Consider the following 115,343-nt stretch of genomic DNA (forward strand, 5'->3'; position numbering starts at 1 on the left):
ATCGGTTTTTTTTCTACTTGGGTTTCTACCACTACTTGCTGCATTGGTTTTTCCGTTACTCGTTCACCCACAGTAGATTGCGTTACGTTCGTTCGTACCGCATGTCTTTCCATTAACTTCTTTCTGTCTTGTTTTAACATGACAACGTTAAATGGAACATGACGCTTTTTCTCACGTTTCGGCTCTTCTTTTTGTGCAGCAGGCTGTTCTTCAACAACTTGTTTCTTTTCTTCAGCTTCTTCAATTAAAACATTCGCAAAGCTTTGAACATCTTTCTTCGTTTGCTCATCTGCTTCTGAAACTGGTACGAATACTTCACTTTCTTCCATGAACTCAATTGTTTCTTGCTGAGAAATCACTGGTTGCTCTTCAACTGCTATATTTTCTAACGACCCTGTATTCATCGTTTCTTCAATTACTTCTTCTTGCGGTGTTTCCTCTAATGCGAATTCCGTAACTGATTCTATTTCCTTAGATTCCTCTAATTCCACAGCTTCTTCTGCTTCCTCAGATTCTTCTAATTCCACAACCTCTTCTGCTTCCTCAGATTCTTCTAACTCCGCAACTTCTTCTGCTTCCTCAGATTCTTCTAACTCCGCAGCTTCTTCTACTTCCTCAGATCCCTCTAATTCCACAACTTCTTCTGCTTCCTTAGATGCTTCTAATTCCACAGCTTCTGCTTCCTCAGATTCCTCTAATTCCACAGTTTCTTCTGCTTCCTCAGATTCTTCTAATTCCACAACTTCTGCTTCCTTAGATTCTTCTAACTCCACAACTTCTTCTGCTTCCTCAGATTCTTCTAACTCCGCAACTTCTTCTGCTTCCTTAGGTTCTTCTAACTCCACAACTTCTTCCGCTTCTTTAGATTCCTCTAATTCCACAACTTCTTCTGCTTCCTCAGATTCTTCTAACCCCACAACTTCTTCCGCTTCTTTAGATTCCTCTAATTCCACAATTTCTTCTGCTTCTTCAGATTCTTCTAACTCCGCAGCTTCTTCTGCTTCCTTAGATTCTTCTAATTCCACAACTTCTTCTGCTTCCTTAGATTCTTCTAACTCCGCAGCTTCTTCTGCTTCCTTAGATTCTTCTAACTCCACTTCTTCTGCTTCCTTAGATTCTTCTTCAAAAGCATCTGGTATTTCTATAGTAATTGTTTCTTCAAGCTTTTCATCTGCTTTTACAATCACTACATCTTCTAAGGTTTCTTCTTCGACTTGATTTGCTGCAACTTCAGCAACAGTTTCTTCTATTTCTGTATTACATTCATTTTCTTCTGTTAATATCGAATACACATGCTCTACTTTAGAATCTATTGACTCTTCTTGTAAAGTTTCTTCGTTATCTTCTGTAGATGATAACACCACTACATCTTGCTCCTGCTTCAAGGCTTGTACAATTGTAGCCTCTTCTTCCACATGCTGTCCTACTGTTTTATGAAGCAAATCATCACTTAGGCTTTCTTCTAATGAAGGGGCTTGACGTTCAACTTCGTAACCGTTTTTCTCTAACCATGCATCCACAACCGATTTTTCTTCTACTTTATTACTTCGTTCGTTCTTAACAGATGAACTCCCTTGTAGAACTTCCGAAAAGTCAGATAATGTATATCCTTTTTTCTCTAACCATGCGTCAACAACAGCTTTTCCTTCAACAGATATTTCAAGATCTTCTCTTTCCTTTTCTTCCTCCTGCACAACCTTCGTTTCTACTGAAGGACGGTTATATCCATAAATTGGAGAAATCATTTCTGTTGGACGAAATGGTCTACGGTTACTTTCTTGCGACGGTACGAATGCTTTTTTTACGACAGGCTCTGGTTCCGGTTCATATTGCAATTCCGGTTCCTCATATGTAGGTGCTTCTGTTTCCACATACGGTCGTCTGCTTCTTTCCACTTTTGTTCCTCTTTGAGTAGGCTGTTCTTCATATGTTCCTCTTTGAATAGGTTGTTCTTCAAAGTTAGGCAGTTCTCTTACATCCTCCTCATCGAAGCCATTATCTGGTATTAGTGGAAAACGACATTTCCCTGCATTCCGACTTGCCATTTGTGCTTCTCTTGCTTCAGTGTAGTGGTTTACACGAGGAATTTTCGGCTGACTTACAATTTGCTTTGGTACTTCTTTATTCATCGCTGTTTTTTCTTCCTCTTTGTTAAACAGCTTTTTCATCCAATCTAACATGCTTACCACTCTTTCTACTAAATAGTAACAACCTTTATTGTATCAGCATTCGGCAAAAAGTGCAGGTAAAATTAAGCATATTAACTTTATCCATAATATTCTAATTTACGAGTGTTTTGTATATAGAAAAAAGCAGCCTTCCATATAAGACTGCAATTTAAGCTTTATTTTTCCGATATTCATCTACACTATCCGTCACGCTTTGTAATAAAGAATTTACATACTGTGGGTCTGATAATTTTTTGTCTTCTTCTGGGTTTGACATAAATCCGAGTTCTAATAGTACTCCAGGTACTTTCGACCAATTAAATCCAGAAAGGTCATCTCGAAATTTAATTCCATTTACTTTCACCTGATGATTTCCCCTCATTTTGTTTACAATTGTTTGAGAGACTTGAAGACTTTCAGCATAGATTTCTTTCGTATATTGATTTCCTTCTGCTGGCGTCAATACAGCGAACCCACTTTGGTTTGGATTTTCAGAACCATCCGCGTGAAGACGTAAAAATAAATTCGCCTTATGATCATTCGCGAATGCCGCTCGTTCCTTATTACTTATATCAACCTCATGTGACGTTCTTGTCATCAATACTTGTATACCTTTTGCTTCCAGTTTTTCTTTCAATATAAAAGCCATCTCTAATACAAGAACTGATTCCCTCTTTTTCGTTACAACTCCCGTTGTTCCGTCTGTTACTTTATATTTTTGCGTAGTTGCTCCTGGACCAATTGGCTCTAAATTTAAATTCGCTTTTTGTTGATGCCCCGGATCAATAACGACGAGAAACTTCTCTTGTTTCTCATTACTCTCTACTTTTTGTTCATTATTTTGTACGGGCTGTTCAGTCGTCTGTGCCGGCGGGATTTCCTCTGTCTTTTCTTTGGCCGACACTTCCTCCTGCTTAAGTTCAACTTGTTCATTCGTTTGAGTTGCTTGCGGTTCTTCTTTCTTTTCTTGTTCTTCTTGCTGCTTTTCTACCGGTGCGTCTTCTTTTTTATCGTTGTTTTTTTCTTGTACAGAAGATGTTGTTTCTTTTTTCGGTTGTTCTTGTGAACAACCTCCCATATATATTCCAATGACTGCAATAGCGCACATTATTTTTATATACTTCATTTTTCTCTCCTATCACTTTGCACCGGGCTCAAAGCATTTTCTTATAGTATTTTTATAATATCATCCATATTTCCAATATAAATCGGTTGCCACGTTTCCGTACCGCGCTCAGCTGTATAAACAGGGTAAGTATCTTCAGCTACATTAACGAAAACAGGATCTCCCATATCCGTTTCATATCCGATAACAATCCATCCTTCTTGCCATTTTCCACTTTCTTTACTTATTAATGAATTTTTATGTTTATCATATCGGTAACCGATTTGTCCTTTTTCTAATTCATCTTCGCTAAATAAATATATTTCATAGGAACCTAACTCGATATCTTGCTGTTTTGAAGTTTCAATTCGTTTCAGAAGTTCTGCAATTTTTGGTTGTTGTTTCATACGTCTATCCCCTTCTTTTTTCTAAATTTTACCTAATCCATTTTTAAAATACAATATAGATTTTGAGAGGAAACGTTACAATGCTAGGAATTCCGCACAAAAAAAGTAGCCTCACGTATGCGAGGCTACTTTTCTAATATCAATTAAAATTTAAATTCTTGTCCAACTTCAAAGCTGTCTTCTAATACAAGAATACCTTTTTCTTCTGGAGCATCTGGAAGCTCTAATTCACGTGCAGAGCAAATCATTCCAGAAGAAGGAACACCGCGAAGTTCAGCTGGTTTAATTAACATACCGCTTGGCATTACAGCACCGATTTTCGCAACGACAACTTTTTGTCCTGCATCAACGTTTGGTGCACCACATACGATTTGTAATGTTTCTGTACCGATTTCTACTGTACAGATGTTTAATTTATCAGCATTTGGATGCTTCTCTTTTTCAGCTACATAGCCTACAACAAATTTCGGCGTGAAATCAGCTTCCACTTTTTCTTCAAAGCCGTTCTTTGCTAAAATGTCGTTAATTTTTTCAACAAACTCTTTCGTTAATGTAACGTTTCCGTTGTCTGTTACTTCTACATAAGAAGACGCATTAAAGATGTTGAATCCTCCTGTTACGTTGCTTTCACGATCATAAACGCGAGCAACATCTCCTTTGCGGTCAAATGTACGGTTTTCTAAAGTAATATCTTGTAAGGTAACAATTAAAGTGTCACCAATTCCTTCAAGGTTGTAAAAAACGTTCACTTCGTTCATCCTTTCTCTTTTCCATCTGTCTTCTTCCGATTCTTCGCTAAAATAAAGATTGGTTCAAAGTCCCCATCTTCATATACGAATGAAAGTGATGTAATCGGAACATGCCCTTCGGCAAAAAATTTCATTGTCATTTGTGCAATAATATCATAACCGATTTCGTTGACGATATCAGCAATAATTAATACATCTTGGTGAGGAACTGCAACAACCATATCACCAGAGATTTTTTCACGCATCGAGTGTAGTAACGATTCGTTTAAAATACGACTCGCATCGTATCCATCATTTGTGTTTAAAAAGTAGAATGTATTGCCTGCTACTGTGTCCTGCTTAAATTCATAGCCTAATGAGCGAGCATTAAATAATGCCATTTCACGTACTTGTTCCTCTGTAAGCTCTAATTTTTGCAATAAGCGCTCATCAATTAATCGATACGTTTTATTAGAATCTAGCGCATAGTAAATACGTGTTTCCGCCGTATGGTCCGTCATAAGAAACGGATTTCCTTCTTCTGATTGTTTCGGGAAAGAAGTAGAGCGAATAACAGGTAAAATTTTCGCCGTGCTATTTTCTTCTTTATGCATTGCAATTAGCGCTTCTTGTACGTAATAAGCGACCTCTTCAATCGCTTTTTCTTTGTTCACTTCCCATTTTGCCACTACTCCTGGAAGTGATACGTTAATACCTTTTTTCGAGTCTATTTGTTCAATACGAAGAACTTCTTTCTCACTATCATAATGAAAGTCCCATTCTGGTCGAGATAATTTCTTCATTAACTCGTCTTTCATCTTTTTACTTGTCATTTTCATCTCTTTTTCCTCCCTTCCAAAAAAATAACCTCCCCCGCGAAGGTAGAGGTTGTTTTTACAATTCAATTGGCTAATTGTCTTATTTTAAACCTTCAATAAACTCTTCGATTTGCTCTTGTGTTTTACGATCTTTATTTACATAGCGTCCAGTTTCTTCACCTTTATTGTACGCTACAAAGCTTGGAATGCCAAATACGTCTACTTTCACGCATAGATCAATAAACTCATCACGATCTACATAGTAAAATGAGAAATCACTATACTTCTCTTCTACTTCTGGCATAAATGGATCAACGAAACGGCAATCTGGGCACCATTCTGCTGAGAACATGAAGACTACATTCTCTTCATTTTTTAATTCTTGGAATTGTTCCATGCTTTCTAATGATTTCATCTATATTTCCTCCTCTAACGAGTGCACTTTTTTCACACTATAATCTTTTCTTTATACTACCATACATCGCGCATGGTGCAAGGTTTATGCTTGCTTTTCATCATACTTATATTGCCCAACAAGTAACTTAACAACGTGTACAAATAACTCCGTTCGGTCGACATAATCATCTGTAAAAATACCGATAGCACCTTCGTGACTACGAATATCTTTTCGCTCTACAAACTCTTCCATCACTTCACTTAGCTCTTTTCCTTCTTCAAGCGGTGCTAAAAAATCGTCTGGTAACTTAATACGTGCCCCGCCTGCTACAAATGTTTTACCGTCAATCGTCGCTAAAGCACCCCAGTTACACATAAATAACCCATGCTTCGTTTTCATAACGCCGCCTTCTAGCCCAATGCCGATATGAGCTTCACCTTCCTGTAACGCTCTCTTCGCCCTATTTACTGCTCCTTGCATCGTCTCTTCATCTGAGAAAGGCTGGTTTGCCACTCCTGACGGAACAGAAAGAGATGTAATTTCAGCATCTTTCCAAACCTTCTCCACAGCCCCAACTTTCGTTTTATTCTTCGATCCAACTACTACCTTCATTTCACTCACCTCTATATAAATTCATTATTCTATCCTAATACTAGCCTCGAACACCAAATCGGTCTTCATGACTGAGGCTTATACGTAGTGCAACTGACCGCACACACGCATCGCTGGGTCATCTCTCCCATCAAAAAAAGAAAGTAGCTTTCCACAATATTTTCAGCTCCGAACACAAAAACAGTCTCCCGCTTTCTTCCTATCCGGGGTTTAAATGCATCGCTCGACCACCAATTAAGCACTAACCGCTACCACACATCGCTGGGCCATCTCTCCTACCTAAAAAAAGAAAAGGTTTTCCCAAAACAGCCTTCCTCTCTTTTCCTATCCGCGGTCTTAATACATCATTCGAGCACCAATTACGCACTAACCGCCACTACTCATCGCTAGGCCATCTCTCCTACCTAAAAAAAAGAAAGGCTCTTCAGCCCTTCCTTTCTACGCGTTATTCTTAATTGTCTCTAACGTCGTTTTGTCCGTCGCTCTCACAAGCTTCGTAATTAATTCCTTCGCTGCCGCATAATCATCAACATGTAAAATAGAAGCATGTGTATGAATGTAACGTGCACAAACACCAATTACTGCTGATGGGATACCAGAGTTACTTGTATGTACACGGCCCGCATCTGTACCACCTTGTGAAATAAAGTATTGGTACGGAATGTTATGTGTTTCTGCTGTATCTAAAATGAATTCGCGCATTCCTCTATGCGTTACCATTGTGCGGTCATAAATGCGAAGAAGAGCACCTTTTCCTAATTGACCGAACTGCGTTTTATCACCAGATGCATCATTTGCTGGACTTGCATCAAGCGCATAGAAAATATCTGGTTGAATCATATTTGCAGCAGTTTGTGCTCCGCGAAGACCTACTTCTTCTTGTACAGTCGCACCAGAGTATAATGTGTTTGGTAATGTTTCATCTTTTAATTCTTTTAGCAATTCGATAGCAAGGCCACATCCATAGCGGTTGTCCCAAGCTTTCGCCATAATTTTCTTCTCATTTGCCATCGGCGTGAATGGACAGATTGGCACGATTTGTTGCCCTGGCTTTATGCCAATTTCAATCGCATCTTCATAACTATCTGCACCTATATCAATTAACATATTTTTTATATCCATCGGTTTTGCACGTTGCGCATCACTTAATAAATGAGGCGGAATAGAACCAACAACCCCAATAACAGGACCATTCTTCGTCATAACTTGTACACGCTGAGCTAATAGTACTTGGCTCCACCAGCCACCTAGCGTTTGAAAACGAAGCATCCCATTTTTCGTAATTTGCGTAACCATGAAACCTACTTCATCCATATGACCTGCTACAAGAACGCGCGGGCCAGTTTCGTCCCCTTTTTTCAGGCCAAATACGCTACCTAAACCGTCTTGCACAATCTCATCAGCATATTTGCTTAATTCTTGCTTCATAAAACGGCGCACATCATGTTCAAAACCTGATGCACCTTGTAATTCTGTTAACGTACGAAATAATTGTAATGTCTCTTTATTCACGAAGTCCCCTTCTTTCAAACCTTAGTAGAATACCTCTTTTATTGTAACGAAATTTTCGAAATGTTTCTAGTTTCTTCTTTTTTAGTTGCATTTGCATTATAATTATTATTGGTACACTATTTTTATTTTACAGAATTGAGGTGAATATATGAGCTGGAAAGGTTTAGTCACAGGTCTTGGCGTTGGGTTTGCAGCTGGTTATTTCGTTGCAAACAAAGTACAAGAACAATCCCATATTTCTTCAGAAAAAGCATTGAAAATGGTGAAACAAGCATTAAGTCATAAAGGTGAAATTACTGGCTCTTGGGTACATATGGTTCCAGAGACATTTGAAAAATATGATGTCGCGTACGAAGTTTATCGCGGCGGTCTTACAACGATGTTAGATGAAATACAAGAACGATTTGAATTTTTAGTTGATGCTAAAACAGGTACTGTTTTAGAGGTTATAGCAGCATAAAAAAAAGCTAGTAATTACTAGCTTTTTTAAGCTTCTACAATCGTTTTTCTCTCTATCTTTTCCACTATATGCCCTTCTTCATTCCACTTTACTGCACGGTAATATGCATCATGATAAAAAGTAAACCACGCCTCTTTTTCAGCACCATACTTCATCCACTTTTGTTTATGTTCAATCGATGTCATCGGATAATCATCGTATGCCATTACCCATAATACATTTTGATGTGCATGCGTCGGTAAAATATCCGCTAAATGAAGCATCGTTTCACCTTGACTTTCAAGAATGACAACGGCATGTCCATCACTATGACCACCTGTATGCGCCATTTTTATTTCATCCGTAATTTCTATTTCTTGCCTGAACGTAACAATCTTATCAACGATTGGCTCCCAATTTTCCTTCCAATATGTATTACGCGATCTAACATTGGGATTTTTCATTTCATTCCATTCAGTCTCACTTACATAAATCGTTGCGTTCGGAAACGCCGGAACAAGGTGATTTCCCTCCCATTTTGTTAAGCCAGATGCATGGTCAAAATGAAGATGTGTCATTAAGACGTAATGAATATCCTCAGTACGCAGTCCCAGTTTTTCTAAAGATTCCTTAACTGATGATTCTTCTGTTACACCTTGATTCCGCTTCATTTTCTCATTCAATTTACCGTTCCCTATCCCTGCATCAATAAGCATGTTTCCTTCTTTCGCTTGCAAGAGTAACGGATCTGTTCGCAAATAAATATGATTTGTATCATTATGTTTATATTTGCGTGACCAAAGTACTTTTGGCACAACTCCAAACATCGCGCCTCCATCTAAATGTGTATTCCCACCTTTTAGCCACGTCACTTTTATATTTCCAATTTGTAACTGTTCCATATCCAATCCCCCTTTTTATTTAATTTTAACATAATATTCCGATTATTTTTCATATAAAAAACCTATGCATTACTGCATAGGCTCCGTACGATATTTTGCTTCAACTCGGTAAATACGATGACCTTTACTAGAGAATTTCTCTTCGTATTCTGTCATAATGTTTCCTTCATAATCACTATTATGAAGATCTAGGCTAAGGTAAGTTAATAACATACCATACTCAGCCATACTCATAATAGAATATTCAAATAAGCCTTGGTTATCAGTTTTGAAATGAATTTCTCCGCCATCTACTAACACTTCTTCATAATTGCGTAAAAATGTTTTATACGTTAAACGACGCTTCGTATGACGATTCTTCGGCCATGGATCTGAGAAGTTTAAATAAACGCGGTCAATTTCACCTTTCGCAAAGAAAACTGTTAAATCTTCAGCATCTTTATTAATTAACTTTAAGTTCGGTACTTCTTCTTCAATTAATTTATCAAGTGCATCTACAACAACACTTGTGAATTTTTCAATTCCAATATAGTTTATATGCGGATTTGCTTTTGCCATATCATACATAAAGCGGCCACGTCCTGTACCTACTTCAATATGAATTGGCTGTTCATTTCCAAATATTTCTTTCCAGTTACCAGCGCTCTCCTCTGGTTTTCCAATTACGATATGTGAATACTCATTAATTCGATCCATTGCATAAGGCTTATGTCTTAAACGCATAGATGTCTCCCTCTCTTTACAAAACTATTTTAAAGGAAAAATTCCTTCTTTCTGTTTTAATCAATCTATCAAACAAAAAACCAAGTACGTACGAGCACTCGGTCCGTTTCTTTCAAGTATAAGATGTACCATTTTGATAAAAACTACATAAAGCATTAAACATTCCATGACGAAACAGCTTTTTCTCTTACATTTCTAGGGAGAGAAAAACACTCGAAAGGATGATCCGTTCATGCCAATTAATCAACAGCATCAATTAGAAGTGTTAAAAGATATTTTAATCAATCATCAAAGTGATTGCTGCGGGACAGTTTCTGAATGCGAGCAATTAGAGCGCCTCATTCAATCGTTACTCGCAAACGATAGTATAAGTAGTGACACTAAAGCAATGCTAAACGATGTATATTCTTATAGTCAATCGGGTAAATCTTCCTCTAATTTGGACAACCATATTTCCAATAATCAAGAACAACTTACTCAGTGGATTGCTGGAATGGACAATTTTTCTTAAGTATTATTCTGAAGCAAGTAGTTGCTGTAAATATTGATGCCAATATTTCGCTTCTGCTTGCTGCTTTTTTGTTGTGTGCCATTGAATAGATAAAATCGTTTGTGCTATCACATACCATCTCATACGCCTAAGCAACGATTCATCTAGTTCAACCTCATAATATCCGAGCCACTCACTCCATTCATGGCGCGGAACATACCAATATAATAACATACCAATATCCAGAGCTGGATCAGCAATAACAGCTCCATCCCAATCAATTAAAAACAATTCATCTTCATCCGACAATATCCAATTGTTATGGTTTACATCACAATGGCATACAACGAATTCATTGTACTCAATATCTTTTAATGACTCAGTTAAATATTGAAGACCTTGCTGAATTGTTTCATCAATCCTTATATCTCCTCTTAAAACGAGCTGTAATTGTTGTAATAACTCTTGCCCATGAAGCGGCTGCTTCCCTAGCCTTTGAATCATCTGCACAAGTGCTTTAGAGGAGTGTATTTTCTTCAAAAGTTTCGCAACACGTTCTAGTTTCATATCCTCTGGCTCTAACTTCTGTCCCGGAAGCCATTTTTGAGCAGAAATTACATCACCGTTCGTTACCCTTCTTGTCCAAAGTAATTTTGGAACAATTCCTTCTGCTGACAATACCGCTAAAAAGGGCGATGTATTCCGCTTTAAAAATAACTTTTGTTGTCCGTTTTGCGCAATATATGCATCGCCCGTTACTCCACCAGCCGGTATAAGACTCCACTCTTTTCCTAATAATTGTTCCAACCATTCCATATTCATTACCCGTTAACAAATCCTTATCTTTTATAGTTATGAAAAGAAAAACCGCAACATTTCTACACATGTTGTGGATTCATATATTTTACTGTATTTGAATGAAAAAACTTGGCATAAGCCGAAAACAGGATAAATCACCTGTTCTTCTAGTTTATTTTACAAAATCACTCATAGAATGACAACTTATCAAAATCGTCACCTTTGTCAATTCTACATTTATTACATTCTCATCGTCAAGTAGCGATTTGTCACATTATCGTCAATATATACGTGCTAATTGGAGCCAATTGAAGTTCCTTTCCTCTAAATGAAGAAATTGGCTCTATTTTTGCTTGCTTTTCGTTTACTAACACATGCCACGTTTCTTCTTTTGGAAGCTGCACCGTTTTAGCTTCCAAACCGCTATTGAATAGCACAACAATCTCTTTCCACGGCCCAAATAATTCTACATGTTGCAGGTGGTATGCAAGTGCTTCTTTTGATGTTTGCAAAAAAGTCATATGCTTTTTTATAAGGTCAGCGCTTTTTAATCGGAATGCCCCATGCTCCTTCCGAATCGCAATTAAACCTTTTATATAGTTAACTGTCTCCATCTCTTTTTCTTTTTGATCCCAATCTAATTGATTAATTTCATCATTTGCATTATAACTATTTTCATTTCCTTGCTTCGTACGATAAAACTCTTGCCCCGCATGTAAGAAAGGAATACCTTGTGAAAGAATAACCATTGCAGTCGCTAAGCGATGACGCCTTTTCAAAATTTCTTCTGATTCTGGATTACTTTGCACTAGTTTATCCCACATCGTCATATTGTCATGACATTCTACATAGTTGATGCTTTGTACTGGCTCTAGGAACAATCCTGTTTCTTTCATACTTAAAAGGCTACCAGCTACTACATACTGCAAATGATTACAGTCTACATGCCCACCAAATGCAAAGCCACGTTTATTTATATTAAAAGTACTTCCTTTTACTCCATCACGAAATTGATCATTAAACTGTGCGATATATGGCATTTTATTCGCATTATTTAACGTCGCTTTCTCTTCAAGAGGAAGCGGTGTTTGTAAATCCCATCCTTCACCTAATAACAGCGCATCCTGCTTTATTTTTCGCACTTCTTTTTCTAACGTATTCATCGTTTCAACATCTGAAATCCCCATTAAATCAAATCGGAATCCATCAACATTGTATTCAGTAAGCCAATATAAAACAGATTCTATAATAAATTTCCTCATCATTTTCCGTTCAGATGCTATATCATTTCCAACTCCCGTCCCATTAGAAGGCATACCATCTTCCCCATGACGAAAATAATATCCCGGGACAAGCTTCTCAAATGATGATAATTCTCTTTCATAAACATGATTATATACAACATCTATAATCACTCGAATGCCGTGATCATGAAATGTTTCAATTAGTTGTTTACACTCTACTATCCTGTTATACGGATCAGAAAGGTTTGTAACATAAAATCCTGTTGGTATATTGTAATATAATGGATTATATCCCCAATTATATGCGGAAGCAGGATTCACTTCATCTATACCACCAAAACAATGTAAAGGTAATAGTTCAACATGTGTAACGCCTAAATCTTTTATATGAGACAATCCTGTTAATGTCCCATTTCGTCCCGTTGTCTCTTCTTCCATCAATCCTTTATATGTTCCCTTTTTATTCACTCCACTGTTTGGATGAATAGTAGCGTCACGAATATGCAGTTCATACAATATGGCATCTGTCATTGACTGTAATGGTGATAATTCCTCTCGTTTTGTTACATTCGTCTTTTCCAAATCGATAACAACGCCGTATTTCCCATTTACAGTCACTGACTTTGCGTAAGGATCAACCGCTTCGTTCCATATTAAATTAATACAAACAAGGAATGTATATCTTGCTCCATCATGATCACCTTGTAATGTATGAATCCACACTCCGTTTTCTTCTCTGTACATTTCATAATCAATATATTCTTTATCATTTTTATAAATCCGTACTTTCGCAAGCCTTGCGGTCGGAGCCCATACTTTAAATATTGCTTCTTCTTTTTTATACACAGCACCTAAGTCGGTACCTTCGTAATAATATTTTTCATCGAAAACTACTGTTCGAATCACAGCGCCTATTTGTAAATCTGTTTCTTCATTCCGTTCATCCCGTACTGTATAATACTTCCCCACATCTAGCGGCTCTTCTATAAAACATTCATACTTCGTTGCATCTGGAAGAGCAATAGTATGAACAATCGGTAACTCTTTCACATTGCTTCCTTCTTGTAAACGAAATGTCCGGCTTGTTCCATACGCATGCGGGAGCAAAATTGTAATTTTATTCATTTCATCTAAATAGGCATCAAATGGACGTTTTACTTTCAACATAAAAAATCACCATCATTCTTAAAGTTAAAATGAAACGAGCTGCAAATGATAAGGGTTTTCTTATCAGCGAAGCTCTATACAGTAACACATTATTCCCTATAGTATATTCACCTGTATAAAAAACGTTTTCATACATTCTATGTTTGTAGTTTTATTTCAGTAATCGATTTATACTTTGGCGTTTCCTTAACGTGAGATTCATACAAAGTAATCGTATCTGCTCGAAATGATGTTACGGGTAAATCTTTTACATTTGTCAGATCAAATACTTTTCCTCCTGCCCATTTACGTGCAACAGTAATATGTGGATGATAAGGACGTGTCTCTAGAGAGAAACCATTTTCTTCACAAATTGTATGCACTTGTTTTTGCAACTGAACCAAATCATTATTCTCACTTACCTTCGCCCAAAAAATACGTGGCTCTTCTTCTAGGCCAAACGTTGAAAATCCTTGTAACGTGAACGATAGTTCTTTTGTTTCTGTAAGCATTTGTAATCCATTCTTTATTCCTTCTAATTGTTCCTCTGTCGCACTTCCTAAAAATGAAAGTGTAATATGATAGTCTTCTTCATGTACCCACGAGCGAAATGGCAATTCATCCTTCATGTCCTCTTTATAATTAGAGAGCACTTCTTTTATATGACGTGGTAAAGTTACTGCGACAAAATAATGCGGCACCATCTACATCGTCTCCTTTATGTTATTGTTGCTTTTCTTTCTTATCTCATTCAGCTAAAAAGAAGGGAACCATCCAAAAAGTCTAACCTTTGAATAGATTTATTTTCTTCTTAGTTAAGATCGCGATAATAAATGAAATCATATCGACGTTTCGACAAGAAATATCGACTTAACAACAAAATACAACAATAAAAGCAACCTATTCCTAATAGAAAACCGTCCCAAAAAACCTTTTGGGACGGCCTCTCATTATTTCGCTAATTCATGAATTGCTTGCGCATAAATCGCTGTTGCTTTTAATAAATCTTCAATTTCAATGTACTCGTCTTTTTGATGCGCAAGTTCTTCTTTTCCTGGGAATAACGGGCCAAATGCAACGCCAGCTTTCAATGAACGAGCATAAGTACCACCGCCAATTGCTAACAATTCAGCTTTTTCACCAGTTTGTTCTTCATATACGCGTTGCAAAGTACGAATTAACGTATGATCTTTGTCAACGTGATGCGGGCGAGAGTTAGAATAATCCGCTACTTCAAATCCATGAGTACCAACATATTTTTTTAACTTTGCAATCGTTTCTTCAAAGTTAGTCGTAACTGGATAGCGTACATTTAATCCTAAATTACCACCGTTTTCTTGCGAGTAAGACAGGCGACCAACATTCACTGTTAACGGGCCGCTAATATCGTCTTTATAAGAAATACCAGCTTTTTCTCCAATAATATCACCTGTAAATGTTTCTGTTACAAACGATGCAAAGGAAGCCCCTTTTCCATCAAGAGAAACTTTCGTTAAGCAGTTTGCCAATAATAAACCTGCATTTTCTCCCTTTTCTGGAGTAGATCCGTGAGCTGAAATCCCTTTGATTTGCAACGTCACCGTATTTCCTTCTACAATTGCTTTACCTATTTTTTTAGCAGTTTGTAAATACTCTTCATATGCTACTGTAAGTGCATTTACATCTTCTCCTGTAATAACTGCTTCTGCAAAATCTGGAACCATATTTAAACGACGACCTGACTCAAATGAAATAAGCTTAAATGTGCCTTCTTTCTCTTCGCTACCATTTTGCACAACTTGTATGTCAGAAATTCCTTTTTCCGCATTAATAATTGGAAAATCTGCATCCGGCGCAAAACCGATTGTTGGCATTTCTTCATTTTTAAAATAATGATCTACACACTTCCAATTGCTTTCCTCATCTGTTCCTAAAATCATACGAACACGTTTTGAAAGAGGTAAGCCTAATTCTTTAACGATTTTCATCGCATAATAAGCTGCCATCGTCGGCCCTTTATCATCAATTGCACCGCGTGCAAAAATCTTCCCGTCGCGAATATCCGCACTATACGCAGGAGTTGTCCAGCCATCTCCTTCTGGTACAACATCAACGTGACAAAGAATACCTACTAATTCTTCTCCTTGTCCCATTTCAAGATGACCTGCATATCCTTCTAAATTTTTAGAAGCGAAACCTTCTGCTTCTCCTTTATGTAACATGAAAGATAAAGCTTTTTCTACACCTTCACCAAATGGTGCGCCCTCTTTCGCAGATTCTTCTTCCCATACACTTTTAATTTGTAAAAATTGTTGTGTATCACGAATTAAATCATCTTTTCGTTTTGTAACTTCTTCTGTCCAATTAATCGTTGACATCACGCATCCATCCTTCACTATATTGTCTCTTTCATCATAGCAAACGAAAATCTCTTATGCCATACATGAAAACCTAATAACGAACAATTGTAACACTTCAGATATTTCCCATTAGTTTTTCTTTTATTTTTTCAAAAAAATTTGCAGGAATTTGGCGTTTTACGTAGAAATTTATGAGTTAGTTGACTGACCAAATATACAATGTCAACTACCAATATTTTTCTATATGAATCTTTGTTAAACTTTTGTAAAATTTAAGTAGATTAAAGCATGAATTTTATCATGTAGAGTACAATGGTAGTAACGACCTTCTTTCCTGAATGGGGTCAAAAAAACTGGTAGAGGAGTGGTTTTCTCTTGAAACCTACAACTACTCGTATGCTAACACGCATTAAATCAATTTATATGTACATCAATGAAAACGGTACGGTAACAACGAAAGACCTTGTAGATGAGTTCGGGATCACACCGCGAACGATACAACGTGATCTAAATGTGTTGCAGTTTAATGAACTCGTGTATAGCCCTTGCCGCGGCAAGTGGACAACGACAGGAAAGAAAGTGAGAATGACCTCATAACAAAAAATAATTGTATGTAAATAAATACATACCCCTTTCTAACTCATTAGAAAGGGGTCTTTTCTATGCTCTGAAATTGGCGTTACTTTTCGTTATCTACTTGATACGTCTTTAATATTTCTACTTCTTCATCTGTTAATTCACGATATTGCCCAAGTTCTAACTCTTCATCTAACACTAAAGGTCCCATCTCTGTTCTCTTTAAATACACTACTTTTTTCCCTACCGCTTCAAACATACGCTTCACTTGATGGAATTTTCCTTCTGTAATAACAAGCTCAATTTCGGAAATATCATCACTTTTTAAAATTGTAAGTTCGCCTGGCTTCGTTTCATAGCCATCTTCTAAAATAACACCTTTAGCGAATTCTATTACATCCTCTTCCGTTACAACGCCTGAAATGTGTGCATAATATTTTTTCGGCACATGCTTTTTCGGAGATAATAGTTGATGCGTTAACTTCCCATCATTTGTGATTAATAAGAAACCTTCTGTATCAATATCGAGCCTTCCAACAGGGAATGGATCGAAAATCGCATCTTCTAATTCTAATAAATCTATTACTGTTTCGTGGTTATCATCTTCTGTCGCTGAAATAACACCTTGTGGTTTATGCATCATTAAATAAACAAACTCTTTATATTCCACAACTTCACCGTGAATCATAACCTCTTGCTCTTCTATATTCACATGAAACTTCGCATCTTTCACTGGCGTTCCATCAATTTTCACAACGCCGTCTTTCAGTAATTTCTTTACTTCTTTTCTACTTCCGTGTCCCATATTCGCTAATAATTTATCTAATCTCATGTTCTTCACCTTCTTTATTTATCATAGAAAAGGGGACGTATTTACGCCCCTTTTGATTTCAACTTTATTTTGAATCTACTACCAAGTTTACGCTGGATTTTCTCTAAAGCTTCTCCGCCAAATACTCTTTCTAGTACTCCCGTGCGAATCGCTAACAATCCGTAAACAAGACCACCAATACCTGCACAAATCGCAACTGTAATAAGAGCACCAATACGACCATCAGGCGAAATCATGAAGGATAGAAGCCATTGTGATAGTTTTACAGCAATAACCATTACAAGTGTTAATACTGCAATTTGGAATGTTCTCTTATATACAACACCAAATGAATAGTGTGCGTGTTTTTTGATTTGTCTATTCGTATACCATACGGAAGCTAAGAAACCGACTGCAGTAGCTAAAATCGCCCCAACTGTACCGAAATAACGAATAAAGATTACGTTACATACAAATTTCAAAATAACACCCATCACAAGCGCAATAACCGCATGTTTCTGCTTGTTAATCCCTTGCAAGATAGCTGCTGTTACTGTGAATAAAGCGAATAACAATGCAACTGGTGCATACCACATTAATACTTGTCCACCTAGTGGATCTGAATCGTAGAAAGCAGTGTAAATTGGATATGCAAGTGTAGAAATACCGATAACTGCTGGCAATGTTAAAAACATATTCGCCTGGAATGTTTGTGTAATTTGTAATTTTAAATAACGGTATTGCTTTTCAGTAAACGATTTTGTAATCGCTGGTACGAGCGTTAAACTAAACGCTGTTGCAAGTGATACCGGAATCATAATTAATTTATGCGTCCACATCGTGAAAATACCAAGTGCTCGCTCTGCGATATCCCCTTGACCAATCGCCTGCATAATAGAGTTAAATGTCAATGTATCAATTTGTTGATATAAAGGAATTGTTAACCCAATTACGACGTAAGGAATTGCATATGCAAACAACTCTTTAAACAATTGAGCGGTACTCACCGTTGATTCTGGTACAGTTTGCTCAATTAAATATTGATCCAAATATTTTTTACGTTTTAACCAGTACCAAATTAATACGCCAAGTGCTCCAACTGCTGAAACGAACGCAGCGAATGTAGCAACCCCAACTGCCGTTGCTACTGTACCGCCAAGTACTTTAATAACGATGAAACTACCCGCTAATAAAAAGACGATACGAATAATTTGCTCAATAATTTGTGAAACCGTAGTCGGTCCCATCGATTGGTGGCCTTGGAAATAACCACGAATCAAACTTGCTGCCGGCACAACAATAAGCGCAAAACTTACGAGGCGAATAATCGTCGTAACTTCTTCTATCTTATTTTGTAAACTTTGTTTACCAAGCATTGCTTCTGCAAATAATGGTGCGGTCATGTACAGTACTAAGAAGGAAAGAACTCCTGTTACTATCATCATAACCATTCCCGAGCGGAACATTCTCCGGCTCGTTTTATAATCTCCGAGTGCATTATATTTGGAAACAAACTTCGAAACAGCAAGCGGCACCCCTGCCGTTGCGATACTTAAAAATATCGTATATGGAATGTATCCATATGTATAGAGTGTTCCGCCTTCTGTGCCTACTAATGCATGAAACGGAAAGACGTAAATCATGCCTAAGAACTTTACTAAAAATGTCCCTAACGTCACAATAAGCGTTCCGCGCAGAAATTTTGAATCGGACATACAAAAATCCTCCTACATCTACATAAAGTGAAACTATAATCAGTGGGAGACTCTCCTCCTACTAACCATTCGAGCATTTACAGGCCGCTTTAACTCCCCTTTACTTCTCTTAAATCTTAAGGTAGTAGTCTTATTGCCCATAAATAGCAGGATAATGCTGAACTCTAACTTTTGTATTGTACCACAATTCTCCTCTTAAGCAGTACTTCACTCTATTTTTCTTTTAAGGGAAAACATGCTATTCTTTTAGGCAGGAAATGTAGAAAATGAGGTCGATATATTATGCATTATGATGTTATTGTCATCGGCGGCGGTCCTTCAGGGCTAATGGCTGCAATCGGTGCTGCTGAAGAAGGCGCAAGCGTCTTACTTCTTGATAAAGGAAATAAACTAGGACGTAAACTTGCGATTTCTGGTGGTGGTCGTTGTAACGTAACGAACCGTCTACCACTTGATGAAATCGTTAAACATATACCTGGAAATGGTCGCTTCTTATACAGTGCTTTTTCTATTTTCAGTAATGAAGATATTATTACATTCTTCGAAAATCTCGGTGTAAAACTGAAAGAAGAGGATCATGGCCGCATGTTCCCAGTATCAAATAAAGCGCAATCTGTTGTAGATGCACTGTTAACACGATTAAAAGACTTAGGTGTAAAAATACGTACGAACACACCTGTTGAAACGATTGAATATGAAAATGGTCAAACGAAGGCTGTTATTCTACAAACAGGCGAAGTGTTAGAAACGAATCACGTCGTTATCGCTGTTGGGGGAAAATCTGTTCCTCAAACTGGTTCTACTGGAGACGGATACGCTTGGGCTGAAAAAGCTGGGCATACAATTACAGAACTTTTCCCAACAGAAGTACCAATCCTTTCAAACGAACCGTTTATTCGTGACCGCACATTACAAGGTCTTGCTTTACGAGATGTAAACTTAAGTGTATTAAACCCGAAAGGAAAAGTTATCATTTCTCATAAAATGGACATGCTCTTCACTCACTTCGGCCTATCTGGTCCTGCTGCTCTTCGCTGTAGCCAATTCGTTGTGAAAGCGATGAAAAAGTTTAAAACGAACACAGTGCACATGAGTATCGATGCATTGCCAGAAGAAAATAGTGAGCAACTGTTCCAGCGCATGCTGAAACAAATGAAAGAAGATCCGAAAAAAGGAATTAAAAATGTTTTAAAAGGCTATGTTCCTGAACGTTACTTCCTATTCTTATTAGAAAAAAATGAAATTGACGGTAGCGAACAAGCTGGACAAGTTTCTCATGAGAAGATTCGCGCACTTGTGAAAGACTTTAAAGAATTTACCGTCCATGTAAATGGTACGCAGTCAATTGAAAAAGCATTCGTTACTGGCGGAGGGGTATCCGTTAAAGAAATTAACCCGAAAGAAATGGCTTCGAAATTCACGAATGGTTTATACTTCTGCGGAGAAGTTCTTGATATTCACGGTTATACTGGCGGCTATAACATTACATCTGCCCTTGTTACTGGTCGAATTGCCGGAACAACAGCAGGACAAAATGCGAAAATGCAATACTAAAAAAAGAAACAGGGACTCCTGTTTCTTTTTTTATAGGCGCACGAAATTATATCGGCGATACTTTAAATATATCGACCGTTTCTTCAAAAATATCCCTTCCTCCTAACTTCCCATTGCTTTTTTGTTGCTTTATATACCTTAGTACCTTTATATTTTATATTGTTGAATATTCGAAAAAGGGTAAGGGGAAAACAAATGAGAAAAAAAGTCATGATGTCTTTAATGCTAATGACGTTTCTTTCTGCGGTAGAAGGAACGATTGTTAGTACAGCGATCCCTCGTATAACGAGTGATTTGTCAGGTGTCGAACTGGTTAGTTGGGTATATGCAATCTATATGCTTGCAACAGCTGTTTCGACTCCAATATACGGAAAGCTAGCTGATTTATTCGGCCGTAAAAAAGTTCTGCTCATCGGAGCAACAATCTTCTTAATCGGTTCTGCACTTTGCGGAGTCGTTACATCAATGGAACAATTAATCTTCTTCCGTGCTCTTCAAGGTATAGGGGCTGGTGCTGTTATGCCGATCACAATGACGATTATTGGAGACCTATATAGCGAAGCTAAAGACCGCGCGAAAGCACAAGGCTGGATGAGTGCCGTTTGGGGTGTATCTGGTGTTATTGGGCCGTTAGTAGGTGGATTTTTAGTTGATTCTCTTTCTTGGCGCTATATTTTCTTCTTAAACGTTCCTTTTGGAATTATCGCTTGCTTAATGTTTGCCACTTCTTATAAGGAATCTGTTAAGTCCGCCGCTAAGCAACATATCGACTATCTTGGTGCGACAGTCTTCTCATTAAGTACAATTGCTTTACTATACGCATTATTAACAGGTAGCAGTAAGCAAAACTGGGGAGACATTTCAATTATCGGCCTATTAATCTTTGCCGCTGTTTCATTCATTATTTTCTTATACATCGAGAAAAAGTCTCCGGAACCATTAATTCCGCTAGCACTTTTCTCTAACCGTACATTATCTACAATAAACATACTAACACTTATTGCTGGCGCAATGATTATTAGTATTACAGTGTATCTTCCAATTTGGAGCCAAGGTGTTTTAGGAAAAAATGCGACAGAGGCTGGACTCATTTTAATGCCGATTCCTGTTATGTGGACATTCGGTGCGATGTTCTCTGGTAACTTAGTTGGCAAGTTACAAACGAAACAAATTATTTTACTTGGAGCTAGCATTTTATCCGTTGCTACTTTCTTATTATTTACATTATCAACAGATTCACCATCATTCCTTATTTATGTTGCAGTCGGATTATTCGGCTTAGGAATGGGGCTTGTTACACCAATTTACATGGTAACAATTCAAGCAGCTGTACCGGCTCATACGCGCGGAACGGCAGTTGGTTTAAACACATTTATTAATACATTTAGTCAAACACTAGGAGCTGCAATCTTCGGAACGATCTTCAATACGATGATTCATGCACGTGGCATTAAAAACCTTGATCTTGTTTCTTCTGGCGGACATGGAGGAACTACAGCAAACGTAGCAACCGAGTCACAATCCGCATTAGCATCAAGTGTACACGTCATTTATATGAGCACGTTCGTATTAGCGGTATTCACATTAATTATCGCTTGGATCCTATTAAAGCCAGCTAAACAAACAAGTGAACAATAAAAAGAGGATGACCATTTTGGTCATCCTCTTTGCATAAAATCTACTCTTCATTCTCCACAATATGTTTAAGCATGGACAATTTATTATCCCAAAAACGTTCATAATACGAGAGCCACTGTTGTAATTCCTCTAATGGTTCTGGATGCAAACGGTATATCTTTTCTCTCCCGCTCTTTCTCCCACTCACTAAATTCGCTTCTGAAAGAATATGAAGATGCTTTACAACTGCAGTACGGCTCATCGGAAAATGATCCGTTATTTTTGAAATTGGTAACTCTTTATCACTTAATAACCGCAACACTTCTCGGCGGGTTGGATCAGCAATTGCTTGAAATACGTCATATTTCGCTGCTGACGAGGCCATTTAACCTTCGACAACCTTTTTCAGTTTTTCATTTACAATCGCTACCCAGCCGCCATTCATTCTATCGCGAATAATAGAGCTCTTCGCATTCGCTTTCGGAAGAATTTCATCAGGATGTTTCCAGCCGCCGTGAATTAACGTAAATTCTGTTTTATTATCTCCTAAGTCTTTCAAATTAAATGAAACAACCCAGCCATCCGTATCCCATGAGAAGGATAAATGATTCGGCTCATCAATCTCTAACACTTTACATGGTGATGGTCCAAATGGTGATTGCACATGAAACTCATGTCCTACCTCTAATTCGAAATCATTTGGCATAAACCATGACGCAATTCCTTCTGCAGTTGATACTACATTCCATACTTTTTGAATAGGCGCGTCAAAAACGATTGTTTGTTTAATATCATTTAATGTATTTTGTTGTTCCATTTTATATCTCCTTTATTCGGCATCAAAATATAACACCTTTTAGTTTCACATTAACAATATAACACCTTTTGGTTTCATGTCAAGAAAGGCTCTTTTTCACTGTTGAGAAATTCTCAACATTTTTTCAACAGGACAAACACCCTCTCAGCATTCCCTCATAATATACTCACAAAGGCAATGAAAAATAGAAAATCCCCTCAATATGAAACTCTATCACTCCTATTGAGAGAAGCGCCTAACTTATCTCATCTGTACTTCGTCTCTCCTCCTTCCCTCGGGGACAATACGCGAGATATGTAAAGATCAGAAGGAGTATGCCCGCCATTTGGGTAGGTAGTTATTTCTCTTCTCCTCAACATTTCCTTAGGAGCGAAATGACTACAGACCCACTTTTTTTAACAAAAATAAAAAGGAGATGAAAGCTATGTTCTATTGCATTAACTGTTCTGAAATTCACCATGAAAAACATCCAAATGATAAAGTATTCAAAAATGGTTTTTATATTGATCCATTTTTAGGTGATCGTTATCACCTCGGTATGTGCACTGATGCTCAGGAGCATGAAACAGGAGAAGTTTTTTTAACGAAAAAGAAAATCGGCGCAACACAATCTATTATGAATATTTTACCGACACATGTTGTCCCAACATAAAGCATAAAAAAGAGCTGGCTCCCCAGCTCTTTTTTATGCTTTATAAACAATCATCGCTGAAAAACAATAAATTTGATTTTCATCATCGTTAATTGAAACACCAACTTGATACTTTATATCTACAAAATTTCCATCATCAATTTTTTTCAAAAATACATTTACAGATTCTTCTAAGTCTTTTTCATGACTTTCATCAAACACTTTCACACGAATCATGTTAACACCATCCTAGATCGCAGCCCTCCGCCGCTTGTTTATTGCCACGGTGCGTATCTATGATGCGATAAAACTTTCCATCTTCATATATATATCCGTCTTCTAACACATATTGTTTATCTTCAGTATAGACATAAAACTTACCTATCATAAACTTACTCGTATATAATTCCAAATAATCTTGCCTAAATTTAGCTACAACTTTATTTGTAATATCAATTCTAATTGTGCGCCCCACCTTCTCTCCCTCCCTTGCAAAGAACGGATTTAGGTATATTGTATTAGCGATTTTATATTTTATGCTTAAAAATAAGTGGATATGCCTTCTTTCTGCGCCTGTACTATTTTTCTAAAAAAATCCCCCCTATTTATTCAACGTTATAAGGGCAAAAAAACAAATAAAAAAACGACTTTTATATATTGACTACAGCATATCAGATGTGATATTATATAAAATTTGACATTTTTATCCTAGTATGTTATCATTAAAAGTGGTTACCACATATGGAGGTGGATGATTTGTTTCAAATTGGTGATAAAATCGTTTATCCAATGCACGGTGCAGGAATCATCGAAGCAATTGAAGAGAAAGAAATATTAGGCACTACGCGTCAATATTGTGTTATACGCATCATTAGTAAAGATATGCAAGTAATGCTTCCGATGAATCAATTACAAAAATCAGGTATTCGTTATATCGTAGATAAAGGTACGTTAGATGTTATACTTCTTGAATTTCATCATGGGGAATCAGACCCATCACTCTCTTGGAAACAAAGATATACAATGAATATGGAAAAAATGAAGAACGGCAATCTTCAAGATAGTGCAGAAGTTGTTCGTGATTTACTTCGTCGCAATAAAGAAAGAGCATTAAATGCGAGCGAAAAACAAATGCTAGATAATGCGCGTAAAATGGTTATTAGTGAAGTTGCGCTCGTACAGAATGTTTCAGAACATCAAGCAACAGAATTTCTTCAAGATACAATCAATCATTAATTTTAAAAATAGCCAACCGCTATTTTTTTTGCGTAAAAAAGACCAAAGAGATAAATCTCTTTGGTCTTTTTTCTATTGAAAAACTAGACAGTTTCTTTAATAGATACTTATAGTTGAATCTCTCTTCCGATTTCTCACGGCTATGCCCTATCAATATATTTTCACATTATCCACATCCATCGTTCATTCTCTCTACTAAAAATCATACAAATTCCTTTTTTAAGGCGCTACTCTAAATCATTTAAATGAGCTTTCATTTTCTCTTTCGCTCGTGCGCAAACCTTTTCTGCAGTCGCACCAGAAACATTTTTTTCTCGCTCTACTTTTTTTATTTTTATTTGATCCAAATAATCTTCTAAAGTGAGTGTAATACGATCGTTCGGCGGATTATGTGCCCCTTGAAATGTAAGAAATTGTATCGTAACTGCAAATTTAGGAATAAACTCATCTTTCTTCCCTATGCGCTTTATGTTTGTAACGGATTCACATTCATGTTGATCTTCTGTCACTTGCCTTATAACCGAGTAATATCGATTCAGTAACGCACTTTCTAAAAGCTGTTCCGTCGATTCTTTTGCCAAAGAATTGCTTGGAGAAAAGAAAAAAACAGAACATATCATTGAAATCATTACACATATCTTTTTCATAACTTCCTCCTTTTCCTATAAGATAGTGTTCTCCAAAATTCCATAAAAAAACGACTTTCCCTATTTAGGAAAGTCGTTTTTTATAGCACAAATCCAATATTAACCACCACTCACTGGTGGTATTAGTGCAACTACATCACCAGATTGTATCGTATCATCTTCATTTGCATACTCTTCATTAATCGCAACCATAATTGGCGCTGACACTGCTACATTATATTCTTTCGCAACAATATCTTTTAACTCTGCAACCGTAATATTTTCTTTCTCTATTTGTAATTCACTCGTTCCTGCTTCTTCTTGCAAGTTCGCAAATAACAATACTCGAATCATATTTATAACTCCTTCCCAGGCTCTCCTGCTGGATATGGTGTTTTTTCTAATTGATCACCAATCCATGAGTCACCATCTTCCCAAAACTCCTTTTTCCAAATCGGAACAATTTGCTTAATACGCTCCATAATATATTCATTCGCTTCATAAGCCTCTTTGCGATGAGGCGCTGATACAGCAACAACAACCGCTATATCAGAAATTTGCAGCGTGCCGATGCGATGCGTAATCGCAACATGTGTACCGGGCCACTTCTCCTTCACTTCTAACCCAATTTTCTGTAGCATCTTTTCTGCCATCGTCTTATAAGCTACATACTCTAAGTATAGTGTACGACGCCCTTTCGTAAACTCCCTAACTGTTCCGATAAATGTTGTGACAGCACCACATTCACGGCGAACTACTTTCTTTGCCACCTCTTCAATCGAGATTTCTGTATCAATTACTTCATAATACGTATTTATCATTTTGCACCCCTAACCGTTTGTAAAAACCAGTCTATATACAATTTTTCTTCTGTTATATGAAATACTTTATATTCTTCTCGTACATTTGACGGAGCATCATACCACGTAATAACCGCCGCTATATTTTCTACTTTATGTAAAAGTTCAGCGTCTTCCGCAGAACGAAGTAACACTATTTTTGGATATTCCTCAGCTTTATAGCCCTCTATTAAAATCGTATCCACTTCAAAAAATTCGTACAAGCGGATAATTTCTTGCAAGGACCATTCATCTCGTAAAGAGGACAGAGATAGTAATCCAGCACCTTCTACACTACTTACTACAGCACCAGCTTTTCGGTGTCTTTCACTATCTTTTTGTGCTACTTCAGGAAAGCCCCCGTGACCATGATGTTTAATTGTAGCAACCTTCATTTCGCTTTCAGCTAATGCATGTACCATCTTCTCTACAAGTGTTGTTTTCCCGCTATTTTGATACCCTACTATTTGTAAGATTGAAGAGGCTTTGCCCACGGCCAATCACTTCCCTCAGAGCATTCTAACAATAATACAGACACTTTCATTCCTGCTTCAAATCCTCTCGTTCCTCCAGGCAGCACGATAAAAGCATTTGCATCCGCAAGTGAAGAGACCGCACTCGACTTATCTAAACCGACTGGCATCGCTTGTAGTGCCCCATTAACAACGCTCGCTTTCGCTCTTACAAAACGAGTAAACGGATTTGGCTTTGAAAAATCCTTTTGTAAAATAGCATCAGCTCTATATACGTGAGGATCCTTCGCATGCAAATACGTTTTTATAATTGGATGCACAAATAATTCAAAGCCTACATAACAAGCTGACGGATTACCTGATAAACCGAAGAGTAGCTTTCCATCAACTTCAGCTACTGTCGTTACACTCCCTGGCCTCATCGCTATTTTATTAAAGAGTACATTCGCCTGTAACTTTTCATAAATAGCTGGCAAATAGTCGTAATCCCCTACTGAAACACCGCCCGTTGTAATTAAAATATCAACCTCATCCATCGCCGATTTAACTGCTGTAAAACATGCGTCTAACTCATCGGCAAGTTGTCCATAGTAACGAACTTTTCCGCCAGCTTTCATAATTTGAGCGGCAATCATATAAGAGTTACTATTTCTAATTTTCCCTGGCTCTAACGCCTCATGCACTTCTAATAATTCGCTGCCTGTCGTTACAATACCGACAACCGGCTGTTTTACAACTTTCACAGTGCTATATCCAAACGTCGCTAATAATGCGGCAACACCCGGATTAATTACAACACCTTTCTTAACAAGGACTTGATTTTGTTTTATATCTTCTCCTTTAAATGACACATTGTCACCGTTTTGGAAAGGACGTTTTAACTTCATATATGTACTTTCGTTCCTCTCGAATCCTTCCGTCAGTTCTAGCATTACGACTGCATTGCAATCTTCTGGAATAGCTGCTCCTGTCATAATACGAACCGCCTGAAAAGCCCCTACTTCTTCTGTAAAAACAGATCCTGCTCCGATTTCTCCTATTACTTCAAATTCAACCGGCTGCTCTTGACTCGCTTCCTTCGTATCTTCTGCTCGAATTGCGAAACCATCGTAAGGAGAACGATCAAAGTGAGGAACGTCGTGATCTGAGACAACATCCTCTCCAAGAATCCTCCCGTAACTTTCTGTAATAGAAACTTCTTCTACTTCACCATGCTTAGCGTATTTCATAACCCGCTCTACTGCCTCAGCAACTTGAATCGGGATTCGTTTTTCTACCATTGTTTCTCACCTCATATTTGCAAAATATCTAATCTCGATTACACTTTATATATTAAATCGCAATTACTTCAAGGAGGAATTCCATGTCTTCATTCACACATTTCAACGACCAAGGACGCGCTAAAATGGTTGATATAAGTGATAAAAAAATAACCGTTCGAACAGCAATAGCATGCTCTAGCATTCTCGTTACGAAAGAGATTTTTGATAAAATCTCTCACAATGAAATTGGTAAAGGTGACGTATTAGCCGTCGCACAAATTGCAGGTATTATGGCTGCAAAACGTACTTCTGATATTATCCCAATGTGCCATCCTTTATTATTAAAAGGTGTTGACGTCTCTTTCGATTGGAAACAGTCAGAAGAACAATATCGACTACTTATTGAAGTAAAAGTTAAAACAGAAGGTAGTACCGGCGTTGAGATGGAAGCTTTAACAGCCGCTTCCGCTACCGCTCTTACTGTATATGACATGTGTAAAGCCGTTGATAAGGGTATGATTATTGGCGAAACCTACTTACTTGAAAAAACGGGCGGAAAAAATGGAGATTATATTAGAAATTCTTAATCCTACCTTTTCCATTTGAACCTAAAGGATCTCCCTTTAGGTTCAACCTATATATCTTGTATATAGTCGTTTCGCAACATTCATATCATTCGTACCATGAATAAACGCCCTGCCATCTGTAAATAAAACAAAACGATATTCTTCCACTGGAAATGATAATAAATATGGCGTTGCTTTTACATCCACACTTTTTTGTAAGCGCTTTTTAATTTCTTCTAAATTAAAACCCTGACGCACACCTGGACGGATTTGAACTGTATTTCGCCCACATAATACTTCTGTTTTCGTTTGTGCTTCAAATGTTAAACTCGGATATGTACGTAGCTTTCCACAAGATAAACATGTATCCTTTTTCTGCCTATTCACTTTAAATGCCATCTGTTGATTATTCCAAAGATCAAATGATAGCATTGTTTCACGAAGTGCCTCAAAATCTTCTACTAATATTTTCAAGGCTTCCGTTATTTGATGTGCAACTACTAATTGCACTGCTGGCTGTATAATACCGGCCGTATCACATGTCGCTCCGCTCGCCGGATGTTCCATTAAACATCGAAAACACGGCGTTTTTCCTGGCAAGATGGTATAAGTTACTCCGTAACTTCCAACACATCCTCCGTATATCCACGGAACGTTATACATCTGAGATATATCATTAATAAGCAGGCGCGTTTCAAAATTATCTGTCGCATCTAATATTAAATCTACACCTTTAATTAACTCTTCCATTTCTTGCACCGTTACATCAGTCACAACCGGTACAATTTCTACTTCGGAATTAATTGCCTTTAAATGTTCTGCTGCCGCTATCGCTTTCGGCTTATAATGCTTCGCATCTTCTTCTGTATATAATTGCTGCCTTTGTAAATTACTCCATTCTACATAATCACGATCAGCAATTGTTATTTTCCCAACACCTGCTCTAACAATTGCTTCTGCATTCGCTGCTCCAAGCGCACCAGCACCGATGACGAGCACATGCTTCCTTCTTATTTTCCGTTGTCCTTTTTCCCCAACACCTGAAAATAACATTTGTCTTGAATATCGCTCTTGCATACGACATCCCCCTTTCTTATCCTCCTATATAAGACATTTCAATTTTCGGACGATTTTTCGCACTTTCTTCTGTCCGTTCATCTGAATATCGATCTTTTCTATTCTCCCATACATCTTGTATAGCTTTTAATAACTCATTATCTGAAAGGTTTTCCCTCAGAAGTTTCCTTAAATCTATTCCTTCTGTCGCAAACAAGCAAGTATAAAACTTTCCATCTGCTGAAATTCTTGCTCTCGTACAAGAAGAACAAAATGACTCAGAAACAGAGGTAATAAAACCAACCTCTACATTCGTTCCAACGTATCGATACCGCTTCGCAACCTCCCCAAAATAATGGTCTTCAGCTGGCTCAATTGGATACACCCCATGAATCATATCAATTAATTCTCGTTTCGTAATAACTTGATCAAAATTCCATCCATTCGTACTACCAACATCCATAAACTCAATAAATCTAAGTGAAATTCCTTGTTCTTTAAAATACGCAGCAACCGGAAGTACTTGATGATCGTTCATCCCTTTTTTCACAACCATATTTACCTTCACTTCAAGGCCTGCTTCTTTCGCTGCCATAATTCCTTTTAACACTGGTTTCGTATTCATATTCCGGCCATTAATTGCACGGAACACATTATCATCTATCGCATCCAAACTAACATTTACTCGGTGTAACCCAGCTTCTTTTAACGCCTTCGCTTGCTTCGTTAAATGAATCGCATTTGTCGTTAATCCTAGATCTACTAAACCGTCAATTTTCACGAGACGTTCGATAAGTTTTGTTAAGTCCTTACGGAGCAATGGCTCACCGCCAGTAAGTCTAATTTTCCGTACACCGATGCTAACAAATACTTTTGCTAATCGCTCGATTTCATCAAATGTCAGTAAAAACTCATCTTTCAAAAAAGCATAATCAGGACCAAACACTTCCGCTGGCATACAATACGTACACCGTAAATTACAACGATCAATGACAGAGATGCGCAAATCTTGAAGTGGGCGTCCGAAAAAATCTTTAACCTTCTCCTGCATCGCCACTCTCCCTTTCTGCCAAATTTATCCCTTTCCATTCTATTATAATATATTTTTGAAACGTGATGTTTTTGCTAAGGTGAATAAAGTGAAACTTTAAACAATAGAAGGTTATCAATTCCCCTCTGATTAGCGAGAACGACTCTCAAATACTGGGATAAAAAAACCTTGAAACATAAAAGTTCCAAGGTTTTTCTACTTATTAACTTAATCTAATAATAGTGAGAGTAGCTCCTGGTGTTGTCGTAGATAATGTAGCTATTGCAACTAATCCAAATAATTGTAAACTAACAGCAGCTCCAGCAGGCAAGTTAGCAATTATTGGTGCACTAAATGAACCAGTAGCCACTGCCGGAGAGTTTATCGTTCCCGCAAGCGGACTGCCATTTACAGTTATACGAGAACTTACAAGTAATCCTGCCGTTAAATTAATTGTATAGGCTATATAATAATTCCCTGCATTCGCAACTGTAAATACAGTATTTCCACCACTAACGGTTATTCCTAGTCCAATATTTTGATTGTTCGGTAATGGGATATTCGTACCACCTAATAAAACGGAAATAGCGGTTCCTGATGTATTATTCGCAAATGCATACGTTGCAGTTGTACTAACTCCAGTCACCCCGGTCGCTCCCGTGGCTCCTGTTGCTCCAGCTCCCGTTGGACCTTGGATTCCTTGTGAACCTGTTGGACCCGTGCCTCCGGTTGGACCTTGAATTCCTTGTGAACCTGTTGCCCCCGTTGGACCTTGAATTCCTTGTGAACCTGTCGCTCCTGTTGCCCCCGTTGGACCTTGAATTCCTTGTGAACCTGTCGCTCCTGTTGCTCCCGTTGGACCTTGAATTCCTTGTGGGCCTTGCGCTCCTGTTGGACCCGTGTCCCCTTGTGGACCTTGTAAACCTTGCACTCCTTGCGGACCAGTTGGACCTATTTCTCCTTGCACACCTTGTATTCCGGTTGGGCCTTGTGGACCAGTCGGACCTTGCACTCCTTGTATCCCTTGAATGCCCTGTGGGCCTTGTGATCCGGTTGCACCTGTTACCCCTTGTATCCCTTGGGGGCCTTGATCTCCTTGGATTCCTTGAGGACCGGTTGGACCTTGGATTCCTTGCGGGCCTTGAATTCCTTGCGGGCCTTGATCTCCCGTTGCTCCCGTTATACCTTGGATCCCTTGTGGACCTTGAACACCTTGCGGACCGGTTGGGCCTATGTCTCCTTGTACTCCTTGTATTCCTTGTGGACCCTGCAGTCCCGTTGCTCCTGTTGCACCAGTTACTCCAGTTGCTCCCGTATCCCCTACTCCTCCCGTTACCTGTCGCTCCTGTCGGACCAGGTGGTCCACCGGATGGACCTGTCACTCCCGTTGGACCAGGAGGTCCCCCTGATGGGCCAGTTATCCCTGTTGGACCTGTTATTCCAGTCGGACCACTAATCCCCTGACCAGTCGCTCCTGTTGCTCCCGTATTTCCACTCGATCCTTGTGGGCCTTGTATCCCTTGAGCTCCTTGTATTCCTTGTGAACCTGTTGCACCCGGTACCCCTTGCACTCCTTGAATTCCTTGAGGTCCCTCTGGCCCGGTAGCTCCAATCGGCCCCTGTAATCCCTGTATCCCCTGTATACCTTGTGCCCCAATCGCTCCGGTTGGACCAATTGGACCTTGTAACCCTTGCACTCCTTGAGGTCCTGTCGCTCCAGTTTCTCCCTGTGGTCCCCTTAATCCTTGTGGTCCCTGCTGTCCTTCTGGTCCTGTTGCACCCATTTGTCCAGCTGGTCCTTGAATCCCTTGCACTCCTTGAGGTCCTGTCGGGCCCATCTCCCCCATCGGACCTTGAAATCCCCTTGGTCCTTGTGGGCCAGTCGGGCCTTGTGGACCGGTTGGACCAGTAATCCCAATGCCAGTAAATCCCGTTGGAACGGGAGGAAAGGTAGGTCCAATAAGATTCGGTGAAATTCTGAAATTAGAGTTTAATGAATTTTGTCTATCGCGCTCTTTCACACTTTCACCACCTACACACCATCTTTTTTCCTTTAAACAAACCTCTTCTTCTTAATATGTATTTACAAAAACAATCTCAAAGACTATTTTTATTTTAAATAATAAAAACTCCCTTAATTCCTTAAGGGAGTCCAGCAATTGAATCCATATTATCTGTATTCGGGACAGCTTGCGCTATACCCGATGCATTTACACTTTGCCCCATATTTGTTCCTGTTAAAGTGCCAGCAGGAGTTCCTCGTGTATATGTTGTCGTCACAGAATCTCCCGGCTGTAAACAAAGCTTCGTCTCCGTTCCTATTACTGTAACAACATCAATCCAAGTGCAACCCATTGAACCACTATACGATTTCGTAGCAGTAAATGACGTATCACTCAAATTATCCCCTGTAAATATATTCCCAGTATTATTAACTATAATAAATTCTTTAATACGTGCAGGCATACTTACACTCTACCTTTCCTTTATGCACCTAATGTACGTGTACTCGTCGCTAATGGCGGAAGAAACACTGATGTTCTAATCACAGCTTCTGGCTGTCGTTTCCCATTTAAAAAAACAGCCGCACTCGATCCTCCAGCACCAGCATATATTTTTGCCACAGCTAAAGGTGAGATATCATAACAGTCACCGACATTAACAGCTCCTGTATTATTTATAATTTTTACTTTACGCACGTTAATCCCCATTTACCTACCCCCCTTTTATACACTGTATGCAAAAGAAAAAAACTTGAAACAAACACGTTTCAAGTTTTTGCAGCTACTTATTTAGTTTCGCCTTCATATTGAAGCATACCGCCAACCATATTCACTGTTTTAAATCCTTGCTCATTTAAATAATGGCATACATTTTCACTACGCATTCCTGAACGGCAAATAAAGATATATTCATTCTCTTTCTCAAAGAAATCTACTTTATTTGGAATATCGCCCATTTTAATATGTACAGCTTCCGGAATTTTCCCTGCCGCTACTTCTTCATCTTCCCTTACATCTACTAAAAATAATGTTTCTCCATTTTCTAAACGCTCTTGCACTTCTTCTGTAGTAATTGTTTTTACTTCTGTCATATGTAGTTCCTCCTTATATACAATAAAACCTTCAGTTTCTTCTTTAAACAATCATTTCTCATCAATTTTAGCACGCGAAGGAAGGAACGCAAAGAATGGAACATGTATTTCTCAATTTTCCCGCAAAACTTATTCTTTACAAACATAACTAGCGCATTGTATCCTCAATATACTTGTTTGATGAAAGGAGCCAGTTAAAATGACACTTTTTCTTTTCATTATGGGCATCATTTTCTTAGTTTTTGCAGTTATTGCTCTTAGTATGAAAAATAATAAAAAGATAAAATCCCCTCAAGAAATGTCATTCTTATTTCTATTACTTAGTATAGCTTTCTTCGGTTTATCAATCGCTTCATATATTTTCCGTCTGCAAATCATGTAAAAAAAGGTGCCTACTATAAATCATGCACCTTTCCACATTAATTATTTCCTACACAAAACTAGATACTTTCCGGTTTAAAAACTCATAAACTTTCTTTTCAAATAAATGAACATCTAACGCTCCTGCCATATGCCCATTTATACTTTCTATTTCATATACTTCTGCATACTTCCCTTGCTTTTGCAAAATTTCTACCATTTTATAATTGTAACGAGGCGGCTGAAGTAAATCTTGTTTACATGGAATCATGAGTACATTCGCTTCAATCTTAGAAAGAGCCTCTTCTAAGGAAGAAAATCCATGTGCAATATCATGTAATAAGACCGCTTTTGTAGTGTACATCCATGAATTTGCATCTACTAAATCTATACTTTTACATGTCACTTTATTTATTTCTTTCTCAAATGATGTTAATGCAGAAAATTGCTGATAAGGTGCCATTTCTATACTGTTCCGCGGGAATGCCGTTTCATAAAAATGTTCATCAAATGCGTTCATAAACATCATTTTATTCGCCAAATGAAGCCCCTTCGTTGGTTGTTCCTCTCCGTACTTTCCACCTTTCCAATTTGGATCAAGCTGAATTGCTTCGATCGCATTTTGCGCTACATTTCCCGACGTTATAATTGGGTTTTGCGGATTCGTAATAACTCCAATCATTCGTTCTACCATATGAGGATAGTGGACAGCCCATTGCTGCGCAATCATCCCACCTGCCGACGGTCCCATTACAGCATGTAATCTAGAAATCCCCATATCTTTTATTAACTCATATTGCATACGTGCTACATCTAAAAATGTGAAAACTGGAAAATCCATCGCATACTCAAAACCAGTCATCGGATTTATCGATTTCGGTCCCGTTGTAATCACATATGGGTTCTTCACTTGGACATTACAAAGATTATCAGTACATATAATGAAATATTTATTTGTATCAATTGCTTTCCCAGGTCCAATTAATCCATCCCACCAACCAGCCCCCTCATCATGCTCTGTATATTTTCCAGCCGCATGACTTGTTGCACTAAAATAGTGACAAACCAAAATCGCATTTGATCTTTCTCTATTCAAAGCACCATACGTCTCATACCCCATTTGAACAGGAACTTCCCTACCACTTTCAAACACAAACTCTTTTAAAACAAACTTCTCCTTTTTTACAATTTGCACAGACTCGCCTTCTTCCCGTCGTTTTATGAACTGCTTACTAAAGGATTTTTTCTATGCAAACCAATCTCCTCCTTCTTTTCATAAATAAATGAATAATATACAAAATTAGCCACAAAATAGCACTATATTACACAATCAAAGAGGGCATACATATGATTTGGAATTGGTTACGTAAGAAAAAAAATTCAAATACAAAAGAGACAGATGATTCGAAACAACAGTCTGATGATCAAAAGGAACATAACAAAAATAAGAATGACGAGCCAAAAAGTACGGAACAAACTGATGATTCTTCTCAAAATAAGCAACAAAACTCTAAACAAGAGGATAATTCTCAAAACAAACAGCAACATTCTAAGCAAGAAGATAATTCTCAAAACAAGCAGCAAAGTTCTAAACAAGAGGATAATTCTCAAAGCAAACAACAAAATTCTAAACAAGAGGATAATTCTCAAAGCAAACAGCAAAATTCTAAACAAGAGGATTCTTCCCAAAACAAACAACAAAATTCTAAACAAGAGGATTCTTCCCAAAACAAACAACAAAGTTCTAAACAGGAGGATAATTCTCAAAACAAACAGCAAAGTTCTGAACAAGAGGATTCTTCCCAAAACAAACAGCAAAGTTCTAAACAAGAGGATAATTCTCAAAACAAACAACAAAGTTCTAAACAAGAGGATAATTCTCAAAACAAACAACAAAGTTCTAAACAAGAGGATAATTCTCAAAACAAACAGCAAAGTTCTAAACAAGAGGATAATTCTCAAAACAAACAACAAAATTCTAAACAAGAGGATTCTTCTCAAGACAAACAGCAAAATTCTAAACAAGAGGATAATTCTCAAAACAAACAGCAAAGTTCTAAACAAGAGGATAATTCTCAAAACAAACAACAAAGTTCTAAACAAGAGGATAATTCTCAAAACAAACAGCAAAGTTCTAAACAAGAGGATAATTCTCAAAACAAACAACAAAGCTCAGGAAGTAACAGCATTTATGACTTTAGCAAACCAGAAAATGAACATATTCATTCTCTACAAGAGTTAATAGAGAAGCTAAAACAGTCTAGTGATTTTGTTAATTACCATACATCTGACGATGAAACGATGCCTTATTGGATTTCTTACTATCGTCCTTCACTTGATGGTGAGAAGTTACAAAAATATTTAATGCCAACACTTTTAGAACACCCTAACACTTCATTCGAAGTATTAAAAGAACATATTCCAATGAGCGGCATTACAATTACAAACGATTTACAAAAGATTGAGGACATGGTTTTAAAAGGGCATGCAATTATTCAATTAAATCAGCAAGATCAAAAGTGTATGCTTGCGAATATTGCGATTGATAATTATCGTGCACCAACTCCTCCTTTAAATGAATCGACTGTTATTGGTCCTCAAGAAGGTTTTGTAGAAGATATTGATACAAACATTAATTTAGTACGAAAACGCCTTCCTGTTTTAGATCTCCAAACAAAAGAAATGATTATCGGAGAGTTCTCAAAAACAAAAGTCGTTATGATGTATTTAAATAACCTAGCTGAGAAAGAGAATGTAGATTTTCTAGAGAAATCATTACGGGCTCTTGAATATGATCAAATTAATGATAGTGCTTATATACAAGAATTGATGGGGGAAAAGTCAATTTTCCCGCTCTATATCAATACAGAACGCACTGACAGAGTTACAAAGGCACTTATCGATGGCAAAATCGCTATTTTTGTTGATGGTTCTCCAAGTGTTTTACTAACACCTGTATCATATTTCGATTTCTTCATTTCACCAGAAGACTATAACGTCTCTTGGCTATACGCTACATTTTCAAGAATTTTACGGCTAATCGCTGTTTTATTCTCAATTTGCGCGACACCATTATATGTTGCCACTTTAAACTATCACTATGAATTAATTCCTAGTGATTTATTGGAAACGTTAATTTTATCAAGGGCACAAGTTCCGTTTCCACCTTTAATTGAAGCACTCTTCTTAGAACTTGCCATCGATTTATTAAGAGAAGCTGGCGCGAGATTACCAATGAAAGTTGGTCAAACACTTGGTATTGTAGGCGGTATCGTAATCGGACAAGCATCTGTACAAGCTGGTTTAACGAGTAATATTTTATTAATTATCGTTGCCTTATCAGCACTTGCATCCTTTATTACACCTATTTATAAAATGGGTAACGCCGTTCGTTTACTGCGTTTCCCATTTCTCGCCTTTGCAGAAATAGGTGGTCTATTTGGTATCTCTCTTGGATTTATCTTTTTATTTACCCATCTTTTTAGACTAACTTCTTTACGTAAACCGTACGCACTTTTTTATCCAACTAGACAACAATCAATGAAAGATTCATGGATTCGTTTTCCATTAACGATGATTGATACAAGAGATGTACAAGCGAGACCACAGCATGTAAAAAAAGCTGCAAAAGGAATTTCAACAAAACATACGTCAGATTTTGATGATTAAGAAATGAGGTGCATCGATGAGTAAAGTTAAAGAAGAATATCAAATATCCCCCATCTTTGTTTTCTTCTTAATTCACAGTGCACAATTTGGCGCCGGAGTTCTCGGGTTTGCTCGAATTATTGCAAAGGCTGCTGGATACGACGGCTGGATGGGAGTTCTAATCACAGGAATCTGTATCCATATTCTAATATGGATGATGTATTTTTTATTAAAAGAAACAAATGGGAATTTAATTGATTTACAACGCCAAACATTTGGAAAATGGTTAGGAAACGGGATCAACCTCATTTTTATGGCGTATTTTTTAATCATTAGTATTTCTGTCATTCGAACATACGTCGAAATTATTCAAGTTTGGATGTTTCCTACCGCTTCCACTTGGATGTTAACACTCTTTTTATGCCTAGTCAGTTACTATATTATTTCTTCCGGATTTCGTGTCATTGCTGGTATTTGCGTCATCTCAGTTGGCGGTACACTTGGTTATTTATTTCTTAGCCTTTTCGTTTTGAAATACTCACATTGGGATAATTTACTTCCTATGTTTACACACTCTTTTTCAGATATTTTAAAAGCTGCAAAACTTTCAGTATATAGTATGACCGGATTTGAGATCTATCTTATGGTATATCCATTTGTAAAACAACCTAAAAAATCGCATAAATTCGCTCAATACGGGGCACTCTTTTCAAACCTTCTATTTTTATTTAGTACCCTTTTAGCCTTTACATTTTTTAGTGAGAAACAATTGTTAAAAACGATATGGTCACAACTTTCTATGACCCAGGTAATTCAATTACCATTCATAGAAAGGCTAGAATATATTGCTATTTCAGCTTATGCACTCGTTATTGTTACGAGTTCAATTCTTCCTTTATGGGCAGCAATGAGAGGAACTCACGAAATATTTCGCGTAAAACAAAGAGGGGTTCTAATCGCTTTTATCCTTATCATCCTCATTGTTTCACAACTTTTAACAAACAGACACGACATTAATAATTTTACTAGTAATGCATCAAAAGTTAGTTTTTGGCTCATTTATGTATACATCCCAATCCTATTTATCATTGTGTGGGTGAAAAGAAAATGGAAAATATCAAAAGCAAAAGCAAATTAATACTTATTTCTTGCATAACACTCTTCAGTCTTACTGGATGTTTACAAAAAAACATCATCGATGATATACAGCTTATTCAAGGAACCGTATTTGATGTAGCAAAAGATAATAAAGTTAAAGTAACATTTGTTTGTCCCATTCAGCAAAAAGGGAATAAAGTTCAAGTTTTTGAAGGAACCGCAAATGCAGTAAAACAAGTAAAAGCAAATACATCTTTAGAATCTTCTCAACCATTTGCTAGCGGACAAATGCGGGTTTCGCTATTTACTATAAAACTTGCAAAAAAAGGAATGTCTACTACATTTGACACTTTAATTCGAGATGTGAATATAGGGAACGCTTTATACGTTGCTTTATTAGAGGGAAGTGGTACTGAACTTTTAAAAGGAAAATATACGACTTCATCCAATGTTGCAATTTATATAAAGAAATTGCTAGAACATAATATGGAAACTGGTCCTTTACCAAAGGATAACCTGCATGTAGGAGCATTTCGTTATTATCAAGAAGGGCAAGACTACTATATTCCGATTTTAAAGAAACATGCTGACAAAATAAAAATCAGTGGAATTGGTCTTTTTAAAAAGGATAAATATATCGGTAAAATTGAGGAAAAAGATATGTTCCTATTTAAAGGACTGTTAGAGAAACACAGATTAGATTCACATGAATTTAAAACGGATTCTGCGTACGTAATGATTAATAATATTCGTTCTGTTCCAACTTACGATATAAAAATAAAAAACGGGAAACCTTCTTTTCTCATTCACGTTACGCTTGATGCCCGTATTCAAGAACTATCGAAACAAATTAACTTAGAAAATGCTAAGAACACAAAAAAAATTGAAAAAGCCGTCCAAAAACAATTAGACGTACAGGCTGCCAAATTAATTAAGCAGTTTAAATCTTTAGGTGTCGATCCTCTTGGGCTAGGAGCAAAATATAAACAACATTATCGTCCATTTAAATTAGAAGAGTGGAAAAAAATGTACAAAGATGTCCCTGTTAAAGTAAAATATACCGTAAATATTACAAATTCTGGTGTAATTGAATAAGTTAACGATTGAACTCCCCTCTCTGGCATGGTACAACGGAGAGGGGAGTTTTTATTTTTAAATAGAGAAAAGGGATATTTACGGGGGAGCTTATGTCTAAAAAATTAATAAAACCTATTTTAAATGGTATTTTATTTCTCGGCGTCTTTTTATTTGCTCATACATACTTAAAAAATGTTTCTTTCACACGTTATTTGCTTGTTGTTATACCAATGTTACTTGTTGGTATGTTTGGCATCGACCTTATTTTATCTATTTTAATTAAAAAAGAAGAATAACGAGCGAACATCTTATTTCTATAAGATGTTCTTTTTATTAAATAACTACCTTATGTTACAATAAACTTCGGCATAACGTAAGAAAGGATGAAACAACATGACAAACGAAAAAGGTTTAGATAAAGGATTCGAACTTGTTGCAAAAATGCATGAAGAATTCGGACATCCTGTGACAAGTACTCCAACAAAACTAACAGAAGAGCGCGCAAAAATTCGTGCTAGCTTTATGCAAGAAGAGTTAGAAGAATTTCTAGAAGCAACAACTGTTGAAGATCAATATGATGCACTTATTGACCTTATTTACTTTGCATTCGGAACGTTTGCAGAAATGGGCGTACGTCCAGATAAAGGATTCGAAATTGTAAACAACGCCAACATGGCAAAACTATTCCCTGATGGGAAACCTCGATTCCGCGAGGGCGATGGCAAAATTTTAAAACCAGAAGGCTGGGAAGCACCAGAACCACAACTTCGTGCGGAAATTGAACGTCAACGTCAAGAGGCATTAGCAAACGCAGGAAAATAATATAAGAGCAGCTGCTAGGAATATTCTTAGCAGCTTTTTTGTACTATCATTCACAGGTCATGAACTTCGTGTTTTACTACTCAAGATTACATTTCGAAATGCAAATATATTTTTCTTCAAAATAAAAAATCCCCTTGCGCACAAGAGAATTTTTCATGTAATTCATTAATGTCCCACATGTCCAGCATGACCCGCTGCTCCAGCTGTAATTCCAGCTGTTCCCGCCGCAGTTCCAGCTCCTCCACCGTACCAAATTTGTTGTTGTCCTTGTTGATGTTGTTGTCCTTGTTGATGTTGCTGCCCTTGGTGGTGATGTTGTCCTTGATGATGTTGCTGCCCTTGATGGTGATGTTGCCCTTGGTGATGGTGTTGCCCTTGATGATGGTGTTGTCCTTGATGATGGTGTTGCCCTTGATGATGGTGTTGCCCTTGATGATGGTGTTGCCCTTGATGATGGTGTTGTCCTTGATGATGGTGTTGCCCTTGATGATGGTGTTGTGTTTGAAAAAGAACAGCCTGCGGATGAATTTGGTGATGACCGTGGTGATGTACTTGTTGTTGATGGTGACCGTGGTGCTGATGATGGCCATGTTGTTGATGGTGACCGTGGTGCTGATGATGACCGTGGTGCTGATGATGACCATGGTGCACATGATGACCGTGAACACCTTGTGGGAAACCACCGATTCCACCAGCTACAACACCGACGCCAGGTACAGGAAATCCTGTTTGTACGCCTCCCACGAAGGATGGAAATGTAGTTGGCATACCTACAGGTACTCCTCCTTGTGCTCCTCCCACGAAAGATGGAAATGTAGTTGGCATACCTACAGGCACTCCTCCTTGTGCTCCTCCTACTAATGTCGGAATTCCTGTTTGTGCTCCAGCTACTGATGTTGGGAATCCTGTTTGTACACCCGCCACTGACGTCGGAAATCCTCCAGCTGCTCCTCCCATCCAACTTGGGATTCCGCCATATCCGTGTTGACCATCTCCTCCCATGAACATCATTTGTCCATAACTATCCGATCCACCTCCGAAGAAGCCATGTGGTGCATTATTGTCCATCCCTTTCATTCCTTTCACCTCTTCTTCTCAATTTAACCTACCTTTTTTATCATATTTCCTATAGAAGAATAGGTGTTTGTCTATATGGGAATTCCGCACCTTTTTCTTCGTTCTCCATTGATGAAGGGGATCCAGAACTTATTTTTCACATAAAAAAGCCCAGAGCATAAACGCTCTGAGCTTTTATTAATAATTAATTAGTTTGCAACAACGTTAACAAGTTTTCCAGGAACGACAATTACTTTACGAACTGCTTTTCCTTCGATTTGTTCTTTAATTGCTTCAAGTGCAAGTTGTTCCATTTCTTCTTTTGATGCGTCTTTACTCATTGTTAGTTTTGCGCGAACTTTGCCCATAATTTGAACAACGATTTCAACTTCATCTTCTACAAGTTTAGACTCATCAAATGTTGGCCAGCTTGCATATGTGATTGTTTCATTGTATCCAAGCTTGCTCCAAAGTTCTTCCCCGATGTGAGGTGCAACTGGTGCAATCATTTTTACGAAACCTTCTACATATTCTTTCGGAAGTGTTTCAGCTTTGTATGCATCGTTGATGAATACCATCATTTGAGAAATCGCTGTGTTGAAGCGAAGCTCTGCATAGTCTTCTGTTACTTTCTTCACTGTTTGGTGGTAAGCTTTTTCAAGCTCTTTGTTTGGTGCATCAGTAATTTTCTCACTTAATTCACCGTTATCTTGAATGAATAGGCGCCATACGCGGTCTAGGAAACGACGAGCTCCGTCAAGACCATTTTCAGACCAAGCGATTGAAGCATCTAATGGTCCCATGAACATTTCGTATAGACGAAGTGTATCTGCACCGTGGCTTGCTACAATATCATCAGGATTTACAACGTTACCTTTTGATTTACTCATTTTCTCGTTGTTTTCACCTAAGATCATACCTTGGTTGAATAATTGTTGGAACGGTTCTTTCGTTGGAACTACACCGATATCATATAATACTTTATGCCAGAAACGAGCATATAGTAAGTGAAGTACAGCGTGCTCTGCTCCGCCGATATAAATATCAACTGGAAGCCATTGTTTTACTTTTTCAGGATCTACAAGTGCTTCGCTGTTGTTTGGATCGATGTAGCGTAAGTAGTACCAGCAGCTACCAGCCCATTGTGGCATTGTATTTGTTTCACGACGACCTTTTTTACCAGTTTCAGGATCAACAACATTTACCCACTCTTCAATGTTTGCAAGTGGTGACTCACCTGTACCTGAAGGACGAATGTTCTCTGTTTTCGGAAGAACTAATGGTAATTCTTCTTCTTTCACAGCTGTCATTGTACCATCTTCCCAATGGATTACTGGAATTGGCTCACCCCAGTAACGTTGACGGCTAAATAACCAATCACGTAGACGATACGTTACTTTTTGATTTCCTGCGCTTGTTACTTCAAGCCATTCAATCATTTTCACAATTGCTTCTTCTTTATTTAAACCATCAAGGAATGCTGAGTTTACGTGCGCACCATCGCCTGTATATGCTTCTTTCGAAATGTCTCCGCCTTTTACAACTTCCTTCATTGGAAGATTGAACGTTGATGCGAATTCATAGTCACGCTCATCGTGAGCTGGAACTGCCATTACAGCACCTGTTCCGTAAGTTGCAAGAACATAGTCAGCGATCCAGATTGGTAATTTCTCACCATTTACTGGGTTAACTGCGTAAGCACCAGTGAATACACCAGTTTTCTCTTTCGCAAGTTCTGTACGTTCTAGGTCGCTCTTCATTTTTACAGAATTAATGTAAGCTTCTACAGCTTCTTTTTGCTCTAGTGTTGTAATGTCAGCAACAAGTGCATGTTCCGGAGCAAGTACACAGTAGCTTGCACCAAATAGTGTATCAGGACGCGTTGTGAAAACTGTAAATTTCTCATCTGTACCATCGATGTTGAAGTGTACTTCTGCACCTTCAGAACGACCGATCCAGTTACGCTGCATATCTTTTAAGCTTTCTGGCCAGTCAAGCTCATCTAGATCTTCTAATAGACGATCTCCGTAAGCTGTAATTTTTAACATCCACTGTCTCATCGGACGACGCTCAACTGGATGTCCACCACGCTCACTCTTACCGTCAATTATTTCTTCATTCGCAAGTACTGTACCAAGTGCTGGGCACCAGTTTACAGGTACTTCATCAACGTAAGCTAAACCTTTTTCAAATAGTTTTAGGAAGATCCATTGTGTCCACTTGTAGTAGGTTGGATCTGTTGTATTTACTTCACGATCCCAATCGTAAGAGAAACCTAATGCTTTAATTTGATTACGGAACGTATTAATATTAAGCTCTGTAAATTCTGCCGGGCTATTTCCAGTATCAAGTGCATATTGCTCTGCTGGAAGACCGAATGCATCCCATCCCATTGGATGAAGAACGTTATACCCTTGCATACGCTTCATACGAGATAAAATATCTGTCGCTGTATATCCTTCTGGATGCCCTACGTGTAAGCCTGCACCTGATGGATATGGGAACATATCTAGTGCATAAAATTTTGGTTTTTCTGTCTCATCTGGCGTACGGAATGTTTTATTCTCTTCCCAATGACCTTGCCACTTCTTCTCAATTTTTTGATGATTAAAGCTCATGAGATATCCTCCTTGAAATTCGATTTATTTTCACCGCCCAAAATACAAAAAACCTCTCATCCCTAGAAAGGGACGAGAGGTTATAGATTCCCGCGGTACCACCCTAAATTAATGTAATAAATACATTCGCTTAGATCCGTAACGTGGATTAACGGCAATTGCTACTAATGATTTCACAACTGCAACTCAAAGGCGAGTTCATAACGAAACGTGGATTGACTTGCACCGACCGTCAACTCTCTAAACCAGCTTCTATTACTACTACTCCTTCTCACTGTTATTACAAATATGAGTTAATTAAATATATTCTAAAACATGTTGCATGTTCCGTCAAACTAAACTGCAATTTTTTCTTCAACTGTTTCTTCTACTTTTACTCGTCTATCATAAATACTCGTTGCTATAAGCGCTACTACAAGCATTACCATGATCGCTATAAACAATACTTCCATATTGTATAAGTCAACAATCGCTCCGCCAACGACCGGTCCGAACATTTTCCCTACAGTCGCTGCGCTATTTACAACACCTTGATAAAATCCTAGCTTATCTTTCGGCGCAAGTATATTTGCAATGGTTGGAATTGCCGGCCATACGAATAATTCACCAATTGTCAATGTCACCATCGCAACGAGGAACATCGTAAATTGCTGCGCTTGACTTAAAACAATAAACGACGCCGCAAAAATGATAATTCCAATCATAATTTGCTGTTTTAAAGAGCGCTTCATCCAGCGAATTAGCATACTAACAAGCGGCTGCGCACAAACAATCATCGCCCCGTTTATTGTCCATAGTAAACTATAATGACGAAGGCTAATATTTAACCCTTGCATATACGTCGCAATTGCCCCTTGCCACTGTACGTATGTAACCCAGCATAAAGCATATGCTACACATACGATTAGAAGCGCTTTGAAGCCAGGTGTAAGTGACCAACCTTTTTTCGTTTCGGCTTCTTTTTGTACCTCTTGCTCTTTTTTTGCTTCCATACCACGAAATCCAATAAACGCAATTAAGAAGAAAATAAAGTATAAAATAAAGTTCGCTAAGAAAATATAATCAAAACGATAAGACGCAACTAATCCACCGCACGCTGTTCCAATAGCAATACCAACATTTTGTCCAACATACATTGCATTGAACGCTCGTCTCCCGCCTTCTGGCCAAACCGTACCAACCATCGCATACATCGATGGAAACACCATTCCAGAACCGAATCCGATTAATGCTAGCCACACAACATATAACGGCCAACCATGGAAAAATACAAGACCTAAAATCGATACAAGTGTAATGACAATCCCTACTAAAATTGATTTATAACCGCCCCATTTATCAAATAAAACACCGCCGAGCAAGTTTCCGATTACACCAGTAAGCGAGTTGATCATTAATACCATTCCGGCTACTGATAAAGATTTCCCTAAACTATCATGTAAGTAAATTGTATTAAAAGGCCATAAAAAAGAAGCACCCGTGACATTAATAATCATCCCAGCTACTAATAGCCATACTTTCCTTGGCATAGTCTCCCCTCCTATTCTCTTTTTTTCGTTCATATATATAACAGTAAAATTGTAGTCGTTTTTAAATAGGAAGGCAACTGATTAATAGTTGATGAAATTCAGATAATAGCACAAAGACGATTAGAATGTATTCTAATCGTCTTTGTAAAATATTAATCTATAAACAATGGAATCGTTCCCTCGCGAAAGGTTATCCAACTTCCTTTTTACGTTTTGCACTTTCTTTAGCACTCCATTTAAATATTTTGTCTAGTAGAGAGTATATTCTCCCAGACTCCTTCGTTAATAATGGCCCTAACGACGCCAATATTAAAACATATAAGGCTGAGAATGGTTTAATCGTTGCCATTAAGCCACCCGCTATCCCGAGATTCGCGACAATAATGGAGAATTCCCCGCGTGATATAAGTGTTAAACCAATATTCGTAGAAGCCTTATGCGATAACCCGGCTTTACGCCCTGCAATCATTCCAGCTGTAAAATTACCGATAAGAGTAATGAAAACTGCTCCTAATGCCAACCATACTGCTCCTCCAAGCGAAAACGGATCTATACTTAAACCGAAGCTGAAGAAAAATATAGCTCCAAAGAAATCACGAAACGGGACGACGAGATGCTCGATTCGATCACTATGCTCTGTTTCTGAAAAGACGAGTCCTAATAATAATGCTCCAATCGCCTCAGCAACATGAATTGTTTCTGAAAATCCTGCTACAAAGAATAAAATAGCGAATATTACGATAATAAAAATTTCGTTTGAAGAAATATCTAATACTTTATTTAGGAACGGCGTAGCTTTTCTAGCGATTACAAAAAATAGTAACATATATCCTACTGCGATTAACACGGATGTAAGAGCACCTACAAATGACGTTGCACCTCCGAGTACTAATCCTGAAACGACTGATAAATATACAGCTAAAAAGATGTCATCAAACATAATGATTCCTAAAATTAGTTCTGTCTCTTTATTACCAGTTCTTCTTAAATCAACGATTACTTTCGCTACAATTGCACTCGATGAGATTGTAATGATTCCCGCAATAATTAATGTTTCGAGTAAGGGGAAGCCCATTATATATCCATAAAGTAAACCTAATATGAAATTAAGCGATATATGAACACTACCCCCAAAAGCAATCGACTTTCCTGATTTAATTAATTTTTTTATTGAGAATTCTAAGCCTAAGTAGAATAGGAGGAATATGACGCCAACACGGCCGAGGAAGGAAATAACTTCTCCGCTTTCAATAAACCTTAAATCGATAAGTCCTAAATCTGGGGCATGAGGCCCCACTAGCATACCGAGTATAATGAGAAACGGAATAATCGAAAACTTTAACTTTGCAGCGAGGATAGCTGCAAAAGCTACTAATACTAACGCAGTTCCAACTTCAAAAATTAAAGTATCCATCGATTACGAGTCACCTCCTGCTGAAAGTAACTCATTAATAATTTTTTTCACTTCATGTCTTTCGCCCGATAATACGAGCATATCGCCAGCTTCAATGATAGAATCTGGGCCTGGATTAAAGAATTTCTTCATATTCTTTTTCAAAATAGCAATGATTGTTACGTTATATGTTTTTCGAACGTGTAAGCTACCAATTGTTTTTTGTACCACTGGTGCGTTATTTTCTACTTTAAACCATTCAATTGATAATCCTTCAAAAGCCATCTCAATCGTGTCTAAAGCTTGTGGTCTATATACCATCCCGCCTAATATAGCCGCAATTTGTCTCGCCTCAGAATCGCGAAGAGAAATGCTTGAAATACTCTCATCATGATCCACATCGAAATGATACATTTCCCTTCGTCCATCATCGTGAATAACAATAACCATTTTTTCATTACCCTTTGTTATCACTTCAAATTTACATCCAATGCCCGGTAGTTCACTCTCTCTAATATTCATATTCCCGCCTCCTAAAATTTTTTAGTTACGGCTCTTCCCTTTTACAAATCTACATCAATCTCTGTTTTAAACTTTTCATCTTTTGATATCCCTAAATACTTTAACGTTTCTGACGGAGTCGCGTGATGAAAATGTTTTTGCAACAGTGCGATTGCTATGCCTCTTTTATATGCATGAAATCCAAATGTTTTTCTCATTGAGTTCGTTCCAATCTTACCAAGTATTCCGACCGCTTCAGCTGCACTATGGATAACACGATACGCTTGTTGGCGTGAGATTGAATTTGTTGTTTTATTAGATTGAAATACGTAGTTTTCTCTTTGAATATCAAAAGATTGTACGTACGCTAAAAGCGCCTCTTTTACTTTTGTATTTAAATAAATATCTTGTTTAAACTTTTCATCTTTCACAGGAAGAGAATAAAACTCTTTAACAGTTCCATCTTCATTTAATACATCTTCAAATTTAATACTCAGTAGTTCTGTAATTTTTAATCCAGTGTTAATCCCAATAACAAATAAAAGATAATCTCGCTGCGAGTGTTCTTTTAAATATTCTTTCATAGCCTGAATGTGCTCTATATTCTTTAATGCCTCTACAACTTCCATACATGTATTCTCCTCATCTTATGAACGGTAATTTTCTCATTATGTTGTCCATTTTACCTTATCATGCTATGAGATTTCCATGTATTATCCATTACCTTTTAATTTTTTTTACACTATACAATTGGAGCGATATACTTTAATACACCTAAAAATTCTGGATATTTATGATTTGGAAACTTACTATTGTAAAAATACGTTGCGGTTAGAAAAATAACGAGGGATAAAGATGAAAATAGTAAAACTTCTTTTGACCTTAGCGCTATGCCTATAACTTCAAATAAAGACCCATCTTCTTTCTGCAAGTTGGATTCCTCCTTTCTTTTCCGCTACTTTATACATTTAGTTTATGTTACTTAATTATATTGTATACTACAATTAAGTAACATATCAATGATTTTGTTATTTTTTCTGAAAATAACAAAAAATACCGAGCACCCTCTGCTCGGTATTTTTCGTTATTAATCTTCTTTCGGAAGAACAATTCCTTTATACAATTGAACTGTAATGAAGTAGTAAATCGCATAAATGACTACGAAAATTACAATTGGTATCCAAATACGGAAGTACGGATCAACTAAAATAAATCCGAAAATATTCATACCAACTAATACGTGGGCGATACCCACAATTGCCGGGAATAAGAATACTAAGAATAACTCTTTATAAATTGATTTTGTTAATAATTCACGGCGCACACCGATTTTACGAAGCATTTGATAGCGTGTAATATCTTTTGATGCACCAGAAAGAATTTTAAACATTAAGCAACTTGCCATCATCGCCAAGAAAGCAATTCCAAGGAAGAAGCCCATAAATACTGTTCCACTCGCAACACCATAGAACATATCGTAAGATTGATATTTGCTGTTCATTCTTTCAGCTGTTACATTTTTATATTTATCTAGCTGCAACTCGTCAAGTTTTTTCCATTCTTTTGTATATGTTAAAAAGTCATCTGTTTTTCCGATAAATGCTATACCTTCTTTACCATTTATCCCATCGTACGTTTTTTGATCTACAATCTTAATTGCATGATCTTCGTATATATAATATGGATGGATTGTACTAAAAGCATCTACCCATTCTTCTGAAAGTTCTTTAGCGTTCGCATCTTTTTCATTCATTTCTCTAGAAACTGCACCTACTGGTAGTTCCTCTGAAACTTTTTTCGTATTTACTAAATCCTTCATCGATTCCATATTTGCCATATCTTTTACTAAAGGACGATTGTTCTCTAAATCTTCTTTTACATAATAAACGTATTTATCATCAACTTTGTAACGATATTCATTTTTCTCTTTAAATGTAATACCATCTAAAATTTTCTTTTCTTCAGCTGTAGGGTTATGAACAACTGAATCATATATTACTAAACCATCTACCATTTTTATAACGTTATTTTTAAACGCCATACCACCTGAAATTGCACCAGCTCCAAGAGCAACTAACATCGCTACTGTCGCAAGAACCTTTGTTAAACTATTAATACGGAAATTTAATTGTGCAAAAGTAAAAGCGTTAAGCCCTTTTTCACTACGTTTTTTATTACTCTTTAACTTTTTAATAATGACCGGGAGAAGTGATCCAAATAGCATGTAAGTACCGGCTGTTGTTGTAATTAATGCAATTAGGATTCCCATTTCTCTTAGTTTTTCCATATAAATCATTGATGCATAGCCAATTCCTAATAAAATAACCGCAAGGAATGCAACTAAACCTGTCATTTTTCCTTTTACTGCAACACGTTCTGTTTGTGCATCTGCATGTACAAGTTGTAATACAGAAATACGAGATAATTTAATACTATTCATAATTGCCGATAATACAAATAGTGCAAAGAAGAATATGCAAGTAACAGTCATAGATGGTAGATAAAATGCTTTATAGCCTTCGCCAGCAAATTCCAATTGTTTCATTAATAACTGACCGATACCTTCTGCAAGTCCTACACCAACTGTAAGTCCAATCGCAAGAGACGCAGCACCTAATACAATCGTTTCAATAAACATAAGTAATGTAACTTTATGCTTTTTTGCTCCTAACATCATATACATACCAAACTCTTTTTGACGAAGAGATAATAAGAAAGAGTTCGCATATAAAATGTAGAAGAACGTTATAATTGCTAATAGAAATGAACCTGCTTGGAATACGAAGCCAATAGACTTAATGACAGAATTGGATTCAATAAACGCTTTATTCAGTGCTAACGTTTGAAACATATAAAAAATTGAAATAGACATAACAAGACCGACAAGTAAGACGATATAATCCTTTAGCTTACTTTTCAGCCCTGACATGGAAAGTTTAAATAACATGCCCTAGACCTCCTTTCTTACGCTTTTTGTGTGCCTAAGTCTGCAAGCACATCTAAAATTTCTTTATAAAACTCTTCACGCGTACCACCGCGGTGAATTTCTTTATATAGCTCACCATCTTGAATGAATAAAATACGCTGACAGTAACTTGCACTATATGGATCGTGAGTAACCATCATAATAGATACACCTTGTTCTTCATTTAAGTTTGTCATCGCATCAAGTAAACTTGCTGCATTTTTAGAATCAAGAGCTCCTGTTGGCTCGTCCCCTAAAATAATTGCAGGCTCATGCACTAAAGCGCGCGCTGCTGCTGAACGCTGTTTCTGTCCACCAGATACTTCAGATGGATACTTTTGAAGTATTGCTGAAATCCCTAACATATCTGCTACTTTTTCTACTTTCGGTCCAATATTACGTGATGAAACACCTTGAAGTGAAAGTGGAAGTGCAATGTTTTCATAAATAGATAAGTTCTCTAATAAGTTAAAATCTTGGAAGATGAACCCCAATTTTTGTGAACGGAAATCAGAAAGCTCACCTTGTTTCATTTTCGTAATGTCCGTACCTGCTATTTCCACAACGCCGCCCGTTGCTTTATCTAGTGTTGAAATTACATTTAATAATGTCGTTTTACCAGAACCAGAAGGTCCCATAATCCCAACAAATTCACCCTCTTGAATTGAGAATGAAACACCTTTTAATGCGTGTGATTGGTTCTCACCTTTTTTACCGTACACTTTTTGAACGTTTTTCACGTCTACAACTGGTTTCGTCATATATATCCTCCTACGCTTGTTTTTCCATTACCTATTCTGCGCCTTTTGGAGGGGAACTGCTATTTGTTAACATTACATTTACCTTACACTTTTGTAATAAAATAAAACCAGGTCATATTGCGACCTGGTTACTCTGATTGCTTTGATCTTTGAGGTTGTCCTTTTTTACTATTACGCTGTTTCACTTGAACAACAGGATCAAGCTCATTTGAAAACTCAGCGTTGTGTCCATTTTGCGTTTTTTGCTCTGGATTATTTTGATCTGAACGTTTCGCCATTACATTCACTCCTTATTAGTGCGGTGTAATAATCATTTGATGTTGCAATTGGCGAATTGCCATACGTGCTCTATTTAACTGCTCACGTTGCTCATCATTCGCATGTTGCTGCATCGTTTGTAAGTCGTTATATGCTTGTTCTAATTGCAACTGCGCATCTGAATACTCCATCGTATTGTAATGCTCTTGTCTCATGCCTTGGTCTAATTGTTCTTTCGCATATTCCACCGCTTCTTCCGCTTGTGTAATATACGATTCAAGTGATTGACGCTCTGCCATACTTGTCCCTCCTTGCTTCAATTCTCCTTTAGTGTGTCCCTTCCATATGAACCTTATGAGTATGTTATAATGGATTTTGTTTCATTTTGACTCGTCTTAGGAGGGAAAATAATGAAGGTTCAAAACCCTTTTCCATATACAAATGACAATAAACGTTATCATACATGGAATTACCACTTACGAAATGAATTTGGTGAAAAAATCTTTAAAGTTTCATTAGACGCCGGCTTTGATTGCCCAAACCGTGACGGCACAGTCGCTTACGGAGGCTGCACATTTTGTAGTGCCGCTGGATCTGGTGACTTTGCAGGTGATCGCCGCGATGATGTAATAACGCAATATCATGAAATGAAAGAAAAAATGCACGCAAAGTGGAAAGACGGAAAATGTATCGCTTATTTCCAGGCCTATACAAATACACATGCTCCACTTGAAGTGTTAAAAGAAAAATTCGAACCGCTTCTAACAGAAAAAGACGTTGTCGGTCTTTCTATTGCGACTCGTCCAGATTGCTTACCGGATGATGTTGTTGAATATTTAGCGGACTTAAATAAACGCACGTATCTTTGGGTTGAACTCGGACTTCAAACTGTTCATGAACGAACTGCAAATCTTATTAATCGTGCTCACGATTATCCATCTTATGTGGAAGGCGTAAATAAATTACGTAAGCACGGTATTAGAGTTTGCTCGCATATTATTAACGGTCTTCCCCTTGAAGATTACGACATGATGATGGAAACAACTCGTGAAGTTGCAAAGCTTGACATACAAGGAATTAAAATTCATTTACTTCATTTGTTAAAAGGAACGCCAATGGTGAAGCAATATGAAAAAGGACAACTAGAATTCTTATCTCTTGAAGATTACGTAAGTCTCGTTGTCGACCAACTTGAAATTATTCCAGAAGACGTAATTGTGCACCGCATCACAGGTGACGGTCCACCTGATTTAATGATCGGCCCAATGTGGAGCTTAAATAAATGGGAAGTATTAAATTCCATCGATGCAGAATTTGTACGCCGCGGAAGCTGGCAAGGAAAATATGCAAATGAGGAGAAACAAAAATGAAATTAGAACGTGTATTACCGTTTGCTCGCATGCTACTGCAAACGGCTGTTAAAGAAGGCGATTACGCAGTAGATGCAACACTTGGCAATGGACATGACACTTGCTTCCTAGCTGAAATCGTTGGAGATAACGGAAAAGTATTTGGATTCGATATTCAAAAAGAAGCGATCGAAAGCTCTACTATCCGACTAAAAGAAAAAGAACTTTTCGAACGTACTGTTTTAGTTCACGATAGTCACGACACACTTGTATCCGTATTACCAGAAGATGCAAAAGGAAAAGTAACAGGCGCAATCTTCAACTTAGGTTACCTTCCTGGCGGTGACAAACATATCGTCACAAAACCGAACTCAACAATCTCGGCGATTGAACAATTGCTAGAACTAATGGCACCTGAAGGTATCATCGTCCTTGTCATTTACCACGGACATCCAGAAGGACAAGTAGAACGTGACGCTGTTCTCAAATTTGCAGAAGAACTAGACCAAAAGCAAGCTCACGTTTTGCAATACGGCTTCATTAACCAGCAAAATAACCCGCCATTTATTGTGGCGATTGAGAAACGATAATATATCAACGATTTTGCCGATATATCGATTCTTCGACAAAACATAACAAAAAAAGACGTGCACTCACTGCACGTCTTTTTCTTATTCTCCTATATAATGGATGTATACACTATTTGAAGAAAGAAGGATAGAACTTTGCTAGTAAAACTAAGAGGAATTCAAAAGAAGTACGGCAAATCACTCATACTAGACAACATCGATTTATCCATTCCAGAAGGAGAAGCACTCGCTATTATTGGCGGTAATGGAACTGGAAAAAGCACTTTGCTCAAAATAATTGCAGGTTTTATTTCACCTACGGCAGGGACACTTCAAAGAAAAGAACATATACAAATCGGTTATGTACCTGAGCATTTTCCTGAAGGGATTCGTTTTACATTAGAGGATTATTTATATCATCTCGGCCACATTCATGGTTTATCAACAAAATACTTAAGAAATAAAATTCCGGTGCTCCTTGAATCTTTTCACTTACATCACGCAAGGCATTCCGTTGTACGAAACTTTTCAAAAGGTATGAAACAAAAAACAGGTATTATGCAAGCATTACTTACGGACGTCCATTTATTAATTTTAGATGAACCACTTTCTGGGCTCGACCCTAACTCTCAGCAAGAACTAGAGCATATTTTACTTTCATTAAAACAACAAGGTATATCTGTACTCTTCACATGTCACGAAAAACAACTACTAGAACACTTCGCCGATAGAATTGTGACGTTAGCTAATCATACAATTGCGGAAGATACCTCTGTGCAAAAATCAACAGAACAGGTCTATATTGAGGTAATCGTTCACGAAATATTTTCAGCAATAGAACTACAACAACAATCCGGATTTATACATGTTACACACAATTCAAATCAAAACCTCATTCAATTACAAATCGAAAAAGATTATACAAACGACATACTTCAGTTTTTATTACATAAAAAGGCATCCATCACACTGCTACAACCTAATTTTTAAATCGAAAGAAGGTTTATTATGTTTGCGCTTATTCGTTACCATTTTCTCGATTACACAAAATCGTATAAGTACATTCCTCCTATTGCGATGTACTGTATAAGCTTGCTTTTTGTATATACATATAAACCGACTCCTATTGTACCGACATATTTAGAAACCTCACTCGCACTTTATTTATTATCTGCCTGGATTACAATCACAATTTTTCATACTGAAGACCCTGTACAAGAACAAATCACTATTTCACACACAAATAATATTTCGGCATTATACGTTGGTAAATATATTACGGCTCTTCTCATTTGTACTGTGTTATCTTTTATATCCATAATCTATCCAATTATTTTGCAAATGTTTAATGAAAAAATGACAGCTTCTTTATTTCTAGTCGGATTTCTCGCTCACATGTCTTTCTCTATACTAGGAATTTCAATCGCAACATTATTTACTAGAAATATTATTCAAAAAGCAAGCACCGCTTGGCTTAGTCTTACATTTATATTACTTATGACGATTGCTTCAATCCGTTTTAAAACAGAGCTACTATGGTTTTTACCACCTGTCGAAAGCTTTTTAATGCTTGGGCAATACAAATATAATATACTTACTCACACCCTATGGCTCACAGCTTGGGCTATCGTATATTCATTTTTATTACTTACTTTATTTCTTTTTCTCATTCGCAAAAAACGTTTTTAATTACATATTAAAGGGGACGAAACAATGATCGGAATACTAGCAGGAATGGGACCAAAATCAACTGGACCATTCGTCGATACAGTTGTAGCAGGGTGCCAAACAATATACGGAGCAAAGCATGATATGGACTTTCCTCATATGATGATTTATTCGTGCCCAACGCCGTTTTATATGGATTGTCCTATTGATAATGCGGCGATGAAAAAAGCAATTATTGAAGGGGCACAAAAGCTTGAAAGTACTGGCGTAGACTTTATCGCTATGCCTTGCAATACGGCGCATCTTTATTTTGAAGAATTACAGCATTCTATTTCTATTCCAATTTTGAATATAGTCGTTGAGACGTTAAAAGAAATTCCTGGAACTGCAAAAAGAGTCGCTCTTCTTGCAACAGAAGCAACTGTTCAAGCTGGTATTTACCAAGACGGGATTGCACAACGTAATATAGAATACATTCATAATGAAAAATGGCAGGAAATGATTAATCAAATTATTACTTGTATTAAAGGCGGAGAAGTTGAAGAAGCTCACAAATTATGGAGTGCACTCGTTTTACAATTGAAAGATGAAGTAGATACCGCTATTATCGCATGTACCGATTTGAATGTAGTTGCAAATGAAGATTTTGTTGATTCCTCTCAGAGTCTTGCTGAGGCGGTTGTTAGGATGTATTTATCCAATACAAAGAGATCTTCATAAGCATAGAAAACATCCCTTTTGAAATATGTTTTATGTTTGATAAAAACCCTAAAAATTTTTAACTTTCTTCACAATTCTTTCAAAATATCCACACTTAATCTCGCTATATTAAATAAGTAGTTTATTCATATAGGGAAGGTTAGGGGAACTGAAGTATGAAACAAAATCGTTCGCTTCATTACATTTTTTGGAGGTGGCATTTTTACGCTGGGCTTTTTATTACACCACTTCTTATTACTTTATCACTTAGCGGTATTGGATATTTATTTCGTGAGGAAGTTGAAGATTTCATCTATAAAGATTTATATTTTGGGAAGAGCGCCCAAACAGAATCTATTTCGATGTCTGATTCTATTTCATTAACAGAGAAAAAATATCCACATTATAGTGTGGCGAAAATTAGTGAGTTTAATGGGGATTATAATACGAGACTTACAATCGCAAATGAATATACAGGAACGCAAAAATACGTTTATTTAGATAGCAATAATCAAATTGTCGGAGATCAAAACGCAAGTGAAACGTTTGCCAATATAATGCGGGAACTACATAGTTCTCTTTTAGTTGGTGGCACTGTCGTCAATTATATTGTAGAACTTGCGGCGTGCTGGACAATCTTTTTGATTATAACTGGGTTGTATATGAGTATACGCCAATTCAAAAACACACCATCATCCAATAAGCGAGAAAAAGCAAAACGATGTCATTCTATTATCGGTATTATATTTACAATTCCTCTCGTTCTGTTAGTCGCAACTGGATTGCCGTGGTCTGGATTTATGGGTAACCAAATTTATAAAATTGCATCGTCGAATGAAGCGCTCGGATATCCAAAATTGTATATGGCACCTCCTGAATCAAAGGTAAAAGAGTTGCCATGGGCAACAAGAAAAGAAGCTCCTCCTGAATCTAATTCAAATGAGCCAAAAGCCATTTCAGTTGATGAATTACAAAAAGGGGTTGAAATAAAGAAGCCATATGTTATCTCTCTACCGACTGATCCGAAAGGTGTATTCACTGTTTCGAAATCAAGTGGTTCTGGTATTACAGGCATGCACGTGGCACCAAATGAAGAGATAACAGCTTACTTTGATCAATATAGCGGAAAACTTATTTCAAAAACGGACTATCGTGATTATGGATTATTTGCACAATGGTTCACTTACGGTATCCCGCTTCACGAAGGACATTTATTCGGATGGCCAAATAAAATATTATGCTTACTAACGACATTATCTTTATTACTTCTCATTTATTACGGAGTAAAAATGTGGTTAGCAAGAAAACCGAAAGGCAAATTAGCAGCACCACCAAAGCAAAAAGATAAGAAAAGCATATTCGTTTTCTTTATCATGATGGTTATACTAGGCACTGTAATGCCTTTATTCGGAATATCTGTTTTAGTTATTTTCGCAATTGAACTTCTCATATACGTATTTTCAAAAATACGATCATAATAAAGTGAAACTTTAATCAGTGGGGGTTTTGTCCATCTCCCACTGATTATTAGTTGAACCAATCGGGCTTTTACGGGCAGTTGATCTCCCACCTAACTCCTTCGTATTCGCCGAATTTTGAGGTGGGAGTCTTACTGCCCGTTAATGCGGGATAAAAAGAAAACCACTCCATATGAGTGGTTTTCTTCATCACTGCGCCATTTTCTTTCGGTACATCTTCCCGTTCCAGTAGAAGAATCGTGAAGTGAGACCTCCGTATTTCACAATGCGCCGTGCCATTTTGTGCATATTCTTTTGCGCTGATACCTTTTGGTCTGATAAATAAATACCAAGTAATCCTCGGCTTATGAGACGATGAAACTTCGCATGAGGCAAATCACCAATGCTCTTCTCTGCTTCTTCTACAAAATGTTTCATGCGATCTAATATAGCTTGCTCGTTTTCGTAATAACTACAGAAATTCAAATCCCCGCCTATACGATCTTCTTCTTGATCAATGAAATAATCAAGTAAAATGTGAAGTCCTTGTACGTAAGGAAAATATCCTTGTCTAATTTTCTCAATATCCTCATCATGTAATTCATCATGGAATGCATATGCCACAAGACAAAAGATTCCTAAAGTTGATCCTGCACAAGCCGAAAATTCAAACCAGCTCATCGGCGGCAAGTTTTCTTTATGAGCTTCAAACCATGTTTTTAGACGCGGTTCTCTTTCTTCTAACTTCACATGTTTATGAATTTGCAAATCACAATAATAACAAGCAAGCTCATGAAGAATTGGAGCAATTTTATCATAATGCTTCGTTTTCTTTAAAACATCCTGACACGTTTCAACGAGCTCATCTAAATAACCACCATCATCTTGATCATCACGATAACGATAATAATTACCGCCTCCTTCAACTTCAGGACTTAATGCCATTACCATCGACTCATGAAGAGCCGCAAAGTCTTTCGGATCAAGTGATGTACTACGGTCACATAAATTATCCAAATAGTCGCTAATCGTTTGATATGCTACGATAAAACGAATACATTCCTCTCGATGTTCATTTGCTAGCAGCGCTAAAATGCCACCGCCCTCGCAATGAAACGTTTTATTCTCAATACTTGCGATTGCCTGACTATGAAGCTCATCATTCGGAATATGGTAGGCACGCTCTTTCCACATCGCTAGCTCATGGTGTACAACCGGAAACACATCACGGTATACTTTCGCCATGAGCGTTATGGGATTACTCGGTACGTTCACTTCTTCCTTCATCTCCTCTGTTAAATGTACAAATAATGATTTATTTGTTTGTTTTTACTATATTATTGATATGAATTTCAGTAAATGACTGAATATAATTCAAAATTTCATCACGCTCATACTCATTTAATAACTCATGATAACAATTAGGCCATTCTTTATATGCCTTATCACTAATTTTAACATTATCAAACCACATGCGGACACGTGTTTTATCTACAAGTTTATCCTCACACGCCTGCATTAGCAAGAGTGGAACATCTGGAAAATCATCTATTTTCTCATGAGCAATCTCGATAGACTTAATCAATTCACTATACCAACGTACTGATACTTTGCGCAAGAACAATGAATCATTCTCCATCGCATCCCTCACTTCATGGTTACGAGTTGACATTTCTACAGTGAGATTTGTTGCAAATTGCAATTTTGGAGCAACGACATTTAATATTTTTGAAGCAGCACGAAGCGGAGCGGAAGGTGAAGCTAATACGCCTAAACAAGGCGAGCTTAGTACCATCCCATCTATATCCTCTCTTTTCGTTTCTTGCATCATACGAATAACAATAAGTCCTCCCATACTATGACCAAATAAAAAAATAGGCAACCTATATTTTCTTGCTTCTTTCACCCATAACTTTATTTCCTCTATGTATTCATCAAATGAATCGATATGTCCTCTATTTCTTGAAGTTGTTCCGTGTGCTGGAAGATCCCCCATAACGACGTGATAACCGCTATGATTCCACATTTCTGCAACTCCTTCATAACGCCCGTGATATTCCATAGCACCATGTACGATAATAATGACGGCTTTCGCTTCTTCCGCTTCATAGTTCCACATACGAAACTCCTCCATTTCACTCTTTTTCATAATTTGATACACTAAAACTAGTCTCTAGGAAAGGAAGGCTTTACATGATATATCCTTACAAAGAAAAAAATCCGAAAATTGCGAGTAGTGCTTTTATCGCTGACTACGTTACCATTACAGGCGATGTGACAATTGGCGAGGAATCAAGTATTTGGTTTAATACAGTCATCCGCGGTGATGTATCACCAACGATAATTGGAAATAGAGTAAATGTACAAGATCAATGTACACTTCACCAAAGCCCCCAGTATCCTCTTATTTTAGAAGATGACGTTACCGTTGGGCATCAAGTTATTTTACATAGCTGTCATATTAAAAAAGATGCTTTAGTTGGAATGGGCTCTATCATATTAGATGGCGCCGAAATTGGCGAAGGAGCTTTCATCGGTGCTGGTAGTCTCGTTTCACAAGGAAAGAAAATCCCTCCTAATACGTTAGCTTTCGGTCGTCCTGCGAAGGTCATTCGCGAATTAACAGAAGAGGACCGTAAAGATATGGAACGTATTCGCACACAATACGTTGAAAAAGGACAATATTATAAATCGTTACAAAAGTGATTTTATCGCTGCCAGTCTTATGGCAGCTTTTTTTATGAAAAAAGCTAACTTTTTCTTTACAAAACATTATTATTCCCTCAATAAAATCTTATTAAAATAGAAGTTAATAACTCCATATATATGTAAATGAGGGAGGAAAAATCTCATGAAGGTCAGTGGACTATATAAAATAGAATGTTACATTTTCAAAGGAATTAATCGCTACTTTGATCAAAAAACATTAAACATCTTTTTCAGCAATATTACCCATATCGGTGGTGCAAGTTTTTCCATTGCACTTACCCTATTCTTTTTAATTTTCGCAACAGGGAATTTGCATCAAGCTGCAATTGCAACTGCTATTTCTTTAACAATTAGCCATATTCCTGTGCAAATATTAAAAAGATGGTATCCACGAAAACGCCCTTATTTAACAATTCAAGATGCGAAATATCCAGTACAGCCTTTAAAAGATCATTCTTTTCCATCCGGACATACAACGGCTGTTTTCTCTGTCCTCATTCCATTTATTTGTTATAATCCAAACTTGCTTGCTTTTCTATTACCGTTAGCATTATGCGTCGGTATTTCCCGTATTTATTTAGGGCTTCATTATCCGTCAGATGTATTTGTAGGCATGTGCCTTGGCACTTGCTCTGGCATCATCTCTTTTTATCAACTCATTCCACTCATGTAAAGGAGCGATATGATGAGAGTCGCCATATTTACCGATACATTTACACCACAAGTCAACGGTGTGGCGAAAACTTTGGAACGTTTAACTAAATATTTTCAAAAAGAAAATATCGCCTATTCTGTTTTCGCCCCTCAGCATACGGCAGAAGATAATTTCGTAGCGAATGTGAACAAAATGAGAAGTATCCCGTTAACAATATTATATCCAGAATGTCGCTTTGCCTTTCCTACTCCGCGCATTAAACGGGAACTTCTTGCATTTAAACCTGATATCATTCACATTGCTACGCCTTTCAATATGGGACTTTGTGGGTTGTATTACGCAAAAAAATTGAACATCCCAGTCGTTGGTTCTTATCATACTGATTTTGACGCCTATTTACACTATTACAAAATTGAGTTTCTCTCCAGTATGTTATGGAACTATTTAAAGTGGTTTCATAGTCATATGCAAAAAAACTTTGTTCCTTCCCCTGAAACATTACATCAATTAAAGAAAAAAGGATTTCAACAGCTCTATATTTGGGGACGTGGTGTAGATTGTACTCTCTTTCATCCAACTTACAATAAAGACCTATTCCGAAAAAAATATAATATTACAGCGAAATATATTCTTTCCTACGTCGGACGCCTTGCTCCTGAAAAAGATATCGACACTCTTCAAACACTTATTCAAACGACAAACAAAGAACGTGACGATATTCATTGGCTCATCGCTGGAGATGGTCCTCTCGCAAAGGGCCTGCATGAAAATGTTCCAAAAACAAATGTAACCTTTACTGGATATTTACAAGGCACGAATTTAGCTGAAGTCTACGCTTCCTCCGATCTAATGGTATTTCCATCTACTACTGAAACATTTGGGAACGTCGTACTGGAATCACTCGCATGTGGTACACCTGTTATTGGTGCGAATAGTGGTGGGGTTAAAAATATCATTAAAGATGAAAAAACTGGATTTCTATGTGAACCCAAAAATGAGGACTCATTTTTATCATCTATTTATGAATTGTTAAATAATGAAGAAATGCGTAAACAAATGAGCCAAGATGCTCACTCTTATGCTGCTACAAAAAGCTGGGATGAAATTTCCAGTGATTTACTCATGCATTATGATGATGTTATTCAAAGTCGAAAAGCGGAAATGCTAGCTTAAACTCAGCTTATGTACCATCAATTTACAAGTGAAACTCCTATATTGTACAAAATATAGGAAAAGAGGTCATACTTCATAGTATGACCTCTCTTTATCTTGCACTTTTATTTAGCAGTTCAGTTGTTACATAGATATAATGAATAAAATTTGAACTTATTTTTCTTCCCCTTTTGTCTGAGCCGCATCGAATGTCCAGTTCAATTTCAATGTATCTCCTTGGAATACGTTTTGCTCTTCTCCATTATCTACAAATATGAATTTCACATAGAAAGTGTCATCCTTGCCTGGAGCAAGTCCGTTTCCTTCCCAGTTTACAACACCTTTTTGTACAAGATCAGGAATGTTACCATCAGCAGTAGCCTGTTTCAATTCAGACAAAGTAGTTTCCCATACAGGAACTGTGTTCTTGTCTATGTTCCATAAGAACTCCACTTTGATGTGATCACCGAAATCAGCATCTCCGTTATCACCTTTTGCATCTGTTACAGTGTAATCAGTAAGAAGATGAACGTCCTTAATTTTCAAAGTGCCGTTATTGATCAAGTGGAAATCGCGCTCCACTTGGTCACCTGGTTTGATGTTGTCAACATCGATGATAACTTGCGGGTCAATATTCAAATCTAAAGTACCAGCCGCAAACGTATTTTCTGATACTTCTTTATCACTGAAGTATGCAAACGTTCCGCCTCCAATTAAAGATAAACCAAGAACTGCAGATGCAACACCCATACCCAGCTTTTTCTTAAGATTCATTTTAATAATCCCCCTATTTTTATAATATCTACACTATTAAACAGCTGATAAGTCCTTATGAGGTAGAAACGAATTGTTTCCTTATCCGATGTTTTTTAGGTTTACCTCTAAGATAGCCAATGAATTCTTAATAACGAACTCCTCGTTTTATTTAAGAGCGACTATCGATATTTACAGAAGATGATATTTCTCCCTCTTTTATCAGCAGCCGCTCCTAAGACACCTTCTTTTTATCCCGCTATTTGTGGGCAGTAAAACTCCCACCTCAAAATTCGGCTGGAGCAAAGAAGTTAGGTGGAAGCCCTGCTGCCCGTAAACGCCCGATTGGTGAAGGCTAATAATCAGTGGGGGATGAACAAAACCCCCACTGATTATAGTTTCACTTTATTTCTTCGGTTCTAGACCGATCTGACGTAGGAAATCTGCCAGACCTTTTTTACCGATTGTTTCTTTTGGCTTAACAACTTCTGGAACGCCAACTTCTTTTTGTAAGAAGTTTTTCTCAATGAAGCGGACATCTGTCTCGTCTACGACACCGTCTTGATTGATGTCCTGCGGCAAGATAGATGCATCCTTCTTACCGTATACATCTACTACACTTTGCATATCGCGAATATCAATCAATCTGTCACCATTTACGTCCCCTGCAAGACCTTTAGCACCTAATGTAACATGTTGCCCGCGCATCTCACCATTTACAGAATATCCAGGAATGAATTTCTTCATCGATTTGAGATGTCCCGGAATATCGAAAACAACTGTGTATGCTTCAGTAGAAGCTGGGATACCATGAATGGTGAAGAATCCTTTATTATCAATTGTTCCCTGATATTTTTTACCTTTTGGTGACATCGCATATACTTGGGCACCGATTTTTGTATAATCCGCTTTTCTCAAGTACTGAGAGCCCTCAGACCCAATCAAAAATGCTTCCGGTTTGATGGAACCCTGCACTCTCGAATGCGTTGGAATGATATTAAAGTTTTCTGTTTTGAGATAAGGAATGGCAGTAGCTGCTGTTTGTCCAGCTTTCATATAAGACGCCTGTTTTACATTAAATCCGATAACATTATCGAAATATGCATCACTTACTAATTTGAACGTGACATCAAGGAAAGGCATATCTCCATCCATACCACTGAATGCATTCCCTTTCATAGATGCGCCGACCTTCACTGTATTAGTGTGAGTTCCTTCTGTCACGACAGGTTCTTGCAGCGATACTTCCAAGCCCTTGTCCTTCGCGTACTCGTTTACCGCATTGTTCAGTTTCACATTCTCAAACTTAAACAAATCTTTGATGAACTCGGCCTGGAATTCTCCAGATACAAGCTGCTTCACATTATTGAGACTCAGTGTCATCGTAACGTTATCGCCGACTTTCACATCTTTCTTATCGTAACTAGAAGTCGTATATTCCGTACCTTCTTTTACAAAGACATAGTTTTGTTTACCCATTGCCGTTGCCATATCAAACGTAGTCAAAGTTAAATGTAAAGGTTTTTTTGCAATATCACTTTCCTCAATTCCGAATTTTACATCTCCATTCGCTTGGATCGGGAAGTACCCATTTATGAATGGAGAGTTTGCAGAGTAACCCATGCTGTTGGATGATTGGTCATAGTTTAAGCCTTTTGATTGTAATACGTCCACTGTCTCATCCTTAGCCGTTCCATGTAACCATACTGCTTTTTGTCCATCCTCTTCCGTAAACATGGAGTCATTAATCTCGATCACTCCTGGTTTTTTATCCATATTTACTTCCGGTGCTGTATTGTCCACAATAAGCGGATTGTCTACAACATATGATTTCCCTTCCTCATCATGTGCAATCATTTCCAGTATATAATCGCCTACCGGAAGCTTCACAGGAAGATCGCCAATCGGCTTGGAAGGATCATTTGTAAATGGATAGACAGTACCGCTGAATACTCCTAGAAGAAAAGTTTCTACGTCTGTCGGCAATTTACTGATGTTCGCTGTTCCTATAAAACCTACAGCTTTCCCTGTTTTACTGTCCTTAACAAGCACATCGATTGTTTTCATTGGGCTATTCAACTTCATTATTCCGTGGACCATAGGGTTTAAATATTGCCAGAAAGGTGTTGTATTTGTTACGGATGGTGAAGTCGTTTTTATATATTCAAATCCCTTTTCCGTCACCATGACAGCGAATGGGATTTGATATGTTTCGGCCGGATTGTTCGCATTCGTCACATGGATATACCCTTCATATCTGCCTTTCGCTGCGCTAGCAGGAATCGTGATTTTCGGCTCCATCTCCTGTGATTGTCCACTTGCTACTGTAATAGAGCCTGGTACCTCAACTTTTACACCGTTCTTCGCTGCATCTTGAATACCTGTACGTTCGCCGTGATACTCCACTTCTAATTTAAAGGATTTTTCTTCCTTGCTGTGGTTTTGGACATTTACTTTTTTGCTCGCTTCAATCGGTTTATCCCCTTGCTTAACATGTCTGCCAAACACGATGGATCCTGTTTGTTCGTCAATTTCGACAACGTTTCCGTTCTCGACATTTTGTGTTTTGTCTAATACTTTAATGGATGTGTCCGTATGAACGGCTTGATACGCATCGATGCGCCCTGCGCCTACTTCGTATACGGAATTCTGACCATTCAAATCATCGGATGTATTCATAAGAGCCGCTTTTACATCGAAAGGAGTGTATTCTGGATGCTCCTGCAAAATCAATGCTGCTGTACCCGCTACGTGAGGGGTAGCCATAGAAGTACCAGACAAGCGTACATATGCATTGCCGTAATTTATACCGTCCTGCGGATCATTGATGTATTCCGGTGCAGTAGAGAAAACCGACACACCAGGAGCGACTACATCCGGCTTAATATCATAATTTCCGTTTACCGGCCCACGGGAGCTGAAATCAGCTAAGTGATCACCTTCCGTTTTTGTATTGCCCAGCGTCTCGAATTTGAAAGATACTTCACCTAGCGCCTTTAACCGTTCTCCATCCGCTTTTGACAGACGGAAAGATGGAATAAGACCTACCCCCTCACCTAAGTAGGCGGATATTTGTCCGTCAGCATTGTTATACACGATAACAGCTTTCGCTCCGGCTTTTTTAGCATTTTTGATTTTTTCATCAAACGTAATTTCCCCGCGTTGAATCAGCGCAATTTTCCCGCTCAAATCTTTTCCAGTAAAATCAGCTTCTTTACCAAGTCCCGCAAATACAATCGGTAAGGTTTGCCCTTGTAGATCTTCTAACTTATCAGGGAAATCTTTACCTAATAGCTGCATATTTTCAAATTTTTCATTGGATGCACTCCCGCTGAATGTAGGAATAGACATAGAAACATCACTTGCTCCTACCGAAATGCCAAGAGCTGCCGTTCCCGGGGAACCGAGAGTTTTTTCGTTCGGTCCGGCGTTACCTGCGGCAACAACTGTTACCACACCTGAAAGCATAGCGTTATTTGTCGCAACAGAAGTAGCATATAAAGGATCGTTAGTCTGCGCACCAAGTGACATATTGATAACATCCATACCATCTGTAATCGCTTTATCTATTCCAGCAAGAATTCCTGCTGTATTACCTCCGCCCCAAGGACCTAATACTCTATAAGCATATAAATCTACATCAGGTGCTACACCTTTCACAGCATAATCTGCATTGTTTTTCTTTTGAGCTGCAATCGTTCCTGCTACATGTGTACCATGGTTTGTATAATATACATAACCAGGAGATGTTGGCTTACCAGCTTTTATCCAGTCCTCGTATGTCGTTTCCATCGGATCTGCATCATTGTCTACAAAATCATATCCGCCTTTATAAGCACCCTTTAAGTCAGGGTGATTATAGTCAACACCTGTATCAAGAACGCCGACTTTAATCTCTTTACCTGTAATGTTTTCTGCATGAAGCTTGTCCACGCCAATTTGTGGAATGCTGTCCGCCATTTTCGGATCGATTGTTTCTTTTGCTTCTACCGGAGGTTCCACTTTTACCTCGTAATCTTTAAAGACACGTTTTACTACTCCAGATTGGATCAGCTCCTGCACAGCCACACCAGGTATCGTCATCGCTACACCGTTGATTGCATTCTTATATTCACGTGTGATTTTCACTTTTTCCGTATCGTACGTACCGGCATCCTTCTTCGATTTTAAGGATTCGACATGTTGTTTGAACACTTTATGCTCTTCATCCACTTTTGCTTGCGCAGTAGTAGCAGCTATTTTCTTCCCTTTCGCCGCTTGTTTCATCACTTCAATTTTTGCTGGAGCTTGATTGAATTCCACGATAACGTTAACTAATTCAGGACTATTAGAATCAATATCAGGTGAAATCGTAAAATTAGGACTTACATCTAGCTGTTCCAACACTTTTCTTTGTTCTGGAGACAGATTCATTAGTACCTGTTCCGCATTATCAACTGGCTTCAGTTCAACCGCGCTTTCTGCCAATACATTATACGGAATACCTTGTGACACTAGCATACCAGCAACTAACGTTCCTGTAAGAACCCTCCCAAATTTCCCTCTCTTCATACAAGTTCCCCCATCTAAATTTATTTGTATTTGTAGTCATTGCATAACATAAATTTCCGAAGCTATTAGGCTACGACTCTACTTTCTTATCTTATTAAATTTAAACTTTTCTGAAAATTATCAAAAAGTAATATTTTTTTAGTTATTAGTTCTATACCGTATAGTACAAAAGAACTACTCCGCGCCTTATTATTTTGAGTAAAATAATAAGGTACAGAGTAGTTCTTTTAACCTTTTAAATGATTTTTATTTAAGAAAATGGAACAAGCTGATTTCGCACGGCATATATGACTGCTTGTGAACGGCTTTTCACATTTAGTTTTCTGAAAATCTTATTAATATGGATTTTAACTGTCTTGTCACTGATATATAGAGCTTCAGCAATTTCCTTATTGCTAAGACCTTTAGCCAATTCAAACAGTATTTCTTTTTCACGCTCTGTTAGTTCATTTTCATTTGATTCTGATTTCGTTTGCTGATGATATGTAATCAACTTTTTAGTCATACGCGGATGAATCACAGAATCTCCTTGTAATACCATTCGGATTGCCGCCACTACCTGATCGGATGATGAATCCTTCAGTAAATAACCGTCTGCACCTGCCCGAAGAGCAGCCATCAAGTATTCATCATGTTCATACATAGTCAATACGAGAACACGGCAGTTCGGATACTGATCTTTCACGAGTGATGTAGCCTCAATACCATTTTTTCCCGGTAAGTTAATATCCATTAAAATACAATCAGGCCTACAATCTTCCACTTTCTTTACTACCTCATCCCCGGAAACAGCTTCTCCAACTACTCGCATATCAGATTCGAGTTCCAATATACTTCGAATTCCATCACGCAAAACAGTATGATCATCCACTACTAATATTCGAATCATGATACTCCTCCCCCATTTCTGAATCTGGAATTAACAATGTGATTTCTGTACCTTTTCCTGCTGAACTATCAATCTGAAGGGTAGCCCCTAGCTGTTCAGCCTGTTCATTCATATGTAATATACCATAATGCGGCTCATGCTTTGCTTTAATCATAGATTCAAAAAGAGAAAAGCCAATTCCGTTATCCTTTACCTTTAAAAGTACATGTTCCCGTTGATAGCTTAGTAAAATGTCAACTTTATCTGCCTTTGCATGCTTTATAATGTTCTGCAAGCTCTCCTGTAAAGTATCGAAGATGACTCGTTCTTTCGTAAAACTAAGTTTTCGAGAACGGCCTCTTTCATGATATAGAATGGTTAGACCATATTCTTGTTTTAAGGATTGAACTTTATTTATAATTGCTTGTTTTAGTCCTAATCTTTGTGTTGGATATGGCTTTAAAGCATAAATAGAATAACGAACTTCACTTAAACTCTTCCGTAATTTTTTTATGCTTGTATCTACCACTTGCTGCATGTCCTTTGGTCGATCTGCATATTTTTTCTGAGCTGACTCCATCTGAAATATCACTCCAGCCAATGCTTGTGCGATTCCATCGTGGATTTCACGAGCAATTCGATTTCTTTCTTCTAAAATCGTTCTTTTTTCCTGTTCAGAGACGAGTGTCCGTGTTTTAAGCAAGCTACCTAATTGATTGGCAAACGTAGCTAAAGTCTGTACATCTTCAGTAATAAAACTCGCACTCCTGCTTTTCCCTGCCACAAACATTCCAACTAATTCATGATTTACCTTAAGAGGTAAATATACAAGCGAGCGCATAGTATTTTCAAACACTTCATCTCCCGGAGCCATACCTGTTTTCCAATCAGTAACAACAACAGTTTCTGATATCTCTTCAAACTTCTTATGCAGGTCAGAATAATTAGAAATATCACGACGTACTTTTCCATCCTTTAATAAAAGTGTCCAGTTCTCTTCATCTTTTGCCCATAAAACATATGCCTGTATTCCTAAGAATCCTTTCAGTGATTGTTTCATCTGCTGTAAGTTTCCGGCAGATAATCCATGACTTAATTCCGTCGTAATGGAAAAAAGCTTATATAATCGTTCTTTTTCCACCCGTATTTGTCTAACGAAAGAGCTAATGATACAAATTGCCACAAGCGGGAAAAAGAAGAATAGAACCATGATTTCATCCATCACTCCGCGATATCGGTAATCTAAAATATGTATAAGTGAAGAATAAAATAAACAAAAACTCAAACTCAAGAGTACTAATATATTCTTTTTACGCCACTCTTCTAGCGGATAGGGCTGAGGAAGAAGTATGATTAAAAGATCGTAAAATAAACTGTTAAAAAGGCAAAGAAATGCGCTGAATAAAAACAAGCTTATAAATTTTTCATATAAAACTGAAAGATTCATTCCAGAAATAAAAAAAGAGAAACATCCACTGGAAAACCATTCTGCTAATACGATACTAAGAGCAAGTTGCGCACAATTGAATACCGTCCTTTGCATAGGTAATCGGCGAAGCAATTGGATACTTAACATCACACCCACACACGAAACAACAGTTATATGCATTCCAAACTGCCAATTCATTGTATAAATAAGTGTAAGGCTGAGTGTGATCCCCCCTCTCCAAATGCGGATAGGAAAATACTCAGTAATTCCCATAAACATAATTAACAACAAAAGCAGTATAAGATGGGAAGGCATTTCACTTAAAAATAAGGAAATAATAACAGCAGTTAAACCCAGAAAAGAGATAGAATAAATATAAAAACTAGCTACTTGCTCTCTCATAGAAGTAAAATCTATCTTTTTCAAAACGATCCCTCCCTCAAAAAAATTTATCCCGCTATTTGCGGGCAGTAAGACTCCCACCTCAAAAGTCAGGTGGGAGCCCTGCTGCCCGTAAACGCCCGATTGGTGAAGGCTAATAATCAGTAGGGGATGAACAAAACCCCCACTGATTATAGTTTCACTTTATTATCATCATTATCTACTAAAAAACCGGCACTGGCAAAATGAGAAGGTTCTCATTAGCCAATCACCGGCTGTGCGCTGTCCCTTAGAAGGGATGACACAATATTAGTATAAAACAGGCCTCTTCATTCCGCCACCCATCAAATGTTATAATTGTAAATATATTCTATGTCTATCATATAGAACTAAAGATGTATATGAATCAATTTCATAATTGGTTTTTACCGGTAGAAGATACTACTTTAAATCCAAGTTGTTCATATATTTTCAGTAATTCACTCTCCATTATATATTTTCTTCTTCCACATTCATTTTCTATTCTGTAATTGACTATATTCTTCTTTTGTATTTACATTAAGAAATAACCCCTTCGACAGCTGTGATTCTTCTGCCGTAATATACTGCGTTTTACAATGAGATAATAGCCCCTGCATACTTCTCTTATCTTCTTTTAATAACCGCTCTATTTTTTCTTTTGCTCGGTGATGATACAATGCTAACAGTGGTTGTTTCCGCCCCTCCACCAATGGAACAATTGCTTCATACGCTTCATCTACTCGTTCTATAAATGCCATCGCCCATTCTTTCGAAACATTTGGTGTATCACACGGTGCAACGATATACCAATCTGCATCTACGAATTCCATGCCTGTTAATAAACCAGCAAGCGGACCGTTTCCTTTATACATCGCGATATCTTCTACAACTGGTACATGCAATATATGCAAGAGATCATTAGTAATCGCTGGGTTGCTAATTACAACAACGTCTGTAACAACCTCTTTCAATGCCTCTATACTATACTCAATAAATGTTTTCCCGCGCCAGGTTGCCAATGCTTTCGGCTCTCCAAAACGACTAGACTGTCCGCCGGCCAATACAATTCCTGCAATTTTCATTGGCGATGCAGCTCAAATGTAATATGACCTAATTCCGGTAAAATTAACTTATTCATCGCAAGACGAACCGCTCCGCTAGACCCTGGCATTGAAAAGACAACTTTACGTCCGATTGTACCGCCGATTGCTCTACTTAACATCGCACTACTTCCGATATCTTCTAAGTAACTTATCATACGGAACAACTCACCAAATCCAACAATTTCTTTATCTAATAACACTGACACTGCCTCAATCGTTACATCACGTTTCGTAATACCAGTTCCGCCATTCGTTAACACAACATCAACATCTTCCCTATGATAACCAGCTAACACAGCCTGCTGAATACTTTCTTTATCATCTTTCACAATTTCATAAGAGGTCACTTTATGTCCTGCTTCTATTAATAATGCATGTAACAATTGACCACTCTTATCCGTCTCTTCCGTACGTGTATCGGAAATCGTCATGATCTTACAACGCACTTCTTTTGGCGCTTGTTTTTTATGTTCAGTTACACTCATTTTTCATCTTCCCCTTCTTAAAAGCTTTTCTTCATTTTATCATACATATCTTTACACAATTCTGTATGAAGCCACCGATACGTCATGATACAATATAAGTATGAAAACCCACAAAAAGGAATTTAAATAGGTATACTATTTCCATTTCTTATACTCCTAGCTTTCACATCATTAGCTACTATTTATCTCTTCTTATGTTTTCTACATAATAGGTTTAGTTTTTAAATTTACAATACAAAATAATTCGGAGGTTCACATACTATGGAACTTTATAAAAAATTAACAACGACATTCATCCTCTTATTTGTCGCTTCCATCACTGTCGGCTTTTCTTTAAAAGGCGCAATTCCATACGCTACATTAGTGAGTATTATATTTGCAACGCTATTTTTACTGAGCAGTGCTTTTTGCGCAGGAAAAGCGCGTCAACTGAAAGGTTGATTGTCTATGTTCCGTAAGAAACCAATCCTTTGTAAATTATGTGAAAAGGAAATACAAACGTATGAAAAAACATGGATTCACATGCCATTTCCGGCAAGTGGTATGACAAATATGAAGAAGTATATTGAGCTAGACGGGGAAGTTTATTGTAGTTCTTGCATTCAAGTAGTAAATAAAGTGAAACTTTAATCAGTGGGGGTTTTGTTCTTCCCCACTGATTATTAATTGAACCAATCGGGCTTTTACGGGCAGTTAGCCTCCTACCTAACTTTTTTGCTTTACAGCCGAATTTTGAGGTGGGAGGCTTACTGCCCGTTAATGCGGGATAAAACCAAATAAAAAAAGCTTTGCGACACGCGCAAAGCTTCTTTTTCATATATTATAGACCAGCTTGCTCTTTTAAAGTAGCTGCTTTGTCTGTACGTTCCCATGTAAGATCTACATCAGTACGTCCGAAGTGGCCGTAAGCTGCTGTTTGTTTGTAAATTGGGCGACGTAAGTCTAGCATTTTAATAATACCAGCTGGGCGAAGATCGAAGTTGTTACGAACTAGTTCCACTAGTACGTCTTCAGATACTTTACCAGTGCCAAATGTATCAACTGAAATTGATACTGGTTGCGCTACGCCGATTGCGTATGCAAGTTGTACTTCTGCTTTGTCAGCAAGACCAGCTGCTACGATGTTTTTCGCAACATAACGAGCTGCATATGCTGCTGAACGGTCAACTTTCGTTGCATCTTTACCAGAGAATGCACCGCCACCGTGGCGAGCGTATCCACCGTAAGTATCAACGATGATTTTACGTCCTGTTAAACCAGCATCACCTTGTGGTCCACCAATTACGAAGCGGCCAGTTGGGTTAATGAAGAATTTCGTTTCTCCATCCATTAATTCTGCTGGAACTACAGCTTTAATTACATGTTCTTTTAAATCGCGATCGATTTCTTCCCATGTAACATCTGGATGATGCTGTGTAGAAATTACAATTGTATCCACACGTACAGGTTTACCATTTTCATCATACTCAACTGTAACTTGCGTTTTTCCATCCGGACGTAAGTATGATAATGTGTCATCTTTACGTACTTCAGTTAAACGACGAGCTAATTTGTGAGCAAGCGAGATTGGAAGTGGCATTAATTCTTGTGTTTCATTACATGCGAAGCCAAACATTAAACCTTGGTCTCCTGCACCAATTGCCTCAATCTCAGCGTCAGTCATTAGACCTTCGCGTGCTTCTAGCGCTTGGTCAACACCCATAGCGATGTCAGCAGATTGCTCATCGATAGATGTTAAAACTGCACAAGTTTCTGCATCGAATCCATATTTTGCGCGTGTGTAACCAATGCCTTGAATTGTTTCACGAACGATTTTTGGAATATCTACGTAAGTAGAAGTCGTAATTTCCCCCGCTACCAATACTAAACCAGTTGTTACAGTTGTTTCACAAGCTACACGTGCATTTGCGTCCTTTGCTAAGATCGCATCTAAAATTGAATCAGAAATTTGGTCACAAATTTTATCTGGATGTCCTTCAGTTACAGACTCAGATGTGAACAGATGACGTTTTTTTGTCATGTGGTAAACCTCCCTACAGTAATTGTATATATTGTACGGAACTCATCCTTAATTTGCCACAAACTGCGACATACATTTATTCTCCCACACAAGCATACAGAAAAACCTTTCCTACTTAACATAGAGGAAAGGTTTAAATTGCTACTTGCATACTGCTTTTTGCCCTTTGCTCTTATCGTTCGAGACCGTTAGCCTCGCACAGGTTTTAGCACCTATTCACCTGTATTTACCACTACAAGTGAGGTTGCTGGGCTTCATCGGGCCTGTCCCTCCGCCAGCTCGGGATAAGAGAGTATCCGTCCCAACCTATACTAAAGAAATGATATTCATTTGTCAATTAATATTCACATTTTCCTGAAAGTTTTTCTCAATGCGCATAGAATGAAATATTAATAAGGAAATGATACATTCACACAAACAAAAATAAATAAATAGTATACATTATTTATATAATTGTGTTATACTCTTGATGGGGATTACGAGAAATATTTCATTAAATGAAAAGGATGGTATATAAATATGAGTACTGTGAATGTCCAAATTGGTTTACATGAATTATTGAACGGAAGCAATGCACAGATTCAATTAAGTGTTCCGCAATTAGTGGAAAAAGTATTAATGCGAAACGAAGGGAAATTAACTTCTACTGGTGCCGTTTCTGCTTCAACAGGAAAATACACAGGACGTTCTCCTAAAGATAAATTTATTGTGAAGGAAGCATCGGTTGCTGACAAAATTGCTTGGGGAGCCGTGAACCAACCGATCTCTGAAGAACATTTTAATAAATTATATATAAAAGTTTTAGAATACTTAAAAGAAAAAGAAGAGTTATTCATCTTCAAAGGATTTGCTGGCGCTGATCGCAACTATCGCCTACCAATTCAAGTTGTTAACGAATATGCATGGCATAATTTGTTCGTACATCAATTATTTATTCGTCCAAATGAAGAAGAATTAGCAACTCACGAATCAGAGTTCACAATTGTTTCTGCACCAAACTTCAAAGCAGATCCAGCAATTGACGGTACAAATTCTGAAGCATTCATTATGGTTTCATTCGAAAAACGTATCGTACTAATCGGTGGTACAGAATACGCTGGAGAAATGAAAAAATCAATCTTCTCTATTATGAACTTCTTACTACCTGAACAAGACATTCTTTCTATGCACTGCTCTTCAAACGTAGGCGAAGAAGGCGACGTAGCACTATTCTTTGGTTTATCTGGAACAGGCAAAACAACATTATCTGCTGATCCAAACCGTAAATTAATCGGTGACGATGAGCACGGTTGGTCTGATAACGGTGTATTCAATATTGAAGGCGGTTGCTATGCAAAATGTGTAAACCTTTCTCATGAGAAAGAGCCACAAATCTTCGATGCAATCAAATTTGGTTCCGTTTTAGAAAACGTTGTCATTGACGGTCAAACACGCATCGCCGACTATAACGATACTACTTTAACAGAAAATACACGTGCTGCATACCCTATGCATGCGATTGACAATATCGTACTGCCAAGTGTTGCAGGACATCCAAATACAATTATTTTCTTAACTGCTGATGCATCTGGCGTATTGCCTCCAATCAGTAAGTTATCAAAAGAGCAAGCTATGTACCATTTCTTAAGCGGTTACACTAGTAAACTAGCAGGAACAGAGCGCGGTGTTACATCTCCGCAAGCTACATTCTCTACTTGCTTCGGTTCACCATTCTTACCGCTTGATGCATCTCGTTATGCTGAAATGCTTGGTGAAAAAATCGAGAAACATAATGCAAAAGTATTCTTAGTAAACACTGGCTGGACTGGTGGCGAATACGGTGTTGGTAAACGTATGAACTTAGGTTACACTCGTGCAATGATTCAAGCAGCACTAAGCGGTGAACTTGCTAAAGCTGAAACTGCAAAACACGACATCTTTGGCCTTGAAGTACCTTGTCACGTTCCAGGTGTACCTGACGAAGTATTAATGCCTGAACAAACTTGGGCTGATAAAGATGCTTACAAAGCAAAAGCAATTGAGCTTGCAAACGAATTTAAAGAAAACTTCAAAAAATTCGATAGCGTTTCTGAAGATATTATTAACTTAGGCGGTCCAATCGCTTAATATATAAAGTGAAACTTTAATCAGTGGGGGTTTTGTTCATCCCCCACTGATTATTAGTTGAACCAATCGGGCATTTACGGGCAGTTGATCTCCCACCTAACTTCTTTGCTCCACCTGAATTTTGAGGTGGGAGTTTTACTGCCCGTTAATGCGGGATAAACTTTCTGTTGCAATAACCCTTTACTCATATGAATAAGTATCGTGTAGCCAAAAGTTTCGCGTACTCACCGACAAAACCCAATGCGGCTTAACGGTTACACATACTTACATAAAAAAGAAGCTTACGTTTTTCGCGTAAGCTTCTTTCTATATATTCTTTAATTTACCCACATACAAACCACGGCTTCGAAAATATAAATAGGTTTTACGCTCACTTGCTCCTTCTGGCTTCACACCGCATGGGGCTAAAAAAGGATCTAACCGCTTCTATCCGTCGCCAGACCCTCTGTTCCAACTTAAAACTTTCCAACCACAATTTTCAATTTATATACTTAGATTTTCACACATATAAATCACGACTTCGAACACACAAACTATTTCCCTACTCACTACATCCTTCTGGCTTCACACCGCATGGGGCTAAAAAAGGATCTAACCGCTTCTATTCATCGCCGGATCCTCTATTCCAACTTAAAAGAAGCTTTTTATCTTTTTTAGCTCTTTGTTAGTTCCTTTTCATCTTTCATGCTATAGTAGCCTAAATTAACAACGATTAAGAAATAACCACCCATAATCCCAACTGCAAATGCCCACATAACCATATGGTGCTCAATTTCGTACATAATAATTGCACCAAGGATCGCCGCTGCGTAGCGATTAAACATACCAAGCGTCGGCGCTTTCGTCTTCTTTACGATACTATCCCCAAGTTTTTCGATACGCCTTCCTAAAATCCAAACACAATACATGCTTACAATAAGTCCAATTCCTGCACCTAGAAAATGTGCTGAAAAGGGTGTTAACATCCAGCCTAATAACAGAATACCTAGTAGATAATACGATTGAATTTTAAACGACCTTAATGACATACTAATCATGTTGTACTCCCCTTCAATAGTTTTTATCTATCCAACAAAAGTTATATAACTCATTTCTTTCGAGTCCATGCTACTTAAAATCTATTTCATTCAAATTAAAAACAACATAAACTGTATGTTTATGTTGTTAAAATGCTTTTAGAAAATAATATTATACAAGATTTCTAATATAGAATCCCTCATAAATGTGACATTTTTCAAAACATTTTCGTCCAATTATGAAAAAAGTGATATCAATCTATGAACATACGGATATGATGTAATAAGCACATAAATAAAGGGGGCGTCTAATGGTTTATTTTTTAATGGCTCTCATTCACCTCATTGTCCCTGCACTTATTGGACTTTCCTTGTATTGGTACACGAAAAGACATAGTATTTTCTATGCTGTCCTCGGTGTTCTTCTTCCAGGTATTATTCTTATTACACTCTTCCGTATTCCATTTTTAAATTTAATTCCACTTATTACTGCTATCTTGTTTCTCATCTTTTTACCAAAAATAAAAAAATAGGAAAGCAGATCATAGGTAATCTGTTTTCCTATTTTGATATAGGTTCTTGTACGGTAGAGTGCGCTTCTATTTTCTCCGATTTCACAAACCATAGACCGAAGAAAATGATAATTCCACCGATTATTTGTTGAAACGATACATATTCATTTGCCCATACAGCTGCAAATAAAACAGCTACAAGCGGTGTTATATACATATATACCATCGTATGTGACGCACCAATTTTTTGAACACCAACATACCACATCACTAAACCGAATACTGTTACAAAGAAAATAGAATATAGTAAAGCAAATAGTGTCATTCCGTGTGTAATGTGAAATGGCATGACAAATACATGTGGACCACTTAACAATAAGAGCGGAATCGCTCCAACTAATGTCGACCATGCAGTAACACGTAATGCTGAGTATTTTTTAATAAGCGGCCCTGCTAAAACGGGATAAAGTCCCCAACATATTGATGTAATAAGTCCAATCCCATTTCCGTAGAAAGAACTAGCGAGTGAATGCCCCGCTACTAAAACTAATGTAGCACCAATAAAGGCAATCATGGAACCAACTAACTTTCGAGAAGAAAATTTTTCTTGTTTCAAGAAAATCGCAAATAAAGTTGTAAAAATAGGTGAAATAGAAATGAGTAAAGAGGCATTTGTAGCGGATGTATATTGTACAGTTTCCATGAATAACGTTTGATACAGTACAATACCTACCGTGCTAACGATGATTAATCTTGGTATATCTTTTCGCTCCATATAAAGTGACTTTTCGATAAAGAACGTAAGTAATAACAGTAGTGGTGCTGCTGTCATCATTCGAACTGCAGTAAACTCAATCGCCGTAAATTCTAAAAGTCCATATTTCGCAATCGTATAGTTAATCCCCCAAATAATAACGACACTTAAAATTAATAACTCAATTCCCCATTTTCTCATACGCAATCCCCTCCGCAAAGAAAATTATACAGAAAATTCAACTATGTGTACATTTCATTATGTGAAAAAATCTTTTTATTGTATGAAGAACCTTATCTTAGTAAATGAAATTTTATAGACGATTTTCAAAGTATATCAGCGATTCGAAAAAGAATATCGACTTATCAATAAGAAACGACAATAGTATCACCCTATACTATAAAGAAAAGGCAGCTCCAAAATTTTTTGGGGCCGCCTTTTCTTTACTATACTCGAACATGTAACTTCATATTCGGATTATAAAACTGGCTTGGGCTCTTCAGCTGAAAAGTCCCTCCAACTTCATGCCAATCAACTGTTAACTTATCATCCATAAATACAAGCTTTGTTCGATCTGCAATAAAGTTTAGTACGCTTGATTCAATATCTACATCGCGCTCATCTTTCTCTGAAACGGCTACTAAATCAATAATCCCGCTCATAACACAACCGCAACCTTCATTATCGTAAAATAATTTTATATATTTCGCTTCATTTGGAATCGTATCCATAATCTTTTTATATGCTGCTTCTGTTACAGTAACGTACATGCGTGAATCTACATCCTCTCTTCTCGTATCATTCTTATATTGTACCATTCTTTTTCTTAATTCCACCCGTTTGTTGTATACAGAAAATTAAGACTAATATACAATATATGTGATAAAGGAGGTTGTATCATCGATGTTCAAATTACGGCGATACCCCATTTTCTTAGGTCTATTAGGTAGCTTTTTTATTTCTAGCGGAATGATACTACAACACATACTTCCCTATTCTCCTTCTATTGGCTGGATTCTAGGCTTTATTTGTTTCCTATCCGCTTCTTATTTTGCTATGAAAGACAAAAACAACTAACAAAGTAAGAATTATCTTAAGGAGGATTTTGATGTAGACGTTACTTTGATTCCACAGGAGACATGGTGGTTATCAAACTAATAACACCTCCCCTATTTTTGAAATCTATATACACAATACGATCGACCACACAAAAATATAGAATCTACAATATATATATAGTAGTTCTACTTTTAAAACTAGATTTTCAAAAATATAGAAAGGAGACAATATATGTACCAACGCAATTGCTTTAGTTGTGACGGTAGACGCAACAGTGGTTCTATCGGAAGCACTGGACCTACTGGTGCTACAGGTCCTACTGGCGCTACAGGTCCTACTGGCAATGCCGGACCTACTGGGGCCGGTTTACAAAGTACTACCGCTTTTAGTCTAGCAGCCGCTCCTAACTATAAAACGGGACAAGTTGTGACTTACACAAGTAGCGGCTATGTTGTAAAAAAAGATGCACCTCAAGGGTTTCCGAATGTGTCCCCAGATTATATCGTATTAGTAGAAGGTGGACCTACTGGCAACACTGGTTCTACTGGCATCACTGGACCTACTGGCATCACTGGTTCTACCGGCATCACTGGACCTACTGGCATCACTGGTTCTACCGGCATCACTGGACCTGCAGGTAGTTCATCAGCGAAAAGTATTGTTTTTCAAGGGACGAATGCTGGGTTTCAACGTATAGCAGGTTCTCCAGGAATTGATTCTAACGTTATTCCGTATGTAACTGCTGGAGCTGGGAATATAGTTGGTTTTGCTGCATCTATAAATATTAATAACTTACCCGCTGCTGTTTATACGATTGATATTTGCAAGGATGTCCCAACAAACCTCTCTGCCCCTACCTCTAGTTACATCCTATCTACTATCACTTTAACTACTACAGATAAAATTACGGGGACTATGACATTTTCAATTAAACCTACGGATATTGGCTCTAGACAACCTCAAGTGTATAACCCTACTCCAGTACCTGGACCTGCCACTGTAACTTGGACTAGTATTACAACTGGAAACCTGGTTTCGAGGGGGGATGCGATATCTCTTTATATTACCCCCGGGATTACGGCAAGTGCTGTATATTCTGTTTTTCTAATCACTGATATATAGCCCACACTTACAAATCGTTCATTTTACAAAAAACTTCGCTACCGAGGCCAACAAAATTACAAATAAATTAAAACAAATAACAGACAAATTCATTATATACCTCACCTTGGATATATCCATATTTTGATTTTTCAAATTGGTACACTATGTCAATATTGTAAACATCCCCTCTATTGAAATTCCGTACTTCCATCCAAAATGAAAAGGGAAATCACTCTAAAGAAAGTGATTTCCCCTTTTTAAAATACCCACCGTTAAATCGGCAACATAATCTCAACAGTCGTTCCAACTCCAACTTCACTTTCAAAGTTCAATTTACCGTGGTGATCTTTAATAATTTTTTCCGTAACTACTAATCCTAAGCCTGTTCCAGTTTCTTTCGTTGTGTAAAAAGCTTCATTTAGCTTAGGAATTTTATCTTTCGGAATGCCGCATCCCTCATCTATAATTTGAACAATGATCACATCTTCCACTATAACTTTTACAGTAATAGTTCCGCCAACTGACATTGCTTCAATCGCATTTTTAATTAAATTAAAAAATACTTGTTTCAATCGTTTCTCATCACATGTAATTGAAGGTATGTCTTTACTATAAATAGCATGCATTTTTATCCCTTGTTCTAAAGCTGGCTTTTCCATAACCCTGATAACATAAGAGATGATTTCTTTAATATTATGAGTTTCGGATTCTACCGATTTAGATTTCTCAAACCCATTTAGTTCTGTAGCAATTGTATAAATTCGCTCTACTTCCTGTCTCATAATTTCACTATAAATCTTATCTTCTGGATATTTTTTCGCTTGCTTATTCACAAGTTTTTTCAATTTTTCTAACGGTCTTCTAATCTTATCGCCAATTACTGTTGCCATTTTTCCAACCATCGCTAATTTTTCTACATTTTGTATTTCTTTGTCCATCATTTCAAGTGTACGAACGTAAGATTGGAATCTTAAAAATATAATCCAACATATAATAACAAACACGCTATATAATGCTATTGGGATAAGAACGATAAAGGATTGAACAACGAATCCCATAAGTGCATATTTTCCAACAATAGTTCCGGCAACTAACCAAAAATACCTCTTATTCACAAATATCGGTGCAAATAAAATAAAGAATCCTTCTACTATATTCCCGCCATCAAATTCCGCATCACTTCCGTAATAAATAATGAAGTTATTAATAAAATCCAATATATTATAGCCAATTAAAATAATATACTTCACAATATACGGCTTTTTCCATTTCATAAAATAAAGTCCTATAAAGAGTAATCCAACCATCAAACTATATAGCCATAAACCTAATCCTTCTCCAAAAACATCTGCTAGTTTTTGATTTTTATCTGCTAAAAGGACCATCGCCTTTTCAGCAAAATCATACGCAAAAAATATAACGAAGAATAAGCTTAAAAATATTATTAATGCCTTTATCTCTTCTTTTGCAAATATATTGCCTTTTTCCATATGATAACTCCTTTAACAACACCTCTTAATCTTGTGTCACATTGCGCTCACATTTTTTCGGGAGTAGTATTTCTACTCTCGTCCCTTTCTTTACTTCACTAGAAATGTGTAATTCTCCAAGATGCTCTGTCATCATTCGCTCTGCTACCGTAAGACCTAATCCAATTCTATCTTGCTTCGTTGTATAAAAAGCATCCTTAACTCGTCCTAAATTATCCTTTTTTATCCCAAAACCACTATCTACTATACTTACTATTACATAATCTCTTTTTTTATTTTCAACTTGTATTTTTAATGTTCCGCCATGTTCCATTGCCTCTAAAGCATTTTTAATAACATACAAAAATACTCCTTTTAATTTGCGTTTATCACATTCAATTTCACTTCTATTTTGCTCTTCATTAAAGGTGCAATTTATATTTAACTCGTTCATTTTTTCGCGCATGTTTTCTACCGCTTGTACTAAAACATCACTTACAATGTGTTTTTCATAAACAGAAGGTTTACATGTAGCAACCTCCATTAATTCACTAATCATATTATTCATATTTTCGATTTCGAGAATCATTTGTTCATATGTTGCATCTTTTTCGTGTTTCTCTTTTTGTAATTGCGTAAACCCTTTTAATGAAGCAAGTGGGTTTTTAATTTCATGTCCGACTGTCGCTGCCATTTTTCCGATAACCGCCAATTTTTGTGACTGACTTGCCTCAGCAATACGTCCTTTTACTGCTGAAAGATATTGTAAAAATCGATTTAAAATAATAAATGACACGAAAAGTAACACCATATTTATAACAAGAGACATAAACAAGTTAAGTTCTCCAAATACAAATAGGTATATCATATATTTCCCTATAAGAAATGGCGCTAAGACAAATAAATATCTTTTACTCAAAAATATCGGTACGAAGAAAATGAAAATATATTCAATTACATTCCCTTCATCAAATGCTATTGTATTATGAAAAGCATACCATCCAATATTAAAAGTCTCTGCGATCATGTATGCAAATAAATATGTATATTTAACTAAATATGCTTTTCCTCTCTCAAATAAGTAAACACTAATACCTAATATAGCCATAATATATGCAAGCTTCCATATCACTTTATGCCAATTTCCTAAAGGCATTGTATCTTCTAATATAATCGCGTATGCAACCTCGTATACAATTAAAATAACATGCATTACCCATAAGAAAATCTTAGCGTTTTTCTTTTCTTCTTTAGCTGATAGAAAACTCTCTCCCACTTCAACACCCCTTCAAAAGAATACCATTTATTATAATAAATGATTTTCATAGACAAACAAAGATAAATTGAACAAATGAGGAAAATCAATCCATAGATAATATACTTCTTCAGACCATATGTAAGCATAAAAACCATGAACAATAATACGTATAATATGGGAGGTGCTTTATATGGATGGTCGTGAAAATAAGAAGATAGAACAGTTACAATCCTTTACGAAAAACAATGAAGGAAAAGAGATGACGACGAATACGGGGGTCAAAATTTCAAATGATGAAAACTCTTTATCCGCCGGCGATCGTGGCCCTACACTTTTAGAAGATTTCCTTATGCGAGAAAAACTCGCTCATTTTGACCGTGAACGAATTCCTGAAAGAGTCGTTCATGCCCGCGGTTACGGAGCACATGGTGTTTTTGAGCTATATGATTCTTTAGAAGACTTAACAATGGCTCATTTTTTACAAGACCCATCTAAAAAGACACCTATTTTTATTCGTTTTTCTGAAGTTGCTGGATCAAAAGGTGCAAATGAAACGAACCGAGATGTACGAGGATTCGCTGTTAAGTTTTATACAGAGGAAGGAAATTTCGATTTAGTGGGTAATAACATTCCGATTTTCTTCATTCAAGATGGTATTAAATTTCCGGATCTTATTCATGCTCTTAAACCAGAGCCACATAATGAGATTCCCCAAGGACAAACAGCACATGATACTTTTTGGGACTTTATCGCCAATAATCAAGAATCAGCTGCGATGATGATGTGGATTATGTCGGATCGTACAATTCCGAGAAGTTTTCGAATGATGCAAGGGTTCGGCGTTCATACATTCCGCTTAGTTAATAAACACGGAAAGTCACGATTCGTAAAATTCCACTGGAAGCCTAAGCTTGGCGTTCACTCGTTAATTTGGGATGAAGCTCAAAAAATAGGCGGTGCTGATCCGGATTACCATCGCCGTGATTTATGGGAAAATATTAATGTTGGAAACTACCCTGAGTACGAACTTGGCGTTCAAATTTTAGAAGAAGAGGACGAATTTAAATACGATTTCGATATATTAGATGCAACGAAAATTTGGCCGGAAGAAGACTTCCCTGTTAAAATCATCGGAAAAATGACGTTAAATCGAAACGTTGATAACGTATTTGCGGAAACAGAACAAGTCGCACTGCACCCTGGAAGCATCGTCCGCGGTATCGATTTTACAAATGATCCTCTCTTACAAGGTAGACTCTTTTCTTATACAGATACGCAATTAGCCCGCGTCGGTACAAACTATCAAGAGTTACCGATTAACCGCCCGGTATGTCCTTTTCATAACAATCAAAGAGATGGCGCGTCTAAATATATAATTGATAAAGGAAAAGTCGCTTACCATAATAACTCTTTAGCTAATAACTCTCCCTTTACTGTACCTGGTACGAAAGGCGGTTTCGTTACATATCCTTCTACTGTTTCCGGACATAAAACAAGAGAAACAGCCGCTAGTTTTAAAGACCATTTCTCACAAGCCCGTTTATTTTGGAATAGTATGAGCCACGTCGAAAAAATCCATATTATGCAGGCCTTCTCCTTTGAATTAGGAAAAGTAAAAAGTAAATCAGTTCGCCAACAAGTCGTAGATATGATTGGTCATATAAGTACAGAATTAGCTACTTTAGTAGCTGAAGCAGTCGGGGCAACAGTGCCAAATGTTCAAGAATCAAATGTTACAAAATCCTCACCAGCACTAAGTATGGAACATACAACATTCAGCCCAAATACATTAAGAGTAGGCGTCATTGTCGCAAACGGATATGACGGTCAAAACGCACAATATATTATAAATCAATTCAAACAAGCCGGTCTTCAGCCCGTTATTATTTCCGAACGATTAGGTTTTGTGCAAGGCTCTCAAAATGTAAAGTGGGAAGTAAATGATACTTTCTTAACAGGATCACCGCTTCTTTATGATGGGCTACTTCTTATTGGCGGAAATATTGATGATCATTTTCTTAACAAAGCAAGTTCATTTGTCGTAGAATCATATAATCACTTTAAGCCAATTGGTGCTTTCAAAAATGGAAATACTATTATTCAATCTTTAAACATCGAAGGAAAACCTGGTGTTATAACAGAACAAACCCCTACCTTACTTGCGAATGAATTTATTCAGGCAATGACAAAACAGCGATTTTGGGAAAGAGCCTATTAAAATACATGAGGAGGGTACATCATGTTCGTTACAGTGGAAAAAGATGTACACATTTTTGTTGAGGATATTAACCCAGGCCCTGGAAGTAAACCTGTCTTCTTCGTTCATGGCTGGCCTTTAAATCATCAAATGTACCAATATCAATTTAATATCTTACCACAACATGGTTTCCGCTGCATCGCCATGGATATACGAGGAAACGGACAGTCTGATAAACCATGGACTGGTTACACTTATGATCGTTTAGCTGATGATATCGCAATTATATTAGAAGCACTTCAAATAGAAAATGCTACGTTAGTTGGTTTCTCAGTCGGCGGTGCTCTTTCTATTCGATACATGTCACGATATAACGGTCGCCGTATTTCTAAACTTGCATTAATTGATGCCGTCTCCCCCTCTTTCGTAAAAAACCAACAATCCCCTTACGGCGTACCGAAAGAGCAAGCAGATGCCCTGATTGCTCAAATGTATGCGAATTTACCTAAATTTCTTAATGATGTATCTTTATCATTTTTTAATAGAAACTTAGGAGCTGCCACGTTAGAATGGTTTTCTTATCTCGGTATGCAGTCCGCTTCTTATGCTCTCATCAAAGTTTTGCAAGCTGCTGCAAACGAAGACGTAACGAAGGACTTAAGTAAAATTAACGTCCCAACAAAAATATTCCACGGTGTTCACGACCAACTCATCCCTTACAAAAGTGCTGAGTTAACAAAAGAACGCATTAAAAACTCTGAGCTATATCCTCTTACAAATAGCGGTCATGGCTCTCCAATCGATCAAGCGGATGAATTGAATAAAGAACTTATTAAATTTATAAACTCATAACAAATTAACAATGCCTCCTCAACAAAAAAGAATTTGTCAAAATGGCAAATTCTTTTTTAAAAATTACCACACAACTTTATTGAAACTGATTTTCCTGAAATTTCAATATATATCTAGATGAAAAAACTCTTAGAAACCTTAAAGAGTTTTTTTACGCATTAAACAAATTATCCAATTATATACTAAATGAAAAATTCACACACTTCTCACAAATCAATTATTAAACCGATTCTATTTTAATTTATACTAAATGTACAAGTAATACTCCCTAAACCTAGCTTGTCTGGTTATCCCGTTAAATACTATGAAAAAAGAACTTGTATCGTATACAAGTTCTTTTTTTCGCTTATTTAAATAATATATCCTTACTATATTGCTTTCCGACGAGTAAGTCATATTGAATAAGCTCATATTGCTTTAGCATTTCTTTTTGTTTTTCTGTTAAACTTTTTATTGCTTTTCCATCTTTTCCTATCCTCAATTCGTCACGAAGTACAGGAATTTCTTCATATAACTTCGATAAAAATTGATAGAACGGTACCTTAGTTAATCCAGCATAATCAAAGACAAGATTTGAAAAATAAATTGGACTTACTAAACCTAAATTGTCATTTGGCATATCAAAATTTGCATACATTAATAACGGCGTTTGCGCCATCGCTAATCGTTCACTTGGCGTTTTTTCATTCGTTATATACCCATTCTCTTTATAAAGAGATTTACTTGTTCCTAGCGACGGAAGATGGTCCCCAAAGAATACTAATAATGTAGGTCTATCTAAATTATCTAGCTCCTCTATTAAATATTGAAGAGCTTCATCTGAACGTCTTAAACCTTCTGTATAAGTCTCTAATTCAGCCTTCGATTCTTCATTTTCTAAACCACTAATTTCTATTTGATTTTCGCCAAATCTTCCTTCTGTAAATGGAAAATGATTTTGCATCGTAACCGCATGAATAAAAGTAGGTTGTTTTTGCTTCTCTAATTCAGCTATTATCTCTTTACTCATAGATAAATCGCTAATATAATCTCCATCAACTTCTACATTCTCCATCGTATCTTGCGTATTAAACTTGTCAAAGCCTAACACTCTATATACATCATCCCGTTTAAAGAATGAGCGACCAAATGAATGAATTGCACTTGTGTAATACCCTTCTTTTTTTAACTCTCGAGTAATAGATGGAATTTCTTTCTTATTTGTAACAACTTGCTGATACGGTATAGAGCCTGGTTTTAACAAACTCATTGAATAACTCGTTAATACCTCAAATTCAACGTTCGCAGTATTTCCTCCAAATGTAGGAGAAATAGTTTGTCCACCAGGAAAACTTTCTATATAATGATGCAAATTAGGTAAAGGATCTTCACTAAAGGACAGGTTCGTTAACTTCGTTGGATCCCAAAACGATTCACTCATTACAAAAATAATATTCGGTTTCTCTGTTTGCTTCTGCGCCCCTATATTGCTGCTATATTGTTTTTTTATATCGTTTGCTATTTGAAGCATATTTTCTTTTGAATAATCTTTCGGCTTTTCAATGACTGTCGTATCCAAATTACTTATAAAGCCTAGCACAAAACCATTCGAAGCATAATTTTCATTTTGATTCCACAAAACGAACTCTATACCTGACTTTTGAAACCATTTATTCATAAACGTATTCGTAAAATTACCATACGCATATAAAACAAAAACGGATCCTATTATAAATAGAACTCGTACGCCTGCATGAACTTTTACATTTTGAATATATTTCCTTATATACATACCCGCTAAAATACAGGCAACAACACTTACAATAACGAGAAGAATATAACCCCAACTAAAATAATCCATCACCATTGGTATAACAGATTGCATATGTCCAATCTGTGTAAAATCAGAAGGATATAGTGGGTCTCCCCTAAAAACAATTTTAAAGTGATTTACAATAGCCAAAATGATTAGCAAAATGCTTGTCAAGATAGTACTCAAAAAAACTTTCCCAAGCACGTTATACACAAAAATATATATCGCATAAATTACAATTAAACTAAATATAAACTGTGCGTTATAATTGTAAATCCAATTCAGTGTATTTACGAAATCCATATTATTTTGCGTAAAAATAAAAAGCAAAGTAACCGCATTGGCTACTAAAAACATTCTAATATAAATCCTAATAATCGGTTTAAATTTATTAACTATATCTTTATTCAAATACGCAACATACAATAGTACAATCCACATCAAAATTGTCATTATACTTAAAACAATTTTTTGATTTAACATATCTTTCATCGTATCTAAACTAAAATATTTTAAAATCAAGAAAATTGTGGGTACTACATATAGGGTTACTAGACCACTTAACATCGCTGAAATTAATATACTTCTTCTTGGCTGATGAAATGAAAAATTACCCCTCAATTCATTCCCTCTTTTCTGTGTATTAATTTCACCCCGCACCGTAATAAAATATTACTTATATAAACATAACATATTATGTACACAACGTCTTCTCATGTACACCCTCCGTATAATATCATCTGTTACCTCTTGTACATACCGAATGAAAAAAGAGATTTCCTAAGAAAGGAAATCTCTTTTTCATTACCCAACACTTTGCACACGGCCAATTTGTCCATCTTGTAATCGAACTTTAATTCCGTACGTATGTGTTTCTGTATTTGTTAAAATATCTTTCACAACACCACTCACTGTTTTACTATAATCTTTATCTAATTGAATAACTACATGTGAACCAACCGAAATTTGTGATCTTGTCGTCTTCCCACCTGTTGCTTGTGTTGTTTTTTCTTGTTTTTGTGTTCTCTCTTGTTGTGCAGACTGCTGTTGCTGAGCCTTTTTTTGCTGTTTACCTAACTGGGATACTATCAGGTCCCTCTAAGGGCCATTTCTCTTTCTATACTGTCTTTCTCAATGATTTTACATAACGTACTGTAATTAAAATCATACCAATGGTAAATGCAACTATTGATACCAATAATATAGCAATAGATAATATAACTTGATCAACTAATTCTATAGACTTGAATGGTAAAGACCATAAATATCCAAATCCCCACTTTGCTTCTGAAAAAAGAAATAAACCGATTAAAGATAGGATTATATTAACAAATGTAAAAGTGATAGATGTTTTTATAAATAAGAATAATAGGAGTTGCACTATTATAAGAGGAAATGTCGCAACAACAGAAATTAAAAATACTTTAATCATAAATTCTAAAGGAAATGGATCTGTAAAATCAAAATACATTCCTGATACATACAAGCTCATTAAAACTATTAAGTGTATTGCAGAAAATAATAACACACTAGATACAAATTTAGATAAAACAATTTTAAAATTAGTATTTGGAGATAGATGCATTATTTTCCAATTGGTTTTGTTTTCAAACTGACATAAGAAGGCTGTTACCATCCCTGAAATGACAGGGAGAAAAAAACCAACATAGAAAAAAGATATAAACATCCATACGCCCATCCATGAATTATCCAAACCGTGATTATACTCTCCTACCACGAATTTAGTATACATAATCATTGAATATATAATCGGACAAAGTGCTAAGATGAAAAATGTAATTTGTTGTGGGTGTTTTCTTATTTTTATCCAATCGGAATAAATTAAATTTATCATTTGAGATCTCCTTTGTTAGTTTTTATTATCCATTTTAATAAATAAGATGTATCCAATTCCTAAAATAAGAATAGTAATAGGAATTCCTGCTAGCATGTACCATTTATCGTATGACCATAACGTATTAAAAACATCTAGATTATTCACATAATTGATTGGAAAATATAAGATTTGATATGAAATAGGAAACCACCAAAGCTTAGTTGAGCTTAATATATCGCCGAAAAGATACGAAGCTAGAGCTAGTGCAACGATCACTGATTGATTCGATACATTAATGGATATAATGAACGCCAAAGCGCAAAATGGGATGCTAATAAGAAATGGATATAACGTAAAAACAAACACATGCTGCATGGAAACCGCATCTAAAGAAACACCTAAACCTGGAAGTAATAACACTGTACAAATCATATGTATTACGGTTGTAATAATAAGAGCAACCATAACAACAAGGAACTTATTTATATACACACTAAATTTCTGTACTGGATACGTAAATGTTCTTTTCCACGTAGAATTTTTATATTCAACATTGTTTACACTAGCTATAATAAACACCATAAAAAAGTTTAATATGTATTTTAAAATTTGCAAGTTTATACCGAATATAGTTTCTAATTTAATAGTATGAGAATTACTATAGTAATTTAGTCCAGCAAATTCACCTAATGCAAGTATAATAGGTCCTAAGATAACCAAAAACCAAAAATGACTTTTTCTATATTTTATATACTCAGTGGCTAATACATTTCTCATACACTTACAGCACCTTGTTCAACAATATCTAAATATGCTTCCTCTAAATTTTGCTTTTTGGTTTGGAAAGATTGAATAAAAATCTGATTCGTTACTAATAGTTGTTGAATATCATTCAGTGATTTTTCATCGTTATATTCAATACTAAAGATGTTATTATTTACATTGAATGTATAATTGGATTGTTCAAGTAATTTATCAGTAAGAGTCATATTATTAACACTAATTTCAACAATATTTAATGATTGTTTATTTTGTAAAGAAGATAATAAACCTTGGTACTTTATTTCTCCATGATGAATAATCCCGATATGATCAGCCATTTGTTCCACTTCACTTAAAATATGACTTGAAAGGATTATGGTAGAATTAAACATTTTTGGGGATTTTTTTATTAATTCTTTCACTTCATAAACTCCCTGTGGATCTAAGCCATTAGTAGGTTCATCTAATATTAATAATTCAGGGTTATTTATGAAAGCAGCAGCTAATCCTAAACGTTGTTTCATACCAAGAGAATATTTTTTAAAAGCACGATTTCGATCCTCATATAGTTTAAATAAATTCAAAAGTTCTTTTATATGTTCTTTATCATGAACATTTTTCATTTTAGAAGCAATTAACAAGTTTTCGTATCCGGATAAATGCTCGTAAAAGGTTGGAGCTTCAATTAATGAACCTGTTTTAGATAAGATTTCTATTCTATTCTTTTGTATATCCATTCCCAATACTTCTACAGTTCCCTCATCAGCCTCTATCAATCCTAAAATGATTTTAAAAAATGTAGATTTACCAGCGCCATTCGGGCCTAATAATCCAAATATTTCACCCTTTTTTATAGTTAAATCAATCCCTTTTAAAACATGTTTGTCTTTATATTTTTTATGCAAACCTTTAATATTTAAAACTTGATTATTCATCATATCAACCACCTGACGTTAGAATTTTAAATCAATTACACGACTCTGGAGGCACATCTCCGGCACCCGCTATTTTTTTCAATTCATCTTCATCGATTGCACCAATTAATTTTTTTGTATCAAATTCTTGATTACGTAATTTAGCTAATTTTTCATTTTTAGACATAGTAACCATATTTTTTAGAATGTTCAGAAAATAAATATTAGAGTACTTCAAATTTCATTAACAAAGATTGGTGACAGGTTTAGATGTTATAGAAGGTAATTTATGTTGCCTTCTATCTCCAACATCACCAACCTTTTTTATTCCTTTAATATAAAGCTGTCTGTTTAATCCATTGTAAGACTATTAAAGGCATCATTATTTTCTTGAAATCAAATGATAGCTGAATTTGCTCTTCTAACTCTCCATGTATCTGCAATTGCTTTTGTAAGGCTAACATACACTCTGTAGTTTGGTCCTGTAACTTTGGATACATAAATTCTTTTGAATGCTGAATGCTTTCGCTTTGGTTTATCATATATCCAATAGCTATAGGTCCTTTTTCTTCACCTATTCCAGCCTTAAATTCTTGAACATTGATGTCTTTTAAATGAATAAAATAATCATTATAAAAATCTATTGCATAAGCACCTGGGGTAGATATACCAGTTACAATATTCGGTTGAAAAACAAATAGAATAGGTGCCAAAGCTGTAAATATTTGATTGTGAAATGCTTCATATAGAATTTGTGCTAAGGTATTAATATGAATAAATGGTTGAGCTAGACTAATCGATTCTTTTTGGGATGCTTGTTTATTCAATTGCTGTTTGTAAACATGATATGGCAATACGTCTTGTTCATTTGAAAAGTTTTTTAAACGTTGATTATTTTTCCCACCAAGATCCAAATGATAATTTATATTGTTTATCATATCTATAGAACTTTTTGTCTCTAGCATCAGATTAACCACCTCCTTGCTGTCTAACTTTCTGTACCTAAAATATACGTGTTAATTTATGTTAATAACAAGTAGTAAAATTCAGTTAAAAATATTTAAAATTATTGTTGTTTTTTTCTATATTATTTTACATGTTTTGTAATTCAGGAAAGTTTCTATAGGATTTAACCTTGTACAAATAAAAATATTGCTATCGTTGAAAATAAAATTAACTACTTAGTTTCGTTTAAAGCAAAGTTAATATAATAAAAAAAACAGGTGGAACTTACTTTCCGCCTGTTTTTTATCTATGGATTATTTAATAAGGGTATGTATTTGAAGGAAATCTTGAATATGGGGGGATTAATTAATCAGCACCTGGTTGAATATCAGCGTAGAAAGTTGAGATGTCTTCTATACTAGTTTGTGCAGCTACATTTTGTGTAGTATCTGTACTAGTTATATTTTCAAATAAAGAAATACCGGATAACATAATAGCTGTAGTAAGAATGACATAAATTTTTTTGATTTTCATAATTCCAACCTCCAGTAGTAGTTGCTTTGTTAATTTAAATACTAATGGATGTCCTTTGTTACACGGAATTAGTAAAAAATTTTGATTTATAATTCCTTTTTTTATAAAAACAAGTTACCTATTTAACCAATTTTATTTGTGATTTATCTTATGTTAAATTATATTAATCCAATACCTACTATTACTGCAGAATCACATAGAGGGGATATTGCGGATATCATTACCAAGATCCTTGATTAATCTCCCTCTATCTATGTATTTTTAGTTTGTTTTAATTCGTCGAATTTTCAATTGATATTTTTAGATATTTTGCTGACATTTTATAAGCGCGATTATCAAAAAAATAGTCTCCTAGTTCATGAGCCAGTTCACTTACTAAAGGATATTGTTTCTTTTCTAAACCAATTTCAATTGCTTTTTGCATCTGTTTTTCATATCCATAATCATCTCCTCTTAATTTAGATATCTTCCCCTTCAATCCATATAGTTGAACATTAGCGTAAGGTACATCAAAAATTGATAATAAATCAAACGCTTCATCCATAAATTTATTAACAGTTTTCCAATCTTTAAATTCTATATGAATCTCTATTAAGCTTCGTAATGCGTATACCTTTTGATGTTTTTGTTCGAGAAACTCACTTAATTGCAAACATTCTTCATAGTACTTAATAGCATTAGTATAGTCTTTTAAACCTTGATAAATTTTCCCATAATTATACGAGATTATAGGTGAATACATAGAATCTCCTTTATCTTCCAACCTACTTTCTGCCTGCTGTAAGCATTCAAGAGCCCTGTCATATAATCCATCTAAATCATACAGTATTGCGAGCATTAACAAAGTATCTATTACTTTATTCTTTATATTAAATCTCAAAAATATTTTGTAAGCTTTCTGCGCATACAAACGACTAATGCTTTTATCTTTATACAGCGCTTTATTTACAAGACACAGATTATAATATACACTGGCGTGTTGAGTAGTTTCTTCTAGATCAAGTAAACTCTCTATCTTCACGTAGATTTCATGTGCAGCCATATAATCTTGTTTATTATAAAAATAATAACCTCGAGCCATTAAATAATATATATAATCTTCAGTATACTGGAGGTCTATTTGATTTGGAATAACTTGCACAGCCTGATTTACAATTGCTTCTACATATACTAAGTTATTATTTCGGGAATGATAGTATATTAAAACACCATAAGCCTTTAATAATAAAAGAATAGAGTCTATATCACGAACATACAGTTCTAAAGAAGATAAATCTTTTTCACTTATAATTTTATCATTTTTATACTTATTACATATTCCAAGGAGCATAGGTTCTATATCCCCATAATCTGCATCTACAAGAAAATTGTAATCAACTTCCATCTTTTTAGCGACCTTTTCTAAAAAAGAAACAGAAGGTTTAATTTGTCCATTTTCAATTCTGCTTAAATACGTTATAGAGCATATTTCTGATACTAATTCCCCTTGCGTAAATTCTTTATGTATACGGATTTGTCGAATACGTTCACCAATATTCATATTTCCACTCCTTTCTTCGAATAACCTGGTTTGATTATTTTAGGGCAATATAATAAGAATAACGCCTATATTATCTATCATAGTATGTGTATAGTTTTATGTTCAGAGAGGGAAATGTTATTAATACGTATTTGGATGCATATGAAATTTGTATGCCCGATTTACTAATATCAGATTTTCCACCTTCTACTTATATTACTATATTATACCAATTCACTCATACTTACGCCTAACAAAATTTATCTTTTATACCTTCAGATCTTTAAAATAAAAGTCTTCTGTCTAAAAACGATAAAATAATTAAAGAACCTTATATGTTGCAGAAACTATCTCAAATCACGAAACATGTAAAACAATACAGAAAAAACTATAAAAAATTCACAATTTTTTTAATTAAATTTTACTAATTGTTATTAACGGGGTACAGTCCCATCGCTATCAACCTAATAAAACAAAATACCCCCTAAAATTAAAAAATGAGCTGACTTCTCAAAATAAATAACTATAGAGAAAGAAAATTTTCATTTAGGGGGTACTTCAAAACCTTAGCTTGATGGGCATGGGGTACCGCCAGCATTTCGGAAAAAAACCACGCTAAGAGCATGCAAGATTTTATACAAAAAATCGGAAGACATAGGGAACCATGGGGAAGCCAAAAGGCGCGCCAGAATAGAAATGTATAAAAAGATGTATAGCGTCATAGAAAAAGAAAAAGGCGGACTCCTTGTAAGAGTAGGAATCCGCCTTTTTCTTGCTACCGATAATAGGTCATTATGTTAACTAGACGTGTATGAGATATACAATCAAACAAAGTTATTTTCCATTTTCATTCTTATTTTGAAATAGATGCACAATCAAAAGTCCACCAACAAATAAGATTGGAAATCCTACGACTATATATAATCCGTTTTTTGGTATTCCTAATATAATTGCAAGATAACTAAAAGAAAAAGCCCATAATGCTAAAATTATGATTTCTAACATCTTCTTTTTCATTAAAAGTTAAGCACCCCAAATCCCCTTAAAAAAGTTGCATTTGGAATATTGTAACAAAATCAAAAAAAAGACCCTACAAGAGGGTCTTTCATCAGCTAATATTAAGCTTTTTGAACATTAGTAGCTTGTAGGCCACGTTGTCCTTTTTCTACTTCAAACGTTACACTTTGTCCTTCGTCTAAAGATTTGAAACCGTCGATTTGGATAGCTGAGAAATGTACGAATACGTCTTCTCCATCTTCACGCTCGATGAATCCAAAACCTTTGTCTGCATTAAACCATTTTACTTTACCTTGTTCCATAATTGTTGCCTCCTAGTATGGATACCCACACATATGTTACTACCCTTGCTCAAATACCTTAGACGAAAAACAAAATTTATTCTTAATCTCAAACCGAACAAAAATAGGTCTTTCTTAAATTAACATACTTTCTAAAAAATAGCAAATTTCAAAAATAAGTCCTTATGGTAATTAGCCACTAATAGTGGTTGCTGGAGAAAAAGTCACTATGATAGTCATCACAGCAAGAAGTTACCAAAAGATCTCAACAATATCATTGGTTTGATTTTTTTCAGACATTCAACAACTGATAAAATTAGATATTTTCGAGTTAAATTTTACTTCTGATAACGATAATTATGTAAATGAGCTGTCCATATGGGCGGCTTATTGTATTTTTTGCTTAGCGCGTTTTTTTCCGAAATGCTGGCGATACCCTTACTTGTTCAACAATCGGGGCGATTGTTGAACATGAAGTAAAAGTGCGATACATATTGGTCATGTCTAATATGTATCGCACTTTATTTTTTATGACTTTTTACAATTTAGGTCTTGATAAACCCTCACAGGTTCTTTTCGTTATTTATTATGAACGGGAAAAATGATGAAATGATTAGCATGTTTACTATATAAGAGGAAGTATCCATATTTTCCATATGATACTTACGATTACTATAAAGATAAAATCAAAAAATCTAATCTCGGATCCTTTTTCATAGTCATATCTAACCACATATGAACCAATTTCAATCTTTTGTATTTATGAATATTTTTCTTTGCAAATCGGTAAGTGAGCACTTGCATGATGTAAATTCCATTTAGGCAAATAAACAATAATATGAGAAATCAAATCACGAAATTCCTCCCTATTTTTGAAGCGTTCTTTCTACTATATGGTTCTTCAAAACCCATTCCTCAAACTGAGCACTTCCAAATTCCCAGCTCAAATCACGAGCATGTACAGAAAAAACGTAATAACCGGCATATTCGTCCATAAACATTCCTGCCCCTACATCATCTTTTTGAATACCGTATACTCCAAAATTAAAATACACATCCCACACGTCTTCATGCTTCCTCTTATAAGCAATCGATTCCATATCACATTCAGTTCCGAAATAATCAAGATGTAAATGTACGCTATCATCGTATTCGTAATCCATTTTATCACCCCTTATATTTGTACTTCTTTATTACCTAAAAAATTCCTGCTATCTATACTCACATATGGGCACTTACCTACATATTATGCTTGTAGATTGACTTCTAGGAGGTGTCATATAGTGAAAAAATTAATAACCGTTTTTTGCATCATGTTACTAGCTGTTTTCACATTCGCTGCTTGTAGTACAAAGGAAAGTACGAAAGAAGAAGTTCAAAAAATTCGCGTTGGCGAAGTTACCCACTCTCTTTTTTACGCACCTTTATATGTTGGAATTGAAAAAGGATTTTTTAAAGATGAAGGTTTAAATATTGACTTACAAACAACAGCTGGCGGAGATAAAACGATGACCGCCCTTTTATCTGGCGGAATTGATATTGCGCTCGTCGGTTCAGAAACGTCTATTTATGTTCATCAACAAGGAGCAAAGGATCCTGTCATTAATTTCGCACAGCTTACACAAACAGATGGCACATTTTTAGTTTCCCGTAAAAAATTAAACTCTTTTAATTGGAATGACGTAAAAGGTGTTACGTTTTTAGGACAGCGTAAAGGCGGCATGCCACAAATGGTTGGAGAATACGTTTTAAAGAAAAATGGCATTGACCCTCACAAAGATACGAACTTAATTCAAAATATCGAGTTTGCTAATATTGCAAATGCTTTTGCATCTGGTACAGGAGAATTTGTACAGCTCTTTGAACCGACTGCAAGTATACTTGAAAAAGAAGGAAAAGGTTATATCGTCGCGTCTTTCGGAGCTGAATCTGGTACTGTTCCTTATACAACGTTTATGGCAAAAGAAAGTTTCTTAAAGAAAGATAAAGCTGCTGCAGAAAAATTCACGCGTGCACTATATAAAGCGCAGCAATGGGTTGATACACATAGTCCAAAAGAGATTGCCGATGCCGTTTCACCACTATTTAAAGACACTTCAAAAGACATTTCAGTAAAAGTAATTGAGCGCTACAAAAAACAACATTCTTATGCGACAAATCCATTATTAGATGATGCAGAATGGAAACAACTCCAAACGATTATGAAAGAATCTGGTGAATTACAAAAAGAAGTTCCACATGAAGCGCTCGTCAATACAAAAATTGCCGAAAGCGTTATTAAGAAATAGAGGCGAAGTGTATGAGCTTTTTACAAATACGTAACGTTTCTCACTGCTTTTTTGCAAAAGAAAATGCGAAACTTATTCTTGAAGATATGAGTTTGCACGTAGAAGAAGGGGAATTCATTTCAATCCTTGGTCCGAGTGGTTGCGGAAAAACAACGCTCCTCTCCATCATCGCGGGACTACTTGATCCAATTGAAGGTATCGTATTTTTAGATGGTGAACCGATTACAACTAAGCCCCCCTCTATGGGCTATATGCTCCAGCAAGATTACTTGTTTCCATGGAAAACAATTGAAGAAAATATTATGCTCGGACTTCATATTCGAAAGATTTATGATGAAAATACGAAAGAACATACATTAAAGCTTTTAAAACAAGTCGGCCTATATGATATAGAACAGCAATACCCACGTGAACTATCCGGTGGTATGCGCCAACGTGCTGCCCTCGTTCGAACATTAGCGACCGATCCAAAAATTTTATTGCTAGATGAACCATTTTCCGCTCTTGATTATCAAACAAAATTAAAACTAGAAGATCTCGTCTTTACATTACTACGTAACTATAAGAAAACATCCCTACTTGTGACACATGATATTGAAGAAGCAATTGCGATGAGTGATCGTATTTATTTGCTGCAGGCGAACCCTGGAAAAATTGCAAAAACGTTCATCGTCCCAGAAAGTATCCGTTCCTTATCGCCATTAGAAGCACGCCACCACCATGACTTCCCATCCCTCTTCCAAGAAATATGGAAGGAGCTGGAACGACTTGGATAATATAAAACAACTACATGAGCAGTTTCGAAAAAAAGAAAGACAACATGCATGGTTAGCTCGCTCTTTACAACTTGTACTTCTTGTTCTTTTCTTTGCACTATGGGAAATAGCTAGTAAAAAAGAATGGATTGATCCTTTACTCTTTAGCTCTCCTTCAAGTATTTGGGATCTCTTTTTAACAAAATGGATTGACGGTTCACTTTGGATTCACATATGGACGACATTACTTGAAACCGGAGTAGGCTTCATTCTCGGAACTGTACTCGGAGCTATTATTGCTACTCTCCTTTGGTGGATGCCACTTTTGGCCCGCGTACTTGATCCTTATCTCGTCGTCCTAAATGCAATGCCAAAAGTTGCACTCGGTCCAATCATCATTGTTATTTTCGGTCCAAACATTTCATCCTCTATCGCAATGGGCGTAATCATCTCCATCATCATTACTATTCTCGTTATTTACAGCGCATTTCAAGAAGTCGATTCCAACTATATTAAGGTCATGGACACATTTGGCGCAAATAAATGGCAATGCTATAAACACGTTATTCTCCCTTCATCTTTCCCTGCAATTATTTCAACGTTAAAAGTGAATGTTGGCTTATCATGGGTCGGTGTTATTTTCGGGGAACTCCTCGTTTCTAAACAAGGACTTGGCTATTTAATTAGCTACGGATTCCAAGTCTTTAACTTCACACTCGTCTTACTCAGTGTATTGCTCACTTGCGTCCTCGCAACTCTTATGTATGTATTTGTCGAGGCATTTGAAAAACTCCTTATTGGAAAACGAAAAAAAAGCTGACTTAGAGCGATACGCTAGAGTCAGCTTCTTTCTGTTACCTTTTATCACACATTTTCGAATCGTCTGTAACATTCCCATTAGCAACCGTAACTGTATGGAAACAATCTTTCACACGCACCGTAACGACATTATCTTTTCGATCAATAATATGATAATCATTAAACTCTTTATTTAATGCACTACGAATTTGCTCCCCTTCAAAAATCGGAAAACCGTGAGACATTACCCAAATGAGACCAGCAACAGCAAGAATCGTTTTCATACGTTTCATTACCTCCTCGAGAGTAAACTTATAGCCCCTATACTATGCGCATTATAATTGTGTCTAATTTGTGACGTTTTTATACTAATTCTCTTTTAATGATTCAGTTCCTTCTTCTTTTTTGAAAAAAGACAGAATTTTCAATTTTATCAACATGAAGAAACGCAAAGAACAGAACGTCCTCGCGTTTTCATTTGATCGACCAAAAATATATCGAACATAAATACAATTTTATTGACTTACCAACAAATAATTACCACTAAACTATGACTGCTCTATATCCCTTGAAATATCATATAATCCAGCTAACACTTCCGCTCTCATTTTTACAAGCTCGGGGAATTGATAGAAGAAGGCAATTTTTTTATATTTTAATTCTGTTCCTTCTTTCACCTTTTTTGAATTTTGTAATATAAACGCTGTAAATGTATCTGCGATATCTTCCGCTACATTTGTCGTTCCATACAGTGAAACAAACTCACCATGCTTTTCCTTAAAAAATTCAATTTGAGCTTCTTCGCTTTCTTCCACTTTCTTTTCTGTCCACTCCTGGTCAATTGGTTTCCAGAACAAATTATAAAATTGATTTATATAAGAGCTCTCCTTCGCACATCCTTCTTGTAAGAAAAGAGATTTACATTTATTTTGGTATGATGAAATATCTTTATCTTCTTCAAAAGCCTTTAAGTACTTTTCATTTACTGGTATTTGTTTATGTCCCAGTGTCAATACGTGAGCCGTCTCATGTATTAATGTTTTCATCACTTGATCGATATTCACTGCTGAATCAAGCGTATCTAAACTAATGGTCCACTCTTTCGGATACTCCATAATCGGCATAACGTGGGCGACAATTCCGTCGTATCCATCTGTTACCATGTCAAACTCTTTTATGTCAGTGCGATACTTAACTGGAATAAGAGTGCTGTACATCTCCCATAACGATTCATGATAATCCCTATCTTGACGTTGCTTTAATACTTCTTCTTTCGCGTCCTTATCATCCGCAAAAACCTTATTCAATCGTTTGCGATCTAGTTTATCGAAATAAGGATCTACAATTTCATCACCATCAATATAATAAGAAGCTAAAAAGAAATAATTTTCATCATCCTCTTTTTTTATTTCCGCTTCTTTCATATCGTTATTTGAATGTCCTTCTAAATCATAATCCTCTAGTACTTCAAGTTCTGAAAGTCCATCTATCTTTTTATATACTTTTTGAAGCGTTTTATCACCTATTTGTGTGCATTCTTCTGTCGTTTCGCACACATCTTTTTTCTCTCTTTGCGAAGTTTTTTCCGCCATATCACATCCAGCTACTAAGCCAATTGAAAGTATAAAACAAACTAATTTCCCATACAGTTCTTTCATATGAACCTCCGTCGTTACAGTCTACAAAAATATGATAATCATTTTTTCACAAATATGCGATAATTATTTATAAAAACTTTGAGGAGGTTACATATGATTCGTGCGGTGTTATTTGATTTAGATGGGACACTATTAGATCGTCGGCAATCTTTAGTACGATTTATTCACGACCAATACAATCGCTTTTCTCTTCATTTTATAAACATAGAACAAGCCGAGTATTGCTCTCGTTTTCTTGAACTCGATAATAATGGATATACGTGGAAGGATAGAGTATACGATTCTCTTCTTTCTGAATACGGCATTAACACTTTAACATCAGAGCAACTGCTGCACGACTACATTACAAATTTTCAACATCATTGTATCCCTTTCCCAAACATGCATGAATTACTTCAACGACTAACTCAGCAAAATATAAAAATCGGTATTATTACAAACGGCTTTACTGATTTCCAAATGAACAACCTTCGAGCACTAAACATACATACGTATACAAACACAATTCTCGTTTCAGAAGCGGAAGGAATTAAGAAACCACACCGAGAAATTTTCGAACGAGCTTTACAAAAGCTGAATGTAAAAGCCGAAGAATGTCTTTACGTTGGAGATCATCCAGAAAACGATGTGCTCGGTTCTGAACAAGTAGGAATTCTTGGCGTTTGGAAGAGAGATTTATTTTGGGGTGACTTTGAACATTCACGTGTGGTGGATGATTTGTTGGAGGTTCTTTCGTTTTTAGAGCTGAAGGTAAAAACAATACAATAGTAAATAAATTATATTAGCGATTTTTCGAATATATCGACCGCAACTCCAAATATATCAGCGATTTTTGAAATATATCGACCGCAACTCCAAATATATCAGCGATTTTTGAAATATATCGACCGCAACTCCAAATATATCAGCGATTTTTGAAATATATCGATTTACCGACAAAAAGTGACAATAGTAAGTGGATACTTTCATTCCCAAATGCCTCCCTAAAAGTAAAGATATATTCACACCTTTTTTGGGTATTTAATCAAAAAAAGAAACCGGCCATTTTACTTCGTAAAACAGCCGATTTCTTCTATATGTTTCATCGTACGCGCTAATACATCATCGCGCATAATAAAGCTAAATTTTCTATCAGTTTTAATATTATCAGGAATGTCTTTTAATAAAACAGACCCTTTCGTTTCTTCGTAATGCGTATGCTGCTCTACCGCACTAATTGTTGCAAAATAAATGTTTTTAATGATTATTTTGTCTTTTCCGGATACTTTGTATTGCCCTAAGTAAGTTAAATCAGAAACTATGCCGCCGGTTTCCTCATGAACTTCTCGAACTGCCGCTTCTTCCGGTGTTTCCCCGAGTTCTACTTTACCACCTGGAAATTCAAGACCACGGCGTAAATGATGCGTTAATAACCATTGATCCCCGTACCGGCATACAACCCAAACATGCTTTGGCTCAGGAGAAAATGGGTAACGTTCAAACGATAATTGTACAGTGTTGTGGTAATAATCTTTAAATTTGTACATGCCATTACTCCCCTATTGATGATTACAAGTTTTTCCTACCACAAATTGTAGCATATTCTCGCTTTTCTGCATAATATTATCCAATTACAATCCATTGATTATTCCCATTTGCGCGACTAATTCTTTCGTTTCATGATTCCCTAGATCATAAATCATTTTATATGCTTTTTGTAGTTGTTCATCATATCGATCATTATTCGAATCGTGATGATACTCAACGAATGGAACGTGGGAGCGTACATACGAACCTAAGTCCTCTTCATACGCTTGATCAAAATACTCTCTTAACTCCGTAATCTCTTCGTCATTTGCATAAATTTCAAAATTATACGTATCCGCCGTCTTCACTTGTGAAATTTGACCATTTCCAACTGATATATAATATGTTTTTTTATGCTCCATGTAACACCCTTCTTTCATCCTTTTAATTTCTATTGTTTTCATCAATTACAAAATTATGTAAAATAAAGAAAAGGAGGGATTTCATGCTCAAAATATTAATTATCGGCATTATAATCGTACTGATCGTATTAGTACTCTCCGTTATGACGATCAATAAAGGTTACGCATATAAACATTCCGTTGATAAACCAGAAGATAATCCTTACTCGAAAGATAATAAGGAGAACTCATAGTATACTTCGTATCGTAATCGCACTCACGGTGATAATTATGTCGGCAATTGGGCTCTATACAGATCAAAATAACTTTCTACCACTTTCACAATTTCTATTAGGGGTTTTAATGTTTCTCATCGCAATTGAGCAAATAAAAAAGAAGGAGGATCCTTTATGTTAAAAGGATTTCGAATTACTTTTTCACTTATCGCTTTATCTATAGCAATCTATAGTTTTATCAGCGGCAACAGAGACATTATGCCTTACATGTTTATTCCCTTAGGATTGATGGCTTTCACTATAGGTCTAGAAGAAATAAAAAAACATAGACAATCTAGTGGCACACTTGCTTTCATAGCTGGCGCTGCTGCTTTATTACTTGGCTTCTCAGAAATATTCCGGTAAATAGTCTATTTAAAGGAGGTATACAATGTTAACTGGATTACGGATTTTTTTAGCACTTCTCACGCTTCTCGTACTCTCTCTTTGCACTTATTCTCTTATTACCGATAATTTCACACTTCTCCCATACATACAATTTACTCTCAGTTGTTCCTTTATTCTTCTAGGAATTAATGAACTGAAATCCGGAAGAAAATCAATGAGTATTCCGTTTTTTTTCGTTTCTAGTCTTATATTCTTCGTTTTAATATCGAACTACTTTCGCTACATGTAGCATTAAACTTTAAATACCAACTACGAACTGTTATTACATTGGAGTCTAATTTAAAAATACAAAAAGGTAGGGGTTAGTATGCTAAAAACTTTTCGCATTATATCCGCTCTTATCGTCATCGCTCTCGCTCTATATGGAATGTTTGCAAATCCGCTTGTTATTATGCCCTATATGCTTATTGCCTTATCTATTATGACTTTCATCATGAGCGCAGAAGAAAAACAAAAACAAAAGAAATTAAATAGTACACTCTCTTTCTTTTCTGGTGTATTCACTTTAATCGTCGCTATTATAATTATGATTTCTCGATAACTAACTCTTTCTACTTAAAAGGGGCTAAAATGCACATAAAACAAATACAACTAATCATCGTTTTTATTACTTTAATTCTATGTTTGTACAGCACTTTTACAATGAATTTCCAAATCTTTTCACCTATCATTTTATTGCTCTTTAGCTTATATGGCATTTTAGTAGGAATTGAGACCATTCAAAAACAGCAAAAGCAAATTGGAGCTATTAGCATCGATTTAAGTCTTTTTACGATTGTTTTTGTTATTCCATTTATACTGTTCTTTTAAAGGAGGATTCCATGTTAAAAAACATTCGAATTATACTAGCAACGATTGCCCTCATTCTCGCTCTACTTAACCTCTTTGCAAACTTCTCTATGCTTTTACCATTCGTATTTATCCTTTTAAGTATTATGTTTATCCTTTTTGGAATTGATGAAATAAAACAACAGCAAAAAGCAAAAGCATTTGTTTATTTTCTCGTTTCCGCTGCTATTTTATATGTTGGAGTATCTAGTATACTTTCATAAAAAGAAGAGCATGTTTTCTCTTAACAAAATAAAAAACTGCCCTTTCACAGGCAGTTTTCCTTTTTATCCAAACACTTTCTCAAGTTCATCTTTATCTTGGCTTAGCCAGAAGTTCATTAAGCGTTGTGCTCCTTCTAAGTCATGAAGCTTCGCTTGGCCACACTGCGTTTCATTTGCAGCTGGAATTTCTGTAATTTGAACCGCATCTTTTAATGTTAGTTCTAATAAATCAATGATTTCTCGAACCGTCGGTGTTCCGCTTACAACAAGGTAATACCCTGTTTGGCAGCCCATTGGTGAAATATCGATAATATCAAAATGCGGATAACGATCAATATATTTACGTAAATTAAATGCTAATAAATGTTCTAAAGTATGAATAACATCTGGTTTCATTGCTTGTTTATTCGGTTGGCAGAAACGAATATCAAATTTATTTACAATACCGTCACTACCTACATTGTGGACTCCGCAATGTCTTACATAAGGCGCCTTTACAATCGTATGGTCTAATTCAAAGCTTTCTACTGATGGCATACAACATCTCTCCCGCTTTTAATTTAATTCCGTTATATCCAATATGATATAACGGAAATCGACATTAGTAAAGAATTATGTACGGTCGTGCTATAATACTTTAAGACTATGCTGAAAAGGAGACCATTATGAAACAGATTTTTATCGGTATTATACGCTTTTATCAAAAGTTCATTTCCCCGATGACACCGCCAACGTGCCGCTTTCATCCGACTTGCTCTCATTATGGATTAGAAGCGTTTCAAAAACACGGTGCCTTCAAAGGATTTTGGCTTACATGTAAGCGTATATTAAAATGTCACCCTTTCCATCCAGGAGGATTTGATCCTGTCCCAGATAAAAAGGATGACAAAGTAAATTCTTAATTGTCGTAACCATTCACAACTACATCTAATTTTCCTGTGTCAGGGTGAATAACAAGACCGTGAACAGGTACTTCTTCAGGAAGTAACGGATGGTTGCGAAGTACTGATACACTATGTTCTACACTTTCTTCTACACTAGAGAATCCTCGTAAGAATTGTTCTAAATCAATTCCAGAATAACGAAGTGTATCTAATTTTTCTTCTGTTACACCGCGCTCTTTCATTTTTTCGATCGTACTGCTTGCTTGAATTTTTGCCATACCACAATCGTGGTGACCAACAACACATACTTCTTCGGCACCAAGTTCATATACAGCAACTAAAATACTACGCATAATACTTCCAAATGGATGCGAAATAACCGCGCCTGCTACTTTAATAATTTTCACATCACCGTTACGCATATTCATTGCTTTCGGTAATAATTCAACAAGACGTGTATCCATACAAGAGATAATTACCATTTTTTTATTTGGAAATTTCCCAGCTACAAACTCTTCATATTTCTTCTCTTCAACGAATTTTTCATTGTACTGCAAAATCTCGTCTAATGACTTCATAGTAAAAACCCTCTTTTCTCTCATTTACACTACATAGCTAGTGTACCAAAATATGAAAAACTCAAAAAGGATATTGCTTTATAGTAAAAAACGAATACTTTCAGATAATCGACATAATTCTTTCAAAATATACACACAGCTTTGTAACAACTCTCACATACCTTACTCCTATTTTCACTATAAACTGATTGTAGATAATGTAAAAAAGGAGTGAATATTTATTATGTCCGACGTTCTGTTACTGAGTCGTTTTCAATTTGCAATTACTATTTTTTATCACTTTTTATTTGTACCTTTGACAATCGGACTTGTTATTTTAGTAGCATGTATGGAAACTCAATACGCCCGCACATTGAATCCAACATACCGCAAAATGGCAAATTTCTGGGGTAAATTATTTACAATTAACTTCGTAATGGGGATTATAACCGGGATTACGATGGAGTTCCAATTTGGAACAAACTGGTCTGAGTACTCCAAATATATGGGAGATATTTTCGGATCACCTCTTGCAATCGAAGCACTTGTTGCCTTTTTCTTAGAATCTACTTTCATGGGAATATGGTTATTCGGTAAAGACAAAATCTCACCAAAGTTCCGTGCTTTCTGTATGTGGATGGTTGCACTTGGAACAAATATTTCTGCCCTTTGGATTATTACAGCAAACGGCTTTATGCAAAATCCTGTTGGCTATGTAATACGTAATGGCCGCGCTGAATTAAATGACTTCTGGGCTCTTGTTACAAATCCATATGCATGGAATATGTTCTTCCATACTGTAATTGGTTGTTATATTGTCGGTGCTTTCTTCGTTATGGCAATTAGTGCATATCACTTACTACGTAAAAATGAAGTGGAATTCTTCAAAAAATCATTTAAGTTTGGTTTAATGTTAGGGTTATTCGCAGCAACTATTACACCTTTTATGGGACATCAATCCGGTGTATCAGCAGCTAAGTATCAACCAGCAAAAGGAGCTGCAATGGAAGCTGTTTGGGAAACTGGAAAAGGACAAGGCTTCTCAATCATTCAAATTCCTGATGTGAAAAACGAAAAGAACTTTGAATTCCTTACTATTCCAAAACTCGGAAGTTTCTTCTATACAAACTCATTTGATGGAGAAATTGTTGGTTTAAAAGATATTCCGAAAGAAGATCGTCCAAACGTTAACCTCGTGTACTATAGCTTCCGCTTAATGGTGGCACTTGGCATGTTCTTTATGGCATTAACTTGGTTCGGTTTCTATTTAAACCGAAAAGGAAAACTAGAAAACTCAAAACGTTATTTAAAAATTACAATGTGGTCTGTCTTACTTCCTTATATTGCAATTAACGCTGGTTGGATTGTTGCTGAAGTAGGGCGTCAACCGTGGACAGTTTATAAACTAATGCGTACAGCAGAATCTGTGTCACCTATATCAGTTCCACAAATTTGGTTCTCATTAATTAGTTTAATATTGTTCTACACTTTACTCTTAATTGCAGACGTATACTTAATGCTGAAGTTCGCGAAAAAAGGACCAGCTGCATTAGAAGAACCTGCTACTGAAGGAGGTACAGCTCATGTCTCATGATATGCTTGCAGTCATCTGGTTCGGTTTATGGGGCGTAATTTGGACAGTTTACTTCATTCTTGATGGCTACGCACTCGGTAACGGGATGATTTTCCCATTCGTTGCGAAAGACCGACAAGAACGAAATCAATTACAAGAAGCTATTGGTCCGTTCTGGGGTGGTAATGAAGTATGGTTAATTACAGCTGGTGGCGCAACATTTGCTGCCTTCCCAATCACATATGCAAATATGTTTAGTTACCTGTATACACCACTATTTTTAGTATTACTTGCACTATTTGCTCGTGCCGCTGGACTTGAATTTATGCATAAAGACGATTCACCAATTTGGCAAAAAACTTGTAAATGGGCATTTACAATTGGTAGTTTCCTAATCGCCTTCTTATTCGGTGTTACATTCGCTAACCTGTATTACGGGCTGCAAATCGGAAAAAACGGTTATGAAGGAAATTTACTTAGCTTATTAAACCATTATGGTATTTTAGGTGGTCTTTTCTTCACTACTATATTCGTCGTATCTGGTGCCCTTTGGATTATGATTAAAACAACTGGCGAAGTATCTGATCGTGCTTATAAAATCGCAAGACCATTTTCAATGGCAGCTGCTATCATTTTAGCTATCTTCTATGTCGCAACTGCAAATCGTACAAATTTATTCCAAAACTTCACGGAATATCCTGTACTATTCATTCTTCCAGTACTTGCAATGTTAATGAGTGTACTCGCACTTATTATGGTGTACAAACATAAAATTGGCCTTGCATTCACATTCGTTTGCTTAACAATCGCAATGTTTATGACAACTGGCTTTGCAGGTATGTTCCCAAGAATGTTACCATCACGTATTAACGACGCATACAGCACAACGTTATATAACGCAGCCGGTAGTGAATTAAACTTAAAAATTATGTTCTTCGTTGCAATCGTCATGGTACCAATCGTTATTGGATATCAACTTTGGAGCTACAGCATATTTAAAAATAAAATTCATAAAGACTCTGCTAAAGGGTATCACTAAAATGAAAAAGACACTTCGAGCGAAGTGTCTTTTTTCTTATACGTATGATTTCCGATGCGATGTTACATTTCTAATCTAACAACTATGATAAAGAAGTATCACTAACAGCTCACAGCTAAATTGTATCACAGGGCAAACACATCACTTTATGCAATTTTACATATAAAAATTATAACGTAGATTGAATTACTTGGTCATACACATCGTTATCCGTTACATCTGCCGTACTAATACCACTGAATGTCCTCACATTTAATCCGGTATTTGAAGATCCCGATCCATTATAAGCTTTCGTTTTTTCAATTGGATGTACGTTATATTTATCACCTAAGTTAATTGTTCCGTTACAGTTTTCAATAATAACACCTTCAACAATAGCTGGCATTTTGTCACCTACTTTCATTTCGTTACTTTCAGTGTATGAAAAATGCCTATAAAAATAGCTTATTTATATGAGAAAAAGCACTCAGAAGAGTGCTTTTTCTCATACCATGAATAGCTAGTTTGGAGACAGTTGACTTCTTCAAAATTTTATTAGGGGTAATATTTTGAAAAAGAAAGCCTTTCATATGTAGCTTAACACCGCTGGAATATATAGTAAATTGATAATCTTTATACGGAAGATTGCTAATGTTTAGTATAGATATTTTCCACTATATCAACAGTGATAACTATCTACACTAAACAACAAAAAGGCGCCTTTTAAAAAGACGCCCTTTCCCCTGTTTATATACAGCCCATCCCACTTTTCGTAAACACACACTAGAAAACAGAATCATGAATCGTTACAAGATTGTTAGATACAAAAAGAGTAGAGGCTAATGTTTGTATACAATTCTGCTTTATAGCATGTATCCACAATTTATATTTTAATCCTCTTTCATTAAAAAGGAACAAAATATGCAAAATTACATATTTCAAAGAAAAAGACACTCTACAGAGTGCCCTCTAAACCATTTTACTTTTAATATATCGCTTTGAATACATTTTATCATATTTATCTATATCGTTTATTGAGAAAATTCTAAATCGTTATTTTAATTATTAATAACTTCAAAATCATGTAGTATTAGGGGTGCAATAAAAACATCATAAAAATTGAGGTGTACTATATTTATGTATTTTGGAATTATTCCTCTTATATTGTTTATTATTTTTCTTATCTCTTACTTAAAAGATCCGCGAAAAATAATAAATGGCTTTTTATTTAATGCCTTTTTCTGTTCTTTTCTATTATTTTGTGCAGTCGTCTCGTTTGCATCTGGTAATAACGCTTTACATTTTATCGTTATTATTCCCATGATAGCGCTAATTGTAATGATACCTTTTGCTATAGTCGCTTTAATGTTTGGGCTATTTCTTAATGCGAGAATCTTGATGAAGCGTGAAGGAAGACGCTTTACAAACTCTTTAACTTTAATTGCAGCTTTAGGGATTTTATTCTTTATGCTACTCCCTATCATAAATCCAGCAAGTTTAGTCTCAACACACTTTCAATTTATTTTTGCTGGTATTTCTCTTATAACTATGTATTTCTTTATACATTTATCTAACTTCTTAAGCGCTTATTTTCTATACCAATTCAATAGACCGAGACGTAATCAAGATTTCATCATCGTTCTTGGTAGCGGCTTAATTAATGACAAAGTGCCACCTTTACTTGCAAGTCGTATTAATAAAGCTATCGACTTCTATTGGAAACAAGCAGCTGTGAATACACCACCAACAATTATTTTCTCTGGTGGACAAGGTCCAGATGAAGGGCTTCCTGAAGCAGAAGCGATGCAAAATTATGCGGTTGAAAAAGGAATTCCTCTTGAACATACAGTGCAAGAAAATCGCTCTGTAAACACATATCAAAATATGTCGTTCTCTAAAGAAATTATGGATTCATTAAAACCTGAAGGTAAGTATAAAAGTATCTTTACAACGAATAATTTCCATCTTTTCCGAGCTGGTATATATGCAAAACAAGCCAGTCTGAATAGCCAAGGAATCGGATCAAAAACAGCATTTTATTACTGGCCTAACGCAATGATTCGCGAATATGTTGCAATCGTCGTTATGGGACGTAAACGACATATGAAAGTGTGCGGAACTATTTTAGGATTCTCTTTATTCCTAACAGTAGTTAGTTTTATATTTTCTTAACAACCTCCCATCCTTTGAACGGATGGGATTTTTTATACGAATTCCAAAAATATTTTAATGATAATATGGTGATAATATTCCCTGCATACATCCATTAAAGGAGAATTTTTTCAAATAAAATGTTAGAATGAACTTTAGATGTGAATTATGTAACAAATACGAAACTAGTTTGAAACGAGGAAATTATATGGAGAGAATTATGAAAAACAAACCCAATAAGCTAAAAATCGCTTTTAAAGCTTTGATGATTATTATTGGGGCATTTATCACAGCGTACGGATTAGAAGCTGTATTAATTCCAAATAACGTATCCGACGGTGGTGTAACTGGTTTAAGTATCGTTAGTTCAAGATTATTCGGATTACCATTAGGTCTTCTAATCGCAGTCGTTAACATCCCTTTCGTTTGGTTAGGATATAAACAAATCGGTAAAAGCTTTGCACTTTATTCTATTATCGGGATTGCTTCACTAGCAGTAGGTACCGTTCTCATGCACGGAGTACCAACAATTATTGAGGGCGATACACTTTTAATTACTGTTGTTGGTGGTATTATTATCGGTTTTGGTATGGGACTAGCATTACGTAATGGCGGGGCATTAGATGGAATCGATATGCTAGCCGTATTACTTTCTAGAAAGTTACCATTTGGAACAAGTGATCTTATCTTATTCTTAAATATGTTTGTCTTTATTTTTGTCTCAACAGTATTTGGTCTTCAAGGAGCTATCCTTTCGGCGATTGCTTACTTTATCGCTTCTAAAGTAATTCATATTGTTGAAGTTGGTTTAAGTGGTTCTAAAACGTTTAAAATCATTACAAAAGAACCTGAATTAATAGTAGAAACAATTCGTGATCGTTTAGGTCGAAGTGCAACATACAATGAAGTTTATGGTGGGTATTCAAGAGAGAAATTTAAAGAAATCTCTTGTGTAATTAACCGTTTAGAAGAAAGTAAAATGAAAGAACTTATTCATGAAATTGATCCAAATGCCTTTATTACAGTGTATGACGTAGCAGAAGTAAAAGGCGGTAATTTCAAGAAGCATGATATTCATTAATCGTTATGAAAAACGAGGCTGTGCCAACATTTGGGCACAGCCTCTTCTTATTATTAAGTTGCTACCGTTGTCAGTTTTTGTCGGTAAATCGATATATTTCAAAAATCGCTGATATAATTTTACTCCCCCCATCTTCCTCCGCTTTTAATCCATGCTACATATTTTTGAAAGGCGGGTACTTCCTGTTGAAAGCGCAGCGGAATATATAGAAATAGAGTACATGTACATAGTATCCATAGAATACCTACTACAAAGTGAAATTTCATCGTTGTACTAATAAACAAACTCAAGAATAATACGAGGAACATAATTACACTAAATCTTTTATACATAGTCATAACAATCTCCTCCTTATAACTTAATTGTACCAGCTACAAGGAATAAATTCCCATAAAAAAAAGACCGAAAAGCAAATCCCACTTTTCGGTCTCTATGTTATCTTCTCTTCGAAATTTTCCCTGAACCGCCAACCCTTGTTTTCGGGGGAGACGTATTCTTTGGTGGCGTTTTAATAGATGATTTCGGCTTCACATCAGATCCGCTCGAGCCACCTGGATTTTTCGTGATTTTTCCTTTACTTCCGGTAGAAGGCGGAGGCGTCGTTTTACTTCCTTTTTCCGTAATACTTCCTTTATCACCTACAGATGATTTCGGATCTACATTATCGCCTCGCTTAATAATAGATCCTTTCCCTTCCTTCGTAATTGGAGGCGGGGTTTTCTTTTCTTCTTTCGTAGGTGGTCTTTCCGGGATAACCGGTTTATGATTTTGTCTGTCGTTATATCCGCGATAATCACCGTATGATGATTTTCGTGAACCGAATATATCGTTTAATATACTCCCCATAATATATCCTTGTAAGAAGGATGGTTGGTAATTTTGACGGACAAATTCTTCATTACTTATTTCAATTAACGTATCAGATGGTTTCTCTTTATCCTTTTGCAAATTATACATTTTATCAGAATAAACGAGGAACATTTGATTTTCGTCTTCTTTAGATGCTTGCTTCGGTTTCCTTTCGGCTATAAGTTCCTTTGCGACTTCAGGAACTGACCGATTGGCAGCCCTATACACGTAAGATTCTTGTTTACCATCCTTTGCGACAGACTCTAGCGGATAACGGTCCTGAATTGACTTCGCCTGACCACTTTGACAGCCCGATAAAGCATAGCCGGCAATAACAAGTAATGTAACGATAGCAAGTATAGGGATCACGAACGATTTAATCATGGTAAACAATCGGTTTGACATGATTACGCCCCCCTTATGTTGCTCTTATGATTTGTACATCAGCAGGAATAATTGCTTCTCCCTCATACATCATTGTGCGACCATTTTGCCATTCAACACGTAATAATTTGCGGTTGTCCGACTGGAATTCCCATACGTACTGTTCTTCTGAAGCAGCGAATGGCGTTTTCCCCATAACAACAACACGTCCATTATATTGTTCTTCCATATGATACTCTATATCATCCATTTCAATCGTCGTCGGAATTTCATCAATTGAATCTAAACGACCATCAATCGGTGTATACAATTTGTAATACGTATTTTCACGGTCTTCAATTTTTAAATAACGAATATCTTTCCCGTCCTGTAAAGTTAAAACAATTTCCTTGCGAGAATGCATGCTCGTTTTCCCAGTTAATTCGTACATGACTAACGACACTTCAATCATATCTCCAGGAGCTAACGTTAAGAGACTCTTTTCTGGTTTCGGCGGCTCTGGGCTCTTCATTATATTTTTAATACGTTTAAATAAGCTCACAATCTACCCCTCCTTTTCTCTTTATAAACAAGCACCTAAAATAAGTGCACCAACGATATGTAATGAACCAGCTAACATCGCATGTGCTACGCTGCCTTCTTTCGTTCCTTCTTCTAAATCTAAACCAGACATTTTCTTTAACACAAACTCAATGAACATTTCTACAACTAATAAAATAACGAAAGAAACTGCTGAGGCAAGAAGCGCCTGCCATAAATCATTTGCTTTCGTAATCGATTGTGACAAAATGTATCCTTGAGCGAATAATTTCATAACGAAACGTGTTGTCACTGCTGTGTTTCCATTTTTTATTTCTTTTAAATCATTGTATTTTGTAAAAATCGAATCAACCCACATAATTGCAAATAAAAGTACCGCACTCGCTCCAGTCCATACAAGCATAGCTAAAACATTCATCCACGTCATTACAAAACCTCCTCTAAAATAGTAATAGAAAACCGACATGAATCCTCTTCAGACATGTCGGTTTCTTTGTCTATTCTATATTATTTCTCGTACTGCTTCATAATACGAGCTAATTCATCGTCAACAACAGAATTTTTGTTTAAGCTTGCAAATTCATCATCTAACGACTTTTCTTTCTTGTAAATTTCACCGCTTGCTTCTGCTTCAGCCTCTAATTGAAGTGCTTTCTCTTCCATACGGCTTAAACCAGCTTTTGCTGAATTTGAATCGAATCCAGACATCGCCTGATTAATATTCTTTTGTGCTTTCGCTGCATTTACACGCGCTACAAGTGTTTCACGCTTATTTTTCAGCTCTGTTAATTGTTTACGCATTTCTTCTAGCTTAAGGCGAAGGTTATCAGCAGCAGCTTTGTTTTGCTCATAGCTTGCTTTATACTCATTCATCTTTTGCTCTGCATTTTGTTTTTCTTCTAATGCACGGCGCGCAAGATCTAAGTTGCTAGCTTGAACAGCCATATGTGCTTGCTCTTCACGTTTTTTCACAAGTGCTTCTTGCTCTTCAAATAATATTTTGAATTTCTTCTCAAGTGCGATTTGAGCTGCTACACTTTTCTCAGCTTCTTGTACATCCGCTTGCATATCGCGTAAATATTGATCCGTCATCTTAACTGGATCTTCAGCTTTTTCAATTAATGAATACACATTCGACATTGTTAAATCTCTTAATCGTTTAAATACAGACATCCAAATTCCTCCTATGATATACCTCATATTTCAAATTCACTACTTGGAAAATTAAAAATCTCCCTTTTCAGTAAGAATATTCATTTTTACAACCTATGTGTTTATTATAACAAAACTAAGATGTCCTTACATGTTATTTCCAAAATACAGCTAATATAATATGACATTCCAGATATAATATTGTATTCCTACTATATCCTTATTATTTCTGCCTCCAAAATCAACTTATTTTTGCGCGATTTCACTAAATTACATAATTGTAATGTTACTGTAAGCTAACTCGATAGTTACGTTTCAACATTTCTTATACACTAATACCAGAAGCAACGGAATAACAAAAAAGCTTCTCATAATGTAAGGACTAATACAGAAACTGTA

122 protein-coding genes, 3 pseudogenes, 1 riboswitch and 1 other annotated feature (1 of these 127 only partly in view) are annotated in these 115,343 nt (G+C 36.4%); of the genes and pseudogenes, 44 read left to right on the forward strand and 81 right to left on the reverse strand.

Going from position 1 to position 115,343, the window contains the following annotated elements; all coding sequences use genetic code 11:
- From NSQ47_RS16855 to NSQ47_RS16890, 8 genes are all read right to left on the reverse strand, one after another.
- On the reverse strand, positions 1-2,180 hold the 5' portion of the coding sequence (locus tag NSQ47_RS16855; RefSeq protein WP_341037441.1) for a DNA translocase FtsK. 1,810 nt of this gene lie to the left of the window's left edge; the window shows 2,180 of its 3,990 coding nt (coding positions 1-2,180); the start codon lies at positions 2,178-2,180; its stop codon lies off the left edge, out of view.
- 157 nt (positions 2,181-2,337) lie between these two features.
- A complete protein-coding gene (locus NSQ47_RS16860) occupies positions 2,338-3,294 on the reverse strand; it encodes an N-acetylmuramoyl-L-alanine amidase (protein WP_341037444.1) in 957 nt (318 codons plus the stop codon).
- Between the two features lie 41 nt (positions 3,295-3,335).
- Positions 3,336-3,680, reverse strand: a complete 345-nt coding sequence (locus NSQ47_RS16865; protein ID WP_070140008.1) for a thiamine transporter — start codon at positions 3,678-3,680, stop codon at positions 3,336-3,338.
- 143 nt (positions 3,681-3,823) lie between these two features.
- Positions 3,824-4,438 (reverse strand): YtpR family tRNA-binding protein, encoded by a 615-nt coding sequence (gene ytpR, locus NSQ47_RS16870; RefSeq protein WP_002112328.1) that lies wholly within the window; start codon positions 4,436-4,438, stop codon positions 3,824-3,826.
- The gene (locus NSQ47_RS16875) at positions 4,435-5,247 is read right to left on the reverse strand and encodes a DUF1444 domain-containing protein (protein ID WP_002112329.1); all 813 of its coding nucleotides are present in this window, start codon (positions 5,245-5,247) and stop codon (positions 4,435-4,437) included. The genes ytpR and NSQ47_RS16875 overlap by 4 nt, the downstream gene beginning before the upstream one ends.
- Positions 5,248-5,326: 79 nt before the next feature.
- The gene (locus tag NSQ47_RS16880) at positions 5,327-5,641 is read right to left on the reverse strand and encodes a thioredoxin family protein (RefSeq protein ID WP_002015619.1); all 315 of its coding nucleotides are present in this window, start codon (positions 5,639-5,641) and stop codon (positions 5,327-5,329) included.
- An 84-nt stretch (positions 5,642-5,725) separates the two neighbouring features.
- Complete coding sequence (locus tag NSQ47_RS16885; RefSeq protein ID WP_341037446.1) at positions 5,726-6,235, reverse strand: DUF84 family protein; 510 nt, start codon at positions 6,233-6,235, stop codon at positions 5,726-5,728.
- A gap of 438 nt (positions 6,236-6,673) precedes the next feature.
- A complete protein-coding gene (locus NSQ47_RS16890; RefSeq protein WP_002123132.1) occupies positions 6,674-7,747 on the reverse strand; it encodes a M42 family metallopeptidase in 1,074 nt (357 codons plus the stop codon).
- Positions 7,748-7,895: 148 nt separating this feature from the next.
- On the opposite strand from NSQ47_RS16890, the gene NSQ47_RS16895 reads away from it, so the two are divergent.
- On the forward strand, positions 7,896-8,207 hold the full coding sequence (locus NSQ47_RS16895; RefSeq protein ID WP_002112333.1) for a PepSY domain-containing protein: 312 nt from the start codon (positions 7,896-7,898) through the stop codon (positions 8,205-8,207).
- A 26-nt stretch (positions 8,208-8,233) separates the two neighbouring features.
- On the opposite strand, the gene NSQ47_RS16900 is transcribed toward NSQ47_RS16895, so the two are convergent.
- Complete coding sequence (locus NSQ47_RS16900; protein WP_215557567.1) at positions 8,234-9,088, reverse strand: YtnP family quorum-quenching lactonase; 855 nt, start codon at positions 9,086-9,088, stop codon at positions 8,234-8,236.
- Positions 9,089-9,157: 69 nt separating this feature from the next.
- On the reverse strand, positions 9,158-9,811 hold the full coding sequence (trmB, locus tag NSQ47_RS16905; protein ID WP_002112335.1) for a tRNA (guanosine(46)-N7)-methyltransferase TrmB: 654 nt from the start codon (positions 9,809-9,811) through the stop codon (positions 9,158-9,160).
- A gap of 232 nt (positions 9,812-10,043) precedes the next feature.
- Between trmB and NSQ47_RS16910 the strand changes: the two genes are divergently transcribed.
- The gene (locus tag NSQ47_RS16910) at positions 10,044-10,322 is read left to right on the forward strand and encodes a YtzH-like family protein (protein ID WP_002160191.1); all 279 of its coding nucleotides are present in this window, start codon (positions 10,044-10,046) and stop codon (positions 10,320-10,322) included.
- Positions 10,323-10,325: 3 nt separating this feature from the next.
- Here the strand turns inward: NSQ47_RS16910 and NSQ47_RS16915 are convergent, their stop codons facing one another.
- From NSQ47_RS16915 to pepV, 4 genes are all read right to left on the reverse strand, one after another.
- Positions 10,326-11,123: a phosphotransferase family protein gene (locus NSQ47_RS16915; protein ID WP_341037449.1), complete on the reverse strand. Its 798-nt coding sequence runs from the start codon at positions 11,121-11,123 to the stop codon at positions 10,326-10,328.
- Between the two features lie 245 nt (positions 11,124-11,368).
- Positions 11,369-13,510 carry a type I pullulanase gene (pulA, locus tag NSQ47_RS16920; protein WP_341037451.1) on the reverse strand — a complete coding sequence of 714 codons (2,142 nt, stop codon included), beginning with the start codon at positions 13,508-13,510 and terminating at the stop codon, positions 11,369-11,371.
- A gap of 137 nt (positions 13,511-13,647) precedes the next feature.
- Positions 13,648-14,193 carry an RNA 2',3'-cyclic phosphodiesterase gene (thpR, locus tag NSQ47_RS16925; protein WP_199659287.1) on the reverse strand — a complete coding sequence of 182 codons (546 nt, stop codon included), beginning with the start codon at positions 14,191-14,193 and terminating at the stop codon, positions 13,648-13,650.
- 246 nt (positions 14,194-14,439) lie between these two features.
- Entirely contained in the window at positions 14,440-15,846 is a 1,407-nt protein-coding gene (gene pepV / locus NSQ47_RS16930; protein WP_341037454.1) for a dipeptidase PepV, read from the reverse strand.
- Positions 15,847-16,203: 357 nt separating this feature from the next.
- Here pepV and NSQ47_RS16935 point away from each other — a divergent pair, with 357 nt between their 5' ends.
- Positions 16,204-16,425: a DeoR family transcriptional regulator gene (locus tag NSQ47_RS16935; RefSeq protein WP_000805512.1), complete on the forward strand. Its 222-nt coding sequence runs from the start codon at positions 16,204-16,206 to the stop codon at positions 16,423-16,425.
- Positions 16,426-16,507: 82 nt separating this feature from the next.
- Here NSQ47_RS16935 and NSQ47_RS16940 read toward each other — a convergent pair whose 3' ends face one another.
- Both NSQ47_RS16940 and NSQ47_RS16945 read right to left on the reverse strand, forming a co-directional pair.
- The gene (locus NSQ47_RS16940) at positions 16,508-17,236 is read right to left on the reverse strand and encodes a pseudouridine synthase (protein ID WP_002160186.1); all 729 of its coding nucleotides are present in this window, start codon (positions 17,234-17,236) and stop codon (positions 16,508-16,510) included.
- A 41-nt stretch (positions 17,237-17,277) separates the two neighbouring features.
- Positions 17,278-18,930 carry a putative polysaccharide biosynthesis protein gene (locus NSQ47_RS16945; protein WP_002112344.1) on the reverse strand — a complete coding sequence of 551 codons (1,653 nt, stop codon included), beginning with the start codon at positions 18,928-18,930 and terminating at the stop codon, positions 17,278-17,280.
- Between the two features lie 282 nt (positions 18,931-19,212).
- Between NSQ47_RS16945 and NSQ47_RS16950 the strand changes: the two genes are divergently transcribed.
- Positions 19,213-20,484 carry a BaiN/RdsA family NAD(P)/FAD-dependent oxidoreductase gene (locus NSQ47_RS16950; protein ID WP_002112345.1) on the forward strand — a complete coding sequence of 424 codons (1,272 nt, stop codon included), beginning with the start codon at positions 19,213-19,215 and terminating at the stop codon, positions 20,482-20,484.
- Positions 20,485-20,679: 195 nt separating this feature from the next.
- Positions 20,680-22,122 (forward strand): MDR family MFS transporter, encoded by a 1,443-nt coding sequence (locus tag NSQ47_RS16955; protein WP_341037455.1) that lies wholly within the window; start codon positions 20,680-20,682, stop codon positions 22,120-22,122.
- A gap of 40 nt (positions 22,123-22,162) precedes the next feature.
- On the opposite strand, the gene NSQ47_RS16960 is transcribed toward NSQ47_RS16955, so the two are convergent.
- Complete coding sequence (locus NSQ47_RS16960; RefSeq protein WP_088079512.1) at positions 22,163-22,486, reverse strand: ArsR/SmtB family transcription factor; 324 nt, start codon at positions 22,484-22,486, stop codon at positions 22,163-22,165.
- Positions 22,487-22,918, reverse strand: coding sequence for an SRPBCC family protein (locus tag NSQ47_RS16965; RefSeq protein ID WP_078173963.1), 432 nt, complete (start codon positions 22,916-22,918; stop codon positions 22,487-22,489).
- A 424-nt stretch (positions 22,919-23,342) separates the two neighbouring features.
- Between NSQ47_RS16965 and NSQ47_RS16970 the strand changes: the two genes are divergently transcribed.
- Complete coding sequence (locus tag NSQ47_RS16970) at positions 23,343-23,570, forward strand: DUF3973 domain-containing protein (protein WP_002160181.1); 228 nt, start codon at positions 23,343-23,345, stop codon at positions 23,568-23,570.
- Between the two features lie 33 nt (positions 23,571-23,603).
- On the opposite strand, the gene NSQ47_RS16975 is transcribed toward NSQ47_RS16970, so the two are convergent.
- Both NSQ47_RS16975 and NSQ47_RS16980 read right to left on the reverse strand, forming a co-directional pair.
- A complete protein-coding gene (locus NSQ47_RS16975) occupies positions 23,604-23,786 on the reverse strand; it encodes a sporulation protein Cse60 (RefSeq protein WP_002160180.1) in 183 nt (60 codons plus the stop codon).
- A 1-nt stretch (position 23,787) separates the two neighbouring features.
- The gene (locus NSQ47_RS16980; protein ID WP_002089059.1) at positions 23,788-24,024 is read right to left on the reverse strand and encodes a DUF2553 family protein; all 237 of its coding nucleotides are present in this window, start codon (positions 24,022-24,024) and stop codon (positions 23,788-23,790) included.
- 266 nt (positions 24,025-24,290) lie between these two features.
- Here NSQ47_RS16980 and NSQ47_RS16985 point away from each other — a divergent pair, with 266 nt between their 5' ends.
- A complete protein-coding gene (locus tag NSQ47_RS16985; protein ID WP_341037457.1) occupies positions 24,291-24,785 on the forward strand; it encodes a CarD family transcriptional regulator in 495 nt (164 codons plus the stop codon).
- Positions 24,786-25,012: 227 nt separating this feature from the next.
- On the opposite strand, the gene NSQ47_RS16990 is transcribed toward NSQ47_RS16985, so the two are convergent.
- The 5 genes from NSQ47_RS16990 to NSQ47_RS17010 form a co-directional block, all read right to left on the reverse strand.
- A complete protein-coding gene (locus NSQ47_RS16990) occupies positions 25,013-25,432 on the reverse strand; it encodes a DUF3888 domain-containing protein (RefSeq protein WP_002112355.1) in 420 nt (139 codons plus the stop codon).
- A 99-nt stretch (positions 25,433-25,531) separates the two neighbouring features.
- Entirely contained in the window at positions 25,532-25,765 is a 234-nt protein-coding gene (gene moaD / locus NSQ47_RS16995) for a molybdopterin converting factor subunit 1 (protein WP_016106388.1), read from the reverse strand.
- A gap of 2 nt (positions 25,766-25,767) precedes the next feature.
- Positions 25,768-26,232, reverse strand: coding sequence for a molybdopterin synthase catalytic subunit MoaE (gene moaE / locus NSQ47_RS17000; RefSeq protein ID WP_341037459.1), 465 nt, complete (start codon positions 26,230-26,232; stop codon positions 25,768-25,770).
- Positions 26,229-26,750: a molybdopterin-guanine dinucleotide biosynthesis protein B gene (mobB, locus tag NSQ47_RS17005; protein ID WP_071151606.1), complete on the reverse strand. Its 522-nt coding sequence runs from the start codon at positions 26,748-26,750 to the stop codon at positions 26,229-26,231. The genes moaE and mobB overlap by 4 nt, the downstream gene beginning before the upstream one ends.
- Positions 26,714-28,003, reverse strand: a complete 1,290-nt coding sequence (locus NSQ47_RS17010; protein WP_341037461.1) for a molybdopterin molybdotransferase MoeA — start codon at positions 28,001-28,003, stop codon at positions 26,714-26,716. Before NSQ47_RS17010 ends, mobB begins: the two co-directional genes overlap by 37 nt.
- 83 nt (positions 28,004-28,086) lie before the next feature.
- Here NSQ47_RS17010 and moaC point away from each other — a divergent pair, with 83 nt between their 5' ends.
- Positions 28,087-28,572, forward strand: a complete 486-nt coding sequence (moaC, locus tag NSQ47_RS17015) for a cyclic pyranopterin monophosphate synthase MoaC (protein WP_002112363.1) — start codon at positions 28,087-28,089, stop codon at positions 28,570-28,572.
- A 42-nt stretch (positions 28,573-28,614) separates the two neighbouring features.
- Here moaC and NSQ47_RS17020 read toward each other — a convergent pair whose 3' ends face one another.
- The 6 genes and pseudogenes from NSQ47_RS17020 to NSQ47_RS17045 all read right to left on the reverse strand — a co-directional run bounded on the left by NSQ47_RS17020 (position 28,615) and on the right by NSQ47_RS17045 (position 33,731).
- Positions 28,615-29,628, reverse strand: a complete 1,014-nt coding sequence (locus NSQ47_RS17020; RefSeq protein ID WP_002160176.1) for a molybdopterin-synthase adenylyltransferase MoeB — start codon at positions 29,626-29,628, stop codon at positions 28,615-28,617.
- A 16-nt stretch (positions 29,629-29,644) separates the two neighbouring features.
- Complete coding sequence (moaA, locus tag NSQ47_RS17025; protein WP_131232012.1) at positions 29,645-30,658, reverse strand: GTP 3',8-cyclase MoaA; 1,014 nt, start codon at positions 30,656-30,658, stop codon at positions 29,645-29,647.
- Between the two features lie 202 nt (positions 30,659-30,860).
- Positions 30,861-32,595: pseudogene (locus tag NSQ47_RS17030) on the reverse strand (BclA C-terminal domain-containing protein); the annotation flags it as partial.
- A 184-nt stretch (positions 32,596-32,779) separates the two neighbouring features.
- Complete coding sequence (locus NSQ47_RS17035; RefSeq protein ID WP_002167540.1) at positions 32,780-33,103, reverse strand: hypothetical protein; 324 nt, start codon at positions 33,101-33,103, stop codon at positions 32,780-32,782.
- A gap of 20 nt (positions 33,104-33,123) precedes the next feature.
- Positions 33,124-33,348 carry a spore germination protein gene (locus tag NSQ47_RS17040; protein ID WP_341037463.1) on the reverse strand — a complete coding sequence of 75 codons (225 nt, stop codon included), beginning with the start codon at positions 33,346-33,348 and terminating at the stop codon, positions 33,124-33,126.
- Between the two features lie 77 nt (positions 33,349-33,425).
- Entirely contained in the window at positions 33,426-33,731 is a 306-nt protein-coding gene (locus NSQ47_RS17045; RefSeq protein ID WP_000141214.1) for a rhodanese-like domain-containing protein, read from the reverse strand.
- A 199-nt stretch (positions 33,732-33,930) separates the two neighbouring features.
- Between NSQ47_RS17045 and NSQ47_RS17050 the strand changes: the two genes are divergently transcribed.
- Complete coding sequence (locus NSQ47_RS17050; RefSeq protein WP_002129493.1) at positions 33,931-34,113, forward strand: hypothetical protein; 183 nt, start codon at positions 33,931-33,933, stop codon at positions 34,111-34,113.
- A 48-nt stretch (positions 34,114-34,161) separates the two neighbouring features.
- Here NSQ47_RS17050 and NSQ47_RS17055 read toward each other — a convergent pair whose 3' ends face one another.
- A complete protein-coding gene (locus tag NSQ47_RS17055) occupies positions 34,162-35,286 on the reverse strand; it encodes an alpha/beta fold hydrolase (RefSeq protein ID WP_341037466.1) in 1,125 nt (374 codons plus the stop codon).
- A gap of 152 nt (positions 35,287-35,438) precedes the next feature.
- Here NSQ47_RS17055 and NSQ47_RS17060 point away from each other — a divergent pair, with 152 nt between their 5' ends.
- The 5 genes from NSQ47_RS17060 to NSQ47_RS17080 all read left to right on the forward strand — a co-directional run bounded on the left by NSQ47_RS17060 (position 35,439) and on the right by NSQ47_RS17080 (position 40,736).
- Positions 35,439-37,760 (forward strand): spore germination protein, encoded by a 2,322-nt coding sequence (locus NSQ47_RS17060; RefSeq protein WP_341037467.1) that lies wholly within the window; start codon positions 35,439-35,441, stop codon positions 37,758-37,760.
- A 16-nt stretch (positions 37,761-37,776) separates the two neighbouring features.
- Complete coding sequence (locus NSQ47_RS17065) at positions 37,777-38,877, forward strand: spore germination protein (protein WP_002112377.1); 1,101 nt, start codon at positions 37,777-37,779, stop codon at positions 38,875-38,877.
- Positions 38,847-39,932, forward strand: a complete 1,086-nt coding sequence (locus tag NSQ47_RS17070) for a Ger(x)C family spore germination protein (protein ID WP_002112379.1) — start codon at positions 38,847-38,849, stop codon at positions 39,930-39,932. Before NSQ47_RS17065 ends, NSQ47_RS17070 begins: the two co-directional genes overlap by 31 nt.
- Positions 39,933-40,024: 92 nt before the next feature.
- Positions 40,025-40,210: a hypothetical protein gene (locus NSQ47_RS17075; RefSeq protein WP_000038464.1), complete on the forward strand. Its 186-nt coding sequence runs from the start codon at positions 40,025-40,027 to the stop codon at positions 40,208-40,210.
- 97 nt (positions 40,211-40,307) lie between these two features.
- A complete protein-coding gene (locus NSQ47_RS17080) occupies positions 40,308-40,736 on the forward strand; it encodes a hypothetical protein (protein WP_002160165.1) in 429 nt (142 codons plus the stop codon).
- Positions 40,737-40,901: 165 nt separating this feature from the next.
- Here NSQ47_RS17080 and NSQ47_RS17085 read toward each other — a convergent pair whose 3' ends face one another.
- The 11 genes from NSQ47_RS17085 to NSQ47_RS17135 all read right to left on the reverse strand — a co-directional run bounded on the left by NSQ47_RS17085 (position 40,902) and on the right by NSQ47_RS17135 (position 52,116).
- The gene (locus NSQ47_RS17085) at positions 40,902-41,813 is read right to left on the reverse strand and encodes a VrrB protein (RefSeq protein ID WP_341037468.1); all 912 of its coding nucleotides are present in this window, start codon (positions 41,811-41,813) and stop codon (positions 40,902-40,904) included.
- Positions 41,814-42,001: 188 nt separating this feature from the next.
- A complete protein-coding gene (gene leuS, locus NSQ47_RS17090; protein ID WP_341037470.1) occupies positions 42,002-44,410 on the reverse strand; it encodes a leucine--tRNA ligase in 2,409 nt (802 codons plus the stop codon).
- 65 nt (positions 44,411-44,475) lie between these two features.
- Positions 44,476-44,694: a binding site (T-box leader), on the reverse strand.
- Between the two features lie 51 nt (positions 44,695-44,745).
- Positions 44,746-45,939, reverse strand: coding sequence for an MDR family MFS transporter (locus NSQ47_RS17095; RefSeq protein WP_078180097.1), 1,194 nt, complete (start codon positions 45,937-45,939; stop codon positions 44,746-44,748).
- 190 nt (positions 45,940-46,129) lie between these two features.
- The gene (locus NSQ47_RS17100; RefSeq protein WP_016106407.1) at positions 46,130-47,353 is read right to left on the reverse strand and encodes a cation:proton antiporter; all 1,224 of its coding nucleotides are present in this window, start codon (positions 47,351-47,353) and stop codon (positions 46,130-46,132) included.
- 3 nt (positions 47,354-47,356) lie between these two features.
- Entirely contained in the window at positions 47,357-47,854 is a 498-nt protein-coding gene (locus NSQ47_RS17105) for a cation:proton antiporter regulatory subunit (RefSeq protein WP_016106408.1), read from the reverse strand.
- A gap of 41 nt (positions 47,855-47,895) precedes the next feature.
- Positions 47,896-48,462, reverse strand: a complete 567-nt coding sequence (locus tag NSQ47_RS17110) for a tyrosine-type recombinase/integrase (RefSeq protein WP_002160158.1) — start codon at positions 48,460-48,462, stop codon at positions 47,896-47,898.
- Between the two features lie 113 nt (positions 48,463-48,575).
- The gene (locus NSQ47_RS17115) at positions 48,576-48,764 is read right to left on the reverse strand and encodes a hypothetical protein (protein WP_002123196.1); all 189 of its coding nucleotides are present in this window, start codon (positions 48,762-48,764) and stop codon (positions 48,576-48,578) included.
- A gap of 156 nt (positions 48,765-48,920) precedes the next feature.
- The gene (locus NSQ47_RS17120; protein ID WP_204208850.1) at positions 48,921-50,780 is read right to left on the reverse strand and encodes an FtsX-like permease family protein; all 1,860 of its coding nucleotides are present in this window, start codon (positions 50,778-50,780) and stop codon (positions 48,921-48,923) included.
- A 17-nt stretch (positions 50,781-50,797) separates the two neighbouring features.
- Complete coding sequence (locus tag NSQ47_RS17125) at positions 50,798-51,559, reverse strand: ABC transporter ATP-binding protein (RefSeq protein WP_016106411.1); 762 nt, start codon at positions 51,557-51,559, stop codon at positions 50,798-50,800.
- 128 nt (positions 51,560-51,687) lie between these two features.
- A complete protein-coding gene (locus tag NSQ47_RS17130) occupies positions 51,688-51,837 on the reverse strand; it encodes a hypothetical protein (RefSeq protein WP_001129345.1) in 150 nt (49 codons plus the stop codon).
- 15 nt (positions 51,838-51,852) lie between these two features.
- Positions 51,853-52,116: a YtzC family protein gene (locus tag NSQ47_RS17135; RefSeq protein ID WP_002112394.1), complete on the reverse strand. Its 264-nt coding sequence runs from the start codon at positions 52,114-52,116 to the stop codon at positions 51,853-51,855.
- 111 nt (positions 52,117-52,227) lie between these two features.
- Here NSQ47_RS17135 and NSQ47_RS17140 point away from each other — a divergent pair, with 111 nt between their 5' ends.
- The 6 genes from NSQ47_RS17140 to NSQ47_RS17165 all read left to right on the forward strand — a co-directional run bounded on the left by NSQ47_RS17140 (position 52,228) and on the right by NSQ47_RS17165 (position 57,580).
- A complete protein-coding gene (locus NSQ47_RS17140; RefSeq protein ID WP_016106412.1) occupies positions 52,228-53,187 on the forward strand; it encodes a TIGR01212 family radical SAM protein in 960 nt (319 codons plus the stop codon).
- Positions 53,184-53,756 carry a class I SAM-dependent methyltransferase gene (locus tag NSQ47_RS17145; RefSeq protein ID WP_016106413.1) on the forward strand — a complete coding sequence of 191 codons (573 nt, stop codon included), beginning with the start codon at positions 53,184-53,186 and terminating at the stop codon, positions 53,754-53,756. Before NSQ47_RS17140 ends, NSQ47_RS17145 begins: the two co-directional genes overlap by 4 nt.
- 135 nt (positions 53,757-53,891) lie before the next feature.
- On the forward strand, positions 53,892-54,725 hold the full coding sequence (locus tag NSQ47_RS17150; RefSeq protein WP_341037475.1) for an ABC transporter ATP-binding protein: 834 nt from the start codon (positions 53,892-53,894) through the stop codon (positions 54,723-54,725).
- Positions 54,726-54,743: 18 nt separating this feature from the next.
- A complete protein-coding gene (locus NSQ47_RS17155; protein WP_341037476.1) occupies positions 54,744-55,424 on the forward strand; it encodes an ABC transporter permease in 681 nt (226 codons plus the stop codon).
- 24 nt (positions 55,425-55,448) lie between these two features.
- Positions 55,449-56,123, forward strand: coding sequence for an aspartate/glutamate racemase family protein (locus NSQ47_RS17160; RefSeq protein ID WP_341037478.1), 675 nt, complete (start codon positions 55,449-55,451; stop codon positions 56,121-56,123).
- A 155-nt stretch (positions 56,124-56,278) separates the two neighbouring features.
- Positions 56,279-57,580, forward strand: a complete 1,302-nt coding sequence (locus NSQ47_RS17165) for a PepSY-associated TM helix domain-containing protein (RefSeq protein ID WP_341037479.1) — start codon at positions 56,279-56,281, stop codon at positions 57,578-57,580.
- Positions 57,581-57,769: 189 nt separating this feature from the next.
- Here NSQ47_RS17165 and NSQ47_RS17170 read toward each other — a convergent pair whose 3' ends face one another.
- Both NSQ47_RS17170 and NSQ47_RS17175 read right to left on the reverse strand, forming a co-directional pair.
- Entirely contained in the window at positions 57,770-58,834 is a 1,065-nt protein-coding gene (locus NSQ47_RS17170) for a tetraprenyl-beta-curcumene synthase family protein (protein WP_002199075.1), read from the reverse strand.
- Between the two features lie 40 nt (positions 58,835-58,874).
- Entirely contained in the window at positions 58,875-59,678 is an 804-nt protein-coding gene (locus NSQ47_RS17175; RefSeq protein WP_204208847.1) for an alpha/beta hydrolase, read from the reverse strand.
- Positions 59,679-59,752: 74 nt separating this feature from the next.
- Here NSQ47_RS17175 and NSQ47_RS17180 point away from each other — a divergent pair, with 74 nt between their 5' ends.
- The 3 genes from NSQ47_RS17180 (at position 59,753) to NSQ47_RS17190 (ending at position 62,096) form a co-directional block, all read left to right on the forward strand.
- Positions 59,753-60,265: a gamma carbonic anhydrase gene (locus tag NSQ47_RS17180; protein ID WP_105585966.1), complete on the forward strand. Its 513-nt coding sequence runs from the start codon at positions 59,753-59,755 to the stop codon at positions 60,263-60,265.
- A 145-nt stretch (positions 60,266-60,410) separates the two neighbouring features.
- The gene (locus NSQ47_RS17185; protein WP_002167520.1) at positions 60,411-60,941 is read left to right on the forward strand and encodes a phosphatase PAP2 family protein; all 531 of its coding nucleotides are present in this window, start codon (positions 60,411-60,413) and stop codon (positions 60,939-60,941) included.
- Between the two features lie 12 nt (positions 60,942-60,953).
- Positions 60,954-62,096 carry a glycosyltransferase family 4 protein gene (locus tag NSQ47_RS17190; protein WP_204208845.1) on the forward strand — a complete coding sequence of 381 codons (1,143 nt, stop codon included), beginning with the start codon at positions 60,954-60,956 and terminating at the stop codon, positions 62,094-62,096.
- Between the two features lie 153 nt (positions 62,097-62,249).
- Here the strand turns inward: NSQ47_RS17190 and NSQ47_RS17195 are convergent, their stop codons facing one another.
- The 6 genes from NSQ47_RS17195 to NSQ47_RS17220 all read right to left on the reverse strand — a co-directional run bounded on the left by NSQ47_RS17195 (position 62,250) and on the right by NSQ47_RS17220 (position 71,666).
- Positions 62,250-62,849: a TasA family protein gene (locus tag NSQ47_RS17195; protein WP_335468991.1), complete on the reverse strand. Its 600-nt coding sequence runs from the start codon at positions 62,847-62,849 to the stop codon at positions 62,250-62,252.
- A gap of 384 nt (positions 62,850-63,233) precedes the next feature.
- Positions 63,234-67,379 (reverse strand): S8 family serine peptidase, encoded by a 4,146-nt coding sequence (locus NSQ47_RS17200; RefSeq protein ID WP_341037484.1) that lies wholly within the window; start codon positions 67,377-67,379, stop codon positions 63,234-63,236.
- Between the two features lie 250 nt (positions 67,380-67,629).
- Positions 67,630-68,268: a response regulator gene (locus NSQ47_RS17205; protein ID WP_078173938.1), complete on the reverse strand. Its 639-nt coding sequence runs from the start codon at positions 68,266-68,268 to the stop codon at positions 67,630-67,632.
- Positions 68,243-70,102 (reverse strand): GAF domain-containing sensor histidine kinase, encoded by a 1,860-nt coding sequence (locus tag NSQ47_RS17210; protein ID WP_341037485.1) that lies wholly within the window; start codon positions 70,100-70,102, stop codon positions 68,243-68,245. Before NSQ47_RS17210 ends, NSQ47_RS17205 begins: the two co-directional genes overlap by 26 nt.
- Before the next feature lie 467 nt (positions 70,103-70,569).
- The gene (mobA, locus tag NSQ47_RS17215; RefSeq protein WP_078173936.1) at positions 70,570-71,160 is read right to left on the reverse strand and encodes a molybdenum cofactor guanylyltransferase; all 591 of its coding nucleotides are present in this window, start codon (positions 71,158-71,160) and stop codon (positions 70,570-70,572) included.
- A complete protein-coding gene (locus NSQ47_RS17220) occupies positions 71,157-71,666 on the reverse strand; it encodes a MogA/MoaB family molybdenum cofactor biosynthesis protein (RefSeq protein WP_341037486.1) in 510 nt (169 codons plus the stop codon). Before NSQ47_RS17220 ends, mobA begins: the two co-directional genes overlap by 4 nt.
- Positions 71,667-71,927: 261 nt before the next feature.
- Here NSQ47_RS17220 and NSQ47_RS17225 point away from each other — a divergent pair, with 261 nt between their 5' ends.
- Complete coding sequence (locus NSQ47_RS17225) at positions 71,928-72,107, forward strand: hypothetical protein (RefSeq protein WP_002067722.1); 180 nt, start codon at positions 71,928-71,930, stop codon at positions 72,105-72,107.
- Between the two features lie 6 nt (positions 72,108-72,113).
- A complete protein-coding gene (locus tag NSQ47_RS17230) occupies positions 72,114-72,296 on the forward strand; it encodes a hypothetical protein (protein ID WP_016106424.1) in 183 nt (60 codons plus the stop codon).
- Positions 72,297-72,486: 190 nt separating this feature from the next.
- On the opposite strand, the gene metK is transcribed toward NSQ47_RS17230, so the two are convergent.
- Positions 72,487-73,686 carry a methionine adenosyltransferase gene (metK, locus tag NSQ47_RS17235; protein ID WP_002112417.1) on the reverse strand — a complete coding sequence of 400 codons (1,200 nt, stop codon included), beginning with the start codon at positions 73,684-73,686 and terminating at the stop codon, positions 72,487-72,489.
- 169 nt (positions 73,687-73,855) lie between these two features.
- A riboswitch (SAM riboswitch) is annotated at positions 73,856-73,977 on the reverse strand.
- 228 nt (positions 73,978-74,205) lie between these two features.
- Here metK and pckA point away from each other — a divergent pair.
- Positions 74,206-75,792, forward strand: a complete 1,587-nt coding sequence (gene pckA, locus NSQ47_RS17240; RefSeq protein WP_002112418.1) for a phosphoenolpyruvate carboxykinase (ATP) — start codon at positions 74,206-74,208, stop codon at positions 75,790-75,792.
- A gap of 653 nt (positions 75,793-76,445) precedes the next feature.
- On the opposite strand, the gene NSQ47_RS17245 is transcribed toward pckA, so the two are convergent.
- On the reverse strand, positions 76,446-76,829 hold the full coding sequence (locus tag NSQ47_RS17245) for an ATP synthase subunit I (protein ID WP_131232029.1): 384 nt from the start codon (positions 76,827-76,829) through the stop codon (positions 76,446-76,448).
- 290 nt (positions 76,830-77,119) lie between these two features.
- On the opposite strand from NSQ47_RS17245, the gene NSQ47_RS17250 reads away from it, so the two are divergent.
- The gene (locus NSQ47_RS17250; RefSeq protein ID WP_002112420.1) at positions 77,120-77,341 is read left to right on the forward strand and encodes a hypothetical protein; all 222 of its coding nucleotides are present in this window, start codon (positions 77,120-77,122) and stop codon (positions 77,339-77,341) included.
- A 28-nt stretch (positions 77,342-77,369) separates the two neighbouring features.
- On the opposite strand, the gene NSQ47_RS17255 is transcribed toward NSQ47_RS17250, so the two are convergent.
- Together NSQ47_RS17255 and NSQ47_RS17260 are read right to left on the reverse strand one after the other, a co-directional pair.
- Complete coding sequence (locus NSQ47_RS17255; RefSeq protein WP_002160140.1) at positions 77,370-78,275, reverse strand: DMT family transporter; 906 nt, start codon at positions 78,273-78,275, stop codon at positions 77,370-77,372.
- Positions 78,276-78,520: 245 nt separating this feature from the next.
- Entirely contained in the window at positions 78,521-78,844 is a 324-nt protein-coding gene (locus NSQ47_RS17260) for an iron-sulfur cluster biosynthesis family protein (protein WP_000289566.1), read from the reverse strand.
- Between the two features lie 520 nt (positions 78,845-79,364).
- On the opposite strand from NSQ47_RS17260, the gene NSQ47_RS17265 reads away from it, so the two are divergent.
- Positions 79,365-80,255: a collagen-like protein gene (locus NSQ47_RS17265; RefSeq protein ID WP_341037490.1), complete on the forward strand. Its 891-nt coding sequence runs from the start codon at positions 79,365-79,367 to the stop codon at positions 80,253-80,255.
- A gap of 254 nt (positions 80,256-80,509) precedes the next feature.
- On the opposite strand, the gene NSQ47_RS17270 is transcribed toward NSQ47_RS17265, so the two are convergent.
- Complete coding sequence (locus NSQ47_RS17270; protein ID WP_341037491.1) at positions 80,510-81,727, reverse strand: ATP-binding protein; 1,218 nt, start codon at positions 81,725-81,727, stop codon at positions 80,510-80,512.
- A gap of 25 nt (positions 81,728-81,752) precedes the next feature.
- Entirely contained in the window at positions 81,753-82,982 is a 1,230-nt protein-coding gene (locus NSQ47_RS17275; protein ID WP_341037492.1) for an ATP-binding protein, read from the reverse strand.
- 172 nt (positions 82,983-83,154) lie between these two features.
- On the opposite strand from NSQ47_RS17275, the gene NSQ47_RS17280 reads away from it, so the two are divergent.
- Positions 83,155-85,182, forward strand: coding sequence for a catalase (locus NSQ47_RS17280; protein ID WP_341037493.1), 2,028 nt, complete (start codon positions 83,155-83,157; stop codon positions 85,180-85,182).
- A gap of 21 nt (positions 85,183-85,203) precedes the next feature.
- A complete protein-coding gene (locus tag NSQ47_RS17285) occupies positions 85,204-86,013 on the forward strand; it encodes an alpha/beta fold hydrolase (RefSeq protein WP_341037494.1) in 810 nt (269 codons plus the stop codon).
- Positions 86,014-86,359: 346 nt separating this feature from the next.
- Here NSQ47_RS17285 and NSQ47_RS17290 read toward each other — a convergent pair whose 3' ends face one another.
- The 12 genes and pseudogenes from NSQ47_RS17290 to NSQ47_RS17345 all read right to left on the reverse strand — a co-directional run bounded on the left by NSQ47_RS17290 (position 86,360) and on the right by NSQ47_RS17345 (position 96,777).
- The gene (locus NSQ47_RS17290) at positions 86,360-88,426 is read right to left on the reverse strand and encodes an LTA synthase family protein (RefSeq protein ID WP_341037495.1); all 2,067 of its coding nucleotides are present in this window, start codon (positions 88,424-88,426) and stop codon (positions 86,360-86,362) included.
- A 183-nt stretch (positions 88,427-88,609) separates the two neighbouring features.
- Positions 88,610-88,876 (reverse strand): annotated as a pseudogene (locus NSQ47_RS17295) (YwbE family protein); the annotation flags it as partial.
- Positions 88,877-88,922: 46 nt separating this feature from the next.
- Entirely contained in the window at positions 88,923-89,660 is a 738-nt protein-coding gene (locus NSQ47_RS17300) for an ABC transporter permease (RefSeq protein ID WP_002160131.1), read from the reverse strand.
- A gap of 15 nt (positions 89,661-89,675) precedes the next feature.
- Positions 89,676-90,419: an ABC transporter permease gene (locus NSQ47_RS17305; protein WP_001246721.1), complete on the reverse strand. Its 744-nt coding sequence runs from the start codon at positions 90,417-90,419 to the stop codon at positions 89,676-89,678.
- Positions 90,416-91,342: an ABC transporter ATP-binding protein gene (locus NSQ47_RS17310; protein ID WP_341037496.1), complete on the reverse strand. Its 927-nt coding sequence runs from the start codon at positions 91,340-91,342 to the stop codon at positions 90,416-90,418. Before NSQ47_RS17310 ends, NSQ47_RS17305 begins: the two co-directional genes overlap by 4 nt.
- A gap of 37 nt (positions 91,343-91,379) precedes the next feature.
- Positions 91,380-91,505: pseudogene (locus tag NSQ47_RS17315) on the reverse strand (class II lanthipeptide, LchA2/BrtA2 family); the annotation flags it as partial.
- 145 nt (positions 91,506-91,650) lie between these two features.
- On the reverse strand, positions 91,651-92,283 hold the full coding sequence (locus NSQ47_RS17320) for a hypothetical protein (RefSeq protein ID WP_002160126.1): 633 nt from the start codon (positions 92,281-92,283) through the stop codon (positions 91,651-91,653).
- A 346-nt stretch (positions 92,284-92,629) separates the two neighbouring features.
- Positions 92,630-92,797 (reverse strand): hypothetical protein, encoded by a 168-nt coding sequence (locus NSQ47_RS17325; protein ID WP_002160125.1) that lies wholly within the window; start codon positions 92,795-92,797, stop codon positions 92,630-92,632.
- A gap of 271 nt (positions 92,798-93,068) precedes the next feature.
- Positions 93,069-94,337 carry a helix-turn-helix domain-containing protein gene (locus tag NSQ47_RS17330; RefSeq protein ID WP_002160124.1) on the reverse strand — a complete coding sequence of 423 codons (1,269 nt, stop codon included), beginning with the start codon at positions 94,335-94,337 and terminating at the stop codon, positions 93,069-93,071.
- Positions 94,338-95,150: 813 nt separating this feature from the next.
- A complete protein-coding gene (locus NSQ47_RS17335) occupies positions 95,151-95,333 on the reverse strand; it encodes a hypothetical protein (RefSeq protein WP_033714597.1) in 183 nt (60 codons plus the stop codon).
- Between the two features lie 101 nt (positions 95,334-95,434).
- On the reverse strand, positions 95,435-95,635 hold the full coding sequence (locus NSQ47_RS17340; protein WP_002160121.1) for a cold-shock protein: 201 nt from the start codon (positions 95,633-95,635) through the stop codon (positions 95,435-95,437).
- 845 nt (positions 95,636-96,480) lie between these two features.
- Entirely contained in the window at positions 96,481-96,777 is a 297-nt protein-coding gene (locus NSQ47_RS17345; RefSeq protein ID WP_002112440.1) for a DUF3986 family protein, read from the reverse strand.
- A gap of 120 nt (positions 96,778-96,897) precedes the next feature.
- Between NSQ47_RS17345 and NSQ47_RS17350 the strand changes: the two genes are divergently transcribed.
- Genes NSQ47_RS17350 through NSQ47_RS17360 form a run of 3 tightly spaced genes read left to right on the forward strand, consistent with a single transcriptional unit; the run spans position 96,898 to position 99,477 of the window.
- On the forward strand, positions 96,898-97,902 hold the full coding sequence (locus tag NSQ47_RS17350; RefSeq protein ID WP_341037498.1) for an ABC transporter substrate-binding protein: 1,005 nt from the start codon (positions 96,898-96,900) through the stop codon (positions 97,900-97,902).
- Between the two features lie 11 nt (positions 97,903-97,913).
- On the forward strand, positions 97,914-98,678 hold the full coding sequence (locus NSQ47_RS17355; protein ID WP_215572138.1) for an ABC transporter ATP-binding protein: 765 nt from the start codon (positions 97,914-97,916) through the stop codon (positions 98,676-98,678).
- On the forward strand, positions 98,671-99,477 hold the full coding sequence (locus tag NSQ47_RS17360; RefSeq protein ID WP_131232038.1) for an ABC transporter permease: 807 nt from the start codon (positions 98,671-98,673) through the stop codon (positions 99,475-99,477). The genes NSQ47_RS17355 and NSQ47_RS17360 overlap by 8 nt, the downstream gene beginning before the upstream one ends.
- 34 nt (positions 99,478-99,511) lie before the next feature.
- On the opposite strand, the gene NSQ47_RS17365 is transcribed toward NSQ47_RS17360, so the two are convergent.
- Both NSQ47_RS17365 and NSQ47_RS17370 read right to left on the reverse strand, forming a co-directional pair.
- Positions 99,512-99,739 (reverse strand): hypothetical protein, encoded by a 228-nt coding sequence (locus NSQ47_RS17365; RefSeq protein ID WP_002089142.1) that lies wholly within the window; start codon positions 99,737-99,739, stop codon positions 99,512-99,514.
- A 264-nt stretch (positions 99,740-100,003) separates the two neighbouring features.
- Entirely contained in the window at positions 100,004-101,113 is a 1,110-nt protein-coding gene (locus tag NSQ47_RS17370; RefSeq protein ID WP_341037501.1) for a recombinase family protein, read from the reverse strand.
- A 93-nt stretch (positions 101,114-101,206) separates the two neighbouring features.
- On the opposite strand from NSQ47_RS17370, the gene NSQ47_RS17375 reads away from it, so the two are divergent.
- Positions 101,207-101,881 carry an HAD family hydrolase gene (locus tag NSQ47_RS17375; RefSeq protein ID WP_341037502.1) on the forward strand — a complete coding sequence of 225 codons (675 nt, stop codon included), beginning with the start codon at positions 101,207-101,209 and terminating at the stop codon, positions 101,879-101,881.
- 278 nt (positions 101,882-102,159) lie between these two features.
- Here NSQ47_RS17375 and mutTA read toward each other — a convergent pair whose 3' ends face one another.
- A complete protein-coding gene (gene mutTA / locus NSQ47_RS17380; RefSeq protein ID WP_002015736.1) occupies positions 102,160-102,639 on the reverse strand; it encodes an antimutator 8-oxo-(dGTP/GTP)ase in 480 nt (159 codons plus the stop codon).
- Positions 102,640-102,723: 84 nt separating this feature from the next.
- Entirely contained in the window at positions 102,724-103,041 is a 318-nt protein-coding gene (locus NSQ47_RS17385) for a hypothetical protein (RefSeq protein ID WP_002112448.1), read from the reverse strand.
- A gap of 83 nt (positions 103,042-103,124) precedes the next feature.
- On the opposite strand from NSQ47_RS17385, the gene ytzI reads away from it, so the two are divergent.
- The 5 genes from ytzI (at position 103,125) to NSQ47_RS17410 (ending at position 104,755) form a co-directional block, all read left to right on the forward strand.
- Positions 103,125-103,274, forward strand: a complete 150-nt coding sequence (ytzI, locus tag NSQ47_RS17390; protein ID WP_002112449.1) for a YtzI protein — start codon at positions 103,125-103,127, stop codon at positions 103,272-103,274.
- 156 nt (positions 103,275-103,430) lie between these two features.
- Positions 103,431-103,661, forward strand: a complete 231-nt coding sequence (locus tag NSQ47_RS17395; protein ID WP_002160114.1) for a YczI family protein — start codon at positions 103,431-103,433, stop codon at positions 103,659-103,661.
- A gap of 349 nt (positions 103,662-104,010) precedes the next feature.
- Complete coding sequence (locus NSQ47_RS17400; protein WP_341037504.1) at positions 104,011-104,244, forward strand: DUF3953 domain-containing protein; 234 nt, start codon at positions 104,011-104,013, stop codon at positions 104,242-104,244.
- Positions 104,245-104,273: 29 nt separating this feature from the next.
- Positions 104,274-104,513 carry a hypothetical protein gene (locus NSQ47_RS17405; RefSeq protein WP_341037506.1) on the forward strand — a complete coding sequence of 80 codons (240 nt, stop codon included), beginning with the start codon at positions 104,274-104,276 and terminating at the stop codon, positions 104,511-104,513.
- An 11-nt stretch (positions 104,514-104,524) separates the two neighbouring features.
- Complete coding sequence (locus NSQ47_RS17410) at positions 104,525-104,755, forward strand: YczI family protein (protein ID WP_341037508.1); 231 nt, start codon at positions 104,525-104,527, stop codon at positions 104,753-104,755.
- 63 nt (positions 104,756-104,818) lie between these two features.
- Here the strand turns inward: NSQ47_RS17410 and luxS are convergent, their stop codons facing one another.
- Positions 104,819-105,292, reverse strand: coding sequence for an S-ribosylhomocysteine lyase LuxS (gene luxS, locus NSQ47_RS17415; protein WP_001141371.1), 474 nt, complete (start codon positions 105,290-105,292; stop codon positions 104,819-104,821).
- 128 nt (positions 105,293-105,420) lie between these two features.
- On the opposite strand from luxS, the gene yidD reads away from it, so the two are divergent.
- The gene (gene yidD, locus NSQ47_RS17420) at positions 105,421-105,657 is read left to right on the forward strand and encodes a membrane protein insertion efficiency factor YidD (RefSeq protein ID WP_002112460.1); all 237 of its coding nucleotides are present in this window, start codon (positions 105,421-105,423) and stop codon (positions 105,655-105,657) included.
- Here yidD and NSQ47_RS17425 read toward each other — a convergent pair.
- Positions 105,654-106,217, reverse strand: coding sequence for a beta-class carbonic anhydrase (locus NSQ47_RS17425; protein WP_002160110.1), 564 nt, complete (start codon positions 106,215-106,217; stop codon positions 105,654-105,656). The two genes, yidD and NSQ47_RS17425, sit on opposite strands and share 4 nt — an antisense overlap.
- Positions 106,218-106,440: 223 nt before the next feature.
- Here NSQ47_RS17425 and cydA point away from each other — a divergent pair, with 223 nt between their 5' ends.
- Together cydA and cydB are read left to right on the forward strand one after the other, a co-directional pair.
- On the forward strand, positions 106,441-107,790 hold the full coding sequence (cydA, locus tag NSQ47_RS17430) for a cytochrome ubiquinol oxidase subunit I (RefSeq protein ID WP_016106456.1): 1,350 nt from the start codon (positions 106,441-106,443) through the stop codon (positions 107,788-107,790).
- Positions 107,780-108,808 carry a cytochrome d ubiquinol oxidase subunit II gene (cydB, locus tag NSQ47_RS17435; protein ID WP_002160108.1) on the forward strand — a complete coding sequence of 343 codons (1,029 nt, stop codon included), beginning with the start codon at positions 107,780-107,782 and terminating at the stop codon, positions 108,806-108,808. The genes cydA and cydB overlap by 11 nt, the downstream gene beginning before the upstream one ends.
- Before the next feature lie 169 nt (positions 108,809-108,977).
- Here cydB and NSQ47_RS17440 read toward each other — a convergent pair whose 3' ends face one another.
- A complete protein-coding gene (locus NSQ47_RS17440; RefSeq protein WP_002015747.1) occupies positions 108,978-109,211 on the reverse strand; it encodes a spore germination protein in 234 nt (77 codons plus the stop codon).
- Positions 109,212-109,924: 713 nt separating this feature from the next.
- Here NSQ47_RS17440 and NSQ47_RS17445 point away from each other — a divergent pair.
- Complete coding sequence (locus NSQ47_RS17445) at positions 109,925-110,959, forward strand: YdcF family protein (RefSeq protein ID WP_078173918.1); 1,035 nt, start codon at positions 109,925-109,927, stop codon at positions 110,957-110,959.
- Positions 110,960-111,146: 187 nt separating this feature from the next.
- A complete protein-coding gene (locus NSQ47_RS17450; protein ID WP_016106459.1) occupies positions 111,147-112,019 on the forward strand; it encodes a YitT family protein in 873 nt (290 codons plus the stop codon).
- A 119-nt stretch (positions 112,020-112,138) separates the two neighbouring features.
- Here the strand turns inward: NSQ47_RS17450 and NSQ47_RS17455 are convergent, their stop codons facing one another.
- The 5 genes from NSQ47_RS17455 to NSQ47_RS17475 all read right to left on the reverse strand — a co-directional run bounded on the left by NSQ47_RS17455 (position 112,139) and on the right by NSQ47_RS17475 (position 114,965).
- Complete coding sequence (locus NSQ47_RS17455) at positions 112,139-112,357, reverse strand: hypothetical protein (RefSeq protein ID WP_341037512.1); 219 nt, start codon at positions 112,355-112,357, stop codon at positions 112,139-112,141.
- Positions 112,358-112,454: 97 nt separating this feature from the next.
- Positions 112,455-113,273 (reverse strand): DUF4247 domain-containing protein, encoded by an 819-nt coding sequence (locus NSQ47_RS17460; RefSeq protein ID WP_131232046.1) that lies wholly within the window; start codon positions 113,271-113,273, stop codon positions 112,455-112,457.
- A 13-nt stretch (positions 113,274-113,286) separates the two neighbouring features.
- On the reverse strand, positions 113,287-113,793 hold the full coding sequence (locus NSQ47_RS17465) for a DUF4178 domain-containing protein (protein ID WP_000051748.1): 507 nt from the start codon (positions 113,791-113,793) through the stop codon (positions 113,287-113,289).
- Between the two features lie 21 nt (positions 113,794-113,814).
- Positions 113,815-114,219, reverse strand: a complete 405-nt coding sequence (locus NSQ47_RS17470) for a DUF350 domain-containing protein (protein WP_000220084.1) — start codon at positions 114,217-114,219, stop codon at positions 113,815-113,817.
- 80 nt (positions 114,220-114,299) lie between these two features.
- Positions 114,300-114,965, reverse strand: coding sequence for a PspA/IM30 family protein (locus tag NSQ47_RS17475; protein ID WP_002015754.1), 666 nt, complete (start codon positions 114,963-114,965; stop codon positions 114,300-114,302).
- Positions 114,966-115,343 lie beyond the last annotated feature (378 nt).

Origin of the sequence: Bacillus sp. FSL R10-2780, from assembly GCF_038006125.1 — a bacterium.
Taxonomy (GTDB): domain Bacteria; phylum Bacillota; class Bacilli; order Bacillales; family Bacillaceae_G; genus Bacillus_A; species Bacillus_A cereus_U.

What these genes read in the sequence shown, in the direction of transcription:
- NSQ47_RS16860 (WP_341037444.1), bottom strand. Translation starts at nt 3,294, where the DNA reads ATGAAGTATATAAAAATAATGTGCGCTATTGCAGTCATTGGAATATAT.
- NSQ47_RS16865 (WP_070140008.1), bottom strand. Translation starts at nt 3,680, where the DNA reads ATGAAACAACAACCAAAAATTGCAGAACTTCTGAAACGAATTGAAACT.
- ytpR (WP_002112328.1), bottom strand. Translation starts at nt 4,438, where the DNA reads ATGAACGAAGTGAACGTTTTTTACAACCTTGAAGGAATTGGTGACACT.
- NSQ47_RS16875 (WP_002112329.1), bottom strand. Translation starts at nt 5,247, where the DNA reads ATGAAAATGACAAGTAAAAAGATGAAAGACGAGTTAATGAAGAAATTA.
- NSQ47_RS16880 (WP_002015619.1), bottom strand. Translation starts at nt 5,641, where the DNA reads ATGAAATCATTAGAAAGCATGGAACAATTCCAAGAATTAAAAAATGAA.
- NSQ47_RS16885 (WP_341037446.1), bottom strand. Translation starts at nt 6,235, where the DNA reads ATGAAGGTAGTAGTTGGATCGAAGAATAAAACGAAAGTTGGGGCTGTG.
- NSQ47_RS16895 (WP_002112333.1), top strand. Translation starts at nt 7,896, where the DNA reads ATGAGCTGGAAAGGTTTAGTCACAGGTCTTGGCGTTGGGTTTGCAGCT.
- NSQ47_RS16900 (WP_215557567.1), bottom strand. Translation starts at nt 9,088, where the DNA reads ATGGAACAGTTACAAATTGGAAATATAAAAGTGACGTGGCTAAAAGGT.
- trmB (WP_002112335.1), bottom strand. Translation starts at nt 9,811, where the DNA reads ATGCGTTTAAGACATAAGCCTTATGCAATGGATCGAATTAATGAGTAT.
- NSQ47_RS16910 (WP_002160191.1), top strand. Translation starts at nt 10,044, where the DNA reads ATGCCAATTAATCAACAGCATCAATTAGAAGTGTTAAAAGATATTTTA.
- NSQ47_RS16915 (WP_341037449.1), bottom strand. Translation starts at nt 11,123, where the DNA reads ATGAATATGGAATGGTTGGAACAATTATTAGGAAAAGAGTGGAGTCTT.
- pulA (WP_341037451.1), bottom strand. Translation starts at nt 13,510, where the DNA reads ATGTTGAAAGTAAAACGTCCATTTGATGCCTATTTAGATGAAATGAAT.
- thpR (WP_199659287.1), bottom strand. Translation starts at nt 14,193, where the DNA reads ATGGTGCCGCATTATTTTGTCGCAGTAACTTTACCACGTCATATAAAA.
- pepV (WP_341037454.1), bottom strand. Translation starts at nt 15,846, where the DNA reads ATGTCAACGATTAATTGGACAGAAGAAGTTACAAAACGAAAAGATGAT.
- NSQ47_RS16940 (WP_002160186.1), bottom strand. Translation starts at nt 17,236, where the DNA reads ATGAGATTAGATAAATTATTAGCGAATATGGGACACGGAAGTAGAAAA.
- NSQ47_RS16945 (WP_002112344.1), bottom strand. Translation starts at nt 18,930, where the DNA reads ATGTCCGATTCAAAATTTCTGCGCGGAACGCTTATTGTGACGTTAGGG.
- NSQ47_RS16950 (WP_002112345.1), top strand. Translation starts at nt 19,213, where the DNA reads ATGCATTATGATGTTATTGTCATCGGCGGCGGTCCTTCAGGGCTAATG.
- NSQ47_RS16955 (WP_341037455.1), top strand. Translation starts at nt 20,680, where the DNA reads ATGAGAAAAAAAGTCATGATGTCTTTAATGCTAATGACGTTTCTTTCT.
- NSQ47_RS16960 (WP_088079512.1), bottom strand. Translation starts at nt 22,486, where the DNA reads ATGGCCTCGTCAGCAGCGAAATATGACGTATTTCAAGCAATTGCTGAT.
- NSQ47_RS16965 (WP_078173963.1), bottom strand. Translation starts at nt 22,918, where the DNA reads ATGGAACAACAAAATACATTAAATGATATTAAACAAACAATCGTTTTT.
- NSQ47_RS16970 (WP_002160181.1), top strand. Translation starts at nt 23,343, where the DNA reads ATGTTCTATTGCATTAACTGTTCTGAAATTCACCATGAAAAACATCCA.
- NSQ47_RS16975 (WP_002160180.1), bottom strand. Translation starts at nt 23,786, where the DNA reads ATGATTCGTGTGAAAGTGTTTGATGAAAGTCATGAAAAAGACTTAGAA.
- NSQ47_RS16985 (WP_341037457.1), top strand. Translation starts at nt 24,291, where the DNA reads ATGGAGGTGGATGATTTGTTTCAAATTGGTGATAAAATCGTTTATCCA.
- NSQ47_RS16990 (WP_002112355.1), bottom strand. Translation starts at nt 25,432, where the DNA reads ATGAAAAAGATATGTGTAATGATTTCAATGATATGTTCTGTTTTTTTC.
- moaD (WP_016106388.1), bottom strand. Translation starts at nt 25,765, where the DNA reads ATGATTCGAGTATTGTTATTTGCGAACTTGCAAGAAGAAGCAGGAACG.
- moaE (WP_341037459.1), bottom strand. Translation starts at nt 26,232, where the DNA reads ATGATAAATACGTATTATGAAGTAATTGATACAGAAATCTCGATTGAA.
- NSQ47_RS17010 (WP_341037461.1), bottom strand. Translation starts at nt 28,003, where the DNA reads ATGGTAGAAAAACGAATCCCGATTCAAGTTGCTGAGGCAGTAGAGCGG.
- moaC (WP_002112363.1), top strand. Translation starts at nt 28,087, where the DNA reads ATGTCTTCATTCACACATTTCAACGACCAAGGACGCGCTAAAATGGTT.
- NSQ47_RS17020 (WP_002160176.1), bottom strand. Translation starts at nt 29,628, where the DNA reads ATGCAAGAGCGATATTCAAGACAAATGTTATTTTCAGGTGTTGGGGAA.
- moaA (WP_131232012.1), bottom strand. Translation starts at nt 30,658, where the DNA reads ATGCAGGAGAAGGTTAAAGATTTTTTCGGACGCCCACTTCAAGATTTG.
- NSQ47_RS17035 (WP_002167540.1), bottom strand. Translation starts at nt 33,103, where the DNA reads ATGCCTGCACGTATTAAAGAATTTATTATAGTTAATAATACTGGGAAT.
- NSQ47_RS17040 (WP_341037463.1), bottom strand. Translation starts at nt 33,348, where the DNA reads ATGGGGATTAACGTGCGTAAAGTAAAAATTATAAATAATACAGGAGCT.
- NSQ47_RS17045 (WP_000141214.1), bottom strand. Translation starts at nt 33,731, where the DNA reads ATGACAGAAGTAAAAACAATTACTACAGAAGAAGTGCAAGAGCGTTTA.
- NSQ47_RS17050 (WP_002129493.1), top strand. Translation starts at nt 33,931, where the DNA reads ATGACACTTTTTCTTTTCATTATGGGCATCATTTTCTTAGTTTTTGCA.
- NSQ47_RS17060 (WP_341037467.1), top strand. Translation starts at nt 35,439, where the DNA reads ATGATTTGGAATTGGTTACGTAAGAAAAAAAATTCAAATACAAAAGAG.
- NSQ47_RS17065 (WP_002112377.1), top strand. Translation starts at nt 37,777, where the DNA reads ATGAGTAAAGTTAAAGAAGAATATCAAATATCCCCCATCTTTGTTTTC.
- NSQ47_RS17070 (WP_002112379.1), top strand. Translation starts at nt 38,847, where the DNA reads ATGGAAAATATCAAAAGCAAAAGCAAATTAATACTTATTTCTTGCATA.
- NSQ47_RS17075 (WP_000038464.1), top strand. Translation starts at nt 40,025, where the DNA reads ATGTCTAAAAAATTAATAAAACCTATTTTAAATGGTATTTTATTTCTC.
- NSQ47_RS17080 (WP_002160165.1), top strand. Translation starts at nt 40,308, where the DNA reads ATGACAAACGAAAAAGGTTTAGATAAAGGATTCGAACTTGTTGCAAAA.
- NSQ47_RS17085 (WP_341037468.1), bottom strand. Translation starts at nt 41,813, where the DNA reads ATGAAAGGGATGGACAATAATGCACCACATGGCTTCTTCGGAGGTGGA.
- leuS (WP_341037470.1), bottom strand. Translation starts at nt 44,410, where the DNA reads ATGAGCTTTAATCATCAAAAAATTGAGAAGAAGTGGCAAGGTCATTGG.
- NSQ47_RS17095 (WP_078180097.1), bottom strand. Translation starts at nt 45,939, where the DNA reads ATGCCAAGGAAAGTATGGCTATTAGTAGCTGGGATGATTATTAATGTC.
- NSQ47_RS17100 (WP_016106407.1), bottom strand. Translation starts at nt 47,353, where the DNA reads ATGGATACTTTAATTTTTGAAGTTGGAACTGCGTTAGTATTAGTAGCT.
- NSQ47_RS17105 (WP_016106408.1), bottom strand. Translation starts at nt 47,854, where the DNA reads ATGAATATTAGAGAGAGTGAACTACCGGGCATTGGATGTAAATTTGAA.
- NSQ47_RS17110 (WP_002160158.1), bottom strand. Translation starts at nt 48,462, where the DNA reads ATGGAAGTTGTAGAGGCATTAAAGAATATAGAGCACATTCAGGCTATG.
- NSQ47_RS17120 (WP_204208850.1), bottom strand. Translation starts at nt 50,780, where the DNA reads ATGTTATTTAAACTTTCCATGTCAGGGCTGAAAAGTAAGCTAAAGGAT.
- NSQ47_RS17125 (WP_016106411.1), bottom strand. Translation starts at nt 51,559, where the DNA reads ATGACGAAACCAGTTGTAGACGTGAAAAACGTTCAAAAAGTGTACGGT.
- NSQ47_RS17130 (WP_001129345.1), bottom strand. Translation starts at nt 51,837, where the DNA reads ATGGCGAAACGTTCAGATCAAAATAATCCAGAGCAAAAAACGCAAAAT.
- NSQ47_RS17135 (WP_002112394.1), bottom strand. Translation starts at nt 52,116, where the DNA reads ATGGCAGAGCGTCAATCACTTGAATCGTATATTACACAAGCGGAAGAA.
- NSQ47_RS17140 (WP_016106412.1), top strand. Translation starts at nt 52,228, where the DNA reads ATGAAGGTTCAAAACCCTTTTCCATATACAAATGACAATAAACGTTAT.
- NSQ47_RS17145 (WP_016106413.1), top strand. Translation starts at nt 53,184, where the DNA reads ATGAAATTAGAACGTGTATTACCGTTTGCTCGCATGCTACTGCAAACG.
- NSQ47_RS17155 (WP_341037476.1), top strand. Translation starts at nt 54,744, where the DNA reads ATGTTTGCGCTTATTCGTTACCATTTTCTCGATTACACAAAATCGTAT.
- NSQ47_RS17160 (WP_341037478.1), top strand. Translation starts at nt 55,449, where the DNA reads ATGATCGGAATACTAGCAGGAATGGGACCAAAATCAACTGGACCATTC.
- NSQ47_RS17165 (WP_341037479.1), top strand. Translation starts at nt 56,279, where the DNA reads ATGAAACAAAATCGTTCGCTTCATTACATTTTTTGGAGGTGGCATTTT.
- NSQ47_RS17175 (WP_204208847.1), bottom strand. Translation starts at nt 59,678, where the DNA reads ATGTGGAACTATGAAGCGGAAGAAGCGAAAGCCGTCATTATTATCGTA.
- NSQ47_RS17180 (WP_105585966.1), top strand. Translation starts at nt 59,753, where the DNA reads ATGATATATCCTTACAAAGAAAAAAATCCGAAAATTGCGAGTAGTGCT.
- NSQ47_RS17185 (WP_002167520.1), top strand. Translation starts at nt 60,411, where the DNA reads ATGAAGGTCAGTGGACTATATAAAATAGAATGTTACATTTTCAAAGGA.
- NSQ47_RS17190 (WP_204208845.1), top strand. Translation starts at nt 60,954, where the DNA reads ATGAGAGTCGCCATATTTACCGATACATTTACACCACAAGTCAACGGT.
- NSQ47_RS17195 (WP_335468991.1), bottom strand. Translation starts at nt 62,849, where the DNA reads ATGAATCTTAAGAAAAAGCTGGGTATGGGTGTTGCATCTGCAGTTCTT.
- NSQ47_RS17200 (WP_341037484.1), bottom strand. Translation starts at nt 67,379, where the DNA reads ATGAAGAGAGGGAAATTTGGGAGGGTTCTTACAGGAACGTTAGTTGCT.
- NSQ47_RS17205 (WP_078173938.1), bottom strand. Translation starts at nt 68,268, where the DNA reads ATGATTCGAATATTAGTAGTGGATGATCATACTGTTTTGCGTGATGGA.
- mobA (WP_078173936.1), bottom strand. Translation starts at nt 71,160, where the DNA reads ATGAAAATTGCAGGAATTGTATTGGCCGGCGGACAGTCTAGTCGTTTT.
- NSQ47_RS17220 (WP_341037486.1), bottom strand. Translation starts at nt 71,666, where the DNA reads ATGAGTGTAACTGAACATAAAAAACAAGCGCCAAAAGAAGTGCGTTGT.
- NSQ47_RS17225 (WP_002067722.1), top strand. Translation starts at nt 71,928, where the DNA reads ATGGAACTTTATAAAAAATTAACAACGACATTCATCCTCTTATTTGTC.
- NSQ47_RS17230 (WP_016106424.1), top strand. Translation starts at nt 72,114, where the DNA reads ATGTTCCGTAAGAAACCAATCCTTTGTAAATTATGTGAAAAGGAAATA.
- metK (WP_002112417.1), bottom strand. Translation starts at nt 73,686, where the DNA reads ATGACAAAAAAACGTCATCTGTTCACATCTGAGTCTGTAACTGAAGGA.
- pckA (WP_002112418.1), top strand. Translation starts at nt 74,206, where the DNA reads ATGAGTACTGTGAATGTCCAAATTGGTTTACATGAATTATTGAACGGA.
- NSQ47_RS17245 (WP_131232029.1), bottom strand. Translation starts at nt 76,829, where the DNA reads ATGATTAGTATGTCATTAAGGTCGTTTAAAATTCAATCGTATTATCTA.
- NSQ47_RS17250 (WP_002112420.1), top strand. Translation starts at nt 77,120, where the DNA reads ATGGTTTATTTTTTAATGGCTCTCATTCACCTCATTGTCCCTGCACTT.
- NSQ47_RS17255 (WP_002160140.1), bottom strand. Translation starts at nt 78,275, where the DNA reads ATGAGAAAATGGGGAATTGAGTTATTAATTTTAAGTGTCGTTATTATT.
- NSQ47_RS17260 (WP_000289566.1), bottom strand. Translation starts at nt 78,844, where the DNA reads ATGTACGTTACTGTAACAGAAGCAGCATATAAAAAGATTATGGATACG.
- NSQ47_RS17265 (WP_341037490.1), top strand. Translation starts at nt 79,365, where the DNA reads ATGTACCAACGCAATTGCTTTAGTTGTGACGGTAGACGCAACAGTGGT.
- NSQ47_RS17270 (WP_341037491.1), bottom strand. Translation starts at nt 81,727, where the DNA reads ATGGAAAAAGGCAATATATTTGCAAAAGAAGAGATAAAGGCATTAATA.
- NSQ47_RS17280 (WP_341037493.1), top strand. Translation starts at nt 83,155, where the DNA reads ATGGATGGTCGTGAAAATAAGAAGATAGAACAGTTACAATCCTTTACG.
- NSQ47_RS17285 (WP_341037494.1), top strand. Translation starts at nt 85,204, where the DNA reads ATGTTCGTTACAGTGGAAAAAGATGTACACATTTTTGTTGAGGATATT.
- NSQ47_RS17300 (WP_002160131.1), bottom strand. Translation starts at nt 89,660, where the DNA reads ATGATAAATTTAATTTATTCCGATTGGATAAAAATAAGAAAACACCCA.
- NSQ47_RS17305 (WP_001246721.1), bottom strand. Translation starts at nt 90,419, where the DNA reads ATGAGAAATGTATTAGCCACTGAGTATATAAAATATAGAAAAAGTCAT.
- NSQ47_RS17310 (WP_341037496.1), bottom strand. Translation starts at nt 91,342, where the DNA reads ATGATGAATAATCAAGTTTTAAATATTAAAGGTTTGCATAAAAAATAT.
- NSQ47_RS17320 (WP_002160126.1), bottom strand. Translation starts at nt 92,283, where the DNA reads ATGCTAGAGACAAAAAGTTCTATAGATATGATAAACAATATAAATTAT.
- NSQ47_RS17325 (WP_002160125.1), bottom strand. Translation starts at nt 92,797, where the DNA reads ATGAAAATCAAAAAAATTTATGTCATTCTTACTACAGCTATTATGTTA.
- NSQ47_RS17330 (WP_002160124.1), bottom strand. Translation starts at nt 94,337, where the DNA reads ATGAATATTGGTGAACGTATTCGACAAATCCGTATACATAAAGAATTT.
- NSQ47_RS17335 (WP_033714597.1), bottom strand. Translation starts at nt 95,333, where the DNA reads ATGAAAAAGAAGATGTTAGAAATCATAATTTTAGCATTATGGGCTTTT.
- NSQ47_RS17340 (WP_002160121.1), bottom strand. Translation starts at nt 95,635, where the DNA reads ATGGAACAAGGTAAAGTAAAATGGTTTAATGCAGACAAAGGTTTTGGA.
- NSQ47_RS17345 (WP_002112440.1), bottom strand. Translation starts at nt 96,777, where the DNA reads ATGGATTACGAATACGATGATAGCGTACATTTACATCTTGATTATTTC.
- NSQ47_RS17355 (WP_215572138.1), top strand. Translation starts at nt 97,914, where the DNA reads ATGAGCTTTTTACAAATACGTAACGTTTCTCACTGCTTTTTTGCAAAA.
- NSQ47_RS17365 (WP_002089142.1), bottom strand. Translation starts at nt 99,739, where the DNA reads ATGAAAACGATTCTTGCTGTTGCTGGTCTCATTTGGGTAATGTCTCAC.
- NSQ47_RS17370 (WP_341037501.1), bottom strand. Translation starts at nt 101,113, where the DNA reads ATGAAAGAACTGTATGGGAAATTAGTTTGTTTTATACTTTCAATTGGC.
- NSQ47_RS17375 (WP_341037502.1), top strand. Translation starts at nt 101,207, where the DNA reads ATGATTCGTGCGGTGTTATTTGATTTAGATGGGACACTATTAGATCGT.
- mutTA (WP_002015736.1), bottom strand. Translation starts at nt 102,639, where the DNA reads ATGTACAAATTTAAAGATTATTACCACAACACTGTACAATTATCGTTT.
- NSQ47_RS17385 (WP_002112448.1), bottom strand. Translation starts at nt 103,041, where the DNA reads ATGGAGCATAAAAAAACATATTATATATCAGTTGGAAATGGTCAAATT.
- ytzI (WP_002112449.1), top strand. Translation starts at nt 103,125, where the DNA reads ATGCTCAAAATATTAATTATCGGCATTATAATCGTACTGATCGTATTA.
- NSQ47_RS17395 (WP_002160114.1), top strand. Translation starts at nt 103,431, where the DNA reads ATGTTAAAAGGATTTCGAATTACTTTTTCACTTATCGCTTTATCTATA.
- NSQ47_RS17400 (WP_341037504.1), top strand. Translation starts at nt 104,011, where the DNA reads ATGCTAAAAACTTTTCGCATTATATCCGCTCTTATCGTCATCGCTCTC.
- NSQ47_RS17405 (WP_341037506.1), top strand. Translation starts at nt 104,274, where the DNA reads ATGCACATAAAACAAATACAACTAATCATCGTTTTTATTACTTTAATT.
- NSQ47_RS17410 (WP_341037508.1), top strand. Translation starts at nt 104,525, where the DNA reads ATGTTAAAAAACATTCGAATTATACTAGCAACGATTGCCCTCATTCTC.
- luxS (WP_001141371.1), bottom strand. Translation starts at nt 105,292, where the DNA reads ATGCCATCAGTAGAAAGCTTTGAATTAGACCATACGATTGTAAAGGCG.
- yidD (WP_002112460.1), top strand. Translation starts at nt 105,421, where the DNA reads ATGAAACAGATTTTTATCGGTATTATACGCTTTTATCAAAAGTTCATT.
- NSQ47_RS17425 (WP_002160110.1), bottom strand. Translation starts at nt 106,217, where the DNA reads ATGAAGTCATTAGACGAGATTTTGCAGTACAATGAAAAATTCGTTGAA.
- cydA (WP_016106456.1), top strand. Translation starts at nt 106,441, where the DNA reads ATGTCCGACGTTCTGTTACTGAGTCGTTTTCAATTTGCAATTACTATT.
- cydB (WP_002160108.1), top strand. Translation starts at nt 107,780, where the DNA reads ATGTCTCATGATATGCTTGCAGTCATCTGGTTCGGTTTATGGGGCGTA.
- NSQ47_RS17440 (WP_002015747.1), bottom strand. Translation starts at nt 109,211, where the DNA reads ATGAAAGTAGGTGACAAAATGCCAGCTATTGTTGAAGGTGTTATTATT.
- NSQ47_RS17445 (WP_078173918.1), top strand. Translation starts at nt 109,925, where the DNA reads ATGTATTTTGGAATTATTCCTCTTATATTGTTTATTATTTTTCTTATC.
- NSQ47_RS17450 (WP_016106459.1), top strand. Translation starts at nt 111,147, where the DNA reads ATGGAGAGAATTATGAAAAACAAACCCAATAAGCTAAAAATCGCTTTT.
- NSQ47_RS17455 (WP_341037512.1), bottom strand. Translation starts at nt 112,357, where the DNA reads ATGACTATGTATAAAAGATTTAGTGTAATTATGTTCCTCGTATTATTC.
- NSQ47_RS17460 (WP_131232046.1), bottom strand. Translation starts at nt 113,273, where the DNA reads ATGTCAAACCGATTGTTTACCATGATTAAATCGTTCGTGATCCCTATA.
- NSQ47_RS17470 (WP_000220084.1), bottom strand. Translation starts at nt 114,219, where the DNA reads ATGACGTGGATGAATGTTTTAGCTATGCTTGTATGGACTGGAGCGAGT.
- NSQ47_RS17475 (WP_002015754.1), bottom strand. Translation starts at nt 114,965, where the DNA reads ATGTCTGTATTTAAACGATTAAGAGATTTAACAATGTCGAATGTGTAT.